Raw genomic sequence first — 115,343 nt, 5'->3', positions numbered from 1 at the left:
CAGGAAACTTTACCCATACCAACTGGATTCATCTAACTATGAATATCCTTGGGCTTTGGGTCATCTCCTACTTGTTTAGGCCCAGCCCTAAATCTCTTCTTTGCGTCTTATTACTTGTAAGCCTATCGGTTGGTGTACTTAATCTTACAACTTCTATGAATTCTTATGTCGGCTTGTCAGGAACGCTGCATGGTATTTTTGCCTACTATGCACTTTGTGAGTCTTTATCTGGTAGAAAAAGTAGCTGGCTACTGGTTGGGGGAGTGCTAGTGAAAACGGGTTGGGAAATGACCATAGGCGCATCTCAAACCACGAGTGAGTTAATTAATGCAGCCGTAGCAGTAGAATCTCACCTATTTGGCCTATTGACAGGGCTCATACTCGCTTTTATTACCAACAAGCATCAGTTGCTCACTATATTCAAACCTCCACAATGATAATTTCTGTTGATGTTGACCTACAAAGGACTCACAATAGCGCCCTTTTGCAGCTCATTATGGCTGCGTGAGCATGAGCTCAACTTATTACAGAGACATATATATGGGTTTTACCTCTTTAGGCCTTTCTGCTCCAATCCTTAAAGCCATAGGTGATCAGGGTTATGACAAGCCCTCACCAATTCAAGAGCAAGCAATTCCTGCAGTCTTAGCAGGAAAAGACGTAATGGCTGCTGCGCAGACAGGCACAGGCAAAACCGCTGGCTTTACGCTACCTATTCTTGAACTTCTTGATAATGGGCAAAGAGTCAAGCCTAACCATGCTAGAGCATTGGTATTAACACCAACACGTGAACTAGCTGCCCAAGTACAAGAAAATATTTATAAGTACAGCCGGTATCAAAAACTAACTTCTAGTGTGGTTTTTGGTGGTGTTAAAATCAATCCACAAATGATGAAGCTTCGAAAAGGTACCGATATTCTTGTCGCTACCCCAGGTCGCTTACTGGATTTGTATCAACAAAATGCCATTAAGTTTTCGCAGTTAGACGTTCTCGTATTAGACGAAGCAGACCGAATGCTAGATATGGGTTTTATACGCGATATTCGCAAGATACTTGAATTACTGCCACAAAAACGTCAAAACCTTCTTTTCTCTGCTACCTTTTCTGACGAAGTTCGACAACTCGCGAAAAGTTTAGTCAATAATCCGGTTGAAATCTCTGTTGCTCCTGCCAACTCGACAGCCAAAACGATTGAGCAGTCTATCTACCCGACAGACAAGCGAAAAAAAGCACCTATGCTGTGCAAATTAATCCAAGAAGGTGATTGGAAACAGGTATTGGTTTTTTGCCGAACAAAACATGGTGCAAACCGCTTATCTTATTACCTCAATGGCCAAGGTATTACTGCTGCGCCTATTCATGGGAATAAAAGTCAAAATGCTCGAACCAAAGCACTAGCCGATTTTAAGTCTGGTGAAGTACGTGTATTGGTCGCAACCGATATCGCCGCACGTGGCATTGATATCCCCCAGCTACCACAAGTCGTTAACTTTGAACTCCCTCATGTTGCCGAAGATTACGTGCATAGGATTGGCCGTACAGGCCGCGCCGGAGAAGTAGGTAAAGCAATCTCTTTAGTAGAGGCAGCAGAAGCCAGCGAATTGTTTGCCATAGAAAGGCTTATCCAACAGGTTTTGCCTCGTCTTGAACTAGAAGGCTATAAAGCTGTCAACGAACTGCCTGAATCTAAGCTAGATACTCGACCAATAAAGCCCAAAAAACCTAAAAAGCCCAAAAAACCTAAAAGCGACCATATAGATGGTCAGCGTTCTGGTGATAACGCTAGAGGGCATAAGCCCGCTGGTAAAAACAAGCGTCATTTTTCACCTAGCAATAAGCCACAAAGTAGGAACATGAAAGGCGGAGCTAAGGAACAAGGTAAAAAATAATGTTTCAAGCTGCACGCATGCAGTTTTTCTTTATTAAAGTCAAAGAGTAAGTGCTTATATTGTTCATTGAAGTTGAGTTGCTACTGCATCTCTAAGACACGCAAATAATGGCAAGCTTGGACGCTCTATGCAGCAATATACCTTGCCATTTTTCTCACGAAATAACATGAAAATCTATGATTTTTAATCTACTGCTAACACAACCTATTTATAGAGAAAAAGGAACAACACTATAATCATTGAAATAGTTATCAGTAAATTAAACCTTTAGAATTAAGTTAACAATAAGATCGATTTAAAGCATCACTTTCTGTTAGGTTATTTCAAATAAAATCCCATGCACTTAGTAATGAGCGTCTTTATAGTCTTTCAATAAAATTTAAATTACCCTATTGAAAGGAATAAAAATGCCTGACTTTAATTCCATAAGTACCATCTCTGGGCCAAGTAGCATCACTAGGCACGATGATGCCACCAGAAATGGCAAGTTAAATATTAAAAGTATTGAGCACACCAATGAGAAAGAACTATCTAGTTTTGGTAGGGCTTTCAAAATGTTTCAGGATCTAGATAGACAACAGTCTACTATGCTCCGCATGAAGGATGGCGACAGCAATTCAACTCGGTCATCACGCCAGTCAAACAGTGTTTCATCTATAGCTGAAAACGTAGTGTCAAAAGCCTTAACACAAGCACAACAGGCTAAATCTGCTGTAATAGCTGAATTGAACACCAAGATTACTCCTAAAAGCTCAGAACAAAGCAATCAGAAAACCATTGTCTCTAACGATAGCGGGCAAAAACCTCAGCCAGCGCCACCACCAGCACCACCAGCACCACCATTACAGAAAGCGACACCTTCGCCTAAAGAAAATGCTACTAACCAAGACCAAGGGAGAAACGCCCTACTTGAGGCAATAAATGCAAGAAGGGATAAAGGCACGGCAGGCCTAAGAAAAATAAACTCAAATGATAAACAACCAGCTCAGCAGTCAAACATCAGCAGCCATAATCCTGTTATTGATGGCATGTCAGAAAGAGGCAAACAGTTACTATTTGAAAATCCAGACCAAATTTTAGACCAAGCCGATCAATTGCCAGATGCAGATAAAAAAGCCATTGCAGCATTTACGAGTAAGATGATTGTTCATGCAGCAAAGCCAGATATTCTGGGTGAACTGAAAAAATGGATCGGCGATCTGCCAGCCAATGAAGTTACTGAAAAACACATTAGTGCTATGCCAAAGTATTGCCAAGACTACTTCTCAGTGATAAGGCCTTATACCCATAATATACATACCTCTGCTCCCTTTGGTAATGCCCTATGTAAGAAAGCTGAGAAGGAAAACTACCAAAAAATCGATGCTGGTAGTGAAATACGTCACTTGAAAGGTAAAACCCCACAGAAACAACAACACCAACAACAAACCCAGTGGAAAAGCGTAGCAGAGGTGCTAGAAAAGCTTCAGATAAATAAGCGCCTAGAAGCAACATCATGGCATGAAAAAAGTGGGACAGTAGTTAGGACACCAAAAGAAAGCCGCTCTGTTTTTGCTGAAGCCCAAGAAAAAGCATCCAAGAGCTTAGATAATGAAACACGCTCTGAATTGCTTAAAAATAACTACGAAAACCAAGTGACAGCAGCTCTTACAGAGGATCCTATATTCAGCGGTTTATTTGCAAAAATAGATAAAGATGCTGCAAAAGAATTAGAGTCAGAATTTCGTGAGAGCATCAAGAACCCTGAAACTTTAGAAAAAAGCGTTGGTGACTTTGTGCAGAACAAGTTACAAACACAATGTAAAGCATTTACTTATGTAGGTCTAACCGCTGAAAATAAGTCACTTCAACAAGAAATTGAACGCTTAAGAGCACAGCTAGCTAACCGCTAAGCTATATTATTTCAGCTAAACATTAACCAGTAAGCCCTCAAAATGAGGGCTTACTTTTAATTGCGACTAGACATTACACTATCGGACGTTGGCCTCGATCGATAAGTTTCAGCAAAATATTATCAGCGGCTTCTCCCGCCAATCCGGCTAGCTTTGATGTAAGCTTTTTCTTCTCAACATAACGAATAGATAATACGGTCTTATCTTTACAAGCCGCTACGACCAAATCATCAGAGGTACTAACTTCATCAACAAGGCCTAACTCATGCGCTCGAATACCGAACCAGTGCTCTCCAGTTGCAACTTTCTCCAACTCTAAAGACGGTCGACGTTCACGAATGAAGTCTTTAAACAAATCATGAGTGTCTTCCAACTCTTGCTTAAATTTATCGCGAGCTTTATCTGTATTTTCACCAAACATGGTTAGAGTGCGCTTATACTCTCCAGCGGTCAGTTGTTCATAATCAATATCATGCTTTTTCAAAAGCTTATTGAAATTTGGTAGCTGCGCGATCACTCCAATTGAGCCCACGATTGCGAAAGGAGCGGAAACCAACTTATCTGCGATACAAGCCATCATGTAACCACCACTGGCGGCAACTTTATCAACAGCAATAGTTAATGGCAGTTGAGCAGCTTTAATGCGATCCAACTGAGAGGAAGCTAATCCGTAGCCATGGACCATACCGCCACCAGACTCTAAACGCAGTAAGACTTCATCTCCCTCTTTCGCAACAGAAAGAATCGCTGTGACCTCCTCACGCAGAGAAGACACTTCTTTAGCATCAATGCTTCCTTTAAAATCAAGGACGAATAAGTGAGGCTCTCTTTTACCATCGAGATCCCCTTCTTTTGACGCTTGTTTTACTTCCTTTTCTCTGGCTTTGAGCTTTTCTTTTTCCTGTTTCTTTTCAGCTTTATCACGCGCTTTAAGAAATGCAGAGTCATGCAAATGATGCTCAAGCTGCTCGACCGTCTCTTTATTCTGATCAGTCAGATTGGTGATTTCTAATTCACCTTTTGCCGCACCGCTTTTTCCACCTACGGTTTTAGCAACCACTAACAGTGCAATTACGGCAACGACCACGGTTACAATCTTGGCCAAAAACAGCCCATAGTCCAACAAAAATTCCAATGTAATATCCCCTAAGATGCGAATTAGTGTATTGTAACCATCATCCTACTGATTCATAAAGCAGAACGTAACAATTAAGGACATATGACGTGAATTATTCTATTCCCTCAGATGCGTTACAAGGAAAAATCATACTTGTAACAGGCGCTGGTGACGGCATCGGAAAACAAGCGGCGTTATCCTATGCTCAACATGGTGCCACTGTCATATTGCTAGGCCGCACAGTCAAAAAACTTGAACAGACTTACGATGAAATTGAAGCTCAAGGTTTTCCTCAGCCTGCCATCATTCCTCTGGATATGAAAGGAGCATCTAAACAGAACTATCTCGATATGGCCGACACCATTGGCAGCCAATTCGGTCGCTTAGATGGCGTTTTACATAATGCCAGCCTGTTAGGTGTATTGAGCCCGTTCAATCAAATCAGTGAAGATACATACGATGATGTAATGCAGGTAAATGTCAAAGCGCAGTTTTTAATGACGCAAGCTATATTGCCACTTCTGCATAAATCCAATCACGCGAGCCTTATTTTTACTTCTTCCACTGTGGGTCATAGTGGACGCGCTTTTTGGGGAACCTATGCCATGTCAAAGTTCGCAACCGAAGGCATGATGCAAGTCCTAGCCGATGAGCTCAGCGATTCTCATATCCGAGTAAATGCGATTAACCCTGGCGGCACAAGAACAGGAATGCGTGCCCAAGCTTACCCTGCTGAAGATGCCGATTTACTCAAAACACCCCTAGATATCATGCCTTTATATCTCTATTTGATGTCGAATCAAAATAGGGACATCACAGGCCAATGTATTGATGCTCAACCCAAAAAATAAATTCTTCTTTTATTCAACGCCTTGTTAACAAACAAGGCGTTTTTTTACCCGTTTACCTGCCTTGTCTCTTGCCGATTAATCATAAAAACATACACTGTACATATATACAGGTATTTTGTTATGTATGAATTAATCGAACATCTTAAGAAAAAACAATGGCTTTGGCAGGGAAGCTCTGAACTGCAATCTAAGGGAGTTTATCCAACCGGTTTTAAGCTTCTAGACGAAAGGCTAGAAGGCGGTTTCCCGCACCATGGCGTTGTAGAGTTACATTCAAGTTCAGGTATAGGAGAGCTTCGATTATTATGTCCTCATTTAAAGAGTAATCATAAAGGGAGGCTATCGGTATTCATTCAGCCTCCAGGCAATCTCTCAGCACAACACTTAATTGCCCAAGGCATTGATCTAAACCATATCCTATTGCTCTACCCCAAAACTTGTAAAGAAGCGTTATGGGCCGCTGAGCAATGCCTTAAAAGCGGAGCTTGTAGCAATGTACTTCTATGGTACAGTCAGCCAGAAGTACATCATGTTCGCCGACTTCAGGTTGCCAGTGAAACTGGCAATAGCCTGTCATTTTTGTTTAAACAATCCAGCACTCTTTTCTCTCTACCTGTTAGTTTGAGCATGACACTTATACCACACGCTCATGGGTTAGAAATAACCATCACTAAACGTAAAGGAAGCTGGTCACATTCAAGTTTTTTAATCGATATGAGAACTTACTGGCCCGCTCTAGCAGAAAAAGAACTTCAAAATGTCGTGTTACCTTTTCGGAGGCGTAAGCAAGGCTGATGAAGCAATTGTGGCTTTACCTGCATTTTCCAAAACTACAACTGGATACCTTGTACTCAGACAAGGATCTTCAACCTCTAGTGGTTCTTGATACGAAGCGCTTTCAAATCGTACAGTCGAATAATACGGCTCAACAACAAGGGATTCAGAATGGTATGGGCCTTGGCAGCGCAAGCACACTTTGCCCATCACTTTCAGTGCATCCTTATGATGAAAGCGTCGAACAGCAAGCTCTTTTAGAAATCGCCCAATGGCTTTATCTTGTCACCTCTGATCTCGTCTTATTTCCACCCAAAGGGCTTTTACTTAAACTAACAGATATGCTCACTCTATACGGTGGGCTTGAGTCATACTGGTATACGGTTTCTCACCACTTACAATCCCTCAACATTCAATTTTGCTATGCCACGGGTTTTTCTCCATTTTCAGCTATTTTACTGACCAAATTAGGTTCAAACCTTCTCACAGAAGACCAAGATGACATCAACATCAACCTGAGAGCCTGTCCTATTTCTGCAACAGAGCTGAGTAAAAAGCAGGTTGAAAAGCTGTCTCGTGTTGGTGTGATTACACTGGAGGATTTACTTAAACTCCCAATGTCTGAAATTGCTAGGCGGTTCGATATTGAACTAGTGAACTACATTGGAAAGCTGACGGGCCAATTCAAACACCCAGTGGATTTTTACCATCCACCAGAAGAGTTTCATCACTACCTAGAGCTACTCTTTGATATAGATAATAGGCAGTGGCTAGAAAAGCCCCTGAGGAAGCTGCTTATCAAGCTTGAGCACTTCCTTACATTACGTAGCCAAGTCGCTTATGAACTTGAATTACAACTGCACCAGCGTGACACCGCATCAGAAGTTGTTACTTTAACATCAGCATGTGGTGACTACCTAGCTGATCGGTGGGAAAAGCTCAGTCAGCTGACTATGGAATCTCTGCAGCTTAGTGGTTCTGTCTATGCTCTAACACTTAAAGTCATTCGTAGTGGTGAACTTGAATCTATCAGCCAAGATATTTTCTCAGGCTATAAAGGCCAACAAACACCTCTGGAACTCATCACAACTCTCCAAGCCAAGTTAGGTAAAACGAGAGTATATAAGATCGCGCCAACAGATGATCCAAGACCAGAAAAATCTACCGTACTTTGTTGTCCGGAGAAGACTGCTTCAAATGATTCTCAAACAACTGGACTAAGACCCTCATTCGTACTCAAAAATCCAGAACTCTTAGTGGAAAAAGTCACCATTTTGCAAGGCCCCGAACGTATTGCTACTGGTTGGTGGGATGGTGAAGAAGTCACCCGGGATTATTTCATTGCGCGCAGTGAAAACGGTCGTTGGTTATGGGTATTTCGAAATCAGAAAATGCAATGGTTTCTCCATGGTGTATTTAGCTAAGCAAGAGATTAAGTCATGAAATATGCTGAACTATTTTGCCAAACTAACTTTTCATTTCTTGTAGGCGCTTCTCACGCAGAAGAGCTGATTCTACAAGCAGACTTTCTGCGTTATCACTCGCTTGCTATTACCGATGAATGCTCTGTTGCGGGCGTGGTAAAAGCCTACAACGCCATCAAAACACATAAACTCAATATTCAGCTCATCATTGGCAGCATGTTTTGGTTACATCAAGAGTGTCAAATCATCTTGCTTTGCCCAAATCGCAAAGCCTATGCAGAATTATGTCGGGTTATCACTAATGCGAGAAAACGCTGCAAAAAAGGACATTATCAACTCGCCGATTGGGACCTGATGTCAATACGCCACTGCCTCATTATCTGGTTACCTCATCACACCAAAGACAACCAAAAGTGGGGACACTGGTTGACTCAACACCACCAATCTAGGCTGTGGTTAGGCGTGCAGCGCCATCTAGGATCAGACGATAAGCAGTACCTTACTCACTGTGAGCAACTTGCTCACAGTTTTATGCTGCCCATAACCGCTGTCGGTGGAGTATTAATGCATACTCCAAGTCGGCTACCTTTGCAGCACGTCTTAACATCAATCCAGCACCAAAGCAGCGTTGAAAATATCAGCCGATACCTTTTAAGTAACTATGAACGAAGTCTGCGTAGTAAAGACAAGCTTTCTCGGTTATTCAAAGCACAATGGCTAAGAGAGAGCGTCCATATCGCCAAACAGTGCCATTTTAGTTTATCGGAATTGCGATACGAATACCCAAGTGAACTTGTACCTTTGGGTACAAGTGCGATGTGTCACCTGAGAAGTTTGGTTGAAAAAGGTAAGCGGCGACGCTTTCCTGATGGCATACCTGATGGCATTAAGAATACAATAGACAAAGAGCTCAATCTTATTGAAAAGCTTAACTACCCATATTATTTTCTGACCATCCACGACATTGTTCAGTTTGCCCAGAGAGAAAATATTCTCTACCAAGGAAGAGGCTCTGCAGCCAATTCGATTGTCTGCTATTGCCTCGAAATTACCGCTGTAGATCCAAGGCAAATTTCGGTACTTTTTGAGCGTTTCATTAGTGAAGAGCGCGATGAACCACCCGATATTGATGTTGACTTTGAACACGAGCGTCGTGAAGAAGTCATTCAATACATTTATCAAAAATATGGCCGAGAGCGTGCAGCACTTGCCGCCACCGTGATCACTTATCGATTTAAAAGCGCTGTCAGAGATGTAGGTAAAGCGCTTGGGATTGAAGAGACTCAACTCAACTATTTCATCAAAAATGTTAATCGCCGCGATCGCGAGATTGATTGGCAAACGCAAATTGTTGAACTCGGTTTGGAGCCAAATTCACTCAAAGGTGAGCAGTTTATTTCCTTGGTTAATAGCATCCTTGGGTTTCCTCGTCACCTTTCACAGCATGTCGGCGGTTTTGTCATTGCAGCAGGTCCTCTTTATGAATTAGTCCCTATTGAAAATGCAGCCATGGCTGATAGAACCGTCATTCAATGGGATAAAGATGACCTTGAGAGCCTTAAGTTGATGAAAGTAGATGTGCTTGCATTGGGTATGCTCAGCGCGATTCAAAAATGCTTTAAACTGGTTAAACGCCTACATAATCAATCATTAACTATCGCATATATTACTAATCTAGAAGACGATAGAAATGTATATGAAATGATTCAACAAGCAGACACCATAGGCGTCTTCCAAATTGAATCTAGAGCACAAATGAGTATGTTACCCAGACTCAAACCGAAGACTTATTACGATTTAGTCATCCAGATAGCCATAGTTCGGCCAGGTCCAATCCAAGGGGATATGGTCCACCCTTTCCTCAAACGGCGAAACGGTCTAGAGTCTGTTACTTATCCTTCAGAAGAAGTGAAAGAAGTATTGTCACGCACAATGGGCGTACCAATTTTTCAAGAACAGGTGATCAAATTAGCTATGGTAGCCGCAGGCTTTAGCGGTGGTGAAGCAGATCAGTTACGCCGAGCTATGGCCTCTTGGAAAAAGAATGGCAAGTTACTCAAATTTCGGAAAAAACTGATCCAAGGGATGCAAAGCCGTGGTTATGAGAAAGTATTCGCTGAGCGCCTATTCGAACAAATACTTGGATTTGGTGAATACGGCTTTCCAGAGAGTCACTCCGCTTCATTCGCAGTCTTAGCCTACTGCTCTGCATGGCTAAAGTATTACCATCCTGAAGTTTTTTATACCTCGCTTCTCAATAGTCTTCCCATGGGATTTTACAGTGCATCACAACTGGTCCAAGATGCAAGACGCCACAAGATCATTGTCCTACCTATTTGTATCAATCACTCTGTTTATGATCACCAAGTAGTACAACATAATAGCGGATTAGCAATCAGGCTCGGCTTTCGTCAAATCAAAGGCTTTAGTAAACAAACCGGCCAACGTTTTCTCAAAGCTCGCGGCTCCGCAGCATTTCAAAATCTAGGACAACTAAAAAATATTGGCTTGAATCGACAAGAGTTAGAACAACTTGCCTCAGCCAACGCTATGTCATCAATTGCCAATGATCGTTTTCAAACGCGTTGGGAAATAATGGATTCTTTATCAGATTTACCTTTATTCAAAGAGCTACAAGAGCCTGAAGAAAAGAGCCTGCCTAGCCCGTCTGAAGTGCAGACTTTACTGGAAGATTATGCTGCAACTAACCTCTCCCTTAACAAGCATCCGATAACAGTTCTGGAGAAGGCCAACAAACTTGGGCGATTTGTCCGAGCAAAAAACCTGATACAACTTCCCCATGGTTCTCTTGTGACTATCGTGGGTGTGGTAACAGGTAAACAATCTCCCGGAACTGCTGCAGGTATTACTTTCCTAACACTAGAAGATGACACCGGCAATATAAATGTTATCGTTTGGCAGGCAACAGCTAGAGCTCAAAAGAAAGCCTATCTAACAGCCAAGGTGATGATGATAAAAGGGATATTAGAGAAAGAAGGACAGATCACACATGTGATCGCAGGAAAACTTATTGATATCACGGAGAAACTTAGTCATTTGACCACACATTCTCGTGATTTCCATTAATGCCGAGTATTTCATAGAGATCGAATCGAGTTTTCAAAACACGCAGCTGTCGTTTGCAGGTTTTTGTCTTTAGTACCAGCGAACTAATCACTAGCTCGATAACACATCTCGCAGCCTATCCTGTGCAACCTGCACCAGCAAGTCTGGTTGGAATTTGGATATAAAGCGGTCACAACCTACTTTTTTGACCATAGCGTCGTTAAAGCTGCCACTGAGAGACGTGTTCAAAGTCACATACAGGTCCTTGAGCTTGGGATCATTACGGATCTCATAGGTGAGTTTATAGCCATCCATCTCAGGCATCTCCGCATCTGTTATCATTAGCAGCAACTCGCGCGGTACATCTTTCCCTTCTTCGGTCCATTGTTTTAGAAGCTTCAATGCTTCAAGCCCATCACAACATTCCAAAATATTAAGTCCCAATTGTGATAGACATCCTTTGACCTGAGAGCGCGCTGTAGAGGAGTCATCCACAATCAGAACATTGCGGCCCACCATTTGAGCCGCAAGATCTTCGTCAAGCACACCTTCAGAGATGGAAACATCATACTCAATAATTTCTGCCAAAACTTTCTCGACATCGATTATCTCGACAATCGCCTGATCCTCGTTGTCTTTAATGTGGGTGATCGCCGTTAAGTAATTGGCTCGACCGGCACTCTTTGGCGGGGGTTGAATTTCTGCCCAAGTCGTATTAATAATGTTGCGTACTTGCCCAACTAAAAAACCCTGAATGGACCTATTGTATTCTGTGATAATAAGGTTGTATTCCACATCTTCTTCACGAAGAGGAGGAAAACCAATGGCACCGCGAAGGTCAATCACTGGTACTGGAACCCCACGCAGAGACGCAACGCCAGTAATATGATGATGACAACCCGGCATCTTAGTCAATGGGGGAACCTGAATTACCTCACGAACTTTAAATACGTTGATCGCAAAGATCTGCCGACTGTTTAGGCGAAATAGCAATAGCTCAAGCCGGTTTTCACCCACCAAGTTGGTTCGCTGATCAACGCTATTTAAAACTCCAGACATACAACTTCTCAACTACTACGTAATATATCAAAAATAGACTAAAGCTGGCCTAAACCAAAATAAACCTGTGCAACTAAAACACTATATGTTCGCAAAAAAGGGATAAATACCCATAATAACAAAAGCTAACCTTCAATAACTTTCATTAATAATAAACCATCATAAAGGGCTTGTTTGATTAAAGCGGCGCCTGGCATTGTTGCTTGCTTGTAAAAACGAGATTCTACAACCTGTAGACCTTGCTGATAGACAGGCAGGCTTTGCTCCTCTATGCAGCTTTGAATCGCTGGGTATAAAATGCTTTTAGCCTGATTGATTGCTCCGCCAATCAATATCTTCTCTGGATTAAACAAATTAATCACTATCGATATTGCAGTTCCCAGATAACGACCAAGTTTTTCTATCACCTCAACAGCTAAAGCGTCACCATTAGCGGCAGCTTCACAAATGTCTTCAATAGAAACTTCATCAATGCTTGAGAGTATCGAAGTCTCACCTTTAGCAAGCCTCTCGGTCACCTCATCTCGAATAGCTTGAGAGCTCGCCACTGTCTCTAAACACCCTCGATTACCACAATGACAAGGCTTACCGTGGGGATCAATTTGAATGTGACCCAGCTCGCCTATATTTCCATGACGCCCCAGCAGAACACGGCCATCGAGAATAATACCCGCTCCGAGGCCATGATGAATCGAAATAAGTACAGAATTATCATTATCCTGAGAATGACCAAATAACTTCTCGGCTAAAGCCCAAGCACGAGTGTCATTGGCAACGAAAACTGGCAAACCTGTGGCTTTAAATATTTCAGGGCCCAGAGCCAAATTTTCAACATTGTAGTGAGGCATTTGCATGACAATGCCTTTTTCTGAATTGACCAAGCCGGGTAAAGTTAAGGCTATGCTGGTTACGCGACCAAGCTGCTCAGCGTAGCTCTGAAAAAACTCATCAATTTCATGTAATAACCGAGCTAAAACATCCTCTTGGTCAATCTCATGAATATCAATCTTAGTATCGATGAGCACCTCACCACCAAGCTCGTGCAAAGCGATGGTGAGATAACCACGACCAAGGCGCATGGAAAGAAATTGCCAGTCCTTGTTATTGACCTGCAGACCAACAGCTGGTCGGCCTCGACTGATCGCTTCTTGAACCGTCGTTTCATGAACCAAGTGCGCTTCAATCAATTCACGAGTTATTTTGGTAATGCTGGCAGGGGCTAGCTCACTCTCTTTGGACAAATCAATTCGGGAGATAGGACCTTTTTGATCGATAAGTTTATATACACGGCCAGCATTGACCTGCTTAATGTGGTCAATATGACCTGGTTGAGCCATGTACATAGGATGCTCCGAATATCAACAACATCGCAATTTTTTTACTTTGCGAAGTAATTGTGAAGGACTTTACTAAATTGCCGTGACAGCCATCACGTATAAAGATGATTGTTTGAGCGTTTCATCAAATTGCTAAACAAATCCGACATTTGACACTATATTTTTTTGCATTAATAAATATGTGCACACTTAATTATCTATATCTCCCACAATTCAGTATTTTGCATATACTCAAATAAGGCTTGCGTCGAAAAGCCACTTCACTCTCATTGTGATCAAGGATGATGCCATGACCTGCATTCAAAGAAGAACGAAAATAGTCACTACACTAGGTCCTTCAACAGACAAAGAAGGCATGTTAGAAGAAATCATAAAAGCTGGTGCGAATGTCGTTAGAATAAACTTTTCTCATGGCTCAGCTGAGGAGCATGTCGAACGAGCAACACAAATACGTAGTATTGCCGCAAAATATGGTACTCATGTAGCAATATTGGGTGACCTGCAAGGCCCCAAAATACGTGTTTCTACCTTTAAGGACAACAAAATCCATCTTTCTGTTGGCGACACTTTTGTACTTGATAGTGACTTACCGCAAGGCCAAGGGAATCAAAACGCCGTAGGACTAGATTACAAGGAGCTTCCAAGAGATGTATCTACAGGTGATATCTTGCTACTCGATGATGGTCGTGTACAGCTGGAGGTTACCAAAGTATCGGGCAACCAAGTGGTTACAGAGGTCATTGTCGGCGGACCATTATCAAATAATAAAGGTATTAACAAAAAAGGCGGGGGTCTATCCGCTGATGCATTAACAGAAAAAGACAAAAATGACATTAAAACTGCCGCTAAGATCAAAGTGGACTTTTTGGCCATTTCCTTCCCAAGAAATGGTGAAGACATGAAATATGCTCGGCGTCTTGCACTTGATGCTGGTCTTGAAGCAAAACTTGTCGCCAAAGTAGAGCGTGCAGAGACCGTAGAAAACGAAGAAAACATCGATGATATTATTCTCGCTTCAGACGCTGTTATGGTTGCGCGTGGAGACTTGGGAGTCGAAATAGGCGACCCAGAGCTAGTTGGCGTGCAAAAGCAGCTCATACGCCGAGCACGAAGCCTTAATCGAGCCGTCATTACAGCAACACAAATGATGGAATCCATGATAGAAAACCCAATGCCAACACGAGCAGAAGTTATGGATGTGGCAAATGCAGTACTAGATGGAACCGATGCCGTCATGTTATCAGGCGAAACTGCAGCAGGAAAATACCCTCTTGAAACAGTTCGTTCAATGGCTGAGGTTTGCCTAGGCGCTGAAAAAATGTCGGCCATCAACCGCTCGACATACAGAATGGATACTGTCTTTGAAACATGCGTCGAAACCATTGCGATGACGACCATGTTTGCAGCCAACCACTTAAAGGGAGTTAAGGGAATAGTAACGCTTACAGAGTCAGGTTGGACTGCTCTTATGATGTCAAGGCTCAGTTCAGGATTACCTATCTTTGCACTATCGCGTAACGAAAGCACACTGAATCAAGCCGCCCTATATCGAGGGGTGACACCCGTTTATTTTGATTCAACAAGTGATTCAGGTTTGTCTACCGCCAAAGATGCGGTTCAGCGCTTAAAAGATAAGGGCCTACTCCATGATGGAGACCTTGTAATAATTACTCTTGGAGACGTCATGGACGTAGTGGGTTCAACCAATTGTATGCGAATACTGTCCGCATAATGCGCTTGTGCACACTGCATAGTTAACTATGGTGAAAATGAGAAGTTATTCTGGTAGATACAGAAGCATACATTTCAACAAACCGGAATCCAGCGTCAAGCCCCATTTGGTAGTCATGTAACAAAGCCTCTCTTTCACTCATCAAGGAGCTCGACAAAAGCGGCCTTGCGGGTTTTATCTGTACGATGAAACAATCATCAGGAGGGTTATGGAGAAAATCTTGTGTCAAAGAATAAGTCTGGTAATGAACCATCAGCATATCTGCGAGTCCGGAGTCAAACTTCTCTCCTAATAAGTAACTTAAGCGGTAAATATCTTCAGCACCAAACAACCACCGCCCACCATTAAGAGCTTCAAGGTGAACATGCCTGAGCTTTTCTTCTTTAGAACGCTGCAAATGCTCTGTGAAAAAACTTGCCCAATCTTGCTTCCAGCTTGATAACTTTTGCTGCCATCTTTCTTGTACAAGATTGAAAGAGCCCCGATACCATTGCGTTTTTTCATTGCGCATTTCTTCTTCAACTTCAGTTTCTAAGTCCTCTCCTTCTGTTCTTATTACAATGATGCAACGAGCCTCTTTACGCCAAGCCTCTTGAACCGGAATGGATGCCGATACCCCCCCATCAACATACACGCCATGATCAAACTCAACCGCTTGGTTATACAATCTAGGAATCGCGCAAGTCGCAATCATCACCTTTCGCCAGTCTTCTTGCAACATGGGCAAGTAATGGTCGAATAAACGGCTGGTATCGGTCACCGCCGCAAAAGCTTTTCTGTCTGCAAGTACTTTTCTACCCATATCTATGTCTAACTTGTATGGATAGTCACTTATTTTATCTACAGCCCAATCTATTCCTAGATGCTGCTTGCGCCTGATGTAACGAAAGAGATTAAAAAACATAGGATCAGTGGTGAGATCCAGAATGAACGCGCGTCCTATTCCCTTCTGGCGACAAAGAAAGCCGCACAGGTTAAGCGCTCCAGCAGAAGTGCCATAAAAAACATCAAAGGGGTCGAAATTAGAGAGAAGAAAAGCGTCAAGCACGCCGGAAGTAAAGATGCCGCGTTGCCCCCCACCTTGAGCCACAAGCGCATTTTTTCCCCCTGTATACTTGGCAAGGCGAATAAGGTCTAATTCAATAGTCGCACCCGTTACAATGCCGCTATTGCTCATCAGCAGGCCTAAACGGACGTAATGGCTACTACACCAAAACCAATAAGTATAGTAAGTACGATTACTGTGATGGCTATCGCATACTTTAACTCAAGTTCCATAAAGCACCTCCTTGTTATGTAACAAAGTAATAACACCCTTGTGAAGTATCTTCAAATATTCCCTTTTTTTTGTGCGTAATTATGATGTTAGTATCACAATTACAAAAATGTCTTGTTCCAAGGGACTGCTATTATGAGCAACAAGATTAAATATTTTCTTCACATAATAATTACCTTATTGTCGACTTCCGTTTGGGCTGATGTCTATCTAACTCCTTGGATAGGATACACAGGAGGTGGAAAAGTCATTGCCCAAAATGAGATGATTTATGACTTGGAAGGCTCAGCCAGTTATGCCATTACCGGAGAGATTGACTTACAAGACGGAAGAATTGGGCTTTTCTACTCTAATCAAGGCACAAACGTCGACGATATCAACTTAGAATCAAACATACACTATCTCCAATTTCAAAGTAGCGTCTACTACCCGACAGAAGAAGAAGTCTCATTTTATTTGGGTATTGGATTAGGTGCGTCGTATATAGACGCGGATTGGGTTGACGATGAGTTGGGATTCTCAGCCAGTATTTTCGGCGGGTTTGAGTACCGTTTTCACGATAACTTAGCTCTAAATACTCAGCTGCGCTGGCTGGGGACCGTGGTTGATAACGATACCAGTGGTATATGTAACTTATCTGCTTCAGAATCCGATAACTGTATTATTAAATTCAAAACAGATTGGATGAATCAGTTTGCTGCCAATTTGGGGCTTACTTGGAATTTCTGACCTTAGCAAATCTCCATAAGGGTTTCAGCTGAGGTCAAACTATCCTTTTCATAATGGTGACTTCCGAGGTTTGTATTGGTAACTGCCAGCTCTAACCTATCGTATATCACATACTACGCTCAATTTTCATACTCACTTACCTATTTTAATTTAACTGCAAGATCTTAAATTACTTTTTACACATCTATACTATTGCGTTAAGTCATTTTAGTAGTTAATCTTTTTATTACATAAAGCTGATTATTTCAGTTTTGATAAACACACATCCAAAAAAAAGCATAAAAACCTAGCATAAGGTGACTTTAACAGTACAAATGGCTTTATTGTTATTTATTAGAAGTGAGTTTTTATTATAAATGCCATCTATAAAGGCATATCCACTTTTATGTACTGGGTGCGGCAAGCTAACGTTCAGCTAACGCATCATTTGCGTCGCTTTATCTATGGGATATTGGATTTACAGGAGTCCTATATATGAAAAGAGAACAGTGGGGATCCCGAGCTGGCTTTATTTTAGCCGCGGTTGGGTCGGCGATCGGGTTGGGAAACATATGGCGTTTCCCATACATGGCTTATGATAACGGTGGTGGTGCTTTTTTTATACCCTACCTTTTTGCCATGATCACAGCAGGCATCCCCTTCATGATACTCGAGTTCAGTATGGGGCAAAAATACCGAGGCAGTGCACCTCGAACCCTTGCTAAAATTCACTCTAAGTTTGAATGGCTCGGATGGTTTCAAGTAGGGGTTGCCGCAGTTATAGCCGTGTACTACGTAGCCGTCATTGGTTGGGCTATTTCTTATTTTAGTATGTCTTTTGATCAAAGCTGGGGAAGCGACACTAATGCTTTCTTTTTTAAAGAGTACTTAGCACTGGGTGACAACTCTCCAACTAACTTAGGTAGCATCCAATGGAAAATAGCCGCCGCTATGGGAATTGCTTGGGCTATTACATATGCGGCTATTGTTGGGGGCGTGAAATCTGGTATAGAACGCGCCTCAAAAATTATGATGCCAATCCTCTTTATTATGGTTGTGCTGCTTATCGCTCGAATGGTTTTTCTACCAGGGGCACTCAACGGCATAAACTACATGTTCGAGCCTGACTTCAGTAAGATATGGGACGTAAAGGTTTGGGCAGCGGCTTACGGGCAGATATTTTTCACCCTGAGTATCGGGTTTGCCATCATGCTCGCCTACTCCAGTTACTTGCCTGAGAAATCAGATATTACCAATAATGCCTTTATGACTGTCCTCATCAACTGTGGATTCTCAATTTTAGCCAGTATTATGATCTTTTCAGTGCTGGGCTACATGGCTTTCGAGCAAGGAAAGCCTCTTACTGATGTCGTTTCAGCAGGGGTTGGTCTGGCATTTGTCACTCTACCCGCCGCAATCAATCTACTACCTGCACCTTATATCCTAGGGCCTTTGTTTTTCTTTGCTCTTGTTGTCGCTGGACTGAGCTCGCATATTTCAATTATGGAAGCCGTGACCTCCGCCATAATGGACAAGTTGAACTGGAGCCGAAAAAAAGCCGCAACAATAGTCATAGGCACTGGCGTCATTGTATCGATGGCTTTTGCAACCAATGGCGGGTTGCTCCTTCTTGATCTGGTTGACCATTTTGCCAACAATGTTGGAATTATGGCTGGTGGATTAGTGGAAATTGTATTGATGGCATGGATTTTAAATAGGGTGGCTGATGTACGTCAATACGCCAATGATATCTCGGATTTTTCAATCGGGACTTGGTTTATCGTCTGTCTTAAGTTCATAACCCCAATAATGCTCGCCATTATCCTAGCAACCAAGCTACACACACTATTTACCGAAGGTTATGGTGACTATGATCTAACTTTAGGCTGGGCAATGATAGCAGCGCTATTTGTTATTGGTGTTTTAATTAATGCGACAAATAAACAAGAGGAATCTCTATGACAACTGGAGCAATTATTATGATGGTGTTGGGACTAGGGCTTACTTGGGGTGGCGCCGCCATTTGTATGATAAGAGCAATGAATAAGAAAGAGTCATAAGTTCCTTTCTAATTAAAAATGCCGACATAGCTATGTCGGCATTTTCGGATGAGCTAGAATGTATACTTAACGCCAAGTGCTCCACCAATCTGTAATTCTGCGCCACCATGTAAGTCGAGTTCTGGATGGACTTGTCCGTACATGTCCCAGTTTTTATGGAAATTCCAGTTCACACCAAGAGGAACTCGAGCTCCAAACTCATCATGGTCCCACTCACTCCAAGCCCCCGCACCAACATACCAGGTAAAAGGTACATCCGCATCAAATTTTCCCCTAGCAAATATGTAATCGAAAGCAGCACCATCATTACCTAAAGTAAGGCGATACTTATCATCCAATTCAACAACTGCACTCAAGTCTTGATCGAATGCCATGCCTGCCGACCACTGATGACCGCTTTCATCTTCAGCTAGCACCGTCGCACTTGTAACTAAAATAGAGCCGAACAAAGCGGCTCTGGCTAAATTATGTATCTTCATTACTCTGTACTCTAACCTAATAAAACAGCGTTCAAATCTACAGATAAGAAGCAACTGTATGTCAGGTCAAAGTTAGGGTAAGTGATAAATCTGATAGTTTTTATCAAGCTGAGTCCACAAAAAAAGGAGGCTCATGCCTCCTTTCTCTAGCTAGATTTATGGGAATTAGCCGTTGTTACGGATCCACTCATCCATTTCTGTTTTAAGGTTATCTGACTTAGTGCCAAATATTGCTTGAACACCACCAGCAACCACAACAACACCGGCTGCGCCAAGCTGTTTTAGTTTGTCTTGATCGACTGCTTCTGCGTCTGCTACTGCAACACGTAAGCGAGTTATACATGCATCTAAGCCTGTGATGTTAGCTTTACCACCAAAGGCTGCAACAAGCTCACCAGCAAGTTCAGAGCCAGATGTTACCGCTTCTTCGAGTGACTCTTCTTCACGTCCTGGAGTCTTCAGATCCAATGCCTTGATCACAACACGGAATACAACGTAGTAGATAACCGCATAAACAATACCTGTTGCTACCATCAGGCCAACTTTCTGAGCATTACCTGAAAGAACAAGGAAATCGATTAGACCATGTGAGAAAGACGTACCGTGCACAAAACCAAGAGTGTTTGCTACAACGTAGGCTGAACCCGCTAGCAAAGCGTGGATACCATATAAGACTGGAGCAACAAATAGGAATGAGAACTCAATTGGCTCAGTGATACCTGTCAGGAATGACGTCAATGCCGCTGATGCCATAATACCCATAACCTTTGCTCGGTTCTCTGGTTTAGCAGAATGAGCAATAGCAATGGCTGCAGCGGGTAGACCAAACATCTTAAACATGTAACCACCAGCCAGCTGTCCAAAACCATTACCAGCAATACGAGATGCATCATCAGCCACCAAGTAACAGGTAAGAACACCAGTTTGAGGTTCACCAGCTGCATTTACACAAGATCCAGCTTCAAAGAAGAAAGGTACGTTCCAAACGTGATGCAAACCAAATGGGATTAAAGAACGCTCTACGATGCCATAAATACCAAAAGCTACCTGTGGGTTTTGGTGTGCTGACCAATCGGAGAATGACTGCATAACAGCAGCGACAGGTGGCCAGATCACTGACAGAATAAGTGCTAGTGCAATAGCTAGGAAGCCCGTAATAATTGGAACGGCACGCTTGCCAGCAAAGAAGCCCAGATATTCTGGAAGCTGAATTTTAAAGAAACGATTAAAGGACCAAGCTGCAATACCACCAACTAAGATACCGCCAAGAACGCCAGTTTCATAACGTTTTGAAATCAAACCAATTGCTTTGTCATCTAACACGTTTCCAGCTGCAAGTGCCGCTGCTTTGGCAGATTCTACATCTAACTGAGCAAGCGCTCCTAGTGTAGCTGTCATAATGCCATAACCAACAATAGCCGCTAGACCCGCAACGCCATCGTTATTGGTAAAGCCAAGTGCAACACCGACTGCAAATAATAATGCCATCTGGCCAAATACAGAGCCACCCGCTTGTGCCATAAGATTCGAAACAATCTCTGGAATAAAGCTTAGATTGGCTGCACCAACCCCAAGCAGGATACCTGCAACAGGTAAAACTGATACTGGAAGCATCAGAGCCTTACCCACTTTTTGCAGGTTAGCAAAAAGATTCTTAAACATATATATGCTCCTGAAAAATTATAAGAATTCTTGGGTTCTAACGGCACACCCCCGCAGCCTTAAATGTTAGCACCCGTGGAAAATGTAACCACATATGACAGTATATTTTCCGGCTCTAAATATATATTGATGGTAAACAAACTTTCTAGCCGCTTACGAAAATAAGTTTCAAACTAATAGATAGATCACAGTCTAAAAAGGGGGGATTTACTACAAACAATATCATAAAGCATTGAAATATAATAAATTAAATAGTGATAACATTAATTTTACAGTAAAAATAAAATCATGCACCTTGTTATTTCACGTAACAAAATTACATTTAACCCATGTTAACCCCACAAGTTCAACGCTTTTAGTAAACAAGCGTGATATTTCTCATTATCGTGACGTTTAGCATAGAAAAGTGATCTTTCGGTCTTTTTTTACTCACAACTATTTTTTTGACGAAAAAAAAGATTTCGGAAGTTTTTGCTGGTTTTAAGTCCAACTTCAGCGACTGACACTCCTTTTAGCTGAGCTATATAAGAAGCCACTTCCGCAACGTAAGCTGGTTGATTTTGTTTTCCGCGATGAGGGACCGGCGCTAGATACGGGGAGTCCGTCTCTATTAATAAACACTCCAACGGAAGCGCTTTGACAACCTCTTTCAATTCGGTAGCCTGTTTGAAGGTGACAATACCTGAGATTGAAATATAAAAGCCCAAATCTAACGCTGCTTTGGCAAAAGCTAAATCTTCAGTAAAACAGTGAATCACACCTTGGCATTTTTCTGCGTTACCCGCTCGCAAAATATCCAAAGTATCTTGTCTCGCTTGCCGAGTATGGATGATTAGTGGCTTATCTATCTCTACCGCCAGTTCCACATGTTGCTCGAAGCGTAGCTTTTGCAAATTCTTAGTTTCAGCTTGGTAGTGATAATCAAGACCAGTTTCACCAATTGCGACGACTCTAGAATGCGATGCAAATGTATAAAGACGCTCTAATGAAAATTCACTCCCAACATCAAGGGGGTGGATACCGCATGAAGCATAGACATTATCAAAAGGTTGAATTAATTCCATCATATGAGGAAAGGCATCCAAGGTTACCCCTACTGAGAGAATGTCAGTGACATTCGATGCTTTTGCCTTTTCAATTACCTCATCAATCCCTGAATGCAGGTTACTGTAATCCAATTTATCTAGGTGACAGTGAGAATCTATGAACATACTTCCTCGTTAAACTTGATTAACCAATCCAGAATTAGTAATTCACTATTAAGCCCTGAGTATTCTCTAAGTTGCTCTGTTAAATTGCTCAAATTTTCTGTTTGTTGAAAGAGCTTCTCATAGCTCAAGTAGTGTATAAGCTCTTTTGCAATGGGGGAAAAGTATGGTGCATCGAGTCCAAAATGAAGCTTCTGTGCGTCAGTGAGTATGTACCACATCCAATTCAAAGACTCTTCGTGAGAGCTAGCGAGTTGCTTGGCCAAAGCGATCATATCACCACGATTCTTAAGCACATCCAATAGACCTAATTCTATTTGCTGATAAAGCGCTTCTTGTCCTTTATCCAAAAATAACTGAATAGTGGTGGGCGCATTACCGTTGACATGTGCGATATGAGGAGGGATATTCACTGACACTTTATCACTCAACCAATCAGCGACTTGGTGCGCCGAAGGTTTAGTCACTTGCCACCTTTGACATCGGCTACTCACCGTCGGCAGCAACCGGTGTGGCTGATACGAGATAAGTAAGAACATACAGGTACCCGAGGGCTCTTCAAGAGTCTTTAAAAGCGCATTTGCGGCAGATTCTGTCATTGCCTCGGCTGGTTCGATGATAAAGATACGCTTTCCAGATAGCTGAGATGATTCCTGCGCTAATCGATTACAACCTCGAATTTGGTCCACACTGATTGATTTAGCACTTTTCTCCGGCTTAATAAGATGATAGTCGGGGTGGTTGCTTGCCTGCATTAATTGGCAACTATGACAAATACCGCACGCTTCACTAGCATAGTTGCTACACATCAAAGCTTGAGCAAATGACGAGATCAACGCTTCAGTAGCCAAACCTAGATGAGAACTCAGCAAAACCGCATTGGGAAAGGTGTCCTGCTCTAGGCTAGACTGCCATTCCTTCCAAAGGCTACTTAACCATGGGTACGTGGATATCATTGATGCCGTTTTAACCATTTTCTAAGTTGACTTTGTATATCACTGGCAACAGCATCAATGCTTTGATTCGCATTGATGGTGACTACCTTGTCATCACTAGAAGCTAATTCGAGATAACGCTCTCTTGTGCGCTCGAAGAAACTCATGTCCATCTTTTCAATCCGATCTAGCTCACCTCGGCCTCTCGCTCTAGAGAGACCAAGCTTGGGGTCAATATCAAGATAAATGGTCAAATCGGGTTTAAAGTCACCCAGCGTTGTTTGCTTAAGATCTTGCAGTATCTTATGTGAAAGCTGTCGTCCTCCACCTTGATAGGCTTGAGAAGACATATCATGTCTGTCACCAACCACCCAATCACCACAAGCCAAGGCAGGCTTAATCACATTTTCAACTAACTGAACACGAGCAGCATACATAAGCAAAAGTTCAGTCATATCTTGAAGTGATTCGCCTTCATGGTCTTGTTTGACCAAAGTGCGCAGTTGTTCTGCTAATGCTGTACCACCTGGCTCTCGTGTTGATTGAATGTTCTTTATTCCTGCATTCTCAAGTGTCTCAAGTACTGTCTTAATCGCTGTACTTTTTCCTGCGCCTTCTAGACCTTCGACAACTATGAATTTAGCTTTGTTCATTTATTACTTCTTAACTGTTTTAAATAAGCACGAACGGCTCGGTTATGTTCGGCCAATGTTTTAGAAAATACATGCCCACCATTACCACTCGCGACAAAATAAAGATAGCGACTCGCTTCTGGGTTAAGTGCAGCTTTAATGGATGCTTTCCCCGGCATAGCGATTGGCGTAGGTGGCAGACCAAAAATAGTATAGGTGTTGTACGGAGTTGGCGTTCGCAGATCTTTCTTGCGAATATTACCATCGTACTTGTCCCCCATACCATAAATCACGGTCGGATCGGTTTGTAATCGCATTCGCTTATTAAGTCGATTAACGAACACGGCAGCCACTCGTTCTCGCTCTGATTCTACTGCGGTTTCTTTCTCGATAATTGAAGCTAAGATTAAGGCTTCATAAGGTGAATCAAGTGGAAGGTTTTTCTGACGTAAAGGCCATTGTTCGTCCAGTACTTTTTGCAGTTTGTTGGCTGCCCGCTTTAATATATCGAGATCAGAAGTACCCACAGTGTAATGATAGGTTTCTGCTAGCAGCAAGCCTTCCAGTTTATTCTGTTTTACACCTATATTCTGCGCAATTTGAGCCTCTGTCATGCCTTGAGCTTTATGGTCAAGGTGCGGAGCTTGCTGCAAAGAGTCGAGCCATTCAGAAAATGTCGAACCTTCGACAAAGGTGATGGCAAACTGGTGCTCTTTACCCGTGTTAAACAGCTCCAGAGCTTGCTTTAGCGTCATTTCCGGTATCAGAAGATAAGTGCCCGCTTTGATCTCAGCCATTTGCGGGTAAAATCGGTGTACCAAGGGAGTGAGTTTATCAGATTCGATCAGTTGCTCTTTTGTCAGCCCAGATAATACTTGGTTAAAGCTCGTACCTGGCTCAATTGTATATATTTGCTCTTGATCCAATATGAGTGCTTGGTTGACATATTGTTCCATATACTTTGTTAAGTAGGCATAACCAGCACCTGCCAGTACTACAACACTTAACAACAATAAGGTGATTCTTTTTACCACTGGTTAATCATCTCCTGAATAGTCTTTGTCACTGAGCCTTTTGCATAGGATTGCGGACCAACAGCTTTGACAGGTGCTATACGAAGAAGAGAGTTCGAAATAAAGACTTCCTCCGCTGCATACAACTCTTTAAGTGAATAGTCCCCTACACTCACCTCTATGCCTTTCTTAGCCGCTGAGTCAATGATAACACGTTGCATCACTCCTTTTACGCCAGCGTTGGTAAGATCTGGCGTATAAACAACACCTTGGTTAACCCAAAAAACATTAGCCATTGTGGTTTCTATGACATTAGCTTTAATATCAAGCACGATTCCATCAGAAAAACCTTTGCTATCCATTTCAGACTTGAGTAGTACTTGTTCAAGCCGATTGTTATGCTTGTGACCTGCGAGCATAGGGTTATGACCAAGGCGCTGGGAACACACACCTAATTTTACTCCCTCAGTCATCCACTTTGTATAGTGAGTAGGAAAATCAAAAGTGCTGATAATTACATTGGGGCCCTTAACTTTGTTGGGACTATACCCACGACCGCCTTCGCCACGGCTGATATGAAGTTTAATTCCAGCTTCAGCTTTCCCAGTACTGGCATCTCGTATCCAGTCTTCTRCTTGATGCCAATTTGGCAGGGAAATACCAAGCAACTCCATACATGACTGCATCCTTTCTTTGTGCCTATCCCAATACTGTACCTGCTCTCCTTGAACCAACATGGTGGTAAAACAACCATCACCATATTGAAAAGAGCGGTCATGCAAAGAGATCGTCTCTGCTTCTCGTCCATTTACCCAGTACATATATTCTTCCATAGATAAAGAAACGGCCTAATGCCTGCGCATTAAGCCGTTTTATCACAAATTACTCTCAGACTCTTTAGATTTTTTTAAAGACCAAAGAACCGTTTGTTCCACCAAAACCGAATGAGTTACAAATCGCATAATCTGAACTGATTGGCTTAGCAGTATGTGGGACAAGGTCAATATCCTCTAGCCCCTCTTCACAGTCATCTAGGTTAATCGTAGGCGGCACTATTTGATCAACTAAAGCCATAATAGTAATAATGGCTTCAACAGAACCTGCGGCACCTAAAAGATGACCTGTCATAGACTTTGTAGAAGACACTTTCACTTTTTTTATGCCTTCTTCGCCTAGCGCGCGGCGAATGCCTTTCGCTTCTGCCACATCACCCGCTGGTGTAGAAGTGCCATGAGCGTTGACATAGCCAACTTGAGTACCTGTGATGCCAGCGTCACGCATTGCCGCTTCCATCGCTAAAGCACCACCAGAGCCGTCTTCGCTTGGAGACGTCATATGGTAGGCATCACCAGACATACCGAAACCAACAAGCTCAGCATAAATTTTGGCACCTCGAGCTTTTGCATGTTCATATTCTTCAAGCACGATCACACCGGCACCGTCGCCTAAAACAAAACCATCACGCTCTTTATCCCAAGGACGTGATGCTTTCTCGGGCTCTTCGTTGCGAGTAGATAGCGCTTTAGCAGCACCAAACCCTGCCATACCCAGCGGTGTTGAAGCTTTTTCTGCTCCACCGGCGACCATAGCATCAGCATCACCGTAAGCAATCATACGAGCAGCATGGCCGATGTTGTGAAGACCAGTGGTGCATGCTGTTGAAATAGCGATATTAGGACCACGAAGGCCACGCATGATCGATAGGTTTCCAGCAACCATATTAACTATGGTTGACGGGACAAAGAAAGGACTGACTTTTCGCGGCCCTTTTTCGACCAGAGCGGTATGACCCGCTTCGATAAGGTCAAGCCCACCGATACCTGAACCTATAGCCACACCAACGCGAGCTGCGTTGTCATGATTAATTTCTAGGCCTGAGTCATCAAGAGCTTGAATACCAGCGGCAATGCCGTATTGGATAAACAAATCCATCTTACGGGCATCTTTCTTTGACATGTATTCTGTGCAGTCAAAACCTTTCACTAACCCCGCAAAGCGAGTTGAAAAGTTTTCTGTATCAAAGTGCTCGATATTAACGATACCACTCTGACCTTCTAGCAGGGCTTTCCACGATGATTCTACTGTGTTGCCGACCGGTGACAACATACCCATGCCAGTGACAACAACACGACGCTTGGACACGATTTTATTCTCCGGAATTGATATGATTCTATGAAAGGTATAGAAGAGTTAAAAAGAACACAGGCGGCCAGAAGGCCGCCTGGGAGAGATATTACTGAGCGCTGTTTACGTAGTCGATTGCAGCTTGAACAGTTGTGATCTTCTCAGCTTCTTCATCTGGAATCTCAGTGTCAAATTCTTCTTCTAGAGCCATTACTAGTTCAACAGTGTCTAGAGAATCAGCACCTAGATCGTCAACGAAAGAAGCTTCATTTTTTACTTCTGCTTCGTCTACACCTAGCTGTTCAACAATGATTTTCTTTACGCGTTCTTCGATGTTGCTCATTTTTCTTTTCCTTTACAGATTTCGCTCAATGCGATGGTTCCGTAGTTTATTCGAACTATTGAAAGTTGCAAGGGGGTACTTGCTGGTCAAACCACAAATTTCGCGATTTTTACCGAAATTCAATACATTTTTGACTTATATCATGCACAAATCTTGCGCACATAGATGCGACACATCACAAACTATAGGCTATTTTCCTACAGTAAATAACCAAATTCGTTCAGCTTAGCATCAAACCATATACATGCCGCCATTAACGTGCAAAGTTTCGCCCGTAATATACGCAGCTTCTGGAGATGCAAGGAAAACGACTGCTGACGCAATTTCTTTGGGATCTCCAAGACGACCGGCAGGAACATTTGATAAAGTTGTAGCTCTTTGCTCGTCGTTAAGCGCTTTCGTCATATCGGTTTCAATAAAGCCTGGAGCAACCGTATTTACAGTCACACCACGAGATGCAACCTCACGTGCCATGGACTTAGTAAAGCCTATCACGCCAGCTTTAGCAGCTGCATAATTAGCTTGTCCTGCATTACCCATTGTACCGACAACCGAGCCGACATTAATGATACGACCGGAGCGCTTTTTCATCATGCCACGAAGCACTGCTTTTGACATGCGGTAAATTGGCGTTAAGTTGGTATCAATGATGTCATTCCACTCGTCATCTTTCATACGCATCAGCAAGTTATCGCGAGTGATACCAGCATTGTTCACCAAAATATCGACGGCACCAAACTCATCATTGATATTTTTTAGAGTTGCTTCAATTGATTCGACATTGGTCACATTCAGGGCTAGGCCTTTGCCTTTATCTGCCAAATAGTCACTGATAGCAGCCGCTCCATTTTCAGAAGTTGCAGTACCAATCACTGTCGCTCCCCTTTCAGCCAGAAGCTCGGCGATAGCACGACCAATACCACGGCTCGCACCTGTCACCAAAGCAACCTTGCCTTCAAGATTCATCATAATTGCTATTCCTCAAATATTTACTTAACCGCGTCAAGTGATGCTAAATCATTAACCGCAGCACCACTGAGCGTTTTCACAATTCTCTTTGTCAGACCAGTCAATACCTTACCTGGGCCAAGTTCGAACAATTTTTCAACACCTTGATCACTCATATACTGCACACTTTCAGTCCAGCGAACTGGGCTGTAAAGTTGACGAACCAGTGCTTCTTTAATTTTTGCTGGATCCGTTTCTGCAGTCACATCGACATTATTGATAACAGACAACTGAGGTACATTGAATTCGATTGCCTCAAGCGCAATAGCGAGTTTGTCTGCCGCTGGTTTCATTAGTGCACAATGAGATGGCACGGAGACTGGTAAAGGCAATGCCCTTTTAGCGCCGGCTTCTTTACATAGTGCTCCAGCTCTCTCAACAGCTTCTTTACTACCCGCAATTACAACTTGACCAGGCGAATTGTAGTTCACCGGAGAAACAACCTCCCCTTGGGCTGCTTCTTCACATGCTTTCGCAATAGAGTCATCGTCAAGACCTATGATGGCAGACATCGCGCCTGTACCAGCTGGCACTGCTTCTTGCATTAACTGTCCACGCAACTCAACCAACTTAATGGCCTGCTTGAAATCAATAACACCAGCGCAAACCAAAGCTGAATATTCGCCCAAGCTATGGCCTGCGATACAACTTGGCTGCTCCAAACCTAATTCTTGCCATACTCTCCAGATCGCTACTGAAGAAGCCAGCAAGGCAGGCTGAGTGCGAAACGTTTGGTTCAAATCTTCTGCTGGGCCATCTTGCACTAGAGACCACAGATCATAACCTAACGCCTCAGAAGCTTCTGCGAATGTGTTTCTTATTACATCATACCGCTCGCCAAGCTCAGCAAGCATACCAACAGCTTGTGAACCTTGACCTGGAAAAACGATAGCAAAATTGCTCATTCTATTTACCTTTAAAAAGTAACAAACAAACGATACCTATTTCTAGAGCCTATTTCGCACACCACTTTTGAGATGGCAAAAAGGAAAACTCTAGACATCAAAAACTTAGAAAATATACATTAGCTTAGAATTTAACTAACGCAGAACCCCACGTGAAACCACCACCGAAAGCCTCAAGCAAAAGCGTTTGACCTCTTTGGATTCGACCATCTCGAACCGCTTCGTCCAGAGCCGTCGGAACTGTTGCTGCAGAGGTATTACCATGCTTATCAAGGGTAATGACTACTTGATCGAGGGACATAGATAACTTTTTAGCCGTCGCAGATATGATCCGGTAATTCGCTTGATGAGGCACAAGCCAGTCTAGTTCAGATTTGTGCATATTGTTGGCTGCTAGTGTATCTTTGACCAACTTTGAGAGCTGAGTAACCGCGACTTTAAACACTTCGTTACCCGCCATGTGCAGCCATTTGTCTGCATCTTTTCCACGTTCAGGTACTTCCAAGCTCAATAGCTCTCCAAAACGGCCATCGGAATAAATGTGCGTGGATAAAATTCCTGGCTCTTCACTAGCTCCAACAACAACAGCCCCAGCACCATCACCAAACAAAATGATTGTTGAACGATCGGTGGGATCGCATGTTTTCGACAAGGTATCAGAACCTATAACCAAAACATTTTTACACATACCCGTTTTAATATGCTGATCAGCAACAGACAAAGCGTAAATAAAACCAGAGCAAGCTGCTGCAATATCAAACGCTGGGCAACCTGAAACACCCAGCTTAGCTTGCACCTGACACGCAGACGATGGGAAGGTGTGGCTACTACTGGTTGTGGCGACAATGATAAGATCAATATCATTGGTTTGAATGCCCGCCATTTCAATAGCATGTTGTGCCGCGATAGCTCCCATATCCGCAACCGTTTCATTCTCAGCGGCAATACGTCGCTCTCGTATCCCAGTTCGAGTTACGATCCAATCATCACTTGTATCTACCATTTTCTCTAAATCTGCGTTAGAACGCACCTGAGATGGCAGGTAGCTGCCAGTACCTAAAATTTTGCTATACATGAAGACTAATAATGCCTCTCGAGTAAAACCGCTTCCAAACGATCGCTAATACGGCTTGGTACTTGTCGTTTGACCTCGTGTAATGCTTCGCCAATTGCATTGACAAGAGCTTCTACATCAGCACTTCCATGGCTTTTTATTACAATGCCGCGCAATCCTAACAAACTTGCGCCGTTATACTGGTCGGGGTTCAGCGTTTTCAGATCATTAAACAACCCAGAAAATAACTTTCTTGTGATCCAACCCTTTATCGATGAGGCCATCATACTCGACCTCAGCTTGTTGATAAATATCTGCGCCGTACCTTCACAAGCTTTAAGGCAAACATTACCGACAAAACCATCGCAAACGACCACATCAGCCACATCACTAAGGAGTTGGTTACCTTCAATATAGCCAATGTAATTAATCGAGTTAGTTTGAGAGAGCATCTCAGCGCAGCGTTTTACCAAGTCGTTTCCTTTAATCTCTTCTGCGCCTATATTGAGAATTGCAACGCGAGGAGAGCACTCCAAGTATTGTTCAGCAAGGGCGCTTCCCATAATAGCGAACTGAAACAAGGAGTCTGCGTCACTAGAGACATTAGCGCCAAGATCTAACATCCAAGTATTAGCACCTGACACAGTAGGAAGTGCAGAGATCAATGCCGGACGATCTATCCCAGGTAAAAGTTTGAGTTTAAAACGCGACAGCGCCATCAAAGCCCCAGTATTACCACAGCTCACACATGCGTCCGCTTCGTGCTTTGCGACAGCATCGATAGATTGAGACATAGAAGTACCATCACTATTTCTTAACGCTAGAGAAGGTTTTTCCGTATTAGAAATGACTCGGTCGCTATGCTGAACCACCAAGCGTGAATTGGGCTGATAGCCAAGTAAAGACAGTTGTTCAGCGATCTGGATACGATCGCCTATGAGTATCACTTTTAGCTCAGGGAAATGCGACAGTGCCTGCACGGCGGCAGGCACTGTAACGCGAGGACCGAAATCCCCGCCCATTGCATCAAGTGCAACGGTTATAGTAGGCAAAGGTCAACCTTACTTGTTGATAACCTTTTTGCCACGGTAGTAACCTTCAGCAGTTACGTTGTGGCGCAGGTGTGTTTCACCTGAAGTCGCATCTACAGATAGCGCGGCTGTGTTTAGGGCATCGTGAGAACGACGCATGCCACGCTTAGAACGTGATTTCTTGCTCTTTTGTACGGCCATTGACCCTACTCCTATGTTAACGCTTAAAGAACTAATCCTTTAAGTTTTTTAAAACATCGAATGGATTCGGCTTTTCTTCCACAATTTCTTCTGGAATTTCACCAAATACCAAATTGTTTGATTGAACGCTACAATCCGCATCTTCATGCTTGGCAATTTGAGGTAAGTTTAGAATGAACTCGTCTTCAACTAACTGTATCAAGTCTATTTCACCGTACTCGTTCAGATCTACCAAATCGTACTCTTCCGGTGCATTTTCTTCACTTTGTTCACCTTTGTAAGGTGTGTAAGTGAATTTTACTTCGCATTCATGAGCAAAGTTCTCGTTACAGCGTTGACACTCTAAATCAACTTCGATGTTAGCTTTACCAGAGATAACAACAAGTCGCTGTTCATCTAACTCAAATGACAATGACACTTGAGCGTCGCGTTTAACGCCTTCAACTGATTCGAATAAGCGCTTAAAAAGGCTGACTTGGATGATACCATCGTAGTCTAAGCGTTTCTGGGCAGCTCGAGCCGGATCAACTGTTCGCGGTATTTTTACCTTTTGCATAGGGCGCGAATTCTATCTTCCTATTCATTTTTAGTCAAAGGAAAAGGGCAAAAAGTTATAGTTTTTTTCATTGCTATCAAAACACCAGAGACGAGAAGTACAATATGTTTTAATCTTTTCGCATCTGATTAAAACTAAATTGTAATAACAAAATATGGCAAATTTCCAACTTGTTCTCGCTTCTACCTCCAAATACAGGCAGCAACTTATCGCTAAATTATCGATTCCTTTTATCGTAGCGTCACCTGATTGTGATGAAACCCCTAATGAAAACGAAAGCCCCGAATGCCTCGTAAAACGACTCGCTAAAACTAAAGCAGAATCTTGCATTGTCACTCAACCCAGCCTAGTTATCGGCAGCGATCAAGTGTGTGTCATTAACGGTGAAATTATCGGCAAACCTCATAACCGCCAAACGGCGATTGAACAGTTAAGTCGCCAAAGTGGAAAAGTCATCCAGTTTTTTACTGGCCTAGCCATTTACAATAGCACCAGTAAACAATCTCATGTCCACCTAGATACTTTCTGCGTTCACTTTCGAGAACTCACGCAAGCCCAGATTGAATACTATGTCGATACTGAAAAACCTTATGACTGTGCGGGGAGCTTTAAAAGTGAGGGATTAGGGGTAGCCTTGTTCAAAAAGCTCGAAGGCAAAGATCCAAATACGCTAGTTGGACTACCACTAATTGACTTGGTCGACATGTTATATAAACAAGGCATGGACGTATTAACGCCCTAAAACAATTGGAATCTCAAACTAGTAGCCCGCAGTATGCAGGCTACTTATTTCATGTAAGTTGACGTAAGCCAATCAGTACTTTATCGAGTTTCTCTTCCATTGGCGCATCAACCTCCATCCACTGGTCATTCGATGGGTGCTGAAATTTGATATTCGCAGCATGAAGAAACAACCTATCTAGACCTACTTGAGACATATAGGCGTCAAACCTTCTGTCGCCATAACGGTCATCCCAAGCGATTGGATGACCAGTATATTGAGTATGAACTCGAATCTGGTGCGTTCGCCCAGTAATTGGACTGGCTTGAACAAGCGTGGCTTGAGAAAACTTTTCAATAATTTTGAATCGCGTTTCTGAGGGTTTTCCTTGAGCGTTAACTCGCACTATGCTGTTGACTTCGTTTTTCAGCAATGGCGCTGTCACTTTTTTACAACTCGACTTCCATTGTCCCATGACTAAGGCAAAATAGTATTTTTGCACTGTTTTAGCACGAAACTGCGCCTGAAGATGGCGAAGTGCTGACCGCTTTTTAGCAACCAATAATATTCCTGATGTATCCCGATCAATACGGTGCACTAACTCGAGAAAACGTGATTGAGGCCTAAGCGCTCGCAGTGCTTCAATTGCTCCAAATTTAAGTCCACTTCCACCATGAACAGCCGTTCCTGAGGGTTTATTGAGAACGAGGATATGGTCATCTTCGTAGATAATTAGATGTTCAAGCTCTGCCACCTTACTAAGCTTGGTGTTTAGTGGTTGTGACTCTTCTTGCTTTTCTTCAATGGTGACTGGAGGAATACGGACTATATCTCCTGCTTGAAGTTTATATTCCGCCTTAATTCGCTTTTTATTCACGCGAACTTCCCCTTTGCGCAAGATTCTGTAAACCATGCTCTTGGGAAGATTTTTAAGTTGGTTACGTAAAAAGTTATCTATACGTTGACCAGCCATGTCTTCATCAATATCGACAAACTGGACTTGGGTTCTAATTTCACTCATATAGGCATTCTATCACTGAGGCGACGGTAAATTCACGTTTTCTGAATACTAAATTGCTCATTCCCTTTTAAGGCTGACTTTATTGAGGCTGAGCTTAAAAACTAGTCATAATAATTATTGCTTTAGCAAGAAAACATCATTTTTATAACAAATCAGTAGCTTAAAAATATATAAAATAGGTTTTTTAACCTTTTGTGGTAAAGCAGATTGCTGAGTTTAGTGGGTACTGCTATAGTTCACACCTGCAATGGATGCTTAGGTTCTATTTTACAAAACCTAATCATTATTGAGCAAGATATTGAGTAGCGGCTATTTTACCGAAATGCAGCATATGGCGTAAGACATTTTGAGAATTAGTCAAGATTGTTGCCCTACTCAGAACTCTTTCATGTTGAGTATTATCCGCCACAATATGCGGCTCACAGGCAAAGCGTTTGTGAGGCTGATGTGCCCAAAGAGCACCCCTCCAGCCGGGAGGCTGCACAGATTTAGCCATGGGGTCAGGCACCTTGAAAGAAGCTTAAAGGCAACAAAGCCATAGAATGACAACGAGATTTATTAATGAAAAGAATGTTAATTAACGCAACTCAGAAAGAAGAGTTGCGTGTTGCTTTGGTCGACGGTCAAAGGTTGTATGACTTAGATATCGAAAGTCCGGGGCACGAATCAAAGAAAGCAAATATATACAAAGGTCGTATCACGCGCATCGAGCCAAGTTTGGAAGCAGCGTTTGTCGACTACGGCGCAGAAAGACACGGCTTTCTGCCCCTCAAAGAAATCGCACGTGAATACTTTCCAGAAGGCTACACCTACCAAGGTCGTCCTAGCATAAAAGAAGTGCTAACCGAAGGCCAAGAGGTCATTGTTCAGGTAGAAAAAGAAGAGCGAGGAAGCAAAGGGGCAGCCCTAACAACATTTGTTTCCCTTGCTGGTAGCTATCTTGTTCTAATGCCGAACAACCCCAGAGCTGGCGGTATCTCTCGTCGCATTGAAGGGGATGAGCGGACTCAACTTAAAGCAGCTTTGAGCACCCTTGACCTTCCTCAAGGTATGGGGCTTATTGTTCGTACTGCTGGTGTTGGAAAGAGTGCTGAAGAGCTAGAGTGGGATCTCAATGTCCTCCTCAATCATTGGGGGGCGATTAAGCAAGCTTCTGATGCTCATCCTGCACCTTTGCTTATACATCAAGAGAGCAACGTCATTGTGCGCGCTATCCGAGACTATCTACGCCGTGATATTGGTGAGATATTAATAGATAGTAATACTATTTATGAGCGTGCTCTAGACCATATCCGACTGGTACGTCCTGACTTTGTAAATCGTGTTAAAAAATACGATGGCGAAGTCCCTCTGTTTAGTCACTACCAAATCGAAAGTCAGATAGAATCGGCTTTCCAAAGGGAAGTTCGACTTCCTTCTGGCGGATCAATAGTCATCGATCCGACCGAAGCACTTACCTCTATTGATATCAACTCTGCTCGCGCAACTAAGGGTGGAGATATCGAAGAAACAGCACTAAATACCAACCTTGAAGCAGCGGAAGAAATCGCACGCCAACTGCGTCTTCGTGATCTTGGTGGTCTAGTCGTCATCGACTTCATTGACATGACACCTGTTCGTCATCAGCGTGAAGTAGAAAATCGCCTTCGTGATTCCGTTAGACTGGATCGCGCACGCGTTCAAATCGGCAGAATTTCACGCTTTGGACTGTTAGAGATGTCTCGCCAGCGCCTAAGTCCGTCTCTTGCAGAGGCAAGCCATCATATCTGTCCCCGTTGTAGTGGTACAGGTGTCGTACGTGACAATGAATCCTTAGCACTATCTGTTCTTCGTCTAATCGAAGAGGAAGCACTTAAAGACAACACAGCCCAAGTTCTTGCCGTTGTTCCTGTCCCAATAGCGTCTTATCTTCTCAATGAAAAACGTCGCTCCGTAAACCATATCGAGCGTATTCAAGAAGTGAAAATAACGGTTGTTCCTAATTCAGATATGGAAACGCCACACTTTGATGTGATTCGTGTTCGCGAGGGAGAAGAGTTTGACCTTCTGTCTTATTTGCTTCCAAGTAAATTGGAAGCAATTAAAGAGGCAGAAAGTAAAGAATCGACCGAAACTGACGCTAGACCAAGAAAACTTGAAGAGCCGGCATTAAAAGGCTTCGCAGCACCTTCTCAGTCCGCACCTGTGCCAAAGCCGTCACCAAAGACGTCCAGCAAAGTACAGTCCGGAACTAACCAGCCAGGTCTGGTGACTCGATTTATCAAGGCTGTAGGACAATTCTTATTCGGTTCTCCAGAAGAAAAAAATCAGTCAGACTCTAAGCAGGCGAGACCTCCACAGAAAGACGCTCAACGCAACAATCGCAATCGTCGTAACCGTAACAACGATCAGCGTCGACGTAATGGTCGAGATAATCGTAAAGAATTGCGTGATGACAAACGCGAAAGCCGTCATAGCAAACAGAATGAAGAGTTTAACACCGACGTAAAAGCACCTTCTACTGAGCGCAAGCAGCAAAATCGTAAACCCAAGCAGGAACGTCGTAACAAACAACGTGACGATATTAATGCAACCAAGGTCGCCGAAGAAGGCCTAAAACTCGCCGCTGAAGCACAAAGTGAAGAAAAGCCTAAGCGTGAAGAGAAAACAGCCAAGATTAAAGAGCGTCGTCAACGTCGCAAGTTAAGTAAGCAAGTTCGAGTCAAAGACCAAAAAGCTCAGTCTGTTGCGGCTGAAGAAGTGAAAGAAGTTCAAGCAGTCACTACTCAAGAGACAGCTTTGGAGCACAGCGATGCAACATCAGTTGAAGAGGCTGAACAACCTAAGCAACGCCGTAATCGCCGTTCGCCACGCCATCTAAGAGCGAGTGGTCAACGGAGAAGACGGGGCCGTGATCGTCGTCCTAATCCATTTAGACTTCGTAAAGGTGGTGTGGCATCACCTGAAATGGCGATGGGTAAAGTGATGCCAAGTTATGGTATTAGTAAGCCGCAGTCAAAGCAGGTCGATAAACAAGCTACTAGCACTCCACTAGAAAAAATTGGCGGCGTGTTGTGTCCTGAAATGGCGATGGGTAAAGTGATTATTATCAGTGAAACTCAAGTGCAGGCTGACCTAAAATCGACAGTTTCCACACAAGTTACAACTCAAGTAGACGCCGTATCTACAGGTAGTAGATTTGATGATATATCTATTGAATCACCTATTACGACACCGAGCCCTGAAGAGGTTAAAACACCCTCATTAGAGGAAAAAGCTCACTCTGAGATTGTTTTGCCTAAAGCGTTTAAAGGCCATGCCTCTGCACCTATGGCAAAGGCTCCTGGCGGGACTGAGATGAAAGAAATCACTGTCATCGCAGCTCCCTTCCGCGAACGCAGATACCTGTCTAAAGGTGCAGGTAGCCAAGTTGCTCGCAATCAATCCAGTGCGAAAATGGCTCGACCTCAGCGTTAACCGCTAGTAACAGCATGTATCAATCAGCCCCTTAACTGGGGCTGTTTTTTTGATTATTACAAAACAATAATGATATGAGACAAACAGTAGCTCTTACCGTTAACGTTTGATTCATTATTGAACTTAATCACACTTTTAGGTAGCATGCACCCGTCTAATTTATAGCTTTTTCTTAATTTTCAATGCTCTTTTTCTGCTTATTTTGCTTTCATGAAAACTGAGTCAGAGCCTATACTTTTATCTATTAATTTATCGTTATCTTGCTATCCGGATAACTTTTACTAAAACTGAGCAAACATGTTTGAATTTCCACAATTTTCAAAACACTCTATAAAAAATGATGTGTTATCCGGTTTGACCGTTGCACTGGCATTAGTCCCTGAAGCGGTTGCTTTTGCTTTCGTTGCTGGTGTTGATCCTATAGTCGGACTCTATGCGGCCTTTATTGTTGGGTTAGTTACCTCTGTTTTTGGTGGTCGTCCAGGTATGATTTCCGGAGCAACTGGCGCAATGGCTGTCGTCATGGTGTCTCTGGTCGCTTCTCATGGAGTACAGTACTTATTTGCAGCTATTATGCTAGCGGGCCTTCTTCAGGTAACAGCTGGCATATTTAAGTTGGGCAAATTTATTCGTATCGTCCCTCATCCCGTGATGATAGGGTTTGTTAATGGCCTAGCTATTGTTATCTTCCTAGCTCAACTAGGCCAGTTTAAAGTTCCCGATGTTACCGGCGCCCTAACCTGGCTTCCACAAGATCAAATGATGCTGATGCTAGGCTTAGTTGCTCTAACCATGGCCATCATTCACTTTTTACCTAAGTTCACAACCGCGGTCCCTTCTTCACTGGTCGCTATTGTTAGCGTCACAGCATTGGTTGTTGGTTTGGATTTAGAGACAAGAACTGTGGTTGATTTTCTGCGGACCATGTCAGGCAATGATCAAGCAACATTGGCTGGCTCGCTGCCTACATTCGCATTACCTATGATCCCCATGACGCTTGAAACGCTTCAAATCATTCTCCCATATGCCATTATTCTTGCAGCAATCGGGCTGATTGAGTCTCTTTTGACACTCACTGTACTGGATGAAATGACCAATACACGAGGCCAGTCAAACAGAGAATGTGTCGGTCAGGGCATGGCAAATATTACCTGTTCTGTGTTTGGCGCCATGGGCGGATGCGCCATGATTGGACAATCAATGATTAACGTCAATTCTGGAGGACGTGGTCGCCTTTCTGGTATTGTCGCGGCTATTGCCCTACTGATGTTTATTTTATTTGCATCAGCGCTTATCGAGATGATTCCTCTCGCGGCGCTTGTGGGTGTCATGTTTATGGTGGTGATTGGCACCTTTGAATGGGCAACTTTCAAGCTCGCTCGCCGAGTTCCAAAACAGGACTTCTTCGTCATCGTACTTGTTACTGTCGTTACGGTATTAACTGATCTTGCAATCGCTGTTGGTGTGGGTGTTATTGCGTCAGCGCTAATGTTTGCTTGGCAACATGCAAAACACATATACGCCGACACAAAAATAAATAATGAAGGCTCAAAAGAGTACAAGATTCACGGGCCAATCTTCTTTGGTTCAACCGCCAACTTTCTAGAGTTATTCGACGCTCAAAACGATCCCACAGATGTTATTGTTGACTTTGCTGATTCAAGAGTAACCGATCATTCAGCGATAGAGGCTATCGAGACACTTGCGGAAAGATATTCATCAGTCGGGAAGACACTTCATTTACGTCACCTAAGCCCAGACTGTCGAAAACTGCTCGACAAGGCAGGAAGCTTAGTCGAAATCAACGTTAAAGAAGATCCGAGCTATAAAGTCGCTACTGATGTACTAGCTGGTTAGAAAATAGACCAACCAGGTGCTTTCAATTGAAAGCACCCTATTTCACTATCTACAATAATTTATTTAGCTTTTCACCAAGCAAATTTAGGCGCCAACCTTGCATCACATCAGGTAACTGTTGTGGATCACGGCTTTTCTTCCACACCCATGAAATCAGTTGATTAAGCTGTTTCTTAGACGCTAAGAATTCCGTTGCTAACCCGGAAGATTTAGACACTTTTTTCACTTCATCTTTAAGCGCTTTGAACTTATGTTTGTATCTCGGTAAATCCATTAAACGCTCTATCCTATCAGGATAATCCGTCGTCGATTGCATCCGAGCTGCTTTGACAATAGAGATAATACGCGCACTATGGCGTTCAACAGAGCGGCTATCTAGCCCTTCATCTTCCATACTTTGTTTACTTTGCAAACCCAGCTTGGCAATCGAAAGTAAGTCTTGTTCCTTAAATATGAAGTTCAAAGCTAAATCGCGACGTATCGCCTCTTTATATCGCCAAGCAGCAAGAGGTTTCAAGATGGCGAGCTCTTGGGATTTTAATTGCCAAGCACCTTTTACATCGAGATAAACGTTGTCAGGGTCTACTTTTTTGATTCTTTTGTGAGAAAGCTGTTCGCTTTCTTGTTGAGCAGCATGCCACCACCCCGATTGGCTCACCGCCTCAAGTAATTTTTCATACAGAGGAAATAAATAAAACACGTCAGCCGCCGCATATTCGAGCTGCTTACTTGTCAAAGGTCTCGCTAACCAATCGGTACGAGATTCACTTTTATCAAGAGAAATGTCTAAATAGGATTCAACCAAAGCTGCAAAACCAGTCGACAAACCATGCCCTAGAAATGCCGCCATAATCTGGGTATCGATCATTGGGACTGGTAAACATTTGAAACTATTATTGAAAACTTCCAGATCCTCCCCACAAGCATGTAGTACCTTAAGCACAGATGTGTCTTGTAAAAGACCAATAAACGCCGACATATCATCAATAGCTGTAGGGTCGATTAAGGAAAGGTGTTCACCATCATACAACTGAATGAGGCCAAGTTGTGGGTAAAAAGTGCGTGTTCTTACAAACTCGGTATCCAACATGACTGAGCTTGATTTTCTTGCTCTTTGACATACTGAATCTAACTGCTCCGATTGGGTAATGATCTGATAATTCACAAAACTCTCACTGTGAGTAATAAGGCAAGTTAGACATGTTTGAAAATCTCAACAAACCTTAGGATCGATAAAGAAAAATGCCGACTCATGTAGCCGGCGTTCTTTATAACTTGGTGTCTACTTATTTATATTTTACCCTTTTATGGGTTAGATATCCGATAAGTATTTGGTTCTCTTTGTATTTAAATCTAGCTGACTTTATCGAGTTTTGCATCATTCTCTTCCCGCAGCACACGTCTTAGTATTTTTCCAACGTTTGTTTTGGGTAACTCATCTTTAAACTCGACCAACTTAGGTATTTTATATCCCGTCATGTGCTGACGACAATGAGCAATGACTTCATCTTTGGTTAAGCTAGGATCGCGTTTAACTACATAAACCTTTACTACCTCTCCAGACACGTCATGCGGTTGACCTATAGCGGCGACTTCCAAAACTTTGCCATGCAAGGCGACAACATCCTCAATTTCATTAGGATATACATTGAAACCAGAGACCAAAATCATGTCTTTCTTTCGATCGACAATATGGATTAGCCCTTTATCATCAAACCTGACAATATCACCTGTTGAAAGCCAGCCATCGCCATTCATCACTTCCTTGGTCGCTTCAGGTCTCTGCCAATAACCTTGCATCACCTGAGGGCCTCTAACTTGAAGTTCACCTACCTGAGTGTTAGGCAGTACCTTGCCTTGTTCATCAATAATACGAACTTCTGTTGAAGGCACAGGTAGACCAATTGCTCCAGTATATTCCCCCGCATCGTATGGGTTTACCGTAACTAAAGGTGAACACTCTGTAAGACCATAACCCTCTAGCAGACAGACTCCAGTGGTTTTCTTCCACTGTTCAGCGACAGCTTTCTGCACAGCCATACCACCACCAATTGCTAATTTTAGTTGGCTGAAGTCAAGCTCATGGAAGTCTTCATCATTGACTAGAGCATTGAACAAGGTATTAACGCCTGTTATTGCTGTAAAACGATTTTTCTTCAGCTCTCTAACAAAACCAGGGATATCTCTCGGATTGGTAATTAAGAGGTTACTGCCTCCTAATTCAAGGAAAAATAAGCAATTAACTGTTAGGGCAAAAACATGATAGAGCGGAAGCGCTGTAACAATTGACTCTCTACCTTCTATTAACACAGGTCCATACATGGCTTTAGCCTGCATGACATTAGCAATCATATTGCTGTGGGTTAAAATAGCGCCTTTGGCCACGCCAGTCGTACCACCTGTATACTGCAAAAACGCAATATCATCCCCAGACATAAAAGGCTTAACATATTGTAGGCGGCGCCCTTTTTGTAACGTCTTACGCATTGAAATTGCGCCGGGCAAGTTATATTTGGGTACCATCCCCTTGACGTACTTAACCACAAAGTCAACCAAAGTTCCTTTAGCTCTGGGGAGCATTTGGCCTAGACTGGTTAATACAACATGCTTAACAGAAGTTTTCTCTACCACTTGCTCTAACGTGTGAGCAAAATTAGATACGATAACAATCGCTTTCGCTTCTGAGTCATTAAGTTGGTGTTCTAGCTCTCGCGGTGTATATAGAGGATTGACATTGACTGCAATAAGACCCGCACGCAAGACTCCAAACAAAGCCACTGGATACTGCAAAAGATTAGGCATCATCAAAGCAACTCGATCGCCTTTCTGTAACTTCAGTTCATTTTGCAAGTACGCTGCAAAGGCACGACTACGTTCTTCCAATTTACGGAAAGTCATCACCGACCCCATATTTGTAAACGCTGGCTGATCAGCAAATTTCTGTACTGACTGCTCAAACATTTCAACTAAAGACGGATAGTGATCTGGATTGATGTGCTCTGGCACATCGCTAGGATAACGAGACAACCAAGGTTTATCCACGACAATACTCCTTGAAGTAAATGGGCTGTTATCAATCTAACGCCATATATATTCTAATCGGCCCGTATTACAACACAGCCACATAACTAGGGCACGAAAGGCTCGGCTACTAATTTAAATTCTGTTAACCAAAGCAAAAATTAGACTAGATACTCTAGATGAGGATTCTAAATGACAGTGATGGCCACCTTCAACGGTTGTGACCTCAACACAACTCTTTTCTCCCTCTAGTTCCTGACGTAGGTATGGGAAACCATTTTTACCCAATACAACTAAATGAGGACACTCTATATTTTCTCTTATCGACTGCGCGTGTTGAGGAGACATACGATAGAGAGACTGGCCTTGCAACTTTTCATCATGCCGCCATAGCCAGCCTTCTGATACTTGCTTAAGTCCTCGCTGCACTATTGGGCTAATGAGATTTGAAGAAATTCGATTGATCTTAGCCCGTACTTCAACGGCTTCAACTAACGAAGAAAATGGTCGACTCACTCTGCTGCGAATTTTTAGCCTATGCAGTATGCCTTCCCTAAGACGTGAGACAGAATTTTCACTATCCTCGGACAAAGGACCACGTCCTTCGATCTCAACAAGCGCACTCACTTGCTCTGGAAAAGCCGCACTATAACAACTTGCAATCAAAGCACCAAGCGAATGACCGACTAATATCAGTTTCTTTGGTGATAAATCTAATAAAAATTGATAAACATCATCAATATAATCATGGAATGGATAAAAATTGTTTCCCGATTTATGGCTAGATTGACCATGACCAGGCAGATCAATGGCACATAGGTGAAGAGTCGGTTCTAATCCATGTAGCTCTTTCATAACGGATTCAAAACTGGCTGCGTTGTCGAGCCAACCATGTATAAACACGATGGAACAATCAGCGGAGTGACTGTAACCATACTCAATTGCACTAATGTATCCCTCTACAAGGGAGTAACGTGTATTTCGAAAATTCATTTAACTTCTTGTATCACAACACCTTGGCGTGTACCACGAGTGATTTCTCGACAATAAAGACTGCGACAAGAGTAACGGTAAGGGCCAAAATCATTATGAATAATGACTCGCTCTTCAATTTTCCATAAATGGTAGCTTTTTACTTTCATCACAGGAAACTCATAGCTATAGTCGCCTACGGGTGCAGTTTCTTTATCACCATTATCTCCAAGTAACGTAATCAAGCGCCCTTCAGACAGCTTTACAGGGTCAGCAAAGCCCTCAACGTAAGCGACAAAACGCCCTTGTGGCTCTTGATTAATATCCGGTTTACCATTTGAAGCTATAGGTAAGTTAACCACCTCTACTCTGGTTGTGTCCTTTAAGTTGGTCACATTAGCAATCACTCCGCCCAAACGCACTTCCTGGCTGACGTTCAATGATTTTTTCCAATTTGAGTAACTGGTCTGTACATTAGGATTAGTCGATACCAAGTCTTCCGGTAGAGTACTACACGCACTCAGGGCGATGAGAAAAACTACAAGTACAGAGCGTTTAAATACATTTGTTATCATCGCAAGCCTTTTGAATCAGTTAAATATAAAGGTCAACGCCTAAAAGCTGCGACAGCTCTTCGCGCTTTGTTTGGTTCATCACATTCATATACTCTGCCAGAGCTTTTCTTCCATGTCCTTCAGGAAGATCGTACTGAAGTTGTGCGTTATGGATATCTGACTCGTCAATATGACGGATAGAATGCGCAACGGCGCTGGCCACTTTACTTGGCTGATCAACGGGTGTTTTACTGCGTGATTTTTTTACTCCATCTTTTTTTCCAGTTTTATTGGCTTTATTTGGCCCTGGAAGGGATGGAGGTAGTCCATTGATAGAAACCATACTCTCCCCGTGTTAAATCCTGTTATTCTCTACCAGGCAACTTCTTCCATGCTACTTTATCTCGTAAGTAAACCGGACTGGCTTCTTCAACTGTTTCCACATTGCCCTTTTCAAATTCAAACTTGGCCAATACAACAATATCTTCAGCATCTGGGTACAGAATATTGCCCGTCACAATATCGAATTGAACGGTATCCAACGATTCTTTATAAGCCTCCCAGCCTGTTCCAGCTGTAACCCAAGACATATCATCGGTTTGGCTATTATCAGCCACTGCAGCAGGAGGGATCACAACCTCGTCATCGACAGAAGTCCAAGTGCCATCTTCTTGACGCATAAAACGCCCCCAATACACTTCACTCATTCGAGCGTCAATCGCACAGGCTACATGCGTTGCGCCCATATTACGGTAACTACCTTGAGCCATCGCTTGTAATGTGGAGATACCAATCATAGGCAGCTCAGCTCCAAACGCTAAACCCTGTGCAATACCAATGCCAATACGGACTCCAGTAAAACTACCTGGACCTCGACCAAATGCCAACGCGTCCAACTCATTCAAGCTAAGACCCGCTTCTTTCAATACTTCGTCCACCATAGGTAGAATTTTCTTCGTATGATCTCGAGGTGCAACTTCTCTACGTACGTACACACGATCATTAACAAGTAATGCAACAGAACAATTTTCAGTTGCTGTATCTAAGGCAAGAATTTTTGCGCTCATTGAATTCTCTAACTATCTGTTTATTTCTTTAATTTGTGCAAGAAAATCCTGCACGACTGCCAAATCTCGAGTTCTGGGAATTGGCGGTAAGCTGGCAAGAAAAACTCCACCATAATCCCGAGTGACCAGTCTGTTATCACAAATGATCAACACGCCTTTATCTGTTTTATCCCTAATTAAACGCCCCACTCCCTGTTTCAAGGTGATGACAGCATCTGGAAGTTGAACCTGTGAAAATGGCTGCCCTCCTTTTAACTGACAGTCCTCTATCCTTGCTTTAAGTAGAGGATCATCGGGTGCTGTAAAAGGCAACTTGTCGATAATAACACAGCTGAGGGCATCACCTCTAACATCAATACCTTCCCAAAATGCTCCTGTCGCAACCAGAAGTGCGTTCCCCAATTCCATAAATTCACTGAGAGTTTTTTGTTTACTGGTTTCTCCTTGCATTAGCACAGGGATTGACAAGCTATTGCGAAACCTTTCAACCAATTCCTTCATCATATTATGGGACGTACAGAGGAAGAAGCATCGACCCTGATTCTTTTCAATCACTGGCCCTAACATAGACGCTAACTTATCCGCCATATTAGGGCTATTAGGTTCAGGTAAGTAGCGAGGAACACACAACTTTGCTTGAGTGTGGTAATCAAACGGACTAGCCAAGGCTAACTCAGTATCAGCCTTAATACCAAGCCTAGACGTAAAGTGTCCAAAGTCTCCGTTTACCCCTAAAGTTGCAGAGGTGAAAATCCAAGCACCTTTTGTTTGTGTAATCTGCTCTTGAAACTTATCAGCGACCGACAAAGGAGTGATATGCAAGCTAAAATGGCGCGGTGTTGTCTCATACCAATATGAGTATCCAGTAATGGAAACATCACACAATCTAACTAGGCGAGCATGTATCGCACTGGCTCTCTCATAAGCTGTGTCAAGGAGCTGACTACGACCAAGCGCTAATTTTAGTACTTCGATACAAAACTCAAGCGTCTCGCGTAAACGCTCAAGATCTCTTTCAATTGCAGCAGACTGTATCGCCTCACGCCAATTACCTCTATAACCCGGCTCTCCCAACGCAACCCTGAGATCCATTGCACCTTGTAGTAATTTCTCTCCAACTTTTTGTAACTGACGCATGTCTTTAGCTTCAGTTCGATAAGCGATTTCAATATCTTTAGATAATTCTTGGATCTGACGACTAGACAACGACTGGCCAAAATATTGACTGGCGATATCAGGTAGCTGGTGTGCCTCATCAAAAATAAAAACTTCAGCTTCGGGAATAAGCTCACCAAATCCGGTTTCCTTTATCGCTAAATCAGCCAAGAAGAGATGATGATTGACCACAACTACATCAGCATCCATGGCTTTTTTACGAGCTTTGAGAACAAAACAGTCTTGGTAGCTGGGGCAGTCTTTGCCCAAACAGTTATCATTGGTTGAAGTGATTGTGGACATTACGGGGCTATCTTCAGCAATATCACTGCATTCACCCAAATCACCACTTTTCGTTTCACTCGACCAGGACCTCACTTTAACCAATTGACTAAGAAGGTTAGTGTCTGTTCCCTCTCCATGGCTTTCGACCATCTGGCGACTTAAACGATCAAGACATAAATAGTTTGATCGGCCTTTTAACAGAGCGACTCGCCCGCCAAAACCGAGAGCATCAGTCACTAAGGGTAAATCACGGTGAAACAGTTGCTCTTGGAGATTTTTTGATCCTGTGCTGATGATGGTCTTTTTTCCACTTTGCAGTGCTGGAATAAGGTAAGCAAAAGTCTTTCCCGTTCCTGTGCCAGCTTCGATAACCACTTGCTGACTGGATTGAATCACAGTGGAAACGGCTTCAGCCATCTGTAACTGGGCTTTTCGAGGTTGAAAGCCCTTAATTACTTTACCTAAAGCACCTTCAGGTGAAAAAATTTTTGAGATCATTAAGTAGGAATATGAACCTGAGATTGGGTAAAAGAGGATTATGTCAGGTTCGAGCTCGGGATGCGAACATAAATAGAGCGAACAAACAACCGCCTCTTCTCAAAAGAGGATGTGAACTTATTACTTTCAGGTACTTAACGTCGATTCAAATAACGCGACAGCCACGCCGGACCTTCGAACTCATTTTGGCAATCTGTCATTGCACGAGCAGCTTCACTGGGCGATGCTTTGTTTTCCCACATTTCATTGAGAAGTTCTTCATTAAGCTCTTGATCGCCAATAAGCGCACTCACTCTTTCGCAGTACAACTTACGCGCAAGTAGATCTCTGTCCATATCTACTACCTCTCAGGCTGACATCAGGCAGTTTCTCGACAAATTCACCCAGCCAATCGGTTAACTAGGATTAATGCTTGAAACTGTCACAACATTAGTATAATTGTAGTCGGTATAGTTACAGACCGCTTAATAATTTAGCGCCAAATTTCAGTTTTTCGTCACAAACAACATAATTCACGGAAGTCACATCCCAATGGAAAAGAAAACACTACTTACTCATTGTAAAGATGCACCAGGCCTTATATCAAAAGTAACCAACATCTGTTACAAACATCAGCTCAACATTATTCACAACAACGAATTTGTAGATAATACGAGCGGTCACTTTTTCATGCGTACTGAACTGCAAGGGTACTTCAACGATAGTATACTCCTTGAGGAGTTGGATCAGGCTTTACCTCAAGGGGCGTCACGAAAGTTAGTCGGAGCCAATCGAAAACGTATCGTAATTATGGTGACCAAAGAAGCACATTGCCTTGGCGATATTCTGATGAAAAGTTATGATGGCAGCCTCAATGTTGACATTGCTGCTGTAGTGGGTAATTACGATACTCTTCAAAGCCTTACAGAGAAATTTGATATCCCTTACCACTATATCTCACACATAGGATTGGATAGGGAAGAACATGAGAAGAAAATGCTTGAGGTGATTGATCAATACAACGCAGATTATCTTGTTCTAGCCAAATTTATGCGTGTATTAACACCTTCTTTTGTTGAAAACTATCGCCATAAGATCATTAACATTCATCACAGCTTTCTCCCTGCGTTTATTGGCGCTAGGCCTTACCAACAAGCCTATGATAGAGGTGTAAAGATCATCGGAGCGACCGCTCACTTTGTCACCAACGATCTCGATGAAGGTCCTATCATCAAGCAGGATGTGATCCCTGTTGATCATAACTTTAACGCTCAAGATATGGCGCAAGCCGGACGAGATGTTGAAAAAAGCGTTTTGAGTAAAGCATTAAATAAAGTGGTCAATGACCACGTGTTTGTGATGGGGAATAAAACCGTCATCCTTTAATCTATGCACGGGAAGACCTTAAATAAAGGCCTTCCCGCTCAACTTTAATTTACAACTTTATCGCCAGTTCTACTCCTTGACGAATTGCTCGAACTGCGTCCAGTTCTCCAGCGTGATCCGCCCCACCAATAATGTGGAGTTTATCGCCCATTTGTTGCCATTTGTCTTCAAATGGCCTGACAGACTCTTGACCAGCACATATTATAACCTTATCGACTTCAAGTAATTGGGCTTTGTTGTTACAGGTAATATGCAAACCTTGCTGATCAATTTTGTCATAACTCACACCGCCAAGCAGGTTTACCCCTCTTTTCTCCAAAGTTCGCTTGTGAATCCAGCCTGTTGTTTTTCCTGGTCCCTTACCAACTTTTCCTACGCGGCGCTGAAGAACCCAAACATCTTTTTCAGTGTGAGAGTCTGGATACGGGAACAAACCTCCTGGATGAGAAACATCTTTATCTATTCCCCAATCATGGAGCCAGTCATCGAGGTTATGACCAGATGGCTCTGTCAACATGGTAGCCACATCAACACCAATACCACCAGCGCCCACAATCGCTACTTTTTCTCCGACATAAGCTTTCTCTTTGATCAATGTTTGGTAATCGATAACTTTCTCAGGGTTTTCAATTCCTTCGATCTTAACCTTACGTGGCTCAACGCCAGAAGCCATTACAACCTCATCATACTCAGAAAGTAAATCAAAGTTGGCTTCTGTCTCAAGGTGAAGTTTTACGCCCGTTTCATCGATTTGATTTGCAAAATATCGAATAGTCTCTCGAAACTCTTCTTTTCCTGGGATCTGCATAGCGAGGCGGAACTGTCCTCCAATTCGATCGTTTCTTTCAAATAAATCAACATGATGACCTCGCTTGGCTAAGGTCGTAGCGCAAGATAGCCCAGCTGGGCCAGCTCCAACGACAGCAATATTTTTTGGAGAGCTAGTGGGTGTGACTCTGAGCTCATCTTCACGGCAAGCAAGCGGATTGACTAAACAGCTTGCCCTCTTACCTTTAAAAACATGGTCTAAACAAGCTTGATTGCATCCAATGCAAGTGTTGATTAAATGAGCCTGTTCATTTTCCGCTTTCACTACAAAATAGGGATCAGCCAAGAATGGACGTGCCATTGACACCATATCTGCATGACCGCTAGATAAAATACGCTCTGCTTCTTGCGGAGTGTTTATACGATTACACGTCACTATGGGAACAGAGACATGTGGACGAACCTTTTCCGTTACCCAAGTAAAAGCACCACGTGGCACTTGCGTCGCAATTGTGGGAATACGCGCCTCATGCCAACCAATCCCAGAGTTGATTATAGTCACTCCCGCTTTCTCTAGCTCTTTTGCTAGAATGACTACTTCATCAAACGTGCTACCTTCTTCGACTAAGTCCAGCATGGATAGACGAAAAATGATAATAAACTCTTTCCCAACCGCTTGTCGCATCGCTCGGACAATCTCTAGTGGGAAGCGAATACGATTCTCATATTTCCCCCCCCAATCATCGTATCTAGTGTTGGTTCGCTTACAGATGAATTGATTAATTAGATATCCTTCTGAGCCCATAATCTCAACCCCATCATAACCGGCTGATTGTGCAAGTACGGCACTATTAGTAAAAGCTGCAATAGTTTTCTTTATTTGCCTATCACTCATTTCACTCGGAGCAAAGCGAGCAATGGGCGCTTTAATAGCAGATGAACTTTGAGAAAAGGGGTGCATTGCATAACGACCAGCATGCAAAAGCTGAAGCGCGATTTTGCCGTCATGCTTATGAACAGACTCAGTGACGATTTTGTGGGCTTTAGCGTGTTTTGGCTTGCTAAACTCAGCGCTAAACGGATGGAGTCTGCCCCGTAAATTGGGAGAAAAGCCTCCTGTCACAATCAGACCAACACCACCCTTTGCACGCTCGGCATAAAAAGCAGCCAGTTTTCCCAACCCCTCTTTATGTTCCTCAAGGCCAGTATGCATAGAGCCCATCAAGACTCGATTTCTAATCTGAGTAAATCCTAAATCCAAGGGCTTTAACAAATTTGGGTACATAGCAGACATCACTTTATTATCTTATTCTGGTCTGACCACAATAGATTTGACCGCAATTAAAATCAAACAAGTGTTTACATTTTTGTAACACCGATCAATCTTGTAGTTGTTCAAGTATACTAGTTTAAGTAGGATGTATATCTACTAACACTTTTATGCTCAAGCGTATCTAGATTTATACCTGCGTACATGCGCAGTGGAGCCAGAATGAAAAAAATATTCAAGTATATTGGCCTGATTTTCAAAGGCTTTTGGAAAGCCATCACCTTTGTTCGCCTTGCTTTAGTGAACCTCATATTCCTAATTACACTCGGACTTTTGTATTTCATATACTCAACCGGTGGTTCGGTGACACCGAGCGTTGCTCAAAAATCAGCACTCGTTCTCAATATTTCGGGCCCAATTGTAGAGCAATCTCGCTACGTGAACCCAATGGATTCAGTTGCGGGTTCTCTATTTGGCGAAGATATACCAAGCGAAAATTTGCTATTCGATATAGTAGACACCATTCGTCATGCGAAGGATGATGAAAAGATCACTGGGATTGTGCTTGCTCTAGGTAACATGCCGGAGACAAACTTAACTAAGCTTCGCTACATAGCAAAAGCAATTAATGAATTCAAAGCTTCTGGCAAACCCGTATACGCCGCTGGCGATTTCTACAATCAGAGCCAATACTACCTTGCTAGTTATGCAGATAAAATTTACCTAGCTCCAGACGGTGCAGTACTGATTAAAGGCTACAGTGCCTATTCAATGTACTACAAAACACTGTTAGAAAAGCTTGATGTAAATACGCATGTTTTCAGGGTTGGCACCTATAAGTCAGCTATTGAGCCATTCGTACGTGACGATATGTCAAAAGCTGCAAAAGAGTCAGCTTCACGTTGGCTTGGACAGCTTTGGGGGGCCTATGTCGATGATGTCGCGACCAATCGCCAGATTTCAAAACAAACACTAAACCCGAGCATGAAAGAGTTTTTGGCCCAGTTAGAGGAGCAAAATGGTGATCTTGCAGGTTTATCTCTTGAGCTTGGATTGGTAGATGAGCTTGCTACTCGTCAACAAGTAAGAGCCGACTTGGTTGAAGTGTTTGGCTCTAATGGAGAAGATAGTTATCAGCATGTCGATTACTACCAATATATGACTACCCTAAAACCTGAGTTTGATTCTACAAAAGATGACATCGCTGTAGTCGTTGCAAGTGGTGCCATTATGGATGGCTCACAACCACAAGGTACAGCAGGCGGTGACACAGTTTCAGCGCTTCTTCGTGAAGCTCGAAATGATGATAACGTCAAAGCAGTAGTATTGCGTGTCGACAGTCCAGGAGGCAGTGCATTCGCATCTGAAGTCATACGTAACGAAATACAAGCGCTAAGGGAAGCTGGTAAACCAGTCGTCGCATCCATGTCAAGCTTGGCTGCGTCTGGTGGATATTGGATTTCTATGAGTGCAGATAAAATTGTCGCCCAACCTACAACCCTGACTGGCTCAATTGGTATTTTCAGTGTGATTACTACTTTCGAAAAAGGGCTAAACAAGTTAGGTGTCTATACAGATGGTGTTGGTACTTCTCCTTTTTCAGGTGTTGGTATAACAACTGGCTTATCCAAAGGAGCAAGCGATGCATTTCAACTTGGTATTGAGCATGGATACCATCGTTTTGTTAATCTAGTCAGTGAAAACAGAAATATCGATATCAATAACATGGACAAGATAGCTCAAGGCCGTGTATGGACAGGGCAAGACGCAGAAAAGTTTGGTTTAGTCGATCAAATGGGAGACTTTGATGACGCAATTGCGCTGGCTGCAAACCTCGCTAACTTGGATGATTACAACTTATATTGGGTTGAAGAACCACTGACACCAGCCCAAGAATTTATTCAAAACTTAATGAGTGAAGTGAAAGTCAAACTTGGTCTAGATGTTTACGCTCTTATTCCTGATACACTAAGACCTGCAGCAACTCAAATAATTCAAGATACAAGCCTATTGAGCAGCTTTAACGATCCTAAAGGTCAGTATGCGTTTTGTTTGAATTGCCAAGTTAACTAAATAATATCCAACACAGCTATAGCGCCTATATCAGAAATATAATATATAGGCGCATTTTCTAACCACTTTTAGAGTATTTTCACTTCCTGATTTAAATCTATCGACTTCTCATCTATCTATCAGCTAAATCTCTGGAACAATTTATTTTATCATGTATGATGCGCACATATAAAAAGGCAAAAATTTAGTTTATATAGAACTCCATTATTTAATAAAATTGATAATTCAATCATTAAAATAACGATTAAATAAATTATTTCTCGTCTATATTTGGGACAAAAATAATTCAGCGATTTTTATAAAAACTTAAAGAAAAGACTAAATTTATAAGGGGTACAAGGTTGTCATTAACGTGGAAACAGAGAGCTAGTGCTGTTCTTGGTAATGCTATGGAGTACTACGATATCGCAGTATTTGCGTCAATATCTATGTACATTTCTCAATTATTTTCAAACCAAGGGATTGAACATTCAGAGTTTATCGTATGGGGAGTATTTGCATTAAGATTCTTAATTCGTCCCATTGGTGGTGTTGTCATTTGTCGCTATGCCGCACAGTATGGGCGAAAAAAGGCTTTGGTTTTCTGTAATCTACTTACAGGTTTTGCGACTGTTTCTATGGCTTTAGTCCCAGTTGAAACTGTTGGCCAGTATGTAGTGGTTATATTCTTAGTGCTACAAATGCTCCAAGCATTTAGTTTTGGCGGAGAATACCCAACCCTGTTTAACTATCTTTTGTATGATGCAAAAAAATCTGAACGTTCTAGAATTAGCAGTCTCATTGTATCTAGCTCAATTTCAGGCGTTATCATATCACTATTAATCGTTGCTGGGCTGGAGTACTTCCTTAGTCAAGAGCAAATGATGGCTTGGGGTTGGAGAATACCGCTATTTATTGGTGTTATAAATATTATCGTCAGTCTATACCTTCGTCTTTCTTTGCCAGAGTTACCAAAAGCTGGAAAAATAGCGACTCAAGCTAACTACAAAGTTATTACAAAAGTCTTTTGTTTATCCGTTCTTGCCGGTGTCATATTCTACGTACAAAACTTAGCAAGTGGCATTTTAGGTAAAGCAATGAATATTGAGAATCTAGCATTAATAAACTCTTCGATCTTGGTTTTATTGATATTTACATTCTCATTTATTGTAGATAAATACTTTTCTACCAAACAAGCCTTTAAGTTTGGTGCTATCGCCATGTTGTTTTCCGCTATCCCACTCTTTGCACTGCTTGGCTCTGAGCAATTTGTTTTGCAAGCATGTGCTGTTTTAGGTATTAGTGCTTTATCTGCCGTTATATTGGGCAATACAGTAGCCGTACTTTGGCAGCATTCAGAAAACCACATTACAAGTCTAGGGGTGGGTTACAATATCGCGTTATCTATCTTTGGTGGCCTAACACCACTTATCGTGGCTGAGGCGATGGAACATGGTTCAGCCTACGTGGGTTTATATCTAGCAATAGCTTCAATACCCTGCTTGATGGTACTTTTTCTCACAGATACAAGACCAGAACTTTCTCCTGCATAGGGGTACACGCAAAGCTGACGATCGCAGACTCAGAATACTCCGAGTCTGCACCTATTCCCCAATTTATGACGTGATACTCTCGATTTCTTGTAAAAGCGTTTCTTTCTTGAAAGGCTTGGGTAAATACGCATCCATACCGGAATCAAAACAACGACGAATATCATCATCTATCACACTCGCTGTCAGCGCAATAATAGGCGTTTTAGACAGACCAGAGAACCGCTCATATTCGCGAATCTTTTGTGTCGCTTCAAATCCATCCATAACTGGCATCATGCAGTCCATCAGAATAATATCAAAATTACTATCTTGCGCATATTTGTCCACCGCTACCTGTCCATTTTCCGCGATTTCAAACTGATAACCCGCTTTACTCAGCATTATTGACGCCACTTTTTGATTAACATTGTTATCCTCGACCAACAAAATGCGCCCTAAATAATCCGATAAAGATTCGCTAGGTACTTTACACATACCTTTAGGCTCTGACTCTAATTTTGTTGGTTGTTTATGCCTGGAATTTTGAGGAAACAATGCCAACAATTTTTGTCTTAAAACATCGGCTTTAAAGGGTTTGGCTAGGTAATCATTCATACCGACATCAAAACACTTTTGAATGTCTTCATCCACCACGCTAGCAGTCAGTGCAACAATGGGAACAAGACGGTCTCGGTTTTCCTCTCGCTCTATTTGACGGATCTTCTCTGTTGCTTCAAATCCATCCATGACTGGCATCATACAATCCATAAGTATCACCGCATAGTTATGTTTCTTAAACATTTCTAAGGCCTGCTGACCATTTTCAGCAAGATCAAAACTATAACCGGATTTCTCAACATGAATTGTAGCAATCTTGCGGTTAACCTCATTATCATCTACCACCAATACCTTGTTGATGTTGACTTCTTCTTGGGTTATTTGTGGCGTTTCAACAGAAGATTGAGCAAAGCTGTTTTCCAGCCGCTCTATAAGCTTCACCAAGCGCTGGCCAAGTAAAGGCTGGGTAATTACAGCGCCAACGCTTTCTCCAAAATCAAACTGTTGGCTGTGTAGGTGTTTTATTAAACATACATGTTTGCCCAAATCATGAATATGACGAAAGAGACTTTCACTTTGGGCTGCCATGTTAGGCCTAGTTTCTACATAGATAACAATAACATTATCTTTCTCGTATACCCATTCAGGCAAATGATCCAGCCCCGTTACAGATTGGTAAACGGGCGCATGATAGAAGTTTAAAGATTCACATAGCTGATCTTGCTGAGCTTTGTCATCACAGACCAAACACAGTAGGCTGGTCCGTAAACTATTCTTGGAGTCAAAGTCCAGTTGAGCAATAGGTAGACATAACTCAAAGAAAAAGCGGCTGCCATGATTTTTTTCTGACTCTAGGCGAATCTTACCTCCCATGAGCTCAACTAACTGGGTACTGATGGCTAGCCCGAGCCCTGTACCACCAAATTGCCGAGTGGTAGACTCGTCTTCTTGAACAAAAGGCTCAAAAATTTTCTTTTGCTGCTGCTCATCAATCCCTATTCCTGAATCTTGTACAGAAAACTCCACAACAGCATTTGTACCTTCCACCTTCTTAGTGGTTACGCAAAGATGTACCTCACCCTGATCAGTAAACTTCACAGCATTAGACATAAAATTCATCAATATTTGGCGTAATCTATGATCGTCAATCATCAGGCAATAAGGCGTATTAGCCGTCACCGTAACTTTTAGCTCAACTTCTTTTTCTTGGGCCTTGGGTGAGACAATTGATGCAATATCATAAATCGATTCTCTTACATTGGTAGAATTGGGACTAATAACTAGCATTCCGGATTCGACCTTAGAGAAATCTAAAATATCATTAATCAGATTGAGTAATAGATGAGATGACGTCTCAATTGTACCTACATAGTCACGTTGGATGGCTGTTAATGAAGTATCAGAAAGGACTTCTGAAATACCTATCACACCATTAAGGGGGGTTCGAATTTCATGTGACATATTTGCCAGAAAGCTACTTTTAGCCTTACTGGCCTTAATCGCTTCATCTTTTGCTTTTTCTGCACTTTCTCTGGCTTGGTTAAGCTGATAATAATGGTTTTCAATCACATCGCTAGAGTGATTAAACCTATCTGCCAAGTTAGTAATTTCGTCGCTAAACCATGCATGAGGAAGAGAAATCTTATTAGGAGCTTGGTCACTTTCGCTACTACTAACGGTTTTCTCCATCATGTTTATTCGCTTGATCACAAAAAACCATGTGAAGGCAAGAACACTTGCCACTAGTAATACAATACGAACACTTTCTGCAAAAAGGATATGAACAAACTGCAACCACAAGCTATTGTATGTCGGCGTGAGATCCGATTGAATAATCAAATTTCCCAAAGCATAACTCTTGCCACTCAGTTGGTATTCCAGTGGCCATACTTGCGTAATCGCATTATCATCCAGTCGCAGCCCTCTTTCGATGACGGACCCTTTATCATTCCATATGTTGGCGTAATCTACACCTGGTAACGTCAACAGACCTTCTATCTGGGACTTAAGAAGCGCTCGATCTTCTACCCATAAACTACTGGTAATGCTAGATAACTGGCTTACCTTTATGTTTGATAGAGCATTATTGATATGACTTATATCCAGTTGGAATCTGTGATATAGATTGTAACTCGTCGTCGTCAGGGCAAGAAATACACTAATAACAGTAACAGCGAAGAGTAACTTTTTATTAATACTCAAGTATCGACGTTTGCCTTTCATATGAAACCTAGCTCTTATTTTTTCTGGTCTCAAATAAGGATAGTCGGATGTGCGAAAAGTGTGAAGTGTTGCGAAACTTCATCGCTCACCAAGGTGTTTTTTTAAGCTAAAGGAATGACTAGAAAACACCAAAGAAGGCTAGATAGCCAGTACCCTTTGCGGCACTGGCTTATTTTTCTGAATTAAGGTTATTTTTGCTTGGCGTAAGGGTTTAAGTTCATCTCGTTAACAATATAACTTACGGCTCTTTGAGCTCGCACACTGTTACCAAACTCATCAAGCGGTGGTGATACCACACCAATAGCCATTTTTCCCGGTATAATGGCAATGAAACCACCACCCACACCACTTTTTGCTGGCACTCCCGTTTCATAAAACCAGCTACCTGAATTATCATAGACACCAGACATAACCATTGATGATAATATGTTTGGTACATAGTCACCATTTAGTATTTTTTTATGTGTCAGTGGGTGTGAACCATAATTGGCGAGAACCGACCCCATCACCGCCAAGTCATGAGCGGTGACATTAACTGAACACTGCTTGGTATATGTGGTCACTGCCTCAAGAGGGCTAGTACCCAGCCTTCCATATGAATCAAGCAGAAAAGCAATACCAAGATTGCGCTTGTTGTCCTCCATTTCCGACTGTAGTACATCATTATTGATTTTGAGCTTTTTACCTGCAAAATTGTCCAAATTACCCTTAATCATCTTCCAACGATCGATTTCATTTTGAGTCGTTAGCCAACTCACTGTAGAAATAGCGCCAGCATTAACATAAGGGTTAGATGGGGAGCCTTGCTGGTTTTCAATTGCCAAAACAGAGTTAAAGGGCATGCCTGTAGGTTGAACCCCTATGGTCTCTTCAACAAAGTCCGGCCCTTTATCATTCATTAACAGTGCTAGAGTAAAAACTTTTGAGACAGACTGTATAGAAACCGGTGCGTCATAATCTCCAAATTCACAAACGCGTCCATTTGTAGTCACAACTGAGATACCGAAGGTTTTTGGGTCAACAGACTCCAGCGCCTTGATATAAGCGGCATTATTACCAGAATTCAGGTCTCTGAATTTAAGGTAAGCCGCCTGTGCAGCAGCGCAAACTTGGTCGTCTTCTCGCTGGCTTGCAAACGAGGGAGCTGTAAATAAAAAAATAAGTAAAGAAGAAAACAATAAAAATTGTCTATGCATACAAAGCCTCGATCTACAAGCTAGTTAAATTGCAATTCAGGTATTGAATTATATAAGCATTATACTCATATAATTCACCAAATGAGATAATAGCAAACCTTAGCGCATGTCATTTTATAAACAACCAAGTCGTCAAAGTAATTGGTCATACCAGTACTCTTAAGACCTTAAGCTAGCCTAGGTTTAGGTCCTCTCCTCCATACAAAGCGTTAAATATGATTATAGGTCTTTGCTTAATGCATTTATTGACAATTAAACAGATAAAAGCAAATAGATGAGGAGCTACCTACTTTTCCTTGGCTTATATTAATATATAATCCCACTCTCTGTTCCCCTACAATTGACTGGTTTTTAAGCTATGGCAAGAAAACATATTTATATCGCTTATACTGGCGGAACCATCGGAATGAAAAAGTCTGATGATCACGGATACGTTCCTGTGGCAGGTTTTATGGAAAAACAGCTAGCAAGTATGCCGGAGTTCCAGCGTCCCGAAATGCCCAAATTTACTATCCATGAATATGCCCCTCTAATCGATTCATCGGATATGACTCCAAAAGATTGGCAACAAATCGCAGATGATATCCGAAGCAACTACGATAAATACGATGGATTTGTCATCTTACACGGCACTGATACCATGGCTTACACGGCATCAGCTTTGTCATTTATGCTTGAAAACTTATCAAAACCCGTAATTGTAACAGGATCCCAAATCCCATTGGCTGAGCTAAGATCTGATGGCCAAGCCAATTTGCTTAATGCTCTCCACATAGCGGCGAACTACCCAATCAATGAGGTCACGCTTTTCTTCAATAATAAGCTAATGCGGGGTAATCGAAGCACTAAGTCACACGCAGATGGTTTTAATGCATTTACCTCTCCGAACCTATCTCCCCTTTTAGAAGCCGGTATCAATATCCAGATCGGTAACGATGTTGTGGTAGATGAAAGAGCTTTAGGAGCATTTAAAGTACACGACATTACACCACAGCCGATTGGTGTGATCACCATGTATCCTGGGATCTCACATGAGGTGATTCGAAATACCTTGCTACAACCTGTTAATGCGATGATTTTGCTTACATTTGGCGTAGGTAATGCCCCGCAAAACCCAGAGCTTTTGTCTCACCTCAAAGATGCATCGGAGCGTGGTGTTATCGTAGTCAATCTTACCCAATGCTTGGCAGGTAAAGTCAACATGGGAGGCTATGCCACAGGCTGCGCTCTTGCTGAAGCAGGTGTGATCAGTGGATATGACATGACACCAGAAGCTGCATTGGCAAAGCTTCACTATCTACTCAGCCAAAATCTCAGTTATGAGCAAGTAAAGGCGCAGATGCAGCAGGTGTTAAGAGGCGAAATGTCTATTTAATTATTAGCCACTTTGGCAAAGCATATAAAGTAAGCCGATGAGTTATCGGCTTTTCAATAAATTGATCTGATGAGTTCAAGTCCGCTTGTTCACTCGGACGATTCGGTTCATGATTTGGCTTTAAAAATAAATGGGCCCAAATATGCAAATAGACATCCAAATATGGGTTTGGCTAATTCTCGCAATTTCAATTGCAGCAGCTTTTCTCAAGGTAAACAAAACTTCGTCGATTCTTCTCGCCGTCGTTCTGCTTGGTGGCCTATATTATGAGGTTGTCACGCCCGTTGGCTTGATACTGGTTAGCACGTTTTATACAGCTCTTTACTACTTAAGAAACAAATCATGGATACCTTCAACAGCCCTATCTACTTTTGCAGTTATCTGTTGTGTGGCTCTTTTCCTTCACCTAGTCCCTGGCTTTAATAACCCTCAAGTCCTAGAAAAAGTTCAAGCAGGCCCTCTCAGTGCAGACTTCAACATGTACATGAATCTAGACAAGCCACTCGCATTTTTTGCACTACTATGCATCTTTCCAGGCTTATTAGGTAGGCCGCGACAACCTAATTATCGCGGGTTATTGATTGTTTGTACCTTGCTTTTTGCTCTACTACCCATCGCATCTGCTCTTGGTGCTATCAAACCTGAACTAACCCTACCATCTTGGTGGTGGTTATTTGCATTTAACAACCTAATGTTTACCTGCGTCGCCGAGGAAGCCCTATTTAGAGGCTTTATTCAGCAAAAATTAACAAAGAAGTTTGGTGTATACTTCGCTCTAGTCGTGTCGAGTTTGTTATTCGGTGCCGCTCATTTGTCAGGTGGTCTGCTATTGATAACATTTGCCACACTAGCAGGACTTGGCTACGGATTGGTTTTTCATCTAACCGGAAGGCTATGGGCTGCCGTTCTCATTCACTTCTTATTTAACTTTAGCCACTTGGTTTTTTACACATACCCGATCTTTCGAGGATAGTGTTACAAAAAAGCCAGCACTTAGGCTGGCTTTTGCTTCATTACAACTTGTTATCCGATGTGGGTCACACCACCCATATACTTCTGCAGTACGGCAGGAATAGCAATACGACCATCGGCTTCTTGGTTGTTTTCCAAAATCGCCACCATAGTACGACCAACAGCCAAACCTGAACCGTTTAATGTGTGTAATAGTTCTGGTTTTTTCTCACCTTTACGACGAAAACGAGCTTGCATACGACGAGCTTGGAAATCCCAAGTATTCGAACAAGATGAAATCTCACGATATGTCTCTTGTGCTGGCACCCATACTTCTAGATCATAGGTTTTACGAGCACCGAAGCCCATATCACCAGTACATAAAATAACTTTACGATAAGGAAGTTCTAGCATTTGCAGTACTTTTTCAGCATGCCCAGTTAGCTCTTCCAGAGCCGCCATTGAATCTTCTGGCTTGGTAATTTGAATCAGTTCAACCTTATCAAACTGATGCATACGGATAAGTCCACGCGTATCACGGCCATACGAACCAGCTTCAGAACGGAAACATGGCGTATGTGCCGTCATCTTAATCGGCAAATCTGCTTCATCAACTATGGTATCTCTCACCATATTAGTTACTGGCACTTCCGCTGTAGGAATAAGAGAGAGCTTACGTGGTTCTTCATCGTTAACTTTTTCAGTTAATGGCTCGGTATGGAAAAGATCTTCGCCAAACTTAGGTAACTGTCCTGTACCATGTAAGCTGTCGGAATTAACCAAATAAGGTACATAAACTTCTGTATAGCCATGCTCTTCTGTGTGTAAATCAAGCATAAACTGGGCGATAGCACGGTGAAGACGCGCAAATTGCCCTTTCATTACTATAAATCGTGCGCCAGTAATTTTTGTTGCGCAGGCAAAATCAAGTCCACCGCCCATCTCGCCCAAATCTACATGATCTTTGACCTCAAAATCGTAAGACTTGGGTTCACCCCAGCGCGACACTTCAACATTGTCATTTTCGTCTTTGCCAGCAGGCACTTCATCATCAGGTAAGTTAGGAACCGACAAAGTAATATATTCCAACTTATTTTGGATCTCTGCGAGCTGTACTTTTTTAGCTTCTAGATCACTGCCGAGTGTACCTATCTGCTTTTTAATCTCTTCTGCACCTTCTTTGTCTCCTGCTGCCATTTTCTGGCCTATCTGCTTGGAGATCGAATTACGACTGGATTGTAAATTTTCAACTTCGACTTGGATCGACTTACGTTGATCTTCAAGTGTACGGATTGTCTCTACGTCTAGCTTATAGCCACGACGCGCCAGTTTTTCAGCTGTGTCATCCAGCTCTGTACGAAGTAATTTAGAATCCAGCATTGTTAATCCTATGCTTTGGTGTAGTGAAATTGACGCTTAAACATCGTGCCCAAGCGCTTTGGTAATTAGCCTGACAAATGTATCCAAAAAAGAGGCTTATTCATAGCGCTTTTGTGGGCTTTTTGCATCTAAACTTGCCAGATAATCTAACTTTTCCGCAATTTTTACCTCTAAGCCTCGATTTGTCGGAAAGTAATAGCGTGTATCCTGCATTTCTTGAGGGAAGTAATTCTCACCGGCCGCATAAGCTCCGGCTTCATCATGGGCGTAACGATACTCTGCACCATAACCAAGATCTTTCATTAATCCGGTTGGAGCATTACGCAGATGAGCAGGAACCTCGTACTCAGGCTGATTGTGAGCATCTTGAAGTGCTTGCTTCCAAGCCGTATATACCGCATTACTTTTTGGAGCACAGGCCAAATAGACAATAGCTTGCGCAATCGCTCTTTCACCTTCTGCTGGGCCAACTCGAGCAAAACAATCCCAAGCAGATAAAGCCACTTGCATTGCCCTTGGGTCAGCATTGCCAATGTCCTCTGATGCAATTGCCAACAAACGGCGAGCAATGTATAAAGGGTCACACCCAGCAGCAATCATTCTTGCAGCCCAATAAAGCGCTGCATCAGGGTCTGAACCTCGAATCGATTTATGTACTGCAGAAATTAAGTCGTACCAAATATCGCCTTTGTTATCAAAACGAGATACCTTCTCTCCTGCCACTTCAGCGAGTAGTGGTAAGGTTATCTGCTTGACTCCTTGCTCATCCTCAGTCGCCATGTCATAGAGCAACTCCAGATAGTTCAGCGACATACGAGCATCGCCATTAACCAATTCAGATAGACGGTCAAGCACGTTATCAGCAAAGTGAGCTTCGTATTTACCCAAGCCCAACTCTTTATCATTAATGGCTTGCTCAAGTGTGTGATAAATATCTTGTACTGATAGAGAAGTAAGCTTATATACACGGGCGCGCGATAGCAGGGCGTTATTCAATTCAAATGATGGATTCTCTGTCGTCGCACCAATAAAAGTAATGGTGCCATCTTCAATGTGAGGCAAAAAAGCATCTTGCTGAGATTTGTTAAACCGGTGAACTTCGTCAACAAACAAGATGGTGCGAAGTCCGGCAGCTTGGTGCTCACGCGCTTTCTCAATCGCCAAGCGTATATCTTTAACACCTGAAGTAACAGCAGATAAGCGCTCTACTTCTGCATGAGCATAATTGGCCGAAATTTCAGCCAAAGTCGTCTTTCCTGTGCCTGGAGGTCCCCAAAGAATCATAGAATGCAGATGTCCAGACTCAAGAGCACGGCGCAGGGGTTTACCTTCCGCTAAGATATGTCGCTGCCCGATATACCGCTCAAACCTTGTTGGGCGCATTCTTGCGGCAAGCGGCCGAAAGTCCTCTTGCCCTGTAAAGTCCAAACAATAATTACTCATTGCTATTTCCTTTGATCATCAACCTCAACCCCTTTAGGAATGGTAAAAGTGAAACGATCGGCGCTCGGTTTAGATAATCTGACATTGTTAAATTTGAAGTCACTTCTCTGACCGTCTTGTTCAACAATACTAAAACCTTTTACCGCTCCTTTTTTATCAATTTCAAGTTTGAAGCTACCTTGATTACTATCAACTGAGGTTGGAATTAATGTAAAGAAGTCACCTTGCTGGGAAACTTTATAGCTGTCCCAATCACTGGGTTTGTTGCGAGTCAATAACACGAAAGGTGTTTGCTCTGTAGCTTGCTCCTGTGAGTAAATACTTACCTGCTCTATAAACGGGCTGTAGTACCACAAGGACTTTCCATCAGATACCAACACATTTTCATCAGGCGAAATGGTTTCCCAGCGAAACAAACTTGGTCTAGAAATATCTACTTTTCCAGCACCTTTAGTTAACACATCACCTTCTGGGCTAATTAACTGCTGGGTAAAATCAGCGCTAAAGCCTTCCGACAGTTGCAGCCTTTTACTTAGCTCGTCTTTAGGCGCTGCAAACACATAAAAGCTCAGCAAAAATAGCACAGCAAATTTTTTCATTCTTCTTATCCTATTAAGTCGACACTACCACTTTACATCTTGATATCAGGGTGTTTGACCGATTTTGGTTAACTTTGTTCTATTGGCCACAACACTGTTTGAATTTTTTCCCGCTACCACACGGGCACTGATCATTGCGGCCCACACCTTTAAATGGATTGAGTGACTGCGCTTTCGCGCCTAACATGATTTCATCTGCAGCAAGTGCTACTTCATTGATCATCAAATCAAGTTGCGGAACTAAACCATTTAACGAGGGTGGAGAGTCAACGCCAGCGGCTTTCATCTCAGCTTGAGTCTTACTTTCATCAATAGCCAACATTAATGTCGTGAGCAAAGCTTGAAGCATTCTTAATGAGCCATCGACAAGATTCACCTCTTGCCACTGTGGCTCTACCTTGGGCCACATAGTCATAAAACCTTCTGCAAAGTCCGCCAGTTGCTCATCCTTTTGAGAAGCATCGAGCAATGACAACAAAGAATACTCATTGCGTTTTAAATAAGCATATTGCTTATGAATATGCTGCTCAACCTCTGCTTTAGCGTTGGGCGTATGGTTAGGAAGAACCTCTGACAGCCATAGTTCAGGATCCAATGGCTTCGTCGCTAAGTTGGCCGCAAGGATCACGCCCTCGATGAAAATTTCAGATTCTTCGGTTTCAAGTTTTAATAGTGGATAAGTCATGCATTTACTTCAGACATCATAATAGCTTGGACCATTATAACCTGACCAAATGACAGCGGTCACTGTTGTCTTTACAGCTAAAGCATATTAGCAGGTTTAAAGTTAACCTATAGACAAGTCTCTCAGGTAATTAGACATCTTGCTGGGAAATCTCTAAAATCACGCCTCCTGATCAAGAGACATTGTTTATGCGAGTAGTTTTAGGCCCTATGGAGGGCGTTTTAGACCATTTAATGCGAGAGATCTTAACCGATATTAACGACTATGACCTTTGTGTCACTGAGTTTGTTCGTGTTGTTGATCAATTACTGCCTGAACATGTTTTCTACCGTTTGTGCCCCGAGCTAAAGCAAGGGTCTAAAACTAAGTCAGGAGTGCCGGTTCATATTCAGCTACTAGGACAAGATCCGCATTGGATGGCTGAAAACGCCGTCAGAGCTGCAGAGCTTGGTGCTAAAGGTGTTGATATTAACTTTGGTTGTCCAGCAAAACTGGTCAATAAAAGTAAAGGCGGTGCAGCATTACTGCAACACCCTGACCTCGTTCATCAAGTCGTTAGGGCCTGTCGAAACGCACTTCCATCGCATGTTCCACTTAGCGCAAAGATTCGCTTGGGATGGGATAATCCTAACGACTGCTTTGAGATTGTTGATGCAGTACAAAGCGCGGGCGCTAACGAACTTACGGTACACGCCCGGACCAAAACAGGCGGATACCAAGCCAGTGAAATAAAGTGGTCTTATATCAATGAAATCCGCCAGCGCTTTGATATTCCTCTCATCGCAAATGGTGAAATATGGAATTATCAAGACGGGCAAGCTTGCATTGAAACCACAGGTGTTGATTCTCTTATGGTTTGTCGCGGTGCGTTTAATGTTCCCAACTTAGGTAATGTGGTCAAACACAACCAAGTGGCCATGCCTTGGCAAGATGTCATCAAGCTATTACTGCTTTATTCTCAGTACGAAATGAAAGGTGACAAAGGACTTTACTACCCTAATCGTGTCAAACAGTGGTTTTCTTACCTGCGTCAAGAATACCCTCAAGCAAACGAGTTGTTTCGAGAAATAAGGACTTTCAATAAAGCAGCGCCTATTGTAGAACGGATAAAGGAATACCAAAGCGCCGAACCCGCAGCATAGATTGACATAATTAGTTGAGAAGGAGACTATCATCCGACAGCTCCTCTCCTTTAACGTGAGAAAACATATCGAGCAAGTCTGTAACCTGTAAATTGGCTCTTTGCTCACCCGCAACATCAAGAACAATTTCTCCTTGATGCATCATCACAGTGCGATCGCCACATGCTAGAGCATCTTTCATTGAGTGGGTTACCATGATCACAGTCAATTGAAACTCATTCACAAGAGTTTTGGTGAGTTCGATAACAAACATCGCCATTCTAGGGTCAAGTGCAGCGGTGTGCTCATCAAGGAGCAAAATCTTGCTATCAGCTAACGTAGCCATAACAAGGCTCACAGCTTGCCGCTGCCCTCCAGAGAGTAAACCAATGCTATCGCCCAATCGGTCTTCCAAACCGAGTCCAAGAATACTTATCCGCTCTTGGAAGAGTTTACGCCTTTGGCTAGATAGAGCAGACGCCCAGCCTCGCTTGTTCCCTCGCATAAACGCCAGCGCCATGTTTTCTTCAATTGATAACTCAGCGCAAGTCCCCGCTAAAGGATCTTGAAATACTCTCGCGCACTGCCTTGCTCTTTGATGAACCGCTTGTTTAGTCACATCTAAACCATTAAGGACAACATTTCCTTGGATAATTGGTGTCTCACCAGTCACAGCGCCAAGTAAAGTCGACTTGCCTGCCCCATTGGAGCCAATCACTGTTAGAAATTGGCCTTTTTCAACCAAAAGTGACACTCCCTTAAGCGCGGGGTTTTCCAATATAGTTCCACGGTTAAATATGACGTTAATATTATTTAGCTCTATCACACACCGTCTCCAAATCCTCAAAACAACTTTAACCTTTTATCTCTTGACCGCAGAGTCCAATTTTTTCGCATGAATATACGCTTTTAGTTTGGGCGCAATTAAGGCTATTGCTACCAACACCGCAGTCACAAGGTTAAGATCAGAAGCCTGCAGGCCAAATAGCCCCGAACTAAGCGCAAAAGCGACAGCAAGGCGATACAATACTGAGCCAAGAATAACTGCAACGACAGACACCCATATACTGCGTCCAGGCATGAGTGTTTGGCCTAGGATCACAGCTGCGAGGCCCACAACTATGGTTCCTACACCAGAGGTTACATCAGCAAAACTATTGGTCTGTGCAAACAAAGCACCAGCAAAGCCGACAAAACCGTTAGATAATGCGAGACCAAAATAAATATAAAATGAGGTGCTGCCTCCTTGAGCTGAAAGCATGCGAGCATTCACACCCGTTGCGCGCAAACCTAAGCCAAAGTCACTACTAAGAAGCCGAATAACAAATAGAGCAGATAAGAGTACCAGCACACCAACAATCAGTGGCCGGATTAACATGGGATCAGCAAGATTTTCAAAAGATGTAAGGATTGTCTCTTCACCAAGAAGCGCTATGTTGGGTCTACCCATAATGCGAATGTTAATTGAGAAGGCTGCAATCATAGTTAGGATGGAGGCGAGAAGGTGCAATATGCCGCATCTAACAGCCAAAAAAGCTGTCACCCAACCCGTTGCAGCCCCTGCCATAATAGCCATCCCTGTCGCTATCCATGGATTCAAGCCAGCCACAATTGCTGTTGCAGCAACAGCTGCTCCCATGGGAAAACTGCCATCCACACTCAGATCAGGGAAGTCGAGCATCCGAAAAGTAATAAATACACCAAGCGCAACTAGACCGTACACTAGACCAATTTCAAGAGCTCCGAAAAATGCAAACGCTGACATCTTCACTCCTCTTGGCTTTAATCGCTAACAAAGGGTATCGCTATTTTTATTGCTTAACTTGAGTAGCACGCTCGATAATTGAATCAGGGATACTAATACCTAACCGTTTTGCCGCAGCGGTATTCACAACTAAATCTGAACCATTAGCAACTTTCACATCCAGTACTCCAGGTTCAGCACCTTCCAATATTGCAGCAACATACTCTGCTGTTTGAACGCCAACCTGATAGTAATCAAAACCAATACTCGCAATCGCGCCTTTGTCAACATAGGAAGTCGCACCACCAAATACGGGAGTATTGGCCTGATTTGCCGCAACCAGCATGCCCTCAATCGCACTAGCTACTGTATTGTCAGTCGGTGCATAGAGGATATCTGATTTCTCTGCAATCGCTTGTGTGGCAGATTGAACATCGGCACTTTTCAAGGCAGTCGCTTCAAATACGCTAATTCCTTGCGCTTTAGCGTTTTCTTTCAATAAATTAACCAAGGTGACTGCGTTAGCTTCACCAGGATTAAATACCACACCAATGGACTTTACATCAGGCATAATTTCTTTGATCAGAGCCACATGCTGATTCACAGGAGAAAGGTCAGAAAGTCCAGTTACATTTTTTCCTGGCTGAGTCATACTTTTGACCAATTTAGCACCAACAGGATCCGTAACTGCAGTGAAGACAACGGGGATAGAGCGCGTCGCAGCAACCAAAGCTTGAGCCGTCGGTGTAGCAATTCCCACCAATACATCTGGCTTCTCCCCAACATACTGACGTGCGATTTGAACGGCTATTGCTGGGTTGCCCTGAGCAGTTTTATAGTCAAATTCTAGGTTTTTCCCTTGTATGTAACCCTTTGCTTTAAGCCCATCCAACAAGCCCTGGCGTGCTGAATCTAATGCTGGGTGTTCAACGATTTGAGATACAGCGACTTTTGCTGTCTTTGCCATACTGTTTATGGGAAGGATTAGTGTTGCACCTAATATTAATACACTAGATATAGCCTTTGCTGCTTTCATCTCTGCTCCTTGATCTAAGCATGCCAACTTGGCATGTGTTACAACTCGTAGCGAGTTATACACATCATTCATTATTGGCAATAAGTTAGAAAAATTAAAAGATTGAGATAACAATTGCAGCAATTAATTTCAATGACAGTAGATTATGGTTTAACCGCTTGAATTAAAATATTTCTTGGGGTAACTTCCTCAGAACAAAAAGTCGCAAGTGATACTTGGTAACCATGTTCTCCAAGATAGAGAGCTTTATCATGCACCAGCCACATTTCTAAACTTCGACGAAAAGGTTGCTGAACCAAGTTCAAGCGCTCCATCTGCCAATAGCGCTTAACCCCTCGAGAATAAAAATCATCATAGGCAAGCGCTTGCGGTAGTGCCAGCTGTTTTTTATCAGCCGCCCATTGGCAAAAGGCTTCAAAACCCTCCGAGAGCATAGATTTTTTGATACTAGGAACCGGAACATAATCTTTGTGGCCTAAGACTTCTCTTAATATTAAATCCAATCCTAGTCGGTAACTCATCTCAAGAAAGCGATGTCTTTTCACTCTTTCTCCACCTGTTACCGTCTCCTGTAACGAAATTCGCAGCTCAGCTCGAGATAGTTTAAGCTCAGATAACTGACCGTATGACGACAAGGCTTGATACTTGTCATCTTGAGTAAGGTGATAACAACAAGGTGAAAATGTCAGCGCTGGCAAACCAGCAGCAACGGCTTTTTCAATCAAAGAAACATGCAAATCCCCACATGCATGTAAAGCAACAGCATGTTGGTTTCGAGTTAATATAGATTTAGCCTCATTGGATAAAGCATCACCTTGAACAAAGGTCATTGGCAACTTGAGATTATCCGCCTCTCTTTGTCCTACATCACAGAGTGTTCTCTGATATTCAAAACTCGTCACTTGCTGACCACTATGGTCAGCCAGTACTCTGCCTAAAAAGCCCTTTCCCGAACACCATTCTAGCCATTCACTACCATGGTGGCACTTAAGTGCAGCCTCTCCCATAGATACTATTTGGTGCAACTTTCTGCCAGGGACTCCATTTTTCACAGAAGGATCTAGTCTCAGACCATCAAGATGAAGCCTCTCTACTTGATTCAGTTTATGTGCGGATTCCAATTTGGGGATAAAGTCAGTCAAGCATTGATTTAATTGCTGTGGATCAGATTTAAGCTCTTCTACTTGCGCATTGGTTAATGCGTCAAGAAAACATGAAAGTTTGGAATGCTTTTCATGCCATAGAGATATCCCATAGCAACTGACTAAAAATGGTTCAAATCGCCAAAACTCTTGATGTGTGGTAAGAAATGAATCCAGTTGTAAAAACCTTTCGTGCATACTTTTACCAGCTCAGCATAAATTATGGGGTAATTCACAGAATGAGTGAAGCTTACGAGCTAGCGAATCGGTAATTGTATACCTTGAAACATCTCTTCAATCTCAGCATTAGATTTTAAAGATAACGCCTGCTCGACAACAGGACGTGTCAGATGAGGCGCAAATCGCTCCATGAAGTCGTACATATAAGTACGAAGGAAAGTTCCCCTTCTAAACCCTATACTAGTCGTGCTTGCGCCAAACAAGTGACTGGCATCGATCGCCACCAAATCTTCATCTTGATCGTTATCCATAGCCATACTGGCTATCACTCCAACCCCAATTCCCATCCGGACATAGGTTTTGATCACATCAGCATCCGTAGCAGTAAACACAACTTTGGGTGTCAGCCCGACTTTGTTAAAAGCCGTATCTAACTCAGAACGACCCGTGAACCCAAAAACATAGGTCACAAGCGGGTAAGAAGCCAAATCCTCAATAGTTATCTTCGCCTTTTGCGCTAACAAATGGTCTTTGGGTACCACAATAGATCGGTTCCAATGGTAGCAAGGCAGCATAATTGCATCTTGATACAAGTGGAGTGCCTCTGTTGCAATCGCAAAGTTCGCGGTTCCCTTAGCAATAGCTTCCGACATCTGCGAAGGAGTTCCTTGGTGCATATGCAAAGACACCTTGGGATAGCGAGCAGTAAACCCCTTGATTACATCCGGCAATGCATAACGCGCTTGGGTATGAGTTGTCGAAATGTTTAACGTTCCCATCTCCGGATGCGTATGTTCACCAGCGACCGCCTTGATACTTTCTACACGAGCAAGGATCTCTTGTGAAATACGTATGATATCTTCACCAGCCGAAGTAACCTGAGTTAAGTGCTTACCACTACGTTCAAAAATCTGAATCCCCAATTCGTCTTCTAGCAGGCGTACTTGCTTGCTTATACCTGGCTGAGAAGTGTACAAGCTTTCTGCAGTTGCCGATACATTCAGATTGTGGTTAACGACTTCAACAATGTACTTCAGTTGCTGTAACTTCATTTTTATTCCTGTAATCCCTTACCCAATGCCCCACGATGGACAAACATAGATTATAATATTTAGTTATAACGCCTCTTGATATAAATTGATAGCCCAAGGAGGCATTTGGATGGTTTCTAATGAGCAATTTCTGAATTGGACGCATTTTTTTGCAATCAATAACTCAAAAATTACCCATGGATCAGAGTTTTCGTTAATAATTAGCCTAAGAAACGTAATAATATAAAATAGATGCAGTGGTTCATAAGAATCGTGTATCCTTAAATGCTAGCCAACAAAAGATACGGAATTTATGAATATTGGGTTAATCATAGCTTTAGTCGCCATCTTATTGGTCTTAGTACTTGGCTATAACATCATGCTTCAGTACAAGGTCAAAGTTGAATCGGCCAAAAAGCAGGAAAGCGTGAGATATTTAGCAATGATAGATGCGACGGAAGAGCTCATCGGTCACGCAAACCACTTACCATACAGTAAAGACTTATTGGTTTGCCTCAACACCCGAATACTAGATTCGGTCCAAAGCATGTACGAACTAGATCCCAAGAATAAACAACTAGAGCAGAGACTCGTTCACGTTAAACAACAAATCACCCAGCTGAAAAATGACAAGAGTGGCGGTGAAAGTACTGCTTTTAAAACGCCGAGTAGCGACAAGCAAGCCATAGTGATGTTAAAGCTGGTCAAGCGTTTACGAGACACGATTCGAAGTGAACACAACAAAGGGCGTTTTGACACGCAAGCCTATGTAGCTGAGAACGCGCGCTTAGAAACAATTCAGGTCCGTATTAACATTGAAAATGTCCTTAAGCGGGCTAACGATGCGATTGTACGTGGTCAACCAGGCACAGCCCTTCAATTGGTGAAAAAGGGCTTAGATGCACTGAGCACAAAAAATGACAATTACTCCAATCAAGCTCGGGAAAAGCTTCAGCAAATGCATGACGACCTAGAGCAAAAACGCCAGTCTAAAAGTGCCGAAGACCTCCACCAGATGGAAGACGAACGCAAAAGCGATATGGATGAGCTCTTTGGAGAAAAGAAAAAATGGTAATATAATTGCCAGACTTAGTTTACCGAAGGTCGCTTAAGCGGCCTTTTTATTTTTGAAAAAGTGATGACCGATTTAAATAGCTACAATGATTTACTGGAACCTATATATGGGTTTCTTAAGTGCCCTACCCCTGAGTCGTGGATAGATGAAGCCAAGAGACCTGAGAACCTAAATACCATATTAATCGATCACCTAATGTGCGAGCTTAAAGCTGGGCAATCGGCTATGTATCTGATTCGAAGATATGCAGTAGACACACAAAGTACCCAAAACTTACTCGATTGGTTCAAGCCTTATGAAGATTTTGCCTACCGAAAAATCGGCAACCTAAAAACGCTTAAAGGTAAGAGCAGCATTTCCAAAGCCATCATAGCAAAATCAACGTCACCCTATAGCCAAGACCTGATAGATAAAATGGTCATGCTAATCAAAGAAGAGCTGCACCACTTTTATCAAGTTCTTGAAATTATGGATCAGCGCAATATTGCTTATGAGCCAGTCCAAGCCAGCCGCTACGCTAAAGGGCTACTCTCTCACATGGCTACTCATGAGCCCCAAGCGTTAACCGATAAGTTAATCATTGGTGCCTACATTGAGGCTCGTTCTTGTGAACGCTTTGCCAAACTTGCTCCCCACATGGAAGAGGACATTGCAAAGTTTTACATCTCATTGCTACGTTCAGAAGCTCGTCATTACCAAGATTACCTAACCTTAGCAGAGGATATCGCCGGAGAAGATATCACACAAAGAGTCGCATATTTTGGTCAATTAGAGGCCGATTTGATTTCCAGCCCCGATAATGACTTTAAATTTCACAGCGGTGCGCCGTTAGCGCGCTAAACAAGAAGCTTAATATCCTTGAGTTCGATTTATTTCTGCCAGAACGTCTGCGGGGTGCGGAGACTGAGTTATGGGGCGACCAATAACCAAATAGTCAGACCCCGCTTCTATCGCATCAACCGGCGTCATAATGCGCTTCTGATCGCCAACCTCTGATCCCACAGGGCGAATGCCAGGTGTTACTAGGTTAAAAGACTGACCTAATGTACTTTTGAGCATACGAGATTCTTGAGCAGAACACACTACGCCGTCTAAACCTGAATTTTTCGCAAGAGTAGCTAGGCGAACAACATGCTCTTGCGGTGCAACATCAACACCAATTCCCAATAGATCCTGTTGCTCCATACTGGTTAACACAGTGACACCTATTAGTAGTGGGCGCTCCTTTCCATATGGTTCAAGAATATCTCTTGAAGCCTGCATCATACGCTCGCCACCACTTGCATGCACATTCACCATCCACACTCCAAGTTCCGCCGCTGCGCGTACCGCTTTAGAACAAGTATTCGGTATATCATGAAACTTAAGGTCCAAGAAAACCGAAAAACCTCTTTGATGCAGCAGCTTGACAAAATCAGGACCAAAGAGCGTAAACATCTCCTTACCAACTTTGAGGCGACATGACGCAGGATCAATTCTGTCTATAAACTCAAGCGCATCAGCTTGGCTATCATAATCCAGTGCGACAATTACTTTTTGGTCGATCATTTCATCTCCTAACTTGTTTTTCTTGTAACTAAAAAAATGCAGCTAACAGATAACTCTGATAGCTGCATTTATATCATTCTCCATCCAATCCTCGGATTGGCTTAATCGTCCCCCAACCTTTACAAGAAGGACAGTGCCAATACATAGAATGCGTCGAAAATCCACATTTACGGCATCTGTAATGAGGCTTGACCTTTAACTGCTCTCCCACCAACTTTTGTAACGTTTGAAGACTGGCCTTAGCTCGCCCTTCCTCCGCTTCACTCAAATGGTAATCCATCAAACGATAAAAACCCTTCATGGTCGGGTTCTTAACCAATTGACGTGTAAGAAGTTCTTGCGCCGATCCAGAGTCTTCATGTTGAGCGACCATTTGGGCAAGCATTAACTCAGCCGAAACACCTGCTTTGACTGCTATACACTGGCGCAAGAAATCCAATAACTCTTCTTCTTGGCCAAGGTGATGGTAGCATTCAGCCAGCGTGGGCAAAACTTCACTTACAAAATCTATGTCTTGCTCCAGTACCATCTCCATATACTTGATGGTATTGTTGTAATCTTCATTTTCTAAGTACAACTTGCCAAGTGCGATACTCGCCCTAGCACACTTAGGATCTTCAGATAAGGCGCGCTTAAAGTGTAAAATAGCACGATTGCTGTCACCTTCGGCCTGCTCTTGCATGGCGAGCTCACACCAAAAGTGGGCTATGTTGATTCGCATCCGCTTGCGGCCAAGCTTAACAAGTTGAGACGCATATTGAATCGCTTTAGACCATTCCCTTGTTTGTTGGTAAATAGAGACCAACTGTTGTAAAGCAGCTTCTTTATGCTCTGGCTCATCAACCAATTGCTCAAAAATTTTCTCTGCACGGTCAAGAAAACCCGATGCCATATAGTCTTTTGCAAGTTGTTGAAGGGCTATATTTTTTTGCTCTATGGTTAACCCGGACCGTGAAATTAAATTTTGGTGGATTCGTATAGCGCGATCGACCTCTCCTCTCGACCGAAACAAGTTGCCCAAAGCTAAATGTGTATCAATCGTTTCGTTATCGACTTGAAGTAATTCGATAAAATGATCGACCGCCTTGTCAGACTGATCGGACAAAAGCAGGTTCAGACCCGTCACATATTGACGAGAAATCTGATTTGAGTGTTTCTGCTTGTCTTGCTGGGCACTACGATTACCCATGTACCAACCGTATGCTGCGGCTATTGGTAAAAGCAAGAAGAGTATTTCTAACATTGAGTTAAAAGCTTACCTGTAAACTTTATTTGGCTTTAACCTGTTCAGGTTGATTATCGGTAGGTGATAGTTTCTTCACCTGCTTTTTTAGCTTACGTATCTGTAATTGAGAACGCAAATGAATACCACCAAACATCGCCCATGCTAACACAAAACCACTCACGAAAATGACACCTAATAAAGTGGAAAGATGAAAGTTGCCTTGTGCAATTAAGTAATTGAAGTTAACCACTTCTTGGTTTTGAGAACCTAAAGCCAATGCAATAAGAAACAAGGCCAGCATTATAATAATCTTTACAATTTTCATATCGGAGCACCTAGGTAAGTATCTGCCGATATGATTATGCAGTAAATCCCGTAAACAAACCATGCCTATTGTGGAATTTCCTCCCTGAATAACCATATATGCGAAAAAATTAAGATAGTAGGCGTTATGTGTGTTGCCACTATAATAAAATTTGTTTGTTCGGGAGCCACTAAGATAAAAAAGCGGCATACGTTAGTATGCCGCTTTCAATAAATAGGGGGGTGTTTAGCCGATGTTAACTCGTTCACGCAGTTCTTTACCCGGTTTAAAGTGAGGAACATGTTTCCCGTCTAGCTCCACTTTTGCTCCAGTTTTAGGGTTACGGCCTACACGAGGCTCACGATAATGAAGAGAAAAACTACCAAATCCGCGGATTTCAATTCTATCGCCAGTTTCTAGTGTCGAAGCCATGTGTTCCAAAATGTCTTTCACAGCATCTTCTATCTCTTTAGCTGAAAGATGGGTTTGCTCGGCGCAGAGCCTTTCTATCAGTTCAGACTTTGTCATAGTTTCCCTCGTAGAGTATTTTATCACTTATTATAGTAAGTAATACCAATTCCAACAAACACTTGGTAACTATTCTAGACATAAAAACGACGCTTTGCTTAGTGAAGAATCGTATTTTTTGAGTCACTTGATGAGATTGGTATTAAAACTATTTTAGCTCAATTGATAAAAAAGGAGCCCTATGGCTCCTTTTTTCATAAAGGAGAGTTATTACTCACCTTTAGCCGCTTTGAAAGCATCTGCCATTGCATTACCAAACGAAGCTTCATCTGCTTTGTTTAGAGTTGCCATCGCTTCTTGCTCTTCAGCTTCATCTTTCGCTTTAACAGATAGGTTGATTACGCGATTCTTACGGTCTACACCAGTAAACTTCGCTTCAACGCTATCGCCAACACTTAGGATTAGAGAAGCATCTTCTACACGGTCACGAGAAACTTCAGAAGCACGGATGTAACCTTCGACACCTTCTTCAAGCTCGATAGTTGCACCTTTAGTGTCTACTGCAGTACAAGTACCGTTAACTAGAGCACCTTTCTTATTGTCAGCAACATATGCATTGAATGGATCATTTTCCATTTGCTTAACGCCTAGAGAAATACGCTCACGCTCTGCGTCTACAGCTAGTACAACTGCTGAGATTTCGTCACCTTTCTTGTATTCACGTACTGCTTCTTCACCAGCAACATTCCATGAGATATCAGATAGGTGAACTAGACCATCAATACCACCTTCTAGACCGATGAAGATACCAAAGTCAGTGATAGACTTGATCTTACCAGTCACTTTATCGCCTTTAGCCTGAGCTTCAGCGAAAGATTGCCATGGGTTAGCTTTACATTGTTTTAGGCCTAGAGAAATACGACGACGCTCTTCGTCGATCTCAAGAACCATAACTTCAACTTCATCACCAACGTTAACAACTTTAGATGGGTGGATGTTCTTGTTAGTCCAATCCATTTCAGAAACGTGAACTAGACCTTCTACGCCTTCTTCGATTTCAACAAAGCAGCCGTAGTCTGTTAGGTTAGTTACACGACCAGATAGCTTATGACCTTCTGGGTAACGCTTAGCGATTGCAACCCATGGATCTTCACCTAGCTGCTTAAGACCTAGAGATACGCGAGTACGGTCACGGTCGAACTTAAGAACTTTAACTTGTATTTCATCACCAACATTTACGATCTCTGAAGGGTGCTTAACACGCTTCCAAGCCATATCTGTAATGTGTAGAAGACCGTCAACACCACCTAGATCTACGAATGCACCGTAGTCAGTTAGGTTCTTAACGATACCTTTAACTTCTGCACCTTCTTGTAGTGACTCAAGAAGCTCATCACGCTCAACGCTGTTCTCAGATTCAATAACTGCACGACGAGAAACAACAACGTTGTTACGCTTCTGATCAAGCTTGATAACTTTGAACTCTAGCTCTTTGTTTTCTAAATGAGCTGTGTCACGAATAGGACGAACGTCTACTAGTGAGCCTGGTAGGAAAGCACGGATACCGTTTAGTTCAACAGTAAAGCCGCCTTTAACTTTACCGTTGATGATACCAACAACAGTTTCAGCTTCTTCGTAAGCTTTCTCAAGAACAATCCACGCTTCGTGACGCTTAGCTTTCTCGCGAGAAAGTTGAGTTTCGCCAAAGCCGTCTTCAACAGCGTCTAGCGCTACATCTACTTCAGAACCAACTTCTACTTCTAGTTCGCCAGCTGCATTCTTGAACTGCTCTGCAGGAATTGCAGACTCAGATTTAAGACCAGCATCAACAAGAACAAAACCGTTCTCGATAGCGACTACAGTACCTTTAACAATAGTACCTTGTTGAAATTCGGTTTCATTTAGAAACTCTTCAAAGAGTTGAGCAAAAGATTCAGTCATTTATTTAATCTTCAATAAATTAAACGTCCACGGGTATCCTACCACATGGGGTTATTAGCTTCGCTGATCATCATCCATGCGACCAACGTCCTTACTTGGCAGTTTATACTGCCAACTTAGATTCGATATATTGTAGCGCTTTTCCTACTACTTCGTCGATAGTCATGGTAGTAGAATCAAGCAAGAGCGCATCATCAGCAGGCCGCAATGGCGCCACAGGGCGATTGCGATCGCGGTCATCACGCTCTTGTATTTCGCACAAAAGGTCGCCAAATTTAACATTTATACCTTTATCTTGCAACTGTTTGAGCCTACGATGTGCGCGCTCCTCAGCACTAGCATCTAAGAATATCTTGGCTTCTGCGTGCGGAAATACGATAGTCCCCATATCTCGGCCATCAGCAATTAGACCTGAACCGATGGCAAATGACCTTTGACGGCGAAGTAAAGCTTCACGGACCCTTGGGAAAGCAGCGACTTTTGACGCAGCCATACCTGTCTCTTCTTTGCGTAACTCTCCAGAGACGTCTTCGCCTTCAAGAATTACTTTCACCAACTCACCCTCAGCAACAAACTGAACATCTAAATGAGTAGCCAAGGGAACCAATGCCTCCTCTGATTCGAGATCGACGCCATGGTGAATTGCTGCTAGAGCTAAAACTCGATAGATGGCTCCCGAGTCTAATAGTTGGAAACCTAGCTTATTTGCCAAAAGCATACAAAGAGTACCTTTACCCGCACCACTTGGTCCATCAACAGTGACGACTGGCGTATGAGACGACATGTATTACTCCACATTAATTGAAAGCAACTGCACCAGCGCAGTTTATCATTTGGCGTAAAATTATAGTGGTTCTCATCTAGCTGTACCAGAGGTAATAAAGGTAATTCAATTAAAAAGGAGCGCGTAGCACTCCTGTGTCTCATAATTGGATACGAGTTCGGTTTTTGTCCACCAGAGAATCTCCTATCCCCTTAACTTGAGCCAAGTCCTCAACCCGCTGAAATGGCCCATTTTCATCTCTGTACTTAACAATTGCTTGCGCTTTTTTCAGGCCTACGCCACTGAGAAGTGGTCGCCAATTCATCGGCTTGAGCGGTATTAATATTTACCGTAATTTCTATCTGTGAATATTTTTCATTTGCTGGCGCATTCTGCGAGTACACAATTGAGCTGTAGCACGCCAACATCACTAAAATAGTGGTCGTAAAGTTACGTATCATAGAATTTTCTCCTTAAGTTTAATCAAGCACTAGATACGATAAGTCATATCAGACTAGACAAAAGGAGCATGTCACTAAATTGAAAAGGGCTGCGAAAGCAGCCCTTGGTAACAATACTATCAGTTTCATCCAGCAGTGTTACTGGGTAACCGCATAATATTTGATATCTGTTGTTTTACGAAGAATACTGATGAGCCCGGATAAATCCTGCTGAGCATTCATCTGAGTCAATTGAGTGCCAATCTGTTGACTGTACTGCTCATCCACATCAGATTTCACCTCAGTCAATTCTACAACAATAATGTCGCCATTAAAGTCTTTGGCTTGACCAAACTCGGCTTGACCTTGTTCTGGTTTCTTCATTGCGAAGACAACTTCAGCAAGAGGGGAGCTGCGATCAATGCTTTCTGAATCGCCAAATACAAGACCATTCGTCTTCATTAAGTCTTGACTGCCTTTCTTAAGGTCAGCGACAAGACTATCAGCCAGCTCTATCGCGCTTTGCTCTCCTTTCACTTTAGATAAAGACGCCACAACTTGTTCACGAACCTCATCTAGGGGTAACACTTTTTCTTCACGTGTATCTTCTACACGAACCACAACCACGTGTTCGGGTGCTACTTCGATAACTTCTGAGTTAAGGCCATCTTCTTTGACTTCAGGACTTTGAATTGCTTGTAATACCTCAGGCCCTTTCAATAATTCAGGAACATCCGATTCAGAGACAAAATCCGTGGTATGAATCTTGGCGTTGATCGTTTTAGCAGCATCATCAAGAGCATCTGGATATTCAAAAGCTACTTTTTCCAATTTGCTCTGCAATGCATAAAATTGGTCAATCGCTTCTTGATCTTGCAGCTCTTGTTTTATGTCTTTAGCAACCTCTTTATAAGGCTTGGAAACAGAGTTCTTGAACTCATCCAATTTTATGATGTGGTAACCAAAGTCTGATTTGACCAAGCCCGTTACATCACCAACCTTTTTCAAAGCAAATGCCGCTTTTTCAAACGCTGGGTCCATGACATCACGCTCAATCCAACCTAAAGAGCCGCCTTCTGAAGCACTACCTATATCATCAGAACTCTCTTCAGCCAATGTAGCAAAGTCACCACCTGAATTTACCTTATCTAGAATTGTCTGCGCTTTCGCTTTGTCGTCACCTTCAACTAAAATGTGACTTACGCGACGTTGTTCCTCTGAGGAATACTTGTCTAGATGTAGCTGATAATATTCTTCTGCCTGCTGATCAGAAATCTCAATTGCGTCTTTTAATTGCTGAGCTGACAACTCAATATAAGAAAGTTTGACCTGCTCTGGGCGAGTATATTTGTCAGAATTTTGCGTGTAATAATCATTAATTTCGTCTTCGGACAGTTCTGCTTTGGCAGCAAAGTCTGCAAGTGACAGAGTGACTTTCTTAATCTCACGTGTTTGGGTCAGCAGTTTACTTTGAGCTTCCACTTCACCTTCTAGAGAAAAGTCACTGCCCTGTATAGCGCTCAATAATTGGTTTCTGACTAAATCACGACGTAAATACTCAGCAAAGCTATCAGGGCTGAATCCAGCACGGCGCAAAGTAGCTTGATACACTTCTTGGTCGAATTTCCCTTCAACTTGAAACTGAGGCATATCCACAATCATGTTTCTAACCTGTTGGTCACTAACACGTAAACCTAACGATTGAGCGTGCTGTTCTAGAAGCAGATCATTAACCATACGATCAAGCACAGACTTGCGGAAAGACGCAACATAGCTCGGATCGGCCAGCAAGTTTGAGAAATAATCGCCAAGCTGGGCTTGCATGCGGTTTCTCTCATTCTGGTAAGCTTGTTCAAACTCACCACGACCAATTTCAGTATTACCAACTTTCGCAGCAGAGTTGTTACCTCCACCTACGATATAGCTGCCTACACCGGCAAACACAAAAGACAGGATAATAATCCCAAGGATAATTTTAACCGCGATGCTGCTTGCGCCCTCGCGTAATCGATCCATCATAATTTAAACACTCTCCACGTGCAGTCCGTTCTAGTTAGAGCGAAAACTATCACGACATACGTTACAAATAAAAATCAGATAGCGCGATGATATCAGAAAAAGAAATGCGCATCAGTATGATGCGCATATTTTAAAAAGGTTCGATAGAACTGCCGATATTGGCTATTTTTCAACTAATAATTTGCATTAAAGACCAGCAGACTTTAGTTGCAAGAATCTTTCAGTGCTTTACCTGCTTTAAAAGCGGGTACGTTAGCAGCCGAAATTTTAATTTCTTCACCAGTCTTTGGGTTACGACCAGTACGTGCCGCTCGAGTGCGTACACTAAACGTACCAAATCCCACTAAAGCGACCTGATCACCGGATTGAAGTGTATCACCCACTGCTTCAATAAACGCGTCTAGTGCGCGACCTGCTGACGCTTTTGAAAGGTCAGCGTTTTGTGCAATTTTTTCTACTAATTGAGTTTTATTCACTGTAATTCCCCTTTGCGCCACCAATGGTAATTTTTAAAGGCAGCTTTCGTTCCATTCCAATTTAAAACTAACCTCATCCCTTACCCAACAAGGCCTGAGGCTATGTGGGTAACGTTAGCTCTCAAAAAAAAAGCTGACAAGCCTTTTTGTGCTTATCAGCCTAATCTTTTATTTATTTTTGCTGCACATCACTATTTTACAGCCGCAATTTCGACACCTGACGGGTCTTTTTCTAAGGCGACCTTAAGGACATCATCAATCCATTGCACAGGTATAACTCTGAGATCGGCAATGACGTTATCTGGGATTTCTTCCAAATCTCGCTCATTATCTTTCGGGATAAGCACTGTTTTGATGCCACCTCTATGTGCTGCTAGAAGCTTTTCTTTTAAGCCACCAATAGGTAACACTTCTCCCCGCAAAGTGATCTCGCCTGTCATTGCCACTTCTGCTCTAACAGGGTTTCCTGTCAAGCTTGAGACTAGCGCTGTGCACATAGCAATACCGGCGCTTGGACCATCTTTAGGCGTTGCACCTTCAGGAACATGAACATGGATATCGCGTTTCTCGTAGAAGTCATTATTGATGCCTAGTCTATTCGCTCGCGAGCGAACAACCGTCATTGCAGCCTGTATAGACTCCTGCATAACGTCCCCTAACGAACCCGTTTGCGTGAGTTTTCCCTTACCAGGCATAGCTTCGGTTTCGATCGTCAGTAAATCACCACCAACTTCTGTCCAAGCGAGACCTGTTACCTGTCCAATACGATTGCTGTCGTCGGCTTTTCCAAAGTCATGACGTTGAACACCCAAGTAATCTTTTAGGTTGTCCATGGTCACTGTGACCGTTTTCAAACTGGTGTCGAGCAAAATATTTTTCACTGCTTTACGGCAAACTTTTGAAATTTCACGCTCTAGGTTACGTACGCCTGCTTCACGGGTGTAGTAGCGGATAATACCAATAATGGCTGAGTCTGCGATTTCTAACTCATCAGGCTTAAGTCCGTTACGTTTAATCTGCTTATCAACAAGATGACGTTTAGCGATATTGAGCTTTTCATCCTCTGTATAACCAGATAGACGAATCACTTCCATACGGTCTAGTAGAGGCCCGGGAATGTTCATGGAGTTAGAGGTTGCCACAAACATTACATCTGATAGGTCATAATCGACTTCTAGATAATGATCATTGAATGCATTGTTTTGCTCGGGGTCAAGCACTTCAAGTAATGCTGACGACGGATCACCACGCATATCCGAAGACATTTTATCAATTTCGTCGAGTAGAAACAGTGGGTTTTTCACCCCAACTTTTGACATTTTCTGTACAAGCTTACCTGGCATTGAACCAATGTAAGTTCTGCGGTGACCGCGAATCTCAGCTTCATCACGCACTCCACCTAACGCCATGCGTGTGTACTTTCGACCTGTTGCAGCCGCAATAGAACGTCCTAGAGAGGTTTTACCCACACCCGGAGGCCCAACCAAACACAGAATTGGCCCTTTTAGTTTATTGATGCGGTTTTGCACAGCGAGGTATTCAAGGATACGTTCTTTAACTCGCTCAAGACCATAATGGTCTTCGTTTAGAACCTCTTCAGCCTTAGCAAGGTTCTTTTTCACTTTCGAACGTTTGAACCATGGAACCCCTAGCATCCAATCAATGTATCCACGTACTACTGTCGCTTCGGCAGACATTGGAGACATCATCTTTAGCTTTTGAAGTTCTTGCTCTGTTTTTTCTCTGGCTTCCTGAGGCATTTTTGAGTCAATGATTTTTTGTTTGAGTGTTTCAAACTCATCAACGCCATCCTCAGTTTCACCAAGTTCCTTCTGGATAGCCTTCATTTGCTCATTGAGGTAGTACTCTCGCTGAGATTTCTCCATCTGCTTCTTCACCCGAGTACGGATGCGTTTTTCAACTTGCAGTAAGTCAATCTCAGATTCCATCTGCCCCATCAAAAACTCTAAACGTTCTGTAATATCAATAGTTTCTAGAACAATTTGTTTATCCGAAAGTTTGAGAGGCATATGAGCTGCAATGGTATCGGCAAGGCGAGCGGCTTCATCAATGCCATTGAGTGATGTCAATACTTCTGGAGGGATCTTTTTATTCAGTTTAATAAAACCTTCAAACTGATTGATCGCGCTACGAACAATGACCTCTTCTTCCCGTTCATCAAGCTCAGAAGTCATTAAATATTCTGCATCTGCTGTAAAGAATTCTTCCTCAGCAAATCTATGTATTTTTGCGCGTTGCTGGCCTTCAACCAACACCTTAACGGTTCCGTCAGGGAGTTTGAGTAATTGAAGAATGGTCGCAACCGTGCCTACGCTGAATAAATCATCTTTAGTTGGTTCATCAGTTTCCGCTTTTTTCTGGGCAACCAGCAGTATTTGCTTGTTGTTATCCATCGCAGCTTCAAGGCAAGCGATTGACTTTTCACGTCCAACAAACAAAGGAATTACCATGTGCGGGTAAACGACTACGTCTCTTAGAGGTAGTACAGGGATCTCGATACGTTCGGAACGTTCCAAGTTCATATTCTTCTTCTTCTCTCTTCCGCTTAGTCTTATGAGGATTATATGGGGGCTAATTGGTTGGATTCAACGAAAGAACAAAAAAAAGGAGGTAAATCACTACCTCCTCAATTTAATCCTAAATTTATGTGAATCTCACTTAAGATTCTGCACCTGCTGCTTGATTGTCAGCGTTGCTGTAAATCAATAAAGGCTCAGACTCACCATTGATAACCGACTCATCAATAACAACTTTACTTACTTCTGTCATTGATGGCAGTTCATACATGGTTTCAAGTAAAACCCCTTCCAAGATAGAACGTAAGCCGCGAGCACCAGTTTTACGCTCCATCGCTTTTTTCGCTATGGCGCGCAGTGCATCTTCACGGAATTCTAACTCAGAATCTTCTAACTCAAACAATGCTGCGTATTGTTTCGTTAGTGCATTTTTAGGTTCACACAAGATTTGGATAAGTGCTTCTTCATCCAACTCTGTTAATGTTGTTGTCACTGGCAAGCGACCGATAAACTCTGGTATCAAGCCATATTTCACCAAATCTTCTGGCTCGACCTGAGTAAATAGTTCACCAACGGTTTTCGTTTCGTCCTTAGAACGAACTTCAGCGCCAAAGCCAATTCCCGTGCCTGTAGCAACACGCTGTTCGATCACTTTATCTAAACCAGCAAACGCACCGCCGCAGATGAAGAGGATCTTAGAGGTATCTACCTGAAGAAACTCTTGTTGAGGGTGCTTACGGCCACCCTGAGGTGGAACAGAAGCTACCGTTCCCTCAATCAATTTCAGTAATGCTTGTTGAACACCTTCTCCGGAAACGTCTCGGGTAATTGAAGGGTTTTCAGCCTTGCGTGAAATTTTATCGATTTCGTCGATATAGACAATGCCGCGTTCGGCTTTCGCTACGTCGTAATCACACTTTTGCAGCAGTTTTTGGATGATGTTTTCAACATCTTCACCGACATAACCTGCTTCAGTAAGCGTTGTAGCATCAGCCATGGTAAACGGTACATCAAGGAAACGAGCTAGCGTTTCAGCCAGCAGAGTCTTACCGCTACCAGTGGGACCAATAAGCAGAATATTACTCTTACCGAGCTCTACCCCTTCACTGGTCGTATCTCCATTACGTAAACGCTTATAGTGGTTATATACGGCCACAGCAAGCACTTTCTTAGCGTAATCTTGGCCAATCACATAATCATCGAGATGGTCACGAATTTCTCTCGGCACAGGCAGTGCTTCAGATTGTTTCTTCGGTAACACATCTTTAATTTCTTCTCGGATGATATCGTTACACAAGTCAACACATTCGTCACAGATGTATACGGATGGGCCTGCGATTAGCTTGCGAACTTCGTGCTGGCTTTTGCCGCAGAAAGAACAGTAAAGAAGTTTACTACTACCGCTCTCTTTGCTTTTATCTGTCATTCGCTAACCTCTTAGCCTTTACTCATTATGATTTGAGTGTATATCAATTATAGCCAAAATGCTCTGGCAATTATTGCTCGCTGCGATGAGTCAGTACAGCATCAACCAAACCGTAATCAACAGCTTGATCAGCTGCCATAAAGTTATCTCGGTCGGTATCACGTTCAATAATATCAAGAGGTTGACCTGTATGCTCGGCAAGTAACTTGTTGAGCTTTTGTTTGATGGTCAATATTTCTTGAGCGTGGATCTGAATATCGGATGCTTGCCCTTGGAAACCGCCAAGTGGCTGGTGAATCATCACTCGTGAATTAGGCAACACATAACGTTTGCCAGGTGCACCGCCTGCGAGCAAAAACGCACCCATAGAACATGCTTGTCCCATACATACTGTACTCACATTCGGCTTGATAAACTGCATAGTATCATAGATAGACATACCAGCCGTAACACTGCCACCAGGCGAGTTGATGTAGAGGAAAATATCTTTATCAGGATTTTCTGATTCTAAGAAAAGTAACTGCGCCACCACAAGGTTTGCCATGTGGTCTTCTACTTGACCTGTTAGGAAAATCACACGCTCTTTTAATAAGCGAGAATAAATATCGTAAGAGCGCTCACCACGAGAGGTCTGTTCAACCACCATGGGTACCAGTGCGTCTAGAATGGGTGACATTGCATTTTTTTCTTGGTAGCTCATATTGTTATGTCCCTAAAATAAATGGTCCGGATGATAAATACCACACGGACCATTGTTAGCAGAAGAGTTAACGTTCCGTCAACCTTATAGGCAAGATATTGCTTATTAAGCAGGCTGCTGTTGGTTCATTAGATCGTTAAAGCTCACTGCTTTTTCAGACACCTGAGCTTTAGAGATAATGGCGTCAATCGCTTGCTCCTCAAGAGCAACATTGCGCATGTTATCCATCATCTGAGTGTTTTGCTCGTAGTAAGCAATCACTTCTGAAGGATCTTCGTAAGCTGTCGCCATTTCTTGGATCAAGGCTTTGACTTTGTCATCGTCAGCTTTTAGATCTTCAGACTTGATCACTTCACCAAGCAGTAGGCCAACCATAACACGGCGCTTAGCTTGATCTTCAAACAGTTCACGTGGAAGCTGAGCTGCTGCATCAGGGTTACCGCCAAAACGCTGTGCTGCTTGCTGACGTAAAGTACCAATTTCTTGGTCAATCAAAGCTGCTGGTACTTGGATTTCGTTTTCTTGAACTAGACCTTCTAAAGCTTGCTCTTTGATGCGATTTTTAACCGCTTGCTTAAGTTCACGCTCCATGTTCTTGCGTACTTCAGCTTTTAGTGCGTCAATGCCGCCCTCAGAAACACCGAACTTAGCAACAAACTCGTCATCAACTTCAGGAAGTTCACGACCTTCAACTTTAATAACTTTGATAGCAAACTTAGCCGCTTTACCTTTCAAGTTCTCAGCGTGGTAGTCTTCAGGGAAAGTCACATCTATGTCAAATTCCATACCCGCAGTTTTACCTGTGATACCATCTTCAAAACCAGGGATCATACGACCTGAGCCCATTTCTAATGGGAAGTTCTCAGCTTTACCACCTTCGAACTCTTCACCGTCGATAGAACCAACAAAATCGATAGTCGCGCGCTTACCTTCTTCAGCCGCTTCTTCAACTTCAACCCAAGCAGCTTGCTGCTTACGAAGAGTTTCGATCATTTCTTCAACATCTGAGTCTTGAACTTCAGTGGTTGGTTTTTCAACTGAAATATTTTCTAGACCTTTCAGTTCAACCTCTGGGTAAACTTCGAAAGTTGCGTTGAAAACAAGATCTTCACCTTCTTTATTTTCTACAGGTGCGAACGCAGGTGCACCCGCTGGGTTGATCTTTTCTTTAACAATCGCTTCGATGAAGTGACGCTGCATCACTTCACCCATCACGTCCTGACGTACCGCTTTGCCGTACATTTTAGCAACCATTTTCAATGGCACTTTACCTTTACGGAAACCATCGAAACGACGGTTTTTAGCGATGTTGCGCAGTTCAGCTGTCACAGCATCTTCGATGTTGGCAGCTGGAACAGTAATGTTAAGACGGCGCTCTAGGCCTTCTAGCGTTTCAACAGTAACTTGCATTATTCATTAACCTCAAAACTGGCTCAGAATTGAAACTGAGCGTATGAACCCAGTAAAAAGTTCATCTTTATTGGTACTCAAAGAGCACTACTTGTAAATCGAGAATCGATAACTAAACGAGTCAGTCACCGGACTAATTAGTGATATCTTTATCGATTTAATCTCAAAAGCTATCTCCGATTAGCCTCAGGATAAAATTCAGACGCCGCATTCTACCGACCTGTTCGGTCACTGTCGAGCCTATACCCAACATCACTTCGCCTTCTGACCTAAAAACTCCACTAACCGCTAAAAAAAACGTCAATCAGACAACAGTATTTGAAATGGGGCCTCTAGTCACGTTTTCAAGTCAGAGACTATTATTTTCTTAAAGAAGTGGCAAAACACGATCTAAGTCTGATTTTTTATCTTAAGAGTTAATATGAACAATCAGGAGCAATTCGCGGAAGTTTAGGGTTTAACATCAAGAATCGGCACAGAAAAGCGCATAGAAAGATATAAAAAAGGCTTACTACACAACCTAGTAAGCCAAATGATTTGGGCCAAGCAAGCCATTGGCTAGCTTGTAAAAAGAGCCTAGCCTCTTAGCATAGCGTCAAGCTGGTCAACAAGCTCAGCCCAGTCGGCATCTTCATCTATGGCCTGTTTCAAAAACGCCGCCTGAGAAGGAGACCAAAAAAAAGCTTCATGAAGTACAGTGCCGACCACCAAGCCGCTGTGTGTTTTTACAAACTCACGTATGTTGTCATCTGAGCTCTCGAGTCCAAGCTGCATAAACAAATCGGGCATCGAGTGCTGGTGCATTTCCATATCCGCCTCACTCAATATTTTGATTAAAAATAAGGCGACGTTTCCGCCGCCTGTAGTGTTATTATAGTTCAATTGAGTAATTTTAATTTTGCATTTAGATTAATAACTTAAACTTAACTAATCTATAACTGGTAACGATTCAAGGGTTGCAAAGCTTGGATCAACATCTAAGGTTTCATTTTCTTTGAGAGATAGAAAGTCTACTACTAAATTTCGAATAGCGAAGGTATTTGTAGTTTTTTGACGTTGAACCATCATATCATCTGAATCTTCAAAATTAGGTACAAATAACGACGCATGATCTCCTCCTTTAAAAGAAGCGAATTGTCTTACAACATTCGTATCACCTTGCTCAAAGCCTTTTCGTAAGCCTTCTGTACCTACGAAATGAGCCGTCGGAACCAGCGGAGTCTTATCAAGAGCAAAGCCATGGTTTGGTACGGTATCATCGCTCTCGACTTGTAGCAGCAGTGTAGGTACGTCTGTTGGGTAGCGGCCCGCCATCACCACAGAGTGAGGGTCTACAGTATCCATTAGAGTTTGAGCAACTATTTTGAACTGAGCAAACTTAGTTTCAAATTCTTGTGAATCGACAGGGAGTCCCAACTTTGCTGCAAGTGATTTTTTGATAACGTCTCCAAATTTACCTGATATGGATAAAAGCTCAGCAATGTGGCCTCCTGACTTTGCAAATGCAGCAGACTTGAAGCCATATTGCGGCAATTCGGTTGCACTCCCTATTGCAACGGCCGTGTTACCCAATATTCCTCCCAGAGAATGACCAAGAAACTTTATGTTAGTTTTGTCCAACACAGTAACATCAGCTGGAACTCCCAAATCAGGGTCAGATACTTCAAGCTCTACCTTATCATTTTGAATATGAAGATATTTACCTTCCAAAGCTAATCGCAACCCAAGAATATCTAAAACACTCTGCCTTAGGTTGTCTCTAGCAACAGGTAAGGCTGCTAAATTTAGGTAATAAAGTGGATTTTCTTTATCAGTTACAATCAATTGATTATTACCTAGAGTTAGCGCTCGAGTTCCGTGAAGAGGGTGATCAATAGCAATTACAGCTAAATTCCTTTCAGTTAGATTTGCTGCAAAGGCATAGACATCTTCCTTTACCGAAGTAATACCATGCTGGTAAATTACTATACCATCAACCTGAGTGTCTTTTGGAGTAAATAGTGTAAACTCCACGTCCTTAAGTGATTTAATCACTGGAATAGGCGAATAACGGCTAACAAACGAAGCTCCAGGCGCCGCAGGCTCAAAAGGCGTGACGGCAAATGCACTACCAGATTCTAGAAAATAAGGCAGTGTCACCTTACCTTTAGTAACCCTAACCAAACCCAAGTCTTTACGTAACGCTATGTATAAACTCTTTAGTCCATCCTTAAACTTCTCACCGTCACTCCCTGCGACACTAAATACTTTTTCATCATCCAGAGCGGCCGTAAATGCCCGCGTTTTGACCTCACCACCATCATCTTTGTCTAGTGTCAAAGAGTAAATTGATGAAAGATCTAGGTTACTAGGGTTTGCATTTTCTAACTTAAATGCTCCTGTGCTCTGTGTTTTAAGCTTCAACAACTCACTGGCTGTTTTAACCATCACATCGCCAACTGACCCAGTAGTAAACCAAGCAGAATAAACGATAGTTTGGGGATCAATACCACCAGCCTGAGCAATAGCCTCTTGAGCTTTTACTAATTTTTGTACATAAGCGAGTACACCATCAGTATAAGGGTGCGACTTTAACCCTGCATATGAGCCAGACATACCAATAGGCTCATCTTTAACATCTTTTATTTGATTGGTTAACACCAATACATATTCACCGCTTGGCTCAAAGGGCTTAGCTGGCACCACAACAAGTTTGTCACCTCTACCAAACACTTGAAATTCATCATTTGCTAACTTTTGTGGGCGTTCGTGAAATACGGCGTTGTTAGTTAGAGGTTTAGTAATTTTAAATAAGCTTACCCCTTCTGTAATCTCTGAATGATCACCAAAACCTCTACCATCCATAGAAATATATATTGGCATAGAGGTTGAAAAACCATCAGCGTAACCGAGTGCGAATTTGGGATCGCTAATATCACTATTGGCTCGTTCTTTATCAGACAGAACCTTTAACATACCTGTTTGACCATCCAGTAATATATTATTGTTCAAAGGTACATATTTATTGCCGCCACCAAGATACATTCTCACGGTGGTACTTCGAGATAAAGATTCACCGATATACGAGTCTGGTTCTGTACCAGAGCTACCTTTACCATCTCCGCAACCAACAAGAATTGCAACAGAGCATAATAACGTCAGGCGAAATATATTCTTAAGATTTGTCATTCCTTAGACCTTAATTAAATGCGTAATTGATTTGTATCGAGGAGATAAAGGCGCGACCTTGTGACTCAAAAGTGCGCTCTTCTTTTAAAGCATTCGTTTCTTTAAACGAACCATCATCACTTAATACCAGCGCAAAGCCTGCATCAAAGGATAAAGCTGGGCTCCATTGGTAGGTGAAACCTGTGCTATACCAATGACGATCACTGTCTGGAATGCTTAGTGTCGCTTTACCGGCTTGCTCATCAAAGGCGTAGCCAGCTCTTAAGGTCCATTCTTTATTGAGTTGGTATGTTGCGCCGAGTGATAAACGATCATTATCGTTATAGTCTTCCGCTTTATAGAAGCATCGACCTGGGACACCGTCAAAGGTACAGTTTGGATTAGTGGCTTCAAGCTTAGTAAAGGTGCTCCAATCCGTGCGCTGCCAGCTGTAGTGTACAGCCCACTGGGAGTTCAACTGATGAAAACCAGAAAACTCAATAATCGCTGGTAACTCAACTTTAAGGCGCCCAGTCACCGTAGGCTCTGTGGCAATCCCTGAACTATAAGAACTAAATTTACCCTCATCAAAATCTAAGTTAACCGCAGAGCGATAAGCTAAAGAAAAGCGATTATCCTCATCAAGCTCATATAAGGTGCCGATATTCCAACCATAGCCAAACGTCTCCCCCGTCATACCGATTAATTTATCATTAGCATCACCACCACTCGCGGTCGTGGTTTCGCCTTTATAGCGGGTTAATTCAGCTTCGGCATAAACCAAATTTACACCTACGCCAAAGCTCCATGATTCATTTAAGCGATAGGCAACATTAGGGTTTAAGTTGACTGAACGCAGCGAGGTATTACCCGCCATATCACCCGCTGAGATATCGGTTGGGTAGTCGGTCGCAACGCCATAATTGGTAAATAAACCAAGACCCCAAGCCCAGCTTTGATTAATTGGCGCTATGTAGTAGCTCGCAGGCACAATCTGAAAAGGCGCGATGTCATTGGATTGCTCATTATTGCTGACATCTTTGACATCAATTTCTGGATCGATAAAAGAGATGGCGCCTGAAAAGGCTGCTTGCTCAAACCTCATCATGGCTGCTGGGTTGCGAGCCAACACACTAGCATTATCGGCAATAGCGCCTTCGCCCGAAAATGCTCGACCTAAACCGGATGCGGAATGCTCCGCCACTTGAAAGCCTGCCGAGTGTGCTTGGCTGGCGAGTAGGATGGACACTGCTAACAAGGAGCACTGCTTTGTGTTCATTCTTGCCTCTTTATATGGATAGAGTTAGACATAAATTGGTGATGCGTTTTTACGCTTAATCACCTCAAGATTTATTATCAAAATGATGGATTCAATAGGAAATAGTCACGCTAGTAACAAAACTATAATTATATTGCTCTCTAGAAGGATTAAACGCCTCTGAGCGCCCCAATCAGATTGATGTCAACAATTTGTTAAGGACGTGGTATTAGATAGGAAAATAAACAAAAAGTGGTCCGAGCAGATAGTAATTACTGTCTCTTTAGTGCGACAAATGAGCAAAAACCACACCTAGTTACACAAAGATTAATAAATAGATGAAAATTTGAAGGGTAAAGAGACTATGGGGAAAATTAACACTTACCAAAATCGCCATATAATTGAGCAAAACAAACGGCAGCTAATGGCTGCCGTTTTATAAGCTGGGAAGTGAAAGTCATAAAGGAGACAGAACTGCCTTTCATTCCCAATCGCAAACATGGATTAAACAAAATACTCCATGCCGATATAACAAGCATAGACGCTATTGTTTTATTTATCACTTAAAAGGAAGATGCGCCGTAGTTAGGCGAGCCAGACCAAAACACGCGATCGCTTTTTCGGCGCACAAAAGCACATTATTTTTCACTTTAGATTATTTAATGGTAACAATAGGCTACTTAAGGGTTAGACAGAAGCGTAGAAAGTCTTCATCTTCATAATCGACGTTATGCTCAAATATCGAAGATGCGTATATGATACGCAATATGGCGTGTTTTTCCCCTCGAGAACCACGAAATAACATTGAAATACCCTTGGTTAAGCGATTTCTGTTATCAAAATGCACATTAAGATCTGGTGACAAAACACAAAGTAAACAGCTCGTTGAGTTATAGGACAAATCAACACTCTCTGGGCTTGATACCAATACCGTCGTATTGAGTTCTTTTTCAAGCATATTAATAAGCAGAAGGAAACTATCCAAATGAGGAAGCTCATCACCATATAAAGGTGATAATAAATTATCTAGCATCGACTCCATATCTAAGCGCTGTGAACGAGCATGAGTCACTAGAGAACGTATTTTCTTCTTAAAGGGTTTGTATTTCTTGCTATTCCCTGCTTTATTAAGCCAAGCAGAAAGAATATCATTAATTTCAGACCGAGATTTGTGCGCTAATGCTTTAGCGCTGTAATTGGTTCTTAGATGAAGTAAAGCGTGTATCGCTAGCTCAGATAATAAAGGCTCAAACTCAGGTTTTATGTTGGTGTGAATACTACGCATGATGTCCGAGCGTTTATATGCCGCTCAAGCCTTGTCAGTCAGGGAAATTAAGAAGGAGCGACATGCTACCGAAAAGCGCAGCTTATGTACAGCTAGAAAAAAGGTTGCGTATCACAGCTTTTCCTGAACAAGTGTCTCTTCTAAACAATATGCAGAAAATTAACGCTTTGTAGCGAATCAGACTCTTCAATTTTGCCCTGTTTCGCCAGTACATATCACAACTTCAAGTTTGGACTAATTATGGGAATAGACAGCCCGATTCACCATTACCCATATAGATTTTGGTAATCACACTGCGAACCGTTTTCCATTGTAACTGGCAATAACACTGTTATTCGTTGACTTACATCATTAGTGTTGGTTTGCTTTTGATACTATCATTACTACCTGATGAATTCGCCAGATCTCCGATTCACTGGCGAACCACAACATGGCTTATACCACTACAAGGTGACTTTTTTCACCATACCCGCTTCAGCATGTCCTGGAATATTACAAGCAAATTCCACCTTATTGTCCCCATGAAAGTGCCAAAGTAGCTGTTTTGCTTCCCCTGGCTTAACAGTTACAGCGCTGCCTGAGTCGTGCATGTGGTGAGGCATAGATTTCATCATTTCTCTATGCTCTAGCTGCTCTTTCGCTGAGCCAATGGTAAACTCGTGGTCAATTTTTCCAACATTCATCACCACAAACTGGACCACATCATCAGGCTCTATATTGACCTCTTTTTTAAATTGAATCGTCATGTCATCATTAAGCACAACATGAATAACTTTGTCTGGCTGAGCACCCTTTGCTGGCATACCAACTTGTGACATGTCCTTCGCACCAGCCTGAGAATGGCCAGCGTCTGCTTGAACCGAGCTTGTTAAAGCCAATAGAAATAGTGAAATAAATGTCTTTTTCATTATTTTCCCTTTTTGGAATATATATGTGATCTTATGCGCGCTAATGTCTGATCAGCAGAGCGCGTAAGTTTACCTACGAACAAAAATGAGGATTGAACTACAAGGAGGGTGGGCGCAGTAAGCCATCGATATGTGCGACAGCCAGATCCAATTTGAGTGATTGATGAAGAGCTAATGAGATAGGCACTATATCCAACGAGCCGAGCGTACCTATTGGGTATAGCACGCCGGAACAAACTGAAGGGCAGCAGTTATCAATGCTTGAGTTTGCTCCCTGACAATGAGTCATAGTGTCTGATACTGCTTTATCAGAGCCACCAAATGACGAGTTAGCCATTGAATGACAGCTCTCATTGGGACTTGTTTGAGCGCTTTCGGTTGATGTGGCCAAAGAGCTAATTTTTTGAGTATGACAAGGCATGTCACTCGATGGCATCAAAGCGGAAGGCATACTATTTGCTGCCATTGCACTAGACACATAACTTGTCATCAGCATGGCTAAGATACTGAGTAACGTGATCAATGTGTGTTTAAGTGAGTGCTGCATAGTATCCCTTGGTTTGAAGGTTGAGGATAGACCTTGCCCTAAGGGTAAGGTCAAGCACCTTTAACAATAAAAATAGGGCCAAATAAACTCAGCTATAACTTGCTTCTCGCATAACAAATCGCTCCGTCGACGCGTATATCAGGCTAATGACTGGCGATACCCAGCAAGCAAACGCGAGAGGTATGTAGAGTAAGTTTTCTATATTCCCCTCGGCAATCCCAAGCCCTAATGCGCTGATCACCACAGCGCCACCAGCATTCCAAGGGACAAGCGGCGAAATAAGCGTTCCTCCTTCTTCCACAGCTCGAGATAAATTCAGCTTAGAGTAACCTTTTGCTTCATACACAGGCACAAACATCCGCCCAGGTAAACTAATGGATAGATATGGATCCCCAGCCACTAAATTGGTTGCTATTGATGTACCCAGTGCTGAGGCTTGGAGACGAAAGAACGAACAGCTTTTGCTCAATATCGCCTCAACGATAGTTTCCAAACATCGGGTTCTTTCCAGTGCACCACCAAAACCAAGCGATATCATGATCAAAGTGATCACCCATGCCATTGACTGAATGCCCCCTCTTGCAAGCAGGCTATCAAGTTCTGACACCCCAGTTTGTATTTGATACCCGCTCTGTGCATATTGAAATAACTCATGCAAAGACACATTCTGCATAAAGTGTGCAATAACAGCACCGCTCACCACACCAGCAAACAAAGAAGGTAATGTAGGTAGCTTAAAGAAAGAACACGCGAGCACTAAAAAAGGGGGAATTAAAAGCCAAGCAGATAAATTGAAATTAGCTTCAATATTGGTGTTAATCAGGTGTATCTGACTTAATGCATCGTCTCCCAAAGGGCCGTTATTGAGACCAACGAATAGATAAATACCAAATGCAATTAACATGGCAGGAACTGTAGTGGGCAACATGTTTTTTATATGTTGGAAGAGGTCTACACCGATTACTGCAGGGGCTAAATTCGTTGTGTCCGATAAGGGGGACATTTTGTCGCCAAAAAACGCGCCTGAAACCACAGCTCCAGCCGTCCAATAAATCGGAATATCAAAGCCAGCGCCAATACCCACCAAGGCTAATCCAACCGTACTAACCGTCCCCCAAGAGGTGCCAAGAGACAAAGAAACGATAGAACACAACACCATACTTGCCGCCAGAAATATCTGTGGATTGAGCATAGTCAGGCCATATTGTATCAATAAAGGCACAGTGCCACTGGCAATCCAGATACCAACTATCATACCGACCAACATTAAGATAGCGAGAGATTGCATCGCAAGACGAACCGTATGTAAAATACCATCTTCAATATCATGCCAACGATAACCTCTAAACCAAGCCAAAAAAGCGGTAACGCTAATACCAACAATCAGTGGTATATGAGGCGTAAAATCATTAAAAACAAAAAGTTGTATCGCCAAAATACAAAGAGTAATTGCGATAGGTGCTATCGCCATGGCTAAGCTAGGCTTAGAGGCTTTATCTATTTTCGTCATACAGAATCTTCCTTATTTCTCGTTTGAATGCGAAATTTGGGGTGCAAAAAGCCTAGCTCGACTTTTGTTGTCACTGAGGTGACAGGTCGAGCTATCGCTTGCTTTAGTTTTTCTTGAACTTACAGTGCGAAAATACCGGCCTTAGCCGAATAGACGATAAAACAAGTTAGGAACGTTCAAAAACTATCGTTTTGTCGTTAAATAAAAATACACGCTTTTCAATATGATATTGAATCGCTTTGGCGAGCGTTAGCGCTTCAATATCCTTACCTTTTTTGATCAAATCTTTGGGGTAATAGGTATGATTAACGTTTGCCATACCTTGAGTAATAATTGGCCCTTCATCTAGGTCGCTACTGACATAGTGTGCTGTGGCTCCGACGAGTTTCACGCCTTTATCATAAGCTTGATGATAAGGTTTTGCGCCTTTAAAACCGGGTAACAAAGAGTGATGAATGTTAATGGCTTTTCGTGACCATTGTTCACACATTTCATCAGACAAAACTTGCATGTATCGGGCAAGAATTAATAACTCGCAACCGACATCATCCAATATTTTTTGCACCTGTGCTTCTTGTTGTGACTTGGTCTCATGGGAAATAGGAAAGCAGTGGTAAGGAATATCATGCCATTGCGCCAATGATCTCAGATCTTCATGATTAGAAATCACGGCTTTGATATCAACAGGCAGATTATGGGTGCGATAGCGATAGAGTAAATCGTTCAAACAATGGTCATATTTAGACACCATGATCACCACAGATGGTCTGTAACTCTTATCGGTCAATTCCCATTCCATATCAAAGGCTTTGCTGCGTTCACCAAAACCTTGCTTAAAAGCTTGCTCATCAAACTTTCCACTGCCCTCTTGAGCAAACTCGACTCGGATAAAAAAGCGCTGGTTCAACTCATCATCAAAAGAGTTTAACTCAGATATATAACATCCAGATTCACATAAAAAGCGGGTCACTACATCCACTGTCCCAATACGGCTCGGACAGCTTGCGGTTAAAATGTAGTTGGAATTTGATTGATTCATTAAGTCACCTTAAGACTGTTATTATAAGTCGCCAATACCAGATCGGTTTGGCGACTGGTTGCCTGGCTAGTCTTTATGAAAGACCACACCATACTCACGCCCTGCATCCATTAGCCACATCCATAGGTAGTCGGCGAAACTTCGACGAACAACAAGCTCAAATGCCTGTTCACCAATACGCCGAATTTGAATTTGTGATTTGGCAAACGTGGTTCCAGCCACATGGCCTATCAGAAACTGACGGATATGGACGTCATACAAGGTTGATTTTTTTATTACATTTTCAGCATTTGCCCCGCTCAGCCTCAGAAGAGTTTGACCACTGCTCACTTCAGTGACCGCATAATGCCCCTCTAAATGCTGATGCAAAGCTAATTCGATTGCCGTCGCTGAATTAGGCTCTCCAATAATCAACCATTCATCAGGAGATTGCCAGAAAACACGCAGACTATCGGTTTGAACGGACGTTCTCGGTGCAACTGGAAGCGCTACGCCAAGCGCCTTTTCAACCCCAGAAGTAAAAGCGGGGTTCTCTGTTTTTCCCCTCAAGATAAAGTGGGTTAAACCTTTTATCTCACGGATGTCAACGCTCGTCTCCTGATATAGTTGGTCAGGTTTTATAAATTCCACATGGGCGAGAGGTGAAGCTTCTCGGGGCATCCATTGCTCTTTAGGGCTGAGAGAGGCGACTTTGTTGTCGGCCCTAGCTTCAAGAGTGATATCAGACATTTTGGCGCTCTCCTTTTGGATCATAAAATACAGAGGTGGTAATTTCAGCTTCTACTGATGTTCCATCAGGCAGCGGGAAATAAACCTTTTCGCCTACCCGAGACAAACCGCCTTTGATAACGCCCAATGCAATAGAGCGATCCAGTATCGGGCTGTAATAACTTGATGTAACATGCCCAACCATTGTCATTGGGATTGGCTCACTTGGGTCAAAGACCGCTTGGGCACCTTCAGCTAATACGACACTTGGGTCTTTAGTTAGCAGTCCAACAAACTGTTTTCTATCTTGCCGCTGGTTATCTTCACGCTCCCATGAGCGCTTACCGATATAACTAAACGTCTTGTTTTTACCGACGATCCAGTTCATATCCATATCTTGCGGAGATACCGAGCTATCTGTGTCCTGCCCTGCAATAATAAAGCCTTTCTCGGCACGGAGAATGTGCATGGTTTCGGTGCCATAAGGCGTGATACCAAACTCCTCTCCAGCAGCCATGACTTGTTCCCACACATATAAGCCATAATTGGCTGGCACGTTAATTTCAAAAGACAGCTCACCAGTAAAACTGATACGAAATACTCGCGCATCTACGCCAGCTACCTTAAATGACTGCCAACTCATATAAGGAAAAGCGTCATTGGACACATAATAACCATCCACCAACTTTTCGAGCAAAAATCGGCTATTCGGACCAGATATTGTCATCGTTGCCCAATGATCTGTCACACTGGCAAAATACACTTCTAGCTCTGGCCACTCTGTTTGATGCCATAGCTCTAACCATTCGAGAACTGCAGCCGCTCCACCAGACGTGGTAGTCATAATAAAGTGATTGTCATTGATACAAGAAGTCACGCCATCATCGAAGATCATGCCATCCTCTTTACACATAACGCCATATCGGCAGCGGCCCGGAGCAAGCTTTGACCAAGGGTTGGTATAAATTCGGTTGAGAAACTCTCTTGCATCCTTACCTTGAATATCAATTTTTCCAAGTGTGGATGCATCTAAAATACCTATGCTTTGGCGGGTTGCCATACACTCACGCATGAGTGCATCCTGCATGCTCTCACCCTGCTTAGGAAAATACCAAGGCCGCTTCCATTGCCCCACATCTTCAAACTTTGCCCCGTGAGCTACATGCCACTCATGAATTGCGGTAAATCTTGCAGGGTCAAACAATTTGCCCGTATCTCTTCCAGCTAACGCACCAAAGGTTACTGGCGTATACATAGGGCGAAAAATGGTTGTGCCTGTCTCTTGGATGGTTTGATTTAACGCTTTGGCTACGATAGCCATCCCGTTGATATTGGATGTTTTCCCTTGATCGGTACCAAATCCCATCGCGGTGTAACGTTTAACATGCTCAATCGACTCAAAGCCTTCTCTTGTGGCAAGCTCGATACCCGCAGCGGTTACATCATTTTGAAAATCAACAAATTGCTTAGGCGCTCGACTGGTCGGTTTAATATGAGGAATATGGTATAGCGCCATTAGCTGTGACTCATTGTATTCATGAGCTTTAGGGGTAATGAAGTTGTCCTCGATTAGCGCTCCGCCCAATTCCTCACCACTGACTAGCCCTGCCCCAGCACCTTGTTCTAGGACAGCGCCTAATGAGTAGGTTCCCACTGTACCACCAACAAAGAGTTGATTTTGAGAGGCAGGGCCGGGAACAAAGCCTGCGATATCTGGGTTCCAGATAGGCTTGCTCCCTGTGTGGCAGGATAAGTGAACAACAGGGCTCCAACCACCAGAGCTTGCTACAGTATCGCAAGTCAGCTGGGTTGCTTTACCGATAGCTTCGCTGCCGTCAAAGTTAAGGGCAGCGACTTTAACCCCTGTCACTCGCTTGCTACCAGAGACTTCTATGACCGCTTTACCCTTTAGTATCTTGATGCCCAAGCTACGCGCTTTTGAAACGAGATCGCCGTTTGATTCCTGCCGAGTATCAACCACAGCCACGACTTCCCGTCCTGCATTATGCCAATCAATCGCCGTTTGGTACGCGTGATCATTAGTGGTCATCAACACAAGCTTGCTTCCCGAAGCAACAGCATAACGATTAATGTAAGTAGAGACAGCAGACGCTAACATACACCCTGGCACGTCGTTATTGGCAAAAACCAGTGGTCTTTCCAAAGCCCCCGTCGCCAAGATAACTTTCTTAGCTCGAATGCGATGCAAACGCTGGCGAATTCCCGATACGTTTTCGCCTAAATGATCGCTGCGCCTTTCAACCGCTCCGACAAAATTATGGTCGTAGTAGCCAAAAGCCGTCGTTCTCGCCAACAAGGTAAAGTTAGGATCTGAATACAAAAGTCCCAAAGTCTCAGCAACCCAGTCCATGCAAGGTTTACCATCAAGCGCTTCAGTACTAGACAGTAGCGAGCCACCAAATTCGTTTTGCTCATCTAGAACAATCACACGCAGGCCAGAACCGACCAAGGTTTTTGCGGCCGCAAGTCCAGCTGGCCCTGCACCAATGATCAGCACATCGGCATGGTGATTAAGCTTATCGTACTGATCTGGGTCTTGATCTGCTGGAACTTTGCCTATACCTGCGGCCTTTCTGATGTATTTCTCGTAAGTTGGCCATAGGCTTTCAGGTTGCATGAACGTTTTATAGTAAAAGCCTGGTGGCATCATGGCGCCCCCTACCTTTCCAACCCCTGCCATCATATCCAATTCCACACTTGGCCAACCCGCTACTGAAGTCGCCGTCAGGCCTTGATATAACTCAGCCTGAGTAGCGCGAATGTTGGGAATAGTGGTCGATGGGCTACTGCCGACCTGTAAAATGGCATTGGGCTCTTCTGCTCCAGCGGCCAAAATTCCTCTTGGACGAGAATATTTAAAACTTCTTCCCACTACATCAACGCCATTGGCTAGCAAGGCCGACGCAATAGTATCGCCTTTGCAACCTGTGTAGCGCTTACCATTGAATGAGAATGTGATACTTTGTGCTCGCTCAATACGACCGCCTTTCTCAAGCCTGTTAAGCTCAGTCATTGTGCTGCTCCTCTTTGTTCAATAAAGCAGAGCTACTGCCCATTTTGTACACCTCTTCTATCTGGTAAGTCACTGTATTGCGGACAACATTAAAAAACTTACGGCACCCCGCACTGTGCGACCACATTTCCTGATGCGAGCCTTTGTTATTTTTTCGGTGAAACAGATAGTTACCCCATTCTTCATCGGTCACTGCCTCTGGCTCAAGAGGCCGGACAATATGCGCCTCTCCGGCGTAGTGAAACTCATCTTCTTCTCGTATTTCATCGCAATACGGACAATAGATTTGCAACATTACTTTTTCTCCTAGAACTAGTGTGCAACGCCAGCTGCGCCGTGTTCATCAATTAAATGCCCAGTCACAAATCGATTGAGGTTAAAGGCATCAGCGAGAGGGTGTGGGTGATCGTTCGCTATGGTGTGCGCAAATACATGACCAGATCCTGGTGTTGCTTTAAAGCCGCCTGTTCCCCAGCCACAGTTAAAATACAAACCTTTAGTCGGAGTTTTACTGATGATTGGGCAAGCATCTGGCGTAGTATCAACAATACCTCCCCAATGGCGATTGAGCCTGACTCGGCTAACGATAGGAAACATCTCAATAATGGCCGCTATGGTATGTTCGATGACAGGAAAAGAGCCTCTTTGTCCATAGCCAAGGTAGCCGTCAATACCGGCTCCAATAACTAAATCGCCTTTATCTGATTGGCTCATGTATCCATGGACATGGTTGGACATCACCACGGTATCCAGACAAGGTTTTAAAGGCTCAGAGACCATAGCTTGTAGCGGGTGAGATTCTAATGGCAGGCTCATATTGACCATCTTGGCTAGCTCACCAGAGTTACCTGAGGCCACACAAGCCACTTTACTTGCACCGATAAAGCCCTTCTTAGTCTCGACACCAACCACTGAGCCCTTTTCTACTCGAATGCCAGTCACTTCATTTTGCTGGATAAGATCAACACCTAACTTATCGGCTGCTCGCGCATACCCCCAAGCCACTGCGTCATGACGGGCGGTTCCACCGCGCTGTTGCCAGCTTGCTCCCAACACTGGATACCTCGCATTTGGCGAGCAGTTTAATATTGGCACTAAGTCTTGCACTTCTTTGGTGCTCAGCACCTCGCTATCTATTCCATTGAGCCGATTTGCATTCACTCGCCTTTCTATATCTCTCATGTCTTGTAATGTGTGGCCGAGGTTTAACACACCTCTTTGACTAAACATAAGGTTATAATTGAGCTCTTGAGACAAGCCTTCCCACAATTTCATTGAGTGCTCGTAGAGATGAGCAGCCTCATCCCACAAGTAATTGGAGCGTACAATAGTCGTGTTTCGCGCAGTATTTCCGCCACCTAGATAGCCTTTTTCAACCACAGCAATATTGGTAATACCATGTTCTTTTGCCAGATAATAGGCAGTGGCTAGGCCATGTCCGCCACCGCCTACAATGACAACATCGTAGTGCTTCTTGGGTGTGGGATTGCGCCAAATTCGTTGCCAGTTTTCGTGATAGGTTAAGGCATGCTTAAATAGACCAAACCCTGAGTAATCCTTCATTGTTTACCTTCCAAAAAACGTTAAAGTCCAAGCGTCTTGTCATAGGCGCATCGATTTTTAATTGAGTATTGTTGAGCGCCTATTGGCTAAGATCATCGATAAACGGGAAACTCTGCGCACAATGCAGCAACCTTGGCTTGCACAGACTTGATTTTCTCTTCATTGTCTAAGTCATCTAAAATGTCGCAAATCCAATCGGTAAGCATGGCTGACTCGGTTTCTTTAAAACCTCTAGTGGTGATAGCAGGTGTACCAATTCGCAGTCCACTAGTGACAAAAGGCGACCTAGGATCATTAGGCACAGAGTTTTTATTGACTGTGATGCAAGCTTTGCCCAAGGCCAAGTCCGCATCTTTTCCGGTGATTCCCTGCTTTATCAGACTCACTAAGAACAGATGATTATCCGTTCCGCCAGATACGACCTCATAGCCACGTTCAATGAATCCTTTTGCCATCACTTGGGCATTTTTCACAACCTGAGCTTGATACTCAGTAAATTCTGCTAATGAAGCCTCTTTAAATGCTACGGCTTTAGCCGCAATGACATGCATGAGTGGTCCACCTTGACCAGCAGGGAAAACCGCTGAGTCTAATTTTTTCTCAAGCTCTTGATTAGATTTGGCGAGGATAAGACCACCCCTTGGTCCCCTTAGTGTTTTATGGGTTGTGGTCGTGACAACGTCCGCATAAGGAAGTGGGTTTGGATAATGGCCAGAGGCAACCAGTCCGGCGACATGTGCCATATCAACAAACAAATAGGCATTGACCGAATCAGCGATATCTCTAAATTTTTGCCAATCAACCACGCGAGAGTAGGCAGAAAAGCCAGCAATGATCATTTTAGGTTGATGCTGTTTGGCCAATTCCTCGACTTGATCGTAATCGATTTCACCAGTTTCCTCATTTAAACCATACTGGACAGAATGATAGATTTTTCCTGAAAAGCTGACTTTAGCGCCATGAGTTAGGTGACCACCATGGGCAAGGCTCATTCCCAAAACCGTATCGCCAGGGTTGAGCAAAGCCATGAAAACGGCCGCATTCGCTTGTGAACCAGAATGAGGCTGCACATTCGCATAATCGGCGCCAAACAAGCTCTTTGCGCGTGAAATAGCAAGCCGCTCGATAGTATCAACATGCTCACACCCCCCGTAGTATCGCTTTGCTGGGTAGCCCTCTGCATACTTATTGGTCAACTGTGTTCCCTGCGCTTGCATCACTCTCTTGCTGGTATAGTTTTCAGAGGCAATTAATTCGATATGCTCTTGCTGACGGGTATCTTCACTGTTAATAGCACTAAGCAATTCTTCATCAAACCCTTCAATGGTGTCATTTTGGTAGAACACACGTCTCTCCTTCAGCACATTAATGTAACAATAGTGTTAACAAAATATCCTGCATCCCTGTTCCATGACCGACTGTGTGCGTCAAGAACTGTTGCTTTTGCGACAAATCACCGAATCATTGCGTTGGATATTGAAAATAATGTGATGTGAGCAATAAATTTATATTGAGAATACTTGTAACAAGTCGCTTACCTGAGATACTGCCATGGCACTCAAACCTCAAGGCATGGTGATGAAAATAATAAGAAAATTCTCAGCTCCAATGAGAGATACCAACCAATGTTTTATCGCGAAAGAAAAAACCACATGTAACCAAACCTCAGTGCTATTTGTTGTGCTTGAGCATTTTTCCCTAATGTCATTTACTTGTGCGGTCGATTGTTTAGTGACGTCAAACTTGGTGGAAGGTTCGACGCGATTCACCTTTGCTACGGTTGGATTAGGCAATGGCGAGGTGCTCAGCGATCTTGGTATTGGCCTTACGCCTGATCACTCATTACACGAAGTAAAGGCATTACAAGACATCGATGCTGTAATGGTTTGTGGCGGTTATCGAACTAGCCTGAATGAACACTCTCAGTTATCAAAGCTGATTGCATTAAGTAGTAAGTGCAACACCATTCTAGGGGGCATTTGGAATGGCGCTATTTTTCTCGCCCATGCAGGCGTTCTTGATGGAAACCAATATGCCCTTCATCCAGACAATCATGCCTATGCAAAAGAAAGGTTTCCCCGTAGCGTTTTATCCTCAAGCTCCTATGTGGGACACGAAAACATCTTCACTTCTTCTGGAGCAAGTAGCACTCTCGATATGATGTTAGCGATAGTGCAAAAAATCACCAGCCAGCCCAATTCTAATGCGGTGCGAGAAATCCTTTCTTGTGACCGAGGGATCCCATTAGACTCCAAACCGCAACTTCACACTTGCCTGCCCGACTCTGCGCCAGCAATTGTCAAAGAAGCCAATCTATTAATGGTCAGTAATCTTGACGAGCCACTTCATGTCGAGGACATAGCCCGTTACCTCAAGATATCGCGCAGGAAATTAGAAAGACTGTTTAAGACACATATTCAAACCTCACCTTCTAAGTACTATTTAGAACTGAGATTAACCTATGCAAGGCAATTATTGCTCCAATCGGAAGATTCCATCTCAACCATTGCAGCATCGACAGGCTTTTCTTCAACCACCCATTTTAGTCGATGTTTTAAAGAGTTTTTTTCCGTATCGCCTAGCATGATGAGAGAAAAAATGCACGTTAGTTAGGATTATTTGAGGCCCAAAAAAGCAAAAACCCCAACATCAAGTTATGCTGGGGTTTTCTAAATAAATGGCACGCCCTGCAGGATTCGAACCTGCGACCACATGCTTAGAAGGCACGTGCTCTATCCAACTGAGCTAAGGGCGCGCTACAGGGAGAGGATTATACGAGTTCAGCGTCTTAACACAAGACCTTTTCGTAACATTATGAACTGAATGACTAAAAAAAGCCCACCAGGTTGAGTTTTGATTAAAAACAACCCAAAGCAAACGTTTGCCTATAGATGTTCGTTGGATAATTTGCGACAATGCGCCCAGAAAAATAGCCATTCTGTTTTAAAGGAACGTCATGACCGCTCAAAATATTGATGGAACTCTTATTTCTCAAACTGTCCGTTCAGAAGTCGCTGCGCGCGTAAAAGCACGCCTTAATGCAGGCTTGAGAGCACCTGGACTCGCGGTAATACTGGTTGGTGAAGACCCAGCATCACAAGTATATGTTGGGAGTAAGCGCCGCGCTTGTGAGGAAGTTGGCTTTGTATCCAAGTCATATGATCTCCCCACAACGGCAACCGAACAAGAGCTGCTGGCTCTGGTTGATGAACTTAACAATGATGATCAAATAGACGGTATCCTTGTCCAACTGCCCTTACCGGCTGGTATTGATGCTACTCATGTTCTTGAGCGTATTCACCCTGAAAAAGATGTCGATGGATTTCACCCCTATAATGTCGGCCGCCTAGCTCAGAGAATTCCTAAGTTACGCTCATGTACACCAAAAGGGATCATCACATTACTTGATCGCTACAACATTAATTTACGTGGTCTACACGCGGTTGTTGTAGGTGCCTCTAATATTGTCGGCCGCCCAATGACACTTGAATTATTGCTTGCTGGCTGTACCACAACCACATGCCATAGATTCACCAAAGATCTTGAAAGCCATGTGCGACAAGCAGACATTGTGGTCGTTGCCGTAGGCAAGCCTAACTTTATTCCAGGCCAATGGATTAAAGAAGGTGCCGTGGTCATTGATGTGGGCATCAATCGCTTAGATTCAGGCAAGTTAATTGGTGATGTGGATTACGACAACGCCAAAGAGCGAGCAAGCTTTATTACCCCAGTCCCTGGCGGCGTCGGCCCTATGACAGTGGCGAGCCTGATAGAGAACACCATGCTTGCCTGCGAGCAGTTCCACACCAAGAAAAAGTAACGAGTGAAGCTCATCGTTTAGAGCAATAGAACCGGTAAACTGATTATCCCCATCAGCTATGTTGATGGGGATTTTTTATGTTTGGCCTTTAAGTAAAAAGCTTGGGCAAAGCACCACCTAGGAATATGCCCGCAAAAAACCAAAGTCCTAGAGTGTTCCACCACATAAAGATACTAAATTTTGTAGAGCTCGTTGACGCTCTTCGTCTGATAAACGGATAGGCAATACAGTAATAGATAAATCGACTTCCGATTTCCCAAGATAATTGATATTGAGGGCGCATATAATCATTAGGGTCATAATATTTCCCCAGATCTTTAGCTAAGTTTTTATCTATAAAAATTATATATTTATAGCTACCAAGTGAAATAATCGGAAAAGTAACAATTGCTGTTAGAGCCCAAGCTATAGTGTAAATCGCGATAATCTTTCGAGACGATAGTAGAAAAACGTCTATCAATTCCATCATTCATTCGCCCATTCATAAATCACTTCACCTGTAGCCTTACCAGCAGCGCCTCCCGCAACACCACCAACGAACCCTCCTGCAACTGCTCCGCCAAGAGCAGCGACAGCTAGAACAGGTGCAGAAGCCGTAACACCTATAAATATCGCTATGCCAAATCGCATAATGCGCATTAAGGGATCCTTTTGTGCCCCTTATATTTCACATTCACATCGGTATAAAATGGCAATACACTTTTGAAATTCACGTTTGGCTGATTTCCCTCCTCTGATACTTTTATTTTTAAGTAATGATATCTAAATCGGCTCAACTCTATAACCATGTACAAAGATAACCATACGAAAACAAAGCCTGCCACAGCATTTAAACTAAAAATTAATGATGAAAATCCAACGCAGAAGAGCACTAGTCCAGCAAATGTTATTCTATTCCCTGATTCATTTTCTACCGCCTTAAGTGCTGTTTTATCTGATATATCATCTTCAATCATACTGATATGTGCTGATGTACATGCCGCAAATATTGGTAAGCATGCCGCAAAACATGTAATTGATATCACTAAGAATGTAGATACTTCGGCGTCACTACTAAAAAAACTTAAAAGTGAAAGAAAAAATATAGCGCAGAATCCGGTCAATGCTCCGTATAACCATTTAAACATATCTCTTTTGACGTTAGCCATTTAATTCCTCGAACTTTGTACGAAGCTAATGACATCTGGTATCTGAGATATAATCGAGACTACCAGAGCAGCAATTGCTATCCATGTTGCCACTGTGCTAGACCTTCTTGCTTGCTTTATAGACTCATAATCCAAAATAACTTGATAGCCTGTTATTGTTAGCGATATTCTCCAGCCTTCATTTGGTATTTTGCCATTTCTTACGAACATTCTTGAACCAGTATCACACTCTTCATTAACCCATTTTAGGCTATCAGTATCTAATCCTAGCTTCCTCTCAATAAAGGGGATAGTTACTGGTTCTTTGGCATCTCTAACGCATTTTAATATATTGATATGTAAGTCATCATCGGTGATTTTATTTTCCATCTAACTCTATCCTGTTATCTATTTTGGACCTGATAGAAAAAAGAGCTAAGCGAGGCTCAAGCGACAACGCCACGGTCGCGCTTTTCAGTAGAAGTGTAAAGGAGCGGGTCTTGCCTTTTACCAAACATTAGCTTTTCTATATCAAATTTACCCGATGACCTTTGCCCAAACATCGACACGTAACCCAGAATGGGGCACAAGTGTGCTGACTAGAATGGCACCCTAACTCTAAAACTTAAACAAATGCGACAAAACATAAACCATTCTATTTTCCCCAAATAAAAAAGACCCAAGGTTTTCACCTTAGGTCTTTTAGTCCAAGCTTTGATTCTAGACAGCACTTATCCAAACGGCATTCACTTAGTCGAGTCGTATTGTCTGGCAATTATAGTTTTTGCCGGCCAAGTAATGAGTGAGAAAGCGTGGTGCCATCGACAAGCTCAAGCTCACCTCCTACAGGCACACCGTGTGCAATCCGGCTGGCCTGCACCTTATGCTCGCGGCAAAGCTCTGCAATATAGTGAGCGGTCGCTTCACCCTCAACGGTTGGGTTAGTGGCCAAAATAACTTCTGTCACATCCCCGCGACGTAGGCGGTAATCAAGCACATCAAGTCCAATATCACTTGGGCCAATGCCATCTAAAGGGGATAGATGCCCCATAAGCACAAAGTATCGACCGGAATATTGGCCGGTTGATTCCACCGCAGCAATGTCTGCAGGGCTTTCAACCACGCAGATTTGACCATTTTCCTGACGTTTGGGGTTAGTGCAGATGTGACACGTTTCTTGTTCAGTAAAAGTACGGCACTCATTGCAATGACCTATCTCTGTCATTGCTTGGCTGAGTGAGTCAGCCAACTGTAAGCCGCCTTTTCTATCGCGCTGTAACAAATGAAAGGCCATACGCTGCGCTGACTTGGGGCCAACCCCAGGCAGACAACGTAAGGCCTCCATCAATTGCTCCAGCATATGACTGGTGCGCATTCGCTAGCCCTTTGTTAGAAAGGCATTTTCATGCCGGGTGGAAGTTGCATCCCCCCAGTCACTGATTCCATTTTTTCTTTTTGTGTTTCTTCAACGCGGCGTGATGCATCATTAAATGCAGCAGCGATCAAGTCTTCAAGCATTTCTTTGTCATCTTCCATCAAGCTTTCGTCGATCTCTACTTTACGAACGCTGTGGCTTCCTGTGATGGTTACTTTTACCAAGCCAGCACCAGACTCGCCCGTTACTTCCATATTCGCAATTTCTTCTTGAAGCTTTTGCATACGCTCTTGCATTTGCTGGGCTTGCTTCATTAAGTTGCCCATTCCGCCTTTACCAAACATGTTTTTCTCTCTGGTTGTCTAGCTAGTTTCGTTAATAGATTGAGGTCAAAGTCTGTTTTTTCAACCCCAAATTTGATTCATATAGGCCTGACACTATCACTGTCTAGATCAGCTGCAAATCGCTGCTCAATAAACTGAACATTGCTGTCATTTTCCAGGCTGGTAAACGCCTGCTGTAACTTTGTCTGATAGAGTTTCTCTCTCAACTCTAAGGGGGTTTCACCAGACTCACCAACCTCAACACTTAGCTCGAATTGCTCTCCTAACACTGAATTAAGCGCAGTTATAAGTTCATGACGAGCTCTGTCACTATTAAGATGAGCTTGCTCGCTGCGAAGCGTGAGTACAATGCAGCCCTCTCGCTGCTCATAATGTGAATTAAGCGCCAGCTGCTGGGTCATTTTTGCCACATCCAACTGTTCAATCAAACGAGCCCACAGGCTCTGCTGCAAACATTCTTGAGTGAGCTTTTTCGCCATATCCGACGTTTTTTCATGCTCCAGCGCTTTCTTTATTTGAGAAGGCGTGAGTGCATGATTTTGCGCCACTGGTTTTTCTTGCGGCAGCGTTGGACGCCACTGATAAGGCTCTGCTTTATCATCTTCAGGCGTTGCTACATCCACTGAATTGGACACTGGCGACATCTGCATAGTTCCCATGTTGCGCTGTGCAACGCGATCGAGAACCGATGATGGTTGAGCAGATGTCGCATTAGTCTTTTTTGGCGTGCTAGCCTGACTCTTCCCAGTACGTTGAGAACGAAGCTGATGTCTTAGACCTCTTACAGGAGATATCGGTGATTGAGGCTGCTCCTGCATGTAAGCATTGGCTTGTTGCTCTGGAGCCTCTGGCATCTGAGCCCGAGCAGGCTCCATGTCCATTTGTGGTAGTTGTTCAGATGCAGATGGCTGCTCAGGCACAGGTGGTTGTGGCGCAGGCTGAGCTTCCATCGATGCACTCTGAATAGGAGCAGGTGGCACACTCATTGAGGGAGCAGGCTCTGGCTGAATAACCTGATTGGTAATCACATTCGCTTGAGGCTGAGCCACGGGGCGAAATGCCATCATTCGTAGCACCACCATCTCAACACCGATTTGCTCAGATGGAGCCAGTGATAAGTCTTGCCGCCCTTTCAGCGCAATTTGATAATAAAGCTGGATATCTTGCGGCGAAAGCACTCGACTTAACAACACCACTTTTTCGGCATCGGGTAAGGATTTATCAAGCGTCTCAGGGAGCGCTTGATACATAGCAAGGCGGTGCAGCTGAGCAGAAAGCTGAGAGAGTAAACCATCCCAGTCAACGCCGTTTTGAGCAAGACCTGCAAGACAATCCATCGCCGTTTGAGGCTGTTTTGATCCAATGGCTTCAAGTAAATGTAATGCCTGGTCCGTATCTAAGGTTCCCAGCATATGAGCGACGCTGTCCGTCACCACTTGACCATTACCCAAAGCAATCGCCTGATCGGTCAAACTCAATGCATCACGCATACTGCCATCAGCAGCATGAGCAATCATGCCCACAGCTCGAGGCTGAGACGAAACCTTCTCTTGCTGTAAAATATAATCGAGTTGCTGATGGATGTTATCAACACTGATAGGCTTTAAATGGAACTGCAAGCAACGCGACAATATGGTGACAGGTAACTTCTGTGGATCCGTAGTGGCAAGAAGAAACTTCACATACTCAGGCGGCTCTTCCAAGGTTTTAAGCAAAGCATTAAAACTATGTCTTGAGAGCATGTGCACTTCATCGATAAGATAAACCTTAAAGCGACCTCGGGCTGGCTTATACTGCACATTATCCAGCAGCTCTCTGGTGTCTTCGACCTTGGTTCTAGAGGCTGCGTCAATTTCTAATAAATCAACAAAGCGTCCTTGATCGATTTCTTGGCAGGTATCGCACTGGCCACAAGGCGTGGCTGTTATACCTGTTTCGCAGTTTAATCCTTTGGCAAGCAAACGACCTATAGTGGTCTTTCCGACTCCGCGAGTTCCGCTGAATAGATAAGCATGGTGGAGCCGATTATTCGCCAATGCATTTTCCAATGCGGTCAGAACATGGCTTTGGCCAACCACTTGATTAAATTGTGCAGGCCGCCATTTTCTAGCCAGTGCTAAATAACTCATGACTATACCCAATTAGTGGCCATCAAACTCACAAATACTGTAGACCTTGAGGCCAAGTTTCTCGAGACGTGCATCTCCACCGATTTCTGGCAGATTGATAACAAACGCAGCGTGTTCAACCTCTCCACCGAGCTGGCGAATAAGTTGAGTGGTCGCCTCGATCGTTCCACCTGTGGCAAGCAAGTCGTCGACAACCAAAACCTTATCCCCTTCGGATATCGCATCGGTATGAATTTCAAGCGTATCCGTGCCGTATTCAAGTTGGTAAGATTGGGCGATCGTTTGACGCGGCAGCTTACCCGGCTTGCGCACAGGTACAAAGCCAATGCCAAGCTCTAAAGCGAGTGGCGCACCAAACAAAAAACCGCGAGCTTCAGTACCAACAACCTTGGTAAAGCCCATACCTTGGTACTTTTCGACTAGCACCTGAATCGCCGCCTTATACGCGGCCGCATTTTCCATTAAACTCGTAACATCACGAAATACAATGCCAGGTTTGGGATAGTCGGGGATGCTTTTGATGCTTGATTTGATTAGGGTAATGGTTTCAGTTGTCATAATTCATTTCTTAGATTGGCTAAGCTTATTATCTACAAAGTATTTAACAACAAGCATCAGCAAAGGCTTTAACGCGAACACTGTTTAACGATGTCGCTAAACTCATTCGCGCTATGCAACCAATAATCACCTGCTAAAGCAGCAGGACACATGTATGCAATCTTAGTGATTTTCTTGCCTATCAGCAAGGTGATCAATCACGGGTAAACGAATAAACCAAGTCAATAAAGTCATCAGCATCACCATAAGGGCAACCTTTAACCAGACTTGAGAAACAATCCAAATAGAAAAGGAAAAGCTGGCCACCATGCACAGGGCGCCACGCACTTTAATTTTGCTGGTCACCGCTCGGTGTTGATGCCAGTTATCAAGAATAGGGCCAAAGGTTTTATGTTCGTGTAACCAACGATGAAACCTTGGACTACTGCGCATAAAACAAGCGCTGGCGAGAAGAACAAACGGTGTTGTCGGAAGCAGGGGCAAGAAAATTCCAAAAAAGCCGAGCACCAAACTCACACTACCGACAATATTTAAACCCAATCTTCGAATATCTATGATGCGCTCCGGTTAATGTTTAAAAACCTGCATATCCGTTAAATACTCGAATCCAAGTAAGGGTTGCAGGAAGGGTGGGAATGAGGAGAACCGCAATAAATCCCAAAAAATAAAAGATATTATACGGCTCTTTAAAATTTTCGTCTGCCATAGGATTGCTTCTCTTGTGTTAATACAGTGTATTTTATCCTTCGTTAATCTTTCGTTAACGTATTGGAACATTTTTGTGGGGCGGACTATAACTCAAAAAGGTCACAACAAACACCGTAAAAACATAAGGTTATTTAATGTTACTCTATGAGCTAAGCACTACCGCCACGGAATATATCCAAACTAAAGCTGCTTGAACCCAAACAGCCTAGTGTTAGCTGACACGCCGCCTGAATGGGCAAGTCAGGCGTTATAAAGTTTTTAATACAGTGCTCACCGAGTTTGGTTCCTGCTGCAATATGTTGGGAGAAGTACCCATTTGACCATTGAGCATCAAGGCCAGCTGGTAGCAATGATAAGGTTCCTTCAGACACATCAGCGATTCCAAACATCGCTTTTACAGGGCTGGCGCACTCTGCGCACTCCATACCCTTTTCAAGCAAATCGGCAATATCTTTCAAATCGGCATTAAAGCTCTTTAAATTACGCAAATAATCATGGAATAACGCTCTAACCAGTAGGGTTGTTGCCGCACCATGTTGTCCCTCACTCGCCGAATCAACGATATAGAATGCAAACTGACCATTCATCAGCCACGCATAATCGTAAACTAAAGGCATGACATCGGTTGATTGCAGCAAACGGTAACTGCATTTCCAGTCACCTTGCGATGTGTCTTTATCGGGCAACAGAGCATGCAGCAAATCTTTGGCAGCACTGGGGTTATCCTGCAAGTATTCTAAATGCCAATGCAGTTCTTGCTCTTCTGGCATATCGCCGCTGTCAATTCTAAACCACTGACTGGCAAAATCTCGCTGATCACACAAGTGGTTATCGGAGTCATACAAGGTATTTTCTATGGCACTGGCCAAATGACCTGGGTTAGTGATCGGTTTGGGGAGGAAATCTTTGATGCCAAAGCGCAGCGCTTGCGCCACATCAGCCATCTCATCGGTGGCTGATACAACAATCAGCGGGAGAGAGGGATACTCCAGACTCACTTCTTCGACAAACTCTATCCCGTCAAGTACAGGCATTGAGAGATCACACAATATTAAGTCTGGCTCAGTTTCTCTGAGCTTTTTAAGGCCTTCTAGTCCATTCTCTGCTTCCACGACCTCATGACCTTGCGCTTCAATAAAGCCACCAGTGAGCTTTCGAAACACAGGATCGTCATCAACGATCATGATAAGCTTTGTCCCAGTAGCCGGCTGGGCTGAGGGCGTTGTCGCCACTTCGTAAGATTTATGCATACACCTTGGCCTCACACAACTATAAACGTACAACTGTTAGTATTATTTTTGTAATTGTAAACGGTTTCAAACACTCATTTAAAAATAGCCGCGAAAGTGTATTTATACAAATCTTCCACTTTTCGCGCATGTTGAATACTATATGTAGCTAGAGTTAAAGATCATAAAGCTTGTTGATAATACTCAGGCTTTGGCATCTGATATTTGTATAAGTTCACCCAATTTGCAGAAAATGTGTCGGAAATAATGAAATTAGACGATCTCAACCTTTTTAGGCTCGTTGTTGAAAACGGAAGCTATACTGCGACATCTCGCAAAACTATGATTCCGGTTGCGACAATTACCCGACGCATACAAGCGTTGGAAGAAGCTCTTAACCTCAGACTACTCAACCGTCATGCGCGTAAACTTTCTCTTACAGAAGCGGGCGAAAGATTTTACAGTGAGTGTTCTCCCCTACTCAATCGACTGACAATAGCAGCAGAAGAAATTACCGATGAATGCCGCGGAGCGGCGGGCAAAATTCGTGTATCTGCTCCCTCGAACCTGACCAAACGCATGATGATGCCAATATTCAGCGCATTCATGACCAAATTTCCGGATATCAATCTTGAACTGACAACCAGTAATCATGCTGATCAGCTTGATCCAACGGAATGGGACGTTATTTTTCGCGTTGGACCACAAAGAGATTCAAGCCTGATTGCACGCAAAATCGGCTCAGTCGAGGATATTTTAGTGGCGAGCCCTGACTATCTCGCCAATCACCCGGAGCCAAAGCATGCAGAAGATCTGCAAAATCACTCTCTTTTGAAAGGCGCTCCACTATTAAAATGGCAAATCACCAATAGTAGCGGCGAGACAGTGATTAATAATGATAAAGGTCGTTTCCAAGCCAATGCGCTAGATGTAGTCCGAAGCGCATGCTCAGATGGTTTGGGGATCACACTGATGCCGGACGTTATGCTTAAGGAGCATATTGAGGATGGAAGCCTTACCCGCGTTTTACAAGAATGGAGCGCGAACCCTCGCGATATTTACATGCTATACAATCACAAGGACCATCTGCCTGAAAAAGTCCGTCTATTGATAGACTTTGTGATTGAATATAAAGATAGCTAATTTGTTACTCATACAATGATGACAAAAACTTAGCCCCAAAGCTGACTATCACCTTTGGGGCTGAGATTACAAGTATTCGACAAATTTACTCAAGTCACGCTCAGGCACTTTCATTGGAATGCAGCCCGGCGTTCCAAGGTACAGAAATCCAACAATCTCATCTTCACCTTCTAGGCCAAACGCACGGTGAACACTGTCATGGAACATCCACTTACCAGAGCGCCAAAAACCCTGAAAACCTTGCGCAACTGCGGCCATCTGCATTGCATGTACTGCACACCCAGCAGAAAGATGCTGCTCTAACGCTGGCACTTTCTCGTGCGGAGTCACCTTAGCAATTACAGTAATCACCATAGGCGCTCGAAATGGAGCGTTTTTCAGCTTTTCCAGCACGCTTTCATCACTGTTTTCTGCTTTCGCCGCCGCAACCAGAATATCCGCCAATTTCGTCAGTCCTTCGCCTTGAGAAATGACAAATCGCCAAGGCGTGAGACTGGCATGATCAGGGGCTCTGAGGCCAGCTCGAATGATATTCTCAAGAGCCTGGCCTTCTGGAGCAGGTTGAGACAACTTGGCGATTGAGCGGCGATTAAGCAGCATATCTAAAGCATCCATTTGAAATTCCTAGTGAGTTCTGATGTGAGCCGATCATAACCTTAGGTGACAAAAAAGGCGAACGTTACCGCTTAATGCCGATCGGTTTAGAGACTTGAACGATCCTGGGATCGTATGATAATCCCCACTAACTTTGTTAGTGGGGATTTTTCTATGTTGGCTGAAGAGTTAGTTCTAGCTCATGATACTATTGAAGATGGCAAAAATTATGAGTCTGTAATTAATGCCATTCAACTTGAATGGATAGAGCAAGCTCTCTATGAAACATCTAAAGCGAGTATCAGAAGGCGTCGGCTACCAGCCCAACAAGCCGTATGGCTCGTCATTTGGATGGGATTGCAGAGAAATAAATCCATTAAAGAGGTTTGC

General features: G+C 43.1%; 103 protein-coding genes, 1 tRNA gene and 2 pseudogenes (1 of these 106 running past the window's edge). 26 read left to right on the top strand and 80 right to left on the bottom strand.

The window, feature by feature from the left end; all coding sequences use genetic code 11:
* The 3 genes from rrtA to DPF90_RS15685 form a co-directional block, all read left to right on the top strand.
* Positions 1–437: the 3' portion of a rhombosortase gene (rrtA, locus tag DPF90_RS15695; protein WP_114787281.1), read on the top strand. The gene continues 127 nt to the left of window position 1, outside the view; the window shows 437 of its 564 coding nt (coding positions 128–564); its start codon lies off the left edge, out of view; its stop codon occupies positions 435–437.
* 103 nt (positions 438–540) lie between these two features.
* Positions 541–1,890 (top strand): DEAD/DEAH box helicase, encoded by a 1,350-nt coding sequence (locus tag DPF90_RS15690; RefSeq protein ID WP_114787280.1) that lies wholly within the window; start codon positions 541–543, stop codon positions 1,888–1,890.
* 407 nt (positions 1,891–2,297) lie between these two features.
* The gene (locus tag DPF90_RS15685) at positions 2,298–3,782 is read left to right on the top strand and encodes a hypothetical protein (RefSeq protein WP_114787279.1); all 1,485 of its coding nucleotides are present in this window, start codon (positions 2,298–2,300) and stop codon (positions 3,780–3,782) included.
* 73 nt (positions 3,783–3,855) lie between these two features.
* Here DPF90_RS15685 and sohB read toward each other — a convergent pair whose 3' ends face one another.
* Complete coding sequence (gene sohB, locus DPF90_RS15680) at positions 3,856–4,917, bottom strand: protease SohB (RefSeq protein WP_114787278.1); 1,062 nt, start codon at positions 4,915–4,917, stop codon at positions 3,856–3,858.
* Positions 4,918–5,006: 89 nt separating this feature from the next.
* Between sohB and DPF90_RS15675 the strand changes: the two genes are divergently transcribed.
* The 4 genes from DPF90_RS15675 (at position 5,007) to DPF90_RS15660 (ending at position 11,035) form a co-directional block, all read left to right on the top strand.
* Positions 5,007–5,750 (top strand): YciK family oxidoreductase, encoded by a 744-nt coding sequence (locus DPF90_RS15675; protein ID WP_114787277.1) that lies wholly within the window; start codon positions 5,007–5,009, stop codon positions 5,748–5,750.
* A gap of 120 nt (positions 5,751–5,870) precedes the next feature.
* Positions 5,871–6,545: a translesion DNA synthesis-associated protein ImuA gene (gene imuA / locus DPF90_RS15670; protein ID WP_114787276.1), complete on the top strand. Its 675-nt coding sequence runs from the start codon at positions 5,871–5,873 to the stop codon at positions 6,543–6,545.
* Positions 6,545–7,948: a Y-family DNA polymerase gene (locus tag DPF90_RS15665; protein ID WP_114787275.1), complete on the top strand. Its 1,404-nt coding sequence runs from the start codon at positions 6,545–6,547 to the stop codon at positions 7,946–7,948. Before imuA ends, DPF90_RS15665 begins: the two co-directional genes overlap by 1 nt.
* A gap of 15 nt (positions 7,949–7,963) precedes the next feature.
* On the top strand, positions 7,964–11,035 hold the full coding sequence (locus DPF90_RS15660) for an error-prone DNA polymerase (protein ID WP_114787274.1): 3,072 nt from the start codon (positions 7,964–7,966) through the stop codon (positions 11,033–11,035).
* 90 nt (positions 11,036–11,125) lie between these two features.
* Here the strand turns inward: DPF90_RS15660 and DPF90_RS15655 are convergent, their stop codons facing one another.
* Together DPF90_RS15655 and mlc are read right to left on the bottom strand one after the other, a co-directional pair.
* The gene (locus tag DPF90_RS15655; protein WP_114787273.1) at positions 11,126–12,073 is read right to left on the bottom strand and encodes a chemotaxis protein CheV; all 948 of its coding nucleotides are present in this window, start codon (positions 12,071–12,073) and stop codon (positions 11,126–11,128) included.
* A gap of 125 nt (positions 12,074–12,198) precedes the next feature.
* On the bottom strand, positions 12,199–13,416 hold the full coding sequence (gene mlc, locus DPF90_RS15650; protein ID WP_114787272.1) for a sugar metabolism global transcriptional regulator Mlc: 1,218 nt from the start codon (positions 13,414–13,416) through the stop codon (positions 12,199–12,201).
* A 283-nt stretch (positions 13,417–13,699) separates the two neighbouring features.
* Between mlc and pyk the strand changes: the two genes are divergently transcribed.
* Entirely contained in the window at positions 13,700–15,142 is a 1,443-nt protein-coding gene (pyk, locus tag DPF90_RS15645; protein WP_114787271.1) for a pyruvate kinase, read from the top strand.
* Positions 15,143–15,164: 22 nt separating this feature from the next.
* Here the strand turns inward: pyk and DPF90_RS15640 are convergent, their stop codons facing one another.
* Together DPF90_RS15640 and cydH are read right to left on the bottom strand one after the other, a co-directional pair.
* Entirely contained in the window at positions 15,165–16,319 is a 1,155-nt protein-coding gene (locus DPF90_RS15640; protein ID WP_114787270.1) for a patatin-like phospholipase family protein, read from the bottom strand.
* A gap of 8 nt (positions 16,320–16,327) precedes the next feature.
* Positions 16,328–16,420, bottom strand: coding sequence for a cytochrome bd-I oxidase subunit CydH (gene cydH / locus DPF90_RS15635; RefSeq protein ID WP_114787269.1), 93 nt, complete (start codon positions 16,418–16,420; stop codon positions 16,328–16,330).
* A 133-nt stretch (positions 16,421–16,553) separates the two neighbouring features.
* Between cydH and DPF90_RS15630 the strand changes: the two genes are divergently transcribed.
* The 3 genes from DPF90_RS15630 to DPF90_RS15620 all read left to right on the top strand — a co-directional run bounded on the left by DPF90_RS15630 (position 16,554) and on the right by DPF90_RS15620 (position 19,186).
* Complete coding sequence (locus tag DPF90_RS15630) at positions 16,554–17,147, top strand: outer membrane protein (protein ID WP_114787268.1); 594 nt, start codon at positions 16,554–16,556, stop codon at positions 17,145–17,147.
* Between the two features lie 474 nt (positions 17,148–17,621).
* Complete coding sequence (locus DPF90_RS15625) at positions 17,622–19,088, top strand: sodium-dependent transporter (protein WP_114787267.1); 1,467 nt, start codon at positions 17,622–17,624, stop codon at positions 19,086–19,088.
* On the top strand, positions 19,085–19,186 hold the full coding sequence (locus DPF90_RS15620; RefSeq protein WP_114787266.1) for a MetS family NSS transporter small subunit: 102 nt from the start codon (positions 19,085–19,087) through the stop codon (positions 19,184–19,186). The genes DPF90_RS15625 and DPF90_RS15620 overlap by 4 nt, the downstream gene beginning before the upstream one ends.
* Before the next feature lie 53 nt (positions 19,187–19,239).
* Here DPF90_RS15620 and DPF90_RS15615 read toward each other — a convergent pair whose 3' ends face one another.
* From DPF90_RS15615 to yceD, 15 genes are all read right to left on the bottom strand, one after another.
* Positions 19,240–19,665, bottom strand: coding sequence for a hypothetical protein (locus DPF90_RS15615; RefSeq protein ID WP_114787265.1), 426 nt, complete (start codon positions 19,663–19,665; stop codon positions 19,240–19,242).
* Positions 19,666–19,830: 165 nt separating this feature from the next.
* Positions 19,831–21,327, bottom strand: a complete 1,497-nt coding sequence (gene ptsG / locus DPF90_RS15610) for a PTS glucose transporter subunit IIBC (protein ID WP_114787264.1) — start codon at positions 21,325–21,327, stop codon at positions 19,831–19,833.
* Between the two features lie 425 nt (positions 21,328–21,752).
* The gene (locus tag DPF90_RS15605; protein ID WP_114787263.1) at positions 21,753–22,538 is read right to left on the bottom strand and encodes a TatD family hydrolase; all 786 of its coding nucleotides are present in this window, start codon (positions 22,536–22,538) and stop codon (positions 21,753–21,755) included.
* Positions 22,529–23,491 carry a DNA polymerase III subunit delta' gene (gene holB / locus DPF90_RS15600; RefSeq protein ID WP_114787262.1) on the bottom strand — a complete coding sequence of 321 codons (963 nt, stop codon included), beginning with the start codon at positions 23,489–23,491 and terminating at the stop codon, positions 22,529–22,531. Before holB ends, DPF90_RS15605 begins: the two co-directional genes overlap by 10 nt.
* Complete coding sequence (tmk, locus tag DPF90_RS15595) at positions 23,488–24,123, bottom strand: dTMP kinase (RefSeq protein WP_114787261.1); 636 nt, start codon at positions 24,121–24,123, stop codon at positions 23,488–23,490. Before tmk ends, holB begins: the two co-directional genes overlap by 4 nt.
* Positions 24,120–25,136 carry an endolytic transglycosylase MltG gene (mltG, locus tag DPF90_RS15590; RefSeq protein WP_114787260.1) on the bottom strand — a complete coding sequence of 339 codons (1,017 nt, stop codon included), beginning with the start codon at positions 25,134–25,136 and terminating at the stop codon, positions 24,120–24,122. Before mltG ends, tmk begins: the two co-directional genes overlap by 4 nt.
* A complete protein-coding gene (pabC, locus tag DPF90_RS15585; protein ID WP_114787259.1) occupies positions 25,130–25,936 on the bottom strand; it encodes an aminodeoxychorismate lyase in 807 nt (268 codons plus the stop codon). The genes mltG and pabC overlap by 7 nt, the downstream gene beginning before the upstream one ends.
* Positions 25,937–26,012: 76 nt before the next feature.
* Complete coding sequence (fabF, locus tag DPF90_RS15580) at positions 26,013–27,257, bottom strand: beta-ketoacyl-ACP synthase II (protein WP_114787258.1); 1,245 nt, start codon at positions 27,255–27,257, stop codon at positions 26,013–26,015.
* Between the two features lie 91 nt (positions 27,258–27,348).
* Positions 27,349–27,582 (bottom strand): acyl carrier protein, encoded by a 234-nt coding sequence (acpP, locus tag DPF90_RS15575; RefSeq protein ID WP_004406112.1) that lies wholly within the window; start codon positions 27,580–27,582, stop codon positions 27,349–27,351.
* Positions 27,583–27,813: 231 nt separating this feature from the next.
* Entirely contained in the window at positions 27,814–28,548 is a 735-nt protein-coding gene (fabG, locus tag DPF90_RS15570; protein WP_162814051.1) for a 3-oxoacyl-ACP reductase FabG, read from the bottom strand.
* Positions 28,549–28,571: 23 nt separating this feature from the next.
* Positions 28,572–29,495 carry an ACP S-malonyltransferase gene (gene fabD / locus DPF90_RS15565; RefSeq protein ID WP_114787256.1) on the bottom strand — a complete coding sequence of 308 codons (924 nt, stop codon included), beginning with the start codon at positions 29,493–29,495 and terminating at the stop codon, positions 28,572–28,574.
* A 124-nt stretch (positions 29,496–29,619) separates the two neighbouring features.
* Positions 29,620–30,570 carry a beta-ketoacyl-ACP synthase III gene (locus DPF90_RS15560; RefSeq protein ID WP_114787255.1) on the bottom strand — a complete coding sequence of 317 codons (951 nt, stop codon included), beginning with the start codon at positions 30,568–30,570 and terminating at the stop codon, positions 29,620–29,622.
* Between the two features lie 5 nt (positions 30,571–30,575).
* Entirely contained in the window at positions 30,576–31,601 is a 1,026-nt protein-coding gene (gene plsX, locus DPF90_RS15555; RefSeq protein ID WP_114787254.1) for a phosphate acyltransferase PlsX, read from the bottom strand.
* A 9-nt stretch (positions 31,602–31,610) separates the two neighbouring features.
* Positions 31,611–31,781, bottom strand: coding sequence for a 50S ribosomal protein L32 (rpmF, locus tag DPF90_RS15550; protein ID WP_114787253.1), 171 nt, complete (start codon positions 31,779–31,781; stop codon positions 31,611–31,613).
* Positions 31,782–31,812: 31 nt separating this feature from the next.
* Positions 31,813–32,337, bottom strand: coding sequence for a 23S rRNA accumulation protein YceD (gene yceD / locus DPF90_RS15545; protein WP_114787252.1), 525 nt, complete (start codon positions 32,335–32,337; stop codon positions 31,813–31,815).
* A 154-nt stretch (positions 32,338–32,491) separates the two neighbouring features.
* Between yceD and DPF90_RS15540 the strand changes: the two genes are divergently transcribed.
* Positions 32,492–33,079 (top strand): Maf family protein, encoded by a 588-nt coding sequence (locus DPF90_RS15540; protein WP_114787251.1) that lies wholly within the window; start codon positions 32,492–32,494, stop codon positions 33,077–33,079.
* Between the two features lie 49 nt (positions 33,080–33,128).
* Here the strand turns inward: DPF90_RS15540 and rluC are convergent, their stop codons facing one another.
* Positions 33,129–34,079, bottom strand: coding sequence for a 23S rRNA pseudouridine(955/2504/2580) synthase RluC (rluC, locus tag DPF90_RS15535; protein ID WP_114787250.1), 951 nt, complete (start codon positions 34,077–34,079; stop codon positions 33,129–33,131).
* A 283-nt stretch (positions 34,080–34,362) separates the two neighbouring features.
* The gene (locus DPF90_RS15530; protein ID WP_114787249.1) at positions 34,363–34,575 is read right to left on the bottom strand and encodes a hypothetical protein; all 213 of its coding nucleotides are present in this window, start codon (positions 34,573–34,575) and stop codon (positions 34,363–34,365) included.
* A gap of 65 nt (positions 34,576–34,640) precedes the next feature.
* On the opposite strand from DPF90_RS15530, the gene rne reads away from it, so the two are divergent.
* Together rne and DPF90_RS15520 are read left to right on the top strand one after the other, a co-directional pair.
* The gene (gene rne, locus DPF90_RS15525; RefSeq protein ID WP_114787248.1) at positions 34,641–37,535 is read left to right on the top strand and encodes a ribonuclease E; all 2,895 of its coding nucleotides are present in this window, start codon (positions 34,641–34,643) and stop codon (positions 37,533–37,535) included.
* A 297-nt stretch (positions 37,536–37,832) separates the two neighbouring features.
* The gene (locus tag DPF90_RS15520) at positions 37,833–39,392 is read left to right on the top strand and encodes a SulP family inorganic anion transporter (RefSeq protein ID WP_114787247.1); all 1,560 of its coding nucleotides are present in this window, start codon (positions 37,833–37,835) and stop codon (positions 39,390–39,392) included.
* A 49-nt stretch (positions 39,393–39,441) separates the two neighbouring features.
* Here the strand turns inward: DPF90_RS15520 and rnd are convergent, their stop codons facing one another.
* From rnd to DPF90_RS15480, 8 genes are all read right to left on the bottom strand, one after another.
* A complete protein-coding gene (gene rnd / locus DPF90_RS15515) occupies positions 39,442–40,557 on the bottom strand; it encodes a ribonuclease D (protein WP_114787246.1) in 1,116 nt (371 codons plus the stop codon).
* Between the two features lie 188 nt (positions 40,558–40,745).
* On the bottom strand, positions 40,746–42,434 hold the full coding sequence (gene fadD / locus DPF90_RS15510; RefSeq protein ID WP_114787245.1) for a long-chain-fatty-acid--CoA ligase FadD: 1,689 nt from the start codon (positions 42,432–42,434) through the stop codon (positions 40,746–40,748).
* 114 nt (positions 42,435–42,548) lie between these two features.
* Positions 42,549–43,406, bottom strand: coding sequence for an alpha/beta fold hydrolase (locus tag DPF90_RS15505; protein ID WP_114787244.1), 858 nt, complete (start codon positions 43,404–43,406; stop codon positions 42,549–42,551).
* On the bottom strand, positions 43,403–43,960 hold the full coding sequence (locus tag DPF90_RS15500; protein ID WP_114787243.1) for a Slp family lipoprotein: 558 nt from the start codon (positions 43,958–43,960) through the stop codon (positions 43,403–43,405). Before DPF90_RS15500 ends, DPF90_RS15505 begins: the two co-directional genes overlap by 4 nt.
* A 19-nt stretch (positions 43,961–43,979) precedes the next feature.
* On the bottom strand, positions 43,980–44,282 hold the full coding sequence (locus DPF90_RS15495) for a chromosome partitioning protein ParA (protein WP_114787242.1): 303 nt from the start codon (positions 44,280–44,282) through the stop codon (positions 43,980–43,982).
* Positions 44,283–44,304: 22 nt separating this feature from the next.
* The gene (gene tsaB / locus DPF90_RS15490; protein ID WP_114787241.1) at positions 44,305–45,006 is read right to left on the bottom strand and encodes a tRNA (adenosine(37)-N6)-threonylcarbamoyltransferase complex dimerization subunit type 1 TsaB; all 702 of its coding nucleotides are present in this window, start codon (positions 45,004–45,006) and stop codon (positions 44,305–44,307) included.
* A 12-nt stretch (positions 45,007–45,018) separates the two neighbouring features.
* Entirely contained in the window at positions 45,019–46,944 is a 1,926-nt protein-coding gene (locus DPF90_RS15485) for a DNA repair helicase YoaA (RefSeq protein ID WP_114787240.1), read from the bottom strand.
* Positions 46,945–47,078: 134 nt separating this feature from the next.
* Entirely contained in the window at positions 47,079–47,279 is a 201-nt protein-coding gene (locus DPF90_RS15480; RefSeq protein ID WP_114787239.1) for a hypothetical protein, read from the bottom strand.
* A 196-nt stretch (positions 47,280–47,475) separates the two neighbouring features.
* Here DPF90_RS15480 and purU (DPF90_RS15475) point away from each other — a divergent pair, with 196 nt between their 5' ends.
* Entirely contained in the window at positions 47,476–48,309 is an 834-nt protein-coding gene (purU, locus tag DPF90_RS15475; protein WP_114787238.1) for a formyltetrahydrofolate deformylase, read from the top strand.
* 49 nt (positions 48,310–48,358) lie between these two features.
* Here purU (DPF90_RS15475) and DPF90_RS15470 read toward each other — a convergent pair whose 3' ends face one another.
* Positions 48,359–50,371 (bottom strand): NADPH-dependent 2,4-dienoyl-CoA reductase, encoded by a 2,013-nt coding sequence (locus tag DPF90_RS15470; protein WP_162814048.1) that lies wholly within the window; start codon positions 50,369–50,371, stop codon positions 48,359–48,361.
* 198 nt (positions 50,372–50,569) lie between these two features.
* Here DPF90_RS15470 and sppA point away from each other — a divergent pair, with 198 nt between their 5' ends.
* A complete protein-coding gene (gene sppA, locus DPF90_RS15465) occupies positions 50,570–52,420 on the top strand; it encodes a signal peptide peptidase SppA (RefSeq protein WP_114787237.1) in 1,851 nt (616 codons plus the stop codon).
* A 341-nt stretch (positions 52,421–52,761) separates the two neighbouring features.
* On the top strand, positions 52,762–53,952 hold the full coding sequence (locus DPF90_RS15460; RefSeq protein WP_114787236.1) for an MFS transporter: 1,191 nt from the start codon (positions 52,762–52,764) through the stop codon (positions 53,950–53,952).
* A gap of 63 nt (positions 53,953–54,015) precedes the next feature.
* Here the strand turns inward: DPF90_RS15460 and DPF90_RS15455 are convergent.
* Positions 54,016–56,586 (bottom strand): annotated as a pseudogene (locus tag DPF90_RS15455) (response regulator); the annotation flags it as partial.
* Between the two features lie 314 nt (positions 56,587–56,900).
* A complete protein-coding gene (gene glsA, locus DPF90_RS15450) occupies positions 56,901–57,908 on the bottom strand; it encodes a glutaminase A (RefSeq protein WP_114787234.1) in 1,008 nt (335 codons plus the stop codon).
* Between the two features lie 358 nt (positions 57,909–58,266).
* Here glsA and ansA point away from each other — a divergent pair, with 358 nt between their 5' ends.
* Positions 58,267–59,283, top strand: a complete 1,017-nt coding sequence (gene ansA / locus DPF90_RS15445) for an asparaginase (protein ID WP_114787233.1) — start codon at positions 58,267–58,269, stop codon at positions 59,281–59,283.
* Between the two features lie 142 nt (positions 59,284–59,425).
* Positions 59,426–60,256, top strand: a complete 831-nt coding sequence (locus tag DPF90_RS15440; RefSeq protein ID WP_114787232.1) for a CPBP family intramembrane glutamic endopeptidase — start codon at positions 59,426–59,428, stop codon at positions 60,254–60,256.
* Between the two features lie 50 nt (positions 60,257–60,306).
* On the opposite strand, the gene serS is transcribed toward DPF90_RS15440, so the two are convergent.
* From serS to DPF90_RS15420, 4 genes are all read right to left on the bottom strand, one after another.
* Positions 60,307–61,614 (bottom strand): serine--tRNA ligase, encoded by a 1,308-nt coding sequence (gene serS / locus DPF90_RS15435; RefSeq protein WP_114787231.1) that lies wholly within the window; start codon positions 61,612–61,614, stop codon positions 60,307–60,309.
* A gap of 96 nt (positions 61,615–61,710) precedes the next feature.
* Positions 61,711–63,057: a replication-associated recombination protein A gene (locus DPF90_RS15430; RefSeq protein WP_114787230.1), complete on the bottom strand. Its 1,347-nt coding sequence runs from the start codon at positions 63,055–63,057 to the stop codon at positions 61,711–61,713.
* A 2-nt stretch (positions 63,058–63,059) separates the two neighbouring features.
* Complete coding sequence (gene lolA / locus DPF90_RS15425) at positions 63,060–63,656, bottom strand: outer membrane lipoprotein periplasmic chaperone LolA (RefSeq protein ID WP_114787229.1); 597 nt, start codon at positions 63,654–63,656, stop codon at positions 63,060–63,062.
* A gap of 79 nt (positions 63,657–63,735) precedes the next feature.
* Positions 63,736–64,341 (bottom strand): YecA family protein, encoded by a 606-nt coding sequence (locus tag DPF90_RS15420; RefSeq protein ID WP_114787228.1) that lies wholly within the window; start codon positions 64,339–64,341, stop codon positions 63,736–63,738.
* Between the two features lie 188 nt (positions 64,342–64,529).
* Between DPF90_RS15420 and dusC the strand changes: the two genes are divergently transcribed.
* Positions 64,530–65,483 carry a tRNA dihydrouridine(16) synthase DusC gene (dusC, locus tag DPF90_RS15415; protein WP_114787227.1) on the top strand — a complete coding sequence of 318 codons (954 nt, stop codon included), beginning with the start codon at positions 64,530–64,532 and terminating at the stop codon, positions 65,481–65,483.
* 10 nt (positions 65,484–65,493) lie between these two features.
* Here dusC and DPF90_RS15410 read toward each other — a convergent pair whose 3' ends face one another.
* The 5 genes from DPF90_RS15410 to cysB form a co-directional block, all read right to left on the bottom strand.
* The gene (locus tag DPF90_RS15410) at positions 65,494–66,288 is read right to left on the bottom strand and encodes an ABC transporter ATP-binding protein (protein ID WP_114787226.1); all 795 of its coding nucleotides are present in this window, start codon (positions 66,286–66,288) and stop codon (positions 65,494–65,496) included.
* 36 nt (positions 66,289–66,324) lie between these two features.
* Positions 66,325–67,227, bottom strand: a complete 903-nt coding sequence (locus DPF90_RS15405; RefSeq protein WP_114787225.1) for an ABC transporter permease — start codon at positions 67,225–67,227, stop codon at positions 66,325–66,327.
* A gap of 46 nt (positions 67,228–67,273) precedes the next feature.
* On the bottom strand, positions 67,274–68,242 hold the full coding sequence (locus DPF90_RS15400) for an ABC transporter substrate binding protein (protein ID WP_114787224.1): 969 nt from the start codon (positions 68,240–68,242) through the stop codon (positions 67,274–67,276).
* A 143-nt stretch (positions 68,243–68,385) separates the two neighbouring features.
* Positions 68,386–69,582 carry a methyltransferase gene (locus tag DPF90_RS15395; RefSeq protein ID WP_114787223.1) on the bottom strand — a complete coding sequence of 399 codons (1,197 nt, stop codon included), beginning with the start codon at positions 69,580–69,582 and terminating at the stop codon, positions 68,386–68,388.
* 59 nt (positions 69,583–69,641) lie between these two features.
* A complete protein-coding gene (gene cysB / locus DPF90_RS15390) occupies positions 69,642–70,616 on the bottom strand; it encodes an HTH-type transcriptional regulator CysB (protein WP_114787222.1) in 975 nt (324 codons plus the stop codon).
* Between the two features lie 292 nt (positions 70,617–70,908).
* On the opposite strand from cysB, the gene DPF90_RS15385 reads away from it, so the two are divergent.
* Complete coding sequence (locus tag DPF90_RS15385; RefSeq protein WP_114787221.1) at positions 70,909–71,670, top strand: DNA repair protein; 762 nt, start codon at positions 70,909–70,911, stop codon at positions 71,668–71,670.
* A gap of 63 nt (positions 71,671–71,733) precedes the next feature.
* The gene (gene miaE / locus DPF90_RS15380; protein WP_114787220.1) at positions 71,734–72,510 is read left to right on the top strand and encodes a tRNA isopentenyl-2-thiomethyl-A-37 hydroxylase MiaE; all 777 of its coding nucleotides are present in this window, start codon (positions 71,734–71,736) and stop codon (positions 72,508–72,510) included.
* A 9-nt stretch (positions 72,511–72,519) separates the two neighbouring features.
* On the opposite strand, the gene pyrF is transcribed toward miaE, so the two are convergent.
* From pyrF to glyA, 26 genes and pseudogenes are all read right to left on the bottom strand, one after another.
* Positions 72,520–73,218, bottom strand: a complete 699-nt coding sequence (gene pyrF, locus DPF90_RS15375) for an orotidine-5'-phosphate decarboxylase (protein ID WP_114787219.1) — start codon at positions 73,216–73,218, stop codon at positions 72,520–72,522.
* 73 nt (positions 73,219–73,291) lie between these two features.
* Positions 73,292–74,461, bottom strand: coding sequence for a lipopolysaccharide assembly protein LapB (gene lapB / locus DPF90_RS15370; protein WP_114787218.1), 1,170 nt, complete (start codon positions 74,459–74,461; stop codon positions 73,292–73,294).
* 25 nt (positions 74,462–74,486) lie between these two features.
* Positions 74,487–74,768, bottom strand: a complete 282-nt coding sequence (locus DPF90_RS15365) for a LapA family protein (protein WP_114787217.1) — start codon at positions 74,766–74,768, stop codon at positions 74,487–74,489.
* 225 nt (positions 74,769–74,993) lie between these two features.
* Positions 74,994–75,275, bottom strand: a complete 282-nt coding sequence (ihfB, locus tag DPF90_RS15360; RefSeq protein ID WP_114787216.1) for an integration host factor subunit beta — start codon at positions 75,273–75,275, stop codon at positions 74,994–74,996.
* A gap of 210 nt (positions 75,276–75,485) precedes the next feature.
* Positions 75,486–77,156, bottom strand: a complete 1,671-nt coding sequence (rpsA, locus tag DPF90_RS15355; protein ID WP_114787215.1) for a 30S ribosomal protein S1 — start codon at positions 77,154–77,156, stop codon at positions 75,486–75,488.
* Positions 77,157–77,259: 103 nt separating this feature from the next.
* On the bottom strand, positions 77,260–77,940 hold the full coding sequence (cmk, locus tag DPF90_RS15350; protein ID WP_114787214.1) for a (d)CMP kinase: 681 nt from the start codon (positions 77,938–77,940) through the stop codon (positions 77,260–77,262).
* Positions 77,941–78,079: 139 nt separating this feature from the next.
* Positions 78,080–78,347 (bottom strand): annotated as a pseudogene (locus DPF90_RS15345) (ComEA family DNA-binding protein).
* 171 nt (positions 78,348–78,518) lie between these two features.
* The gene (gene ppiD / locus DPF90_RS15340; protein ID WP_114787213.1) at positions 78,519–80,378 is read right to left on the bottom strand and encodes a peptidylprolyl isomerase; all 1,860 of its coding nucleotides are present in this window, start codon (positions 80,376–80,378) and stop codon (positions 78,519–78,521) included.
* 203 nt (positions 80,379–80,581) lie between these two features.
* Complete coding sequence (locus DPF90_RS15335; RefSeq protein ID WP_476756196.1) at positions 80,582–80,860, bottom strand: HU family DNA-binding protein; 279 nt, start codon at positions 80,858–80,860, stop codon at positions 80,582–80,584.
* Positions 80,861–81,045: 185 nt separating this feature from the next.
* A complete protein-coding gene (gene lon / locus DPF90_RS15330; RefSeq protein WP_114787211.1) occupies positions 81,046–83,397 on the bottom strand; it encodes an endopeptidase La in 2,352 nt (783 codons plus the stop codon).
* 136 nt (positions 83,398–83,533) lie between these two features.
* Positions 83,534–84,817 carry an ATP-dependent protease ATP-binding subunit ClpX gene (gene clpX / locus DPF90_RS15325; RefSeq protein WP_114787210.1) on the bottom strand — a complete coding sequence of 428 codons (1,284 nt, stop codon included), beginning with the start codon at positions 84,815–84,817 and terminating at the stop codon, positions 83,534–83,536.
* A gap of 70 nt (positions 84,818–84,887) precedes the next feature.
* On the bottom strand, positions 84,888–85,517 hold the full coding sequence (gene clpP / locus DPF90_RS15320; protein WP_114787209.1) for an ATP-dependent Clp endopeptidase proteolytic subunit ClpP: 630 nt from the start codon (positions 85,515–85,517) through the stop codon (positions 84,888–84,890).
* A gap of 105 nt (positions 85,518–85,622) precedes the next feature.
* Positions 85,623–86,927, bottom strand: coding sequence for a trigger factor (tig, locus tag DPF90_RS15315; RefSeq protein ID WP_114787208.1), 1,305 nt, complete (start codon positions 86,925–86,927; stop codon positions 85,623–85,625).
* Positions 86,928–87,503: 576 nt separating this feature from the next.
* Positions 87,504–87,737 carry a DUF2789 domain-containing protein gene (locus DPF90_RS15310; RefSeq protein ID WP_114787207.1) on the bottom strand — a complete coding sequence of 78 codons (234 nt, stop codon included), beginning with the start codon at positions 87,735–87,737 and terminating at the stop codon, positions 87,504–87,506.
* A gap of 117 nt (positions 87,738–87,854) precedes the next feature.
* Complete coding sequence (locus DPF90_RS15305; RefSeq protein WP_114787206.1) at positions 87,855–90,095, bottom strand: lipase; 2,241 nt, start codon at positions 90,093–90,095, stop codon at positions 87,855–87,857.
* A gap of 10 nt (positions 90,096–90,105) precedes the next feature.
* The gene (locus DPF90_RS15300; protein WP_114787205.1) at positions 90,106–91,353 is read right to left on the bottom strand and encodes a porin; all 1,248 of its coding nucleotides are present in this window, start codon (positions 91,351–91,353) and stop codon (positions 90,106–90,108) included.
* 655 nt (positions 91,354–92,008) lie between these two features.
* The gene (locus DPF90_RS15295; protein ID WP_114787204.1) at positions 92,009–92,617 is read right to left on the bottom strand and encodes a DUF2913 family protein; all 609 of its coding nucleotides are present in this window, start codon (positions 92,615–92,617) and stop codon (positions 92,009–92,011) included.
* A 443-nt stretch (positions 92,618–93,060) separates the two neighbouring features.
* Positions 93,061–93,525, bottom strand: a complete 465-nt coding sequence (gene copI / locus DPF90_RS15290; RefSeq protein WP_114787203.1) for a copper-resistant cuproprotein CopI — start codon at positions 93,523–93,525, stop codon at positions 93,061–93,063.
* A 97-nt stretch (positions 93,526–93,622) separates the two neighbouring features.
* Positions 93,623–94,072, bottom strand: coding sequence for a hypothetical protein (locus tag DPF90_RS15285; protein ID WP_114787202.1), 450 nt, complete (start codon positions 94,070–94,072; stop codon positions 93,623–93,625).
* Positions 94,073–94,160: 88 nt separating this feature from the next.
* Positions 94,161–95,582 (bottom strand): Na+/H+ antiporter NhaC, encoded by a 1,422-nt coding sequence (gene nhaC / locus DPF90_RS15280; RefSeq protein WP_114787201.1) that lies wholly within the window; start codon positions 95,580–95,582, stop codon positions 94,161–94,163.
* 166 nt (positions 95,583–95,748) lie between these two features.
* Positions 95,749–96,621, bottom strand: a complete 873-nt coding sequence (gene purU, locus DPF90_RS15275) for a formyltetrahydrofolate deformylase (protein WP_114787200.1) — start codon at positions 96,619–96,621, stop codon at positions 95,749–95,751.
* A 66-nt stretch (positions 96,622–96,687) separates the two neighbouring features.
* Complete coding sequence (locus tag DPF90_RS15270; protein ID WP_162814047.1) at positions 96,688–97,350, bottom strand: sarcosine oxidase subunit gamma; 663 nt, start codon at positions 97,348–97,350, stop codon at positions 96,688–96,690.
* Positions 97,343–100,363 (bottom strand): sarcosine oxidase subunit alpha, encoded by a 3,021-nt coding sequence (locus DPF90_RS15265; protein ID WP_114787198.1) that lies wholly within the window; start codon positions 100,361–100,363, stop codon positions 97,343–97,345. Before DPF90_RS15265 ends, DPF90_RS15270 begins: the two co-directional genes overlap by 8 nt.
* On the bottom strand, positions 100,356–100,658 hold the full coding sequence (locus tag DPF90_RS15260) for a sarcosine oxidase subunit delta (RefSeq protein ID WP_114787197.1): 303 nt from the start codon (positions 100,656–100,658) through the stop codon (positions 100,356–100,358). The genes DPF90_RS15265 and DPF90_RS15260 overlap by 8 nt, the downstream gene beginning before the upstream one ends.
* 17 nt (positions 100,659–100,675) lie before the next feature.
* Complete coding sequence (locus tag DPF90_RS15255; RefSeq protein WP_114787196.1) at positions 100,676–101,926, bottom strand: sarcosine oxidase subunit beta family protein; 1,251 nt, start codon at positions 101,924–101,926, stop codon at positions 100,676–100,678.
* Between the two features lie 92 nt (positions 101,927–102,018).
* Positions 102,019–103,272, bottom strand: a complete 1,254-nt coding sequence (gene glyA, locus DPF90_RS15250) for a serine hydroxymethyltransferase (protein ID WP_114787195.1) — start codon at positions 103,270–103,272, stop codon at positions 102,019–102,021.
* A gap of 205 nt (positions 103,273–103,477) precedes the next feature.
* Between glyA and DPF90_RS15245 the strand changes: the two genes are divergently transcribed.
* A complete protein-coding gene (locus DPF90_RS15245) occupies positions 103,478–104,539 on the top strand; it encodes a GlxA family transcriptional regulator (protein ID WP_114787194.1) in 1,062 nt (353 codons plus the stop codon).
* Positions 104,540–104,604: 65 nt separating this feature from the next.
* On the opposite strand, the gene DPF90_RS15240 is transcribed toward DPF90_RS15245, so the two are convergent.
* Positions 104,605–104,681 (bottom strand) — tRNA-Arg (locus DPF90_RS15240).
* 201 nt (positions 104,682–104,882) lie between these two features.
* On the opposite strand from DPF90_RS15240, the gene folD reads away from it, so the two are divergent.
* Positions 104,883–105,746 carry a bifunctional methylenetetrahydrofolate dehydrogenase/methenyltetrahydrofolate cyclohydrolase FolD gene (gene folD, locus DPF90_RS15235; protein WP_114787193.1) on the top strand — a complete coding sequence of 288 codons (864 nt, stop codon included), beginning with the start codon at positions 104,883–104,885 and terminating at the stop codon, positions 105,744–105,746.
* 147 nt (positions 105,747–105,893) lie between these two features.
* On the opposite strand, the gene DPF90_RS20565 is transcribed toward folD, so the two are convergent.
* The 10 genes from DPF90_RS20565 to DPF90_RS15185 all read right to left on the bottom strand — a co-directional run bounded on the left by DPF90_RS20565 (position 105,894) and on the right by DPF90_RS15185 (position 113,237).
* Entirely contained in the window at positions 105,894–106,046 is a 153-nt protein-coding gene (locus tag DPF90_RS20565; protein WP_162814046.1) for a hypothetical protein, read from the bottom strand.
* Between the two features lie 165 nt (positions 106,047–106,211).
* Positions 106,212–106,385: a hypothetical protein gene (locus tag DPF90_RS20280; RefSeq protein WP_162814044.1), complete on the bottom strand. Its 174-nt coding sequence runs from the start codon at positions 106,383–106,385 to the stop codon at positions 106,212–106,214.
* Entirely contained in the window at positions 106,385–106,894 is a 510-nt protein-coding gene (locus tag DPF90_RS20275; protein WP_162814045.1) for a hypothetical protein, read from the bottom strand. The genes DPF90_RS20280 and DPF90_RS20275 overlap by 1 nt, the downstream gene beginning before the upstream one ends.
* Entirely contained in the window at positions 106,895–107,263 is a 369-nt protein-coding gene (locus tag DPF90_RS15220; RefSeq protein ID WP_114787191.1) for a hypothetical protein, read from the bottom strand.
* A 385-nt stretch (positions 107,264–107,648) separates the two neighbouring features.
* A complete protein-coding gene (gene recR, locus DPF90_RS15215) occupies positions 107,649–108,248 on the bottom strand; it encodes a recombination mediator RecR (protein WP_114787190.1) in 600 nt (199 codons plus the stop codon).
* A gap of 14 nt (positions 108,249–108,262) precedes the next feature.
* Positions 108,263–108,592 (bottom strand): YbaB/EbfC family nucleoid-associated protein, encoded by a 330-nt coding sequence (locus tag DPF90_RS15210; protein WP_114787189.1) that lies wholly within the window; start codon positions 108,590–108,592, stop codon positions 108,263–108,265.
* Positions 108,593–108,669: 77 nt separating this feature from the next.
* The gene (gene dnaX / locus DPF90_RS15205; RefSeq protein ID WP_114787188.1) at positions 108,670–110,721 is read right to left on the bottom strand and encodes a DNA polymerase III subunit gamma/tau; all 2,052 of its coding nucleotides are present in this window, start codon (positions 110,719–110,721) and stop codon (positions 108,670–108,672) included.
* Between the two features lie 12 nt (positions 110,722–110,733).
* Positions 110,734–111,279: an adenine phosphoribosyltransferase gene (gene apt / locus DPF90_RS15200; RefSeq protein ID WP_114787187.1), complete on the bottom strand. Its 546-nt coding sequence runs from the start codon at positions 111,277–111,279 to the stop codon at positions 110,734–110,736.
* Between the two features lie 162 nt (positions 111,280–111,441).
* Positions 111,442–111,807, bottom strand: a complete 366-nt coding sequence (locus DPF90_RS15195) for a YbaN family protein (protein WP_114787303.1) — start codon at positions 111,805–111,807, stop codon at positions 111,442–111,444.
* A gap of 329 nt (positions 111,808–112,136) precedes the next feature.
* Positions 112,137–113,237 carry a response regulator gene (locus DPF90_RS15185; protein WP_114787185.1) on the bottom strand — a complete coding sequence of 367 codons (1,101 nt, stop codon included), beginning with the start codon at positions 113,235–113,237 and terminating at the stop codon, positions 112,137–112,139.
* A 246-nt stretch (positions 113,238–113,483) separates the two neighbouring features.
* Here DPF90_RS15185 and DPF90_RS15180 point away from each other — a divergent pair, with 246 nt between their 5' ends.
* Positions 113,484–114,359 carry a LysR family transcriptional regulator gene (locus tag DPF90_RS15180; protein ID WP_114787184.1) on the top strand — a complete coding sequence of 292 codons (876 nt, stop codon included), beginning with the start codon at positions 113,484–113,486 and terminating at the stop codon, positions 114,357–114,359.
* Positions 114,360–114,425: 66 nt separating this feature from the next.
* Here DPF90_RS15180 and DPF90_RS15175 read toward each other — a convergent pair whose 3' ends face one another.
* Entirely contained in the window at positions 114,426–114,974 is a 549-nt protein-coding gene (locus DPF90_RS15175) for an NAD(P)H nitroreductase (RefSeq protein WP_114787183.1), read from the bottom strand.
* Positions 114,975–115,127: 153 nt separating this feature from the next.
* Here DPF90_RS15175 and DPF90_RS15170 point away from each other — a divergent pair.
* Positions 115,128–115,343, top strand: a 216-nt coding sequence (locus DPF90_RS15170) for a transposase domain-containing protein (RefSeq protein WP_205395164.1), incomplete at its 3' end; no start/stop codon positions are given.

Source organism: Vibrio tetraodonis (assembly GCF_003350295.1).
Lineage (GTDB): Bacteria > Pseudomonadota > Gammaproteobacteria > Enterobacterales > Vibrionaceae > Vibrio > Vibrio tetraodonis.
The sequence above is the reverse complement of the archived record's forward strand: the minus strand, read 5'-3'. Positions and strand labels throughout refer to the sequence as shown.

Coding starts and splice junctions, on each gene's coding strand:
- DPF90_RS15690 (WP_114787280.1), top strand. CDS start 541: ATGGGTTTTACCTCTTTAGGCCTTTCTGCTCCAATCCTTAAAGCCATA.
- DPF90_RS15685 (WP_114787279.1), top strand. CDS start 2,298: ATGCCTGACTTTAATTCCATAAGTACCATCTCTGGGCCAAGTAGCATC.
- imuA (WP_114787276.1), top strand. CDS start 5,871: ATGTATGAATTAATCGAACATCTTAAGAAAAAACAATGGCTTTGGCAG.
- DPF90_RS15665 (WP_114787275.1), top strand. CDS start 6,545: ATGAAGCAATTGTGGCTTTACCTGCATTTTCCAAAACTACAACTGGAT.
- DPF90_RS15660 (WP_114787274.1), top strand. CDS start 7,964: ATGAAATATGCTGAACTATTTTGCCAAACTAACTTTTCATTTCTTGTA.
- DPF90_RS15655 (WP_114787273.1), bottom strand. CDS start 12,073: ATGTCTGGAGTTTTAAATAGCGTTGATCAGCGAACCAACTTGGTGGGT.
- mlc (WP_114787272.1), bottom strand. CDS start 13,416: ATGTACATGGCTCAACCAGGTCATATTGACCACATTAAGCAGGTCAAT.
- pyk (WP_114787271.1), top strand. CDS start 13,700: ATGACCTGCATTCAAAGAAGAACGAAAATAGTCACTACACTAGGTCCT.
- DPF90_RS15640 (WP_114787270.1), bottom strand. CDS start 16,319: ATGAGCAATAGCGGCATTGTAACGGGTGCGACTATTGAATTAGACCTT.
- cydH (WP_114787269.1), bottom strand. CDS start 16,420: ATGGAACTTGAGTTAAAGTATGCGATAGCCATCACAGTAATCGTACTT.
- DPF90_RS15630 (WP_114787268.1), top strand. CDS start 16,554: ATGAGCAACAAGATTAAATATTTTCTTCACATAATAATTACCTTATTG.
- DPF90_RS15625 (WP_114787267.1), top strand. CDS start 17,622: ATGAAAAGAGAACAGTGGGGATCCCGAGCTGGCTTTATTTTAGCCGCG.
- DPF90_RS15620 (WP_114787266.1), top strand. CDS start 19,085: ATGACAACTGGAGCAATTATTATGATGGTGTTGGGACTAGGGCTTACT.
- DPF90_RS15615 (WP_114787265.1), bottom strand. CDS start 19,665: ATGAAGATACATAATTTAGCCAGAGCCGCTTTGTTCGGCTCTATTTTA.
- ptsG (WP_114787264.1), bottom strand. CDS start 21,327: ATGTTTAAGAATCTTTTTGCTAACCTGCAAAAAGTGGGTAAGGCTCTG.
- DPF90_RS15605 (WP_114787263.1), bottom strand. CDS start 22,538: ATGTTCATAGATTCTCACTGTCACCTAGATAAATTGGATTACAGTAAC.
- holB (WP_114787262.1), bottom strand. CDS start 23,491: ATGATATCCACGTACCCATGGTTAAGTAGCCTTTGGAAGGAATGGCAG.
- tmk (WP_114787261.1), bottom strand. CDS start 24,123: ATGAACAAAGCTAAATTCATAGTTGTCGAAGGTCTAGAAGGCGCAGGA.
- acpP (WP_004406112.1), bottom strand. CDS start 27,582: ATGAGCAACATCGAAGAACGCGTAAAGAAAATCATTGTTGAACAGCTA.
- fabG (WP_162814051.1), bottom strand. CDS start 28,548: ATGAATCTTGAAGGCAAGGTTGCTTTGGTGACAGGTGCGAGCCGTGGT.
- fabD (WP_114787256.1), bottom strand. CDS start 29,495: ATGAGCAATTTTGCTATCGTTTTTCCAGGTCAAGGTTCACAAGCTGTT.
- DPF90_RS15560 (WP_114787255.1), bottom strand. CDS start 30,570: ATGTATAGCAAAATTTTAGGTACTGGCAGCTACCTGCCATCTCAGGTG.
- rpmF (WP_114787253.1), bottom strand. CDS start 31,781: ATGGCCGTACAAAAGAGCAAGAAATCACGTTCTAAGCGTGGCATGCGT.
- yceD (WP_114787252.1), bottom strand. CDS start 32,337: ATGCAAAAGGTAAAAATACCGCGAACAGTTGATCCGGCTCGAGCTGCC.
- DPF90_RS15540 (WP_114787251.1), top strand. CDS start 32,492: ATGGCAAATTTCCAACTTGTTCTCGCTTCTACCTCCAAATACAGGCAG.
- rluC (WP_114787250.1), bottom strand. CDS start 34,079: ATGAGTGAAATTAGAACCCAAGTCCAGTTTGTCGATATTGATGAAGAC.
- DPF90_RS15530 (WP_114787249.1), bottom strand. CDS start 34,575: ATGGCTAAATCTGTGCAGCCTCCCGGCTGGAGGGGTGCTCTTTGGGCA.
- rne (WP_114787248.1), top strand. CDS start 34,641: ATGAAAAGAATGTTAATTAACGCAACTCAGAAAGAAGAGTTGCGTGTT.
- DPF90_RS15520 (WP_114787247.1), top strand. CDS start 37,833: ATGTTTGAATTTCCACAATTTTCAAAACACTCTATAAAAAATGATGTG.
- DPF90_RS15505 (WP_114787244.1), bottom strand. CDS start 43,406: ATGAATTTTCGAAATACACGTTACTCCCTTGTAGAGGGATACATTAGT.
- DPF90_RS15500 (WP_114787243.1), bottom strand. CDS start 43,960: ATGATAACAAATGTATTTAAACGCTCTGTACTTGTAGTTTTTCTCATC.
- DPF90_RS15495 (WP_114787242.1), bottom strand. CDS start 44,282: ATGGTTTCTATCAATGGACTACCTCCATCCCTTCCAGGGCCAAATAAA.
- tsaB (WP_114787241.1), bottom strand. CDS start 45,006: ATGAGCGCAAAAATTCTTGCCTTAGATACAGCAACTGAAAATTGTTCT.
- DPF90_RS15485 (WP_114787240.1), bottom strand. CDS start 46,944: ATGATCTCAAAAATTTTTTCACCTGAAGGTGCTTTAGGTAAAGTAATT.
- DPF90_RS15480 (WP_114787239.1), bottom strand. CDS start 47,279: ATGGACAGAGATCTACTTGCGCGTAAGTTGTACTGCGAAAGAGTGAGT.
- purU (WP_114787238.1), top strand. CDS start 47,476: ATGGAAAAGAAAACACTACTTACTCATTGTAAAGATGCACCAGGCCTT.
- DPF90_RS15470 (WP_162814048.1), bottom strand. CDS start 50,371: ATGTCTGCTATGTACCCAAATTTGTTAAAGCCCTTGGATTTAGGATTT.
- sppA (WP_114787237.1), top strand. CDS start 50,570: ATGAAAAAAATATTCAAGTATATTGGCCTGATTTTCAAAGGCTTTTGG.
- glsA (WP_114787234.1), bottom strand. CDS start 57,908: ATGCATAGACAATTTTTATTGTTTTCTTCTTTACTTATTTTTTTATTT.
- ansA (WP_114787233.1), top strand. CDS start 58,267: ATGGCAAGAAAACATATTTATATCGCTTATACTGGCGGAACCATCGGA.
- DPF90_RS15440 (WP_114787232.1), top strand. CDS start 59,426: ATGCAAATAGACATCCAAATATGGGTTTGGCTAATTCTCGCAATTTCA.
- serS (WP_114787231.1), bottom strand. CDS start 61,614: ATGCTGGATTCTAAATTACTTCGTACAGAGCTGGATGACACAGCTGAA.
- DPF90_RS15430 (WP_114787230.1), bottom strand. CDS start 63,057: ATGAGTAATTATTGTTTGGACTTTACAGGGCAAGAGGACTTTCGGCCG.
- lolA (WP_114787229.1), bottom strand. CDS start 63,656: ATGAAAAAATTTGCTGTGCTATTTTTGCTGAGCTTTTATGTGTTTGCA.
- DPF90_RS15420 (WP_114787228.1), bottom strand. CDS start 64,341: ATGACTTATCCACTATTAAAACTTGAAACCGAAGAATCTGAAATTTTC.
- dusC (WP_114787227.1), top strand. CDS start 64,530: ATGCGAGTAGTTTTAGGCCCTATGGAGGGCGTTTTAGACCATTTAATG.
- DPF90_RS15405 (WP_114787225.1), bottom strand. CDS start 67,227: ATGTCAGCGTTTGCATTTTTCGGAGCTCTTGAAATTGGTCTAGTGTAC.
- DPF90_RS15400 (WP_114787224.1), bottom strand. CDS start 68,242: ATGAAAGCAGCAAAGGCTATATCTAGTGTATTAATATTAGGTGCAACA.
- DPF90_RS15395 (WP_114787223.1), bottom strand. CDS start 69,582: ATGCACGAAAGGTTTTTACAACTGGATTCATTTCTTACCACACATCAA.
- cysB (WP_114787222.1), bottom strand. CDS start 70,616: ATGAAGTTACAGCAACTGAAGTACATTGTTGAAGTCGTTAACCACAAT.
- DPF90_RS15385 (WP_114787221.1), top strand. CDS start 70,909: ATGAATATTGGGTTAATCATAGCTTTAGTCGCCATCTTATTGGTCTTA.
- miaE (WP_114787220.1), top strand. CDS start 71,734: ATGACCGATTTAAATAGCTACAATGATTTACTGGAACCTATATATGGG.
- pyrF (WP_114787219.1), bottom strand. CDS start 73,218: ATGATCGACCAAAAAGTAATTGTCGCACTGGATTATGATAGCCAAGCT.
- lapB (WP_114787218.1), bottom strand. CDS start 74,461: ATGTTAGAAATACTCTTCTTGCTTTTACCAATAGCCGCAGCATACGGT.
- DPF90_RS15365 (WP_114787217.1), bottom strand. CDS start 74,768: ATGAAAATTGTAAAGATTATTATAATGCTGGCCTTGTTTCTTATTGCA.
- ihfB (WP_114787216.1), bottom strand. CDS start 75,275: ATGACAAAGTCTGAACTGATAGAAAGGCTCTGCGCCGAGCAAACCCAT.
- rpsA (WP_114787215.1), bottom strand. CDS start 77,156: ATGACTGAATCTTTTGCTCAACTCTTTGAAGAGTTTCTAAATGAAACC.
- cmk (WP_114787214.1), bottom strand. CDS start 77,940: ATGTCGTCTCATACGCCAGTCGTCACTGTTGATGGACCAAGTGGTGCG.
- ppiD (WP_114787213.1), bottom strand. CDS start 80,378: ATGATGGATCGATTACGCGAGGGCGCAAGCAGCATCGCGGTTAAAATT.
- lon (WP_114787211.1), bottom strand. CDS start 83,397: ATGAACTTGGAACGTTCCGAACGTATCGAGATCCCTGTACTACCTCTA.
- clpX (WP_114787210.1), bottom strand. CDS start 84,817: ATGACAGATAAAAGCAAAGAGAGCGGTAGTAGTAAACTTCTTTACTGT.
- clpP (WP_114787209.1), bottom strand. CDS start 85,517: ATGAGCTACCAAGAAAAAAATGCAATGTCACCCATTCTAGACGCACTG.
- tig (WP_114787208.1), bottom strand. CDS start 86,927: ATGCAAGTTACTGTTGAAACGCTAGAAGGCCTAGAGCGCCGTCTTAAC.
- DPF90_RS15310 (WP_114787207.1), bottom strand. CDS start 87,737: ATGGAAATGCACCAGCACTCGATGCCCGATTTGTTTATGCAGCTTGGA.
- DPF90_RS15305 (WP_114787206.1), bottom strand. CDS start 90,095: ATGACAAATCTTAAGAATATATTTCGCCTGACGTTATTATGCTCTGTT.
- DPF90_RS15300 (WP_114787205.1), bottom strand. CDS start 91,353: ATGAACACAAAGCAGTGCTCCTTGTTAGCAGTGTCCATCCTACTCGCC.
- DPF90_RS15295 (WP_114787204.1), bottom strand. CDS start 92,617: ATGCGTAGTATTCACACCAACATAAAACCTGAGTTTGAGCCTTTATTA.
- copI (WP_114787203.1), bottom strand. CDS start 93,525: ATGAAAAAGACATTTATTTCACTATTTCTATTGGCTTTAACAAGCTCG.
- DPF90_RS15285 (WP_114787202.1), bottom strand. CDS start 94,072: ATGCAGCACTCACTTAAACACACATTGATCACGTTACTCAGTATCTTA.
- nhaC (WP_114787201.1), bottom strand. CDS start 95,582: ATGACGAAAATAGATAAAGCCTCTAAGCCTAGCTTAGCCATGGCGATA.
- purU (WP_114787200.1), bottom strand. CDS start 96,621: ATGAATCAATCAAATTCCAACTACATTTTAACCGCAAGCTGTCCGAGC.
- DPF90_RS15270 (WP_162814047.1), bottom strand. CDS start 97,350: ATGTCTGATATCACTCTTGAAGCTAGGGCCGACAACAAAGTCGCCTCT.
- DPF90_RS15265 (WP_114787198.1), bottom strand. CDS start 100,363: ATGACTGAGCTTAACAGGCTTGAGAAAGGCGGTCGTATTGAGCGAGCA.
- DPF90_RS15260 (WP_114787197.1), bottom strand. CDS start 100,658: ATGTTGCAAATCTATTGTCCGTATTGCGATGAAATACGAGAAGAAGAT.
- DPF90_RS15255 (WP_114787196.1), bottom strand. CDS start 101,926: ATGAAGGATTACTCAGGGTTTGGTCTATTTAAGCATGCCTTAACCTAT.
- DPF90_RS15245 (WP_114787194.1), top strand. CDS start 103,478: ATGGCACTCAAACCTCAAGGCATGGTGATGAAAATAATAAGAAAATTC.
- folD (WP_114787193.1), top strand. CDS start 104,883: ATGACCGCTCAAAATATTGATGGAACTCTTATTTCTCAAACTGTCCGT.
- DPF90_RS20565 (WP_162814046.1), bottom strand. CDS start 106,046: ATGACCCTAATGATTATATGCGCCCTCAATATCAATTATCTTGGGAAA.
- DPF90_RS20280 (WP_162814044.1), bottom strand. CDS start 106,385: ATGCGCATTATGCGATTTGGCATAGCGATATTTATAGGTGTTACGGCT.
- DPF90_RS20275 (WP_162814045.1), bottom strand. CDS start 106,894: ATGGCTAACGTCAAAAGAGATATGTTTAAATGGTTATACGGAGCATTG.
- DPF90_RS15220 (WP_114787191.1), bottom strand. CDS start 107,263: ATGGAAAATAAAATCACCGATGATGACTTACATATCAATATATTAAAA.
- recR (WP_114787190.1), bottom strand. CDS start 108,248: ATGCGCACCAGTCATATGCTGGAGCAATTGATGGAGGCCTTACGTTGT.
- DPF90_RS15210 (WP_114787189.1), bottom strand. CDS start 108,592: ATGTTTGGTAAAGGCGGAATGGGCAACTTAATGAAGCAAGCCCAGCAA.
- dnaX (WP_114787188.1), bottom strand. CDS start 110,721: ATGAGTTATTTAGCACTGGCTAGAAAATGGCGGCCTGCACAATTTAAT.
- apt (WP_114787187.1), bottom strand. CDS start 111,279: ATGACAACTGAAACCATTACCCTAATCAAATCAAGCATCAAAAGCATC.
- DPF90_RS15185 (WP_114787185.1), bottom strand. CDS start 113,237: ATGCATAAATCTTACGAAGTGGCGACAACGCCCTCAGCCCAGCCGGCT.
- DPF90_RS15180 (WP_114787184.1), top strand. CDS start 113,484: ATGAAATTAGACGATCTCAACCTTTTTAGGCTCGTTGTTGAAAACGGA.
- DPF90_RS15175 (WP_114787183.1), bottom strand. CDS start 114,974: ATGGATGCTTTAGATATGCTGCTTAATCGCCGCTCAATCGCCAAGTTG.